The sequence below is a fragment of the Methanofollis formosanus genome (assembly GCF_019633745.1).
Taxonomy (GTDB): Archaea; Halobacteriota; Methanomicrobia; order Methanomicrobiales; family Methanofollaceae; genus Methanofollis; species Methanofollis formosanus.
This window is the reverse complement of the sequence record NZ_CP037968.1, coordinates 1395959-1509625: the sequence shown is the minus strand read 5'-3', so window position 1 is coordinate 1509625 and position 113667 is coordinate 1395959. Positions and strand designations below refer to the sequence as shown.

Sequence of the window (113667 nt, the reverse complement as noted above, 5' to 3'; positions counted from 1 at the left end):
TCTTCGAGATCGGCGTCTGCGGCCTTGAGCGTGACTGGGAGGTTCTGGCCCTTCCGGATCTGTCCGTAGGCGGCATAGACCTGCCTGGAGAGGAGCGAGTCCAGGTCATTCTCGCTGATCCCGGGGATGACATGACGGATGGCCTCTTTTTGTTCCTCGATCTGTGCCTCTCTGTTCTGATCGATGAGAAGAACACTGACGATGACAACCGCAACAAGGACCACCGCAACCAGAATGAAAATCTTCCCTCTTCTCAAGGGTGGTTTATCCATAATTTTCCCTCCTTTCATCAAGCACGAATCATCACAGCCACAATCCGAACCCCGGAACAGAGATCCACCTTGAGAAGAGGATCAGCAGCACTGCACTCGTTGCAAGTGAGACGAATGCAGCGCGGTCTTTTGACTTCTCATGAAATTTTCGTATGCCAGAGTAGGTGATCAGGGTGAAACAGAGGAGAAGCAGCAGACCTGCATAGGGGATTTTTAGAATGACCGCCGCCCACCAGAAAAGGACGGTCGGGAAGAGGGCATAGATCGCCGACTTCATCGTCCTCTCAAAACCCTGGTGTTCGTCGACAAAAAGGAGGAAAAAGTGCTCGATGAGACTGACACTCAGGAGTATGACAGCCCAGGTGATCATACTCTGGAGTGGGCCGAATGCGCCGAACAGCATGCCCCCGATAAGATACGGTGCGGTGGGCTCGTGAACCGGATACATCAGGAGAGTCCTGAGTGTGGAAAGGATCGATACCGCAAGAACGACGGTGAAAAAGAAGAGGAGATCCTCCTGGAGTGACTTTATTCGGAGTTGATCGAAGAGGCGCCCCGGACCGGTGAAGATATTTTTTATCGGCAGATCTTCTGACATGGTTCACGCTCCATCTGCGGGATCGATTGCATCTCGATGGTTTGAAATATTATTTTCCTATTATATACGGTTTCTATTTTGACCCTCTACGTTTCGGGTTCTGCTGTGGGGAGTTCTGCGCCGGGAGTCTCCCCAGGGCGCGAGAGTGTGGCAAAATTTCTCCTTCGATCACTGGATCTATCGCGAGTGGACGGCGAAGACCTTTCCACCCTCGCGCCCGGTTTGCACCCAGGTGGTGGCAACGTGGCGGCCGAGGAAAAGAGCTGATCCTTACCTGGATCTGCGTACAGAGTACATAGAGAGAAGTGTGTACAGCTACCCCGGATAATTTGCACACGATCCGGAGAACACCTGACACGGGTGATCGCGAGGTGGGTCTCTCCGGCCGTGATCCCGGCGCGAGTGTAAACAACATGGAGCACCTCGCATGCATGCTCCGATCATCGATCGAAGGCTGTCGGCGAGATATCAGCCGGTGCAAACCGGGCGCGAAGAAAAAAATTGGCTCTCTGGTTCTGTAGAATTGAGCATGAGACGTGCTCTCGCCTCATGAGCAAATCTACAAAGCCTTAAATTTCTTTCTTGAACTGATCCTCCAACGTCGTACCGGTGTTATCTGACATCCAGTCTCAGGAACGCGACATATGCCAGTCCGAAAAACGCGACAGGGATGAGGAGGAGAGCCACGATGTTCTTCCAGAGATGGCCAAGGACCTCGGCATAGTCCAGGTCGTCCTCGTCGAAGTGCGACCATGCCTCGTCGGGGGCGCCGTGCATGTTCAGGTACATCAGGGGCTGGGTGACGGCGCGGGAGACCTCTCCGTAGGTGGCCCGGGGAGAGAAGAGTTGTGCGGCAGAGATCACGGCGTTCCGCATCTGGTCATGGTCCCTACGTTCCTCCTGGTAGGCGTTCCACTCCTCCCGGGCTTCGTGCTCGAAGACCGTCGGGGCCGTGGGCGCCGGGCCTGCGATTACATCGGCGGCAAGGGTTCAGGCCGCCGGGACGACGGACGAGAGGAAGAAGAAGACGACCAGTGCATAGAGCAGCGCCTTCCCGCTCCGGTCGGCGACGACCGACATGGCAAGTGCGATCGCATACCCACAGGTCAGGTAGAGGAAGGAGACAAGTCCGAAGATCAGGATGAAACCCGACTCATCGGACGAGGGCACATGGCCGGAGATGAGAAGGAGGGCGAGCGCGATGCCGAGGGCGACCGCCATGGCGAACGCCACCGTGACGATGCCGCCGAGGGCTTTGCCGGTGATCACCTCGTCCCGGTACACCGGGTGGGAGAGGAGCATCTTCAGGGAGTGGTCCTCCTTCTCGCCGGAGATGAGGTCGAAACCGACGGCGATGCCGAGTACCGCACCGAGGATCGACATCGTCTCGCCCATTCGCATGAAGACGTCCAGGATCGAGGGGCGGACATGCGCCAGCGAAGAAACAACGCCGATGCCGGTGACCTGGAGGGTCTGCATGTAGCGGTCGAGGGCGTCGGTGTAGTCCTGGATGCCCTGCCATGCACCGATGGCCGCGATGATGAGGAAGAGGGCGAGGACGAGAAGGAAACGTCGTCCCCTGATGTTTTCGGAGAATTCCTTTTCCGCGATGGTGCATATCCGTCTGATCTCCATCTTCTCACCTCAGGTCGCATCGGGGTGGTAGAAACCGTCCAGCACCTCGCCGGAGTGGGCGTCGACAAATGCATTGGCCATACGTGGATACTGAAGCGAGCGGTAGTGATCGTCGTCGAAACGCACCTCCCATACAAGCGGGACCGCGTCCGTACTCCCGTTATTCCCGTCGCGCCACCAGAGGTCGGCCGTATGGACGGTAAGGCCGGGCAGGTCGCCCCAGGTCTCCTTCAGGTACGCCCTGACGGCGTCCTTTGCATCTTCACCTGAAATCGACGGGACCGTGTCGGCGGTGCAGAGGTCCTCGTCGGTCTTCCACCGTTTCGAGTACTTACAGATCTCGCCCGTCACCGCATCGACAGAGATGGAAAAGCCATCGCTGAGGCACGGGACGCCCCTGATCAGGCGAGCATAACTGAATGAATACCTGTCGGCCACGGTTCCGACCGATCCGCTGGAGAAGGTGTTATATCGTTCTGAGGTCAGTGTCAGGTCGGCACCGTCGCGTTTTTCATCGACGTACGCTCTCGCGACCTCCCGCGCCTCGTCCATCGAAAGTACGGGTTCGGCAGGCCGACCCATCATCTGCGATCCGGTGGAAAATCCGATGAGGTCACCGGTCGCGGGATCGATCCACGCCAGGATCTTTTTTTCGTCCTGCGTCCTGATCTCACATTCGTAGTAGGGACTGTCTCCATTGGTTATGAGTTCGACTGTCGTCCGGTCGACCATCGCCTCCGGGAAGAGGGCGAGGGCGATTTTTTCCGCCTCCTGTGCGTCTATCTGCGTTTTCGGTGTTGGGACGTCTGTGGGTGATGTGGGGCCTGCCTCTCCTCCCGACGGCGCCGGAAGAAGGCCGCTCCAGAAAATGACGACGAGAAAGGCGAGGAGGGCGATGAGAGCGAAAAAGAATTTTTTCATGATATGGTCTCCCGAGAGGCACCGGTTGTGGTATCCACTCCCTTGAGTATATCTAGCGTTTTATATATGCGTTCTGTGCGGGTCGTCTACGCGTCACGAGGACTGCACGCCCTCACCGTCACACAGAAGGGATCTGAACCCCAAAAAAATGAAAAATTCCCGGATTCACCGGTTCCCCCACTTCTCCAGTGCCCTCGCGAGTTCGTAGTGATCCTTCGCGTACTCCTCCGCAGACACCCCCTCCATAAACGCATCGACCGCCTGGCGCATCGCCCTTGCTCCGGCCTCGGTGCCGTCCGGGTGGCCGTGGATCCCACCGCCCGCCTGGAGGACGATGTTGGTGCCGAGGGTTCCGATCTCTGCCGCCACCTTGCCCGGGTGGAGGCCGCCGCTCGCCACCGGGAAAGTGGGTTTGAGCCCGAAGAACGGCTCGGTGAGAGCGAGGTTGTCGCCCTTCAGTTCGGAGACATCGTGGCTCATCTTGCCCGAGACCGTGCCGGTATGGAGCTGGTCGCCGCCGAGCATCCGCACGATCCGTGCGATCGGGCGCATCGCGATCCCGTGCTCCGGGTTGCGGGTGATCGCCCCGTGCATCGTCCGGTGGACATGGATGGGCACCTTCACCGACGGCGCCTCGGCCAGGGCCTGGAGGGCGGTGAACCCGCAGGTGATCACGTCGATCATCAGCATGTTCGCCCCGAGGTCCAGGGCGTGCTCGGCCCGCCCCACGATCTCGTCGGCCCTTGCCGAGATGTTCACCGCATACAGCACCTGCCGCCCGGTCTCCTCCTTCGCCTCGTCGAGCCGCGCCATCACCGCCTGGAGACGCTCGTCGAGCGGGCAGAAAGTCTGGTCGGTCAGGGTCTCGTCGTCCTTGATCAGGTCCACCCCGCCGACCGCCGCGTGATAGGCCACCTCCGCAGTGTCCTTCGGGTTGAGGCCGACCTTCGGCTTGATGATCGTGCCCACATGCGGCCGATCGGTCGTCCCGATGAGTCGCCTCACCCCTTCGAGCCCGAACTTCGGGCCCTTGAACGGAACCAGCGACTCCGGGAAGTCGACGTCCAGGAGCCTGACCGCCTCCAGACGTCCGAGACCGAAGAGGTTGCCCGCGACCACCGAGAGGTACTGCGGGACATTGCCGGCCTCGAAGATCTCGGCCGGGTACCGAACCTGCGTCACGTAACCCTTGCCCGAAGGTTCGAGGGCGAGCACCTCTCCGTCGAGACGGCGGACGTACTCGGTGGTGGTCGTGATGTCGGTCCAGGTGCCGGTCGTCTCCTCCTCGACGATCGCCTGCGCCGCCTGTTCGGGCGTGGTGTCGGCCCGCGGGCGGAAATAGTAGGTTGCAGTAACGTCCTTCATCTTTCTCACTCCTGCATTCTCTCGTTGAACTCAAAATTCTTGTGGAACTCCTCGATCCCCCAGCCCAGATGGTCTCTGATGATAATATAGGCCATCGTCGGCGGGATCGCCCCCATTTCGGTCACGATCTCGTCCACATACCGCGCCGGGGTGACGTCGAAGGCCGGGTTTCTGACCCGGACGTGCGGGAGCGTCGCCGCCACCGCCGGGTCCAGCACCTCGTCGGTCTGGCGTTCCTCGATCTCGATCCGCTCTCCCAGGATCGATCGTGGTGCGAACTTGTAGGTCTCTGCCGCCACCAGCATCGTCGTCCGTGCCTCATGGGCGGCCAGGGCGATCTGGGAGGTGCCGATCTTGTTCACCACCGCCCCATTCACCGTCACCGCGTCGGCCCCGGTGACGACCAGGTCGACATCGTTGATAAAGGAACGGACCGCCGAGTCGACGATGTAGTTCGTCTTCACCCCGGCATCGTTGAGGGCCCTGATCGTAAGTATACCCTGGTTTCTCGGGCGCACCTCGGTCGCGAAAACTTCCAGGTCCTTGCCCTGCCGGTGGGCGGTGAGGATGCAGGCAAGGGCCGCCTCTGAGTTGCAGTGGGTGAGCACGACGTCGCCGTCGGAGATGTGTCGGGCACCGATCTCGCCGATCCACTCGATTGCATGCTTCGAGGAGAGGAGAAAGGAGTCGGCCGCCCGCCTGATCGCGGCCTGCGCCTCGGGGACGTTGCCGGCCCCTTCCATCGCCTTCATCACAAAACGGACGGCATTCGGGAGAGAGACCGCCGTCGGTCTGGTGGCCAGCAGGGTGCAGGCCGCTTCGCCCATAAAGTGCCTGAAAGACCTGATGTCGGAGCCTTCAAAGGTCTCTGCATGGTCTTTCAGGGCGGCGGCCGCGGCACGGGCGATTCTCCCCGCACCCCGGATCTCCATCGATCGGATCTGCTCGGCGGTCTCGTTGAGCAACATACTTAATGGGAGTAGATGAATATCCCATCACATAAGGTTAACCTGTGAGTATCATGAGCATTGCAGTGGTATTTGACAGCGCCGGAACTCTTCTGAGGAGTTACCGGACGGCACGAGATGTCGGGACCGGGGAAATCCTCCCCGACGTCGAGACGACCCTGCTCACCTGCCGCGACCCCGCCCGGGTGCTCATCGCGCTCAACGCCCACAGCAGGGACGTGATGGGGGCACCCGACGATCAGTTCCTCTCCGAGTACCTCTGTGAACGGAAGGTCGGTTTCGGGGTGTCCTGTCTCAGGCAGGTCACGCCGCACGAAGAACTCGCGAACCTCCTGTACGGGGACCGCGAGGCCCTGGTCGGGGATCTCCAGGCCTGCATCAAGGACGTCTGGGGGATCTTGAAAGAGGAGGAACTGGTGGTGATGGACTCAGGGGCCATCCTCAACCTTTCGAAGCGGGGGATCGAGTTCACGGTCACCGCCGGCGGCCGACCGTTCAAGGGGGCGAAAGAGACGATCGAGAGTCTTCATGCCATGGGCGTCGCCACCTACATCGCCTCGGGCGATCGGGCCGCCAAACTGGAACAGATCGCCGATCACCTCGGCATCCCGCGTGACCAGGTCCACGGGATCGCCACGCCCTCCATCAAGGCCCAGATCGTCGAGGACCTCCAGGACTACTATGAGACGGTGGTGATGGTCGGGGACGGGATCAACGACCTGAAAGCATTCAGGCGGGCCGACATCAGTATTCTCTCAGAACAGCAGTCGAGAGAGAAGCCCGAGCAGTTGACCCGGGCGGCCGGGTATATCATCAAAAATGTCAGGGAAGTCGTCCCAATTGTGCGGGAACTCTCTGATGATGGTATTGTCTCAATATAAAGGATAATATGGTCTGACCTCAAGAGTACGTTTGAGGAATCAAAGGAGTAGAGCATGACCGCGTTGATCACAGTCGAGAACCTCTGCATGGATTTTGGAGAGAAGAGGGCGCTCAACAATATCAATTTTGAGGTTGAGGAGGGAGAGATCGTCGGGATCATCGGCCGCAGCGGGTCGGGGAAGACGGTCCTTCTCCACCTCATCAGGGGCGTCGATCAACCTCCGACAGAAGGAAAGGTGATCTACCATGTCGCCGCCTGCGAAGGGTGCGGATGGGTGGATGTCCCGAGCAGGGCCGGAGAAAAATGTCCGAAGTGTGGCCAGATGATGGCCCCGGTCGACGTCGACCTCTGGAACCCTGAGAACGAACAGATGAAGAGGCGGGTCATGGCAAGGACCGCAATCATGTTCCAGCGGACCTTTGCCCTGTACGGGAACGACCGGGTCATCGAGAATGTCCTCCATGCCCTTGAGGACATCAGATACCCGCCATCAAAGGCGGTCAACCGCGCCGCCGACCTCCTTGACGAGGTCCGTCTCTCCCACCGGATGATGCATATCGCCCGTGACCTCTCGGGCGGCGAGAAGCAGCGGGTGGTGCTTGCCAGGCAGCTTGCCAAGGAACCGTTCACCCTCTTTGCCGACGAACCGACCGGCACCCTCGACCCCGGCACCGCGACCCTGGTCCACCGGATGCTCAAGGAAGCGGCCGAGAAGAACGATATGGGGATGATGGTCACCTCCCACTTCTCCCAGGTCATCCAGGACGTCGCCGACCGGGCGATTATGCTCAAAGACGGCGAGATCGAGATCCTCGGCAAGCCGGACGAGGTTATCGCACGCTTCATGGCGGGGTACTCCGACACCGAGACCTACGAGGAGGCCGAACTCGGGGAGAACGTGCTGGTGGCGCGCGACGTCATCAAGCGGTATCTCTCGGTCGACCGCGGGATGGTCAAGGCCGTCGACGGCGTCACCTTCGAGGTGAAGGAGAAGGAGGTCTTCGGGATCATCGGGAAGAGCGGTGCCGGGAAGACGACGCTCTCCAGGATGATCTCAGGCATCATCGAACCGACCGGCGGCGAGATGAACGTGCGGATCGGCGAGGGGTGGGTGGACATGACCAAGCCCGGCATCGAGTTCCGCGGCAGGGCCAAGGGCTATATTGGACTTCTCCACCAGGAGTACGACCTTTATCCTCACCGGACGGTCCTCGACAACCTCACCGACGCCATCGGGCTTGAGTTCCCCAAGGAACTCGCGGTCAGGAAGGCGATCATCACCCTGAAGATGGCCGGGTTCCCTGAGGAGAAGAGCAGGGAGATCCTGGACCGCCGGCCGAGCGAACTCTCGGAAGGCGAACGCCACCGCGTCGCCCTGGCACAGGTGCTCATCAGGGAGCCCAGGATCGTCATCCTTGACGAACCGACCGGGACAATGGACCCGATCACCAAGGTCGACGTGAAGCACTCGATCATGCATGCCCGCGAGGAGATGGACGAGACCTTTATTGTGGTCTCGCACGACATGGACTTCGTGCACGACATCTGTGACCGGATCGCCCTGATGCGGGGCGGCAAGATCATCGCTCTCGGCGACCCCGAGGAAGTGCTCGCCAGGCTGACCGACGAAGAACGCGAGATCATGGGGAAGCCCACGGCGTAGAGGAGGAGAAGATCATGCAGGTCCTGCTCGACGGCAGGCAGGTGGCCCTCCCCGAAGGAGCGACGCTTGGCGACCTCCTCCCTGACCATGAGTGGGAGTTCGTCGTCGCGGTGATCAGGCCGGCGACCCGTGAGGCCGCCCGGACCGAGCATATCCGCTTTATGACCACGGCCGGCGAGGTCGTGATCGAGATCACCTCACTCTATACCGAATATTTCGGCGACGGTGCGGCCCTGCGCGAGGCAGGGCCGCGGGCCCTGCGGTGGAGCGACCGATACGCCGCGGCGTTCGGGCCGCTGGTCTCCGGCGTGGTTCCCGATCGCACCCCGCACCGGTACGCCCGCGGCGACGTGGTGCTCGGGTGTGCCGGCTACGACCCGGCAAAGTCGCTTCTTCTCTTCTGCCGCGCCGATCACCGGGCCGACTTCGGGGCCGGTGCCGACGGCGGGGTGATCGGCCGCGTCGTCTCGGGCCGGGGCGTCATCGATCGCTGGACTCAGGGCGACGAGATCACCGGGATCGAACGGATCGTCTCCTGGGCCGACCGCACCACCTCGTTTGTGACCCTCGACCCGGCAACACCCCTGGAGGAGGGGGCCGAGGTCGTCACCAGGGTCGAGATCAGCGCCGAAGGGTTTGCCGACGGTCGTTCCGACACCAAGACCGCCGGAAGCGTCGAACATCTTCTCCTCTCCCTTGAAGGGGGTTCCTTCTCGGTCGGCCGGGCGGCGAGCACCCATATCAGGGACGAGACGATGGCTCCGATGGATGTCCTGATGGACCGCAAAATGCCGCGGCATGAAGGTGCGGTGACGGTGCGGACGGCCGGAGGTTCCCGCGGTGCGGTGTATATCTACCGCGAGGAGATCCCGAGTCACCCTGGCCACACCCTCGTCGGCCAGGTCGTTCACGGGATCGAACTGGTCAAACTTGCAGGGAAGGGGCAACGGTTTGCGGTCTCGGTCGACCCGCCGCGTTTCGACCTGGTGGGGCTCTCCCTTGCCGATGCGTTGGCCATCGCGGAGGAGCGCGGGATCGAGGTGACGCTGGACGGCGAGGGCGACGACCTGGTGGTCGTCGGGCAGAAACCGGGGACCACCCTGGAGGCCCTGGCCGCCGGGGCGGTGACCCTCTCGGTCCTGCCAGCAGAAAAGGTCGTCTCCATCACCCTCGACGACGAGGCCGCTCCTCTGACCTGCGACATCTTCAGGCGCGCCACCGGTCTGAAGACCCATTTTGTCGGTTCGATGCCGGTCCTCTTCACCTTCGAGGACGTCGTCCTCTTCAAGCCGAAGATCAAAAAGAAGGTCAACATCATCCCCGAGAACACGCCGCACGATCTCGTGCCCGCCGGTCTGCTTGCAATGACCAACGAGTCCCGCCGGGGTGCGGGGATGGTCGGGGCCCGGGCGACCGACAACTCGGAGTTCGGGCCGACCTCAGAACCCTTCGACGGCACGAACATCATCGGGAGCGTGCTCGATATGGAGAAACTGGCTGCGTTTACCGAGGGAGAGAAGGTCTATATCAGGGAGGTGCGGAAACATGGCTGAGTACGTCCCGAAATATCAGGGGACGGTCACGAAGTACGTCTTCGTTGAGTCGCCGCTCCTCACCGCGAAGGATCTCGCGGTGAAAGCCTACGAGATCTCTGCCGGTGTCATGATCAAGGAGACCTGTTTCGGTCTCCAGGTGACCGGGAAACCCGAAGAGGTCGAGTCCCTTGTCGAGGCGATCCGGGCGTTCGACCCGACGCATATTTTCATCAAAGACCGGGGATTTCCGCCCGGCGACGAGCGCCGGTGTCGGGCCAACCTGGGCGGAGCGCGGCCCGGGTATCTCGGGCACGAGTTCGAGATGCAGCGGGTGAGGTACATCTCGCACGGGCTTGCGCGCGTGGCCGGGATGGACACCGGGGAGATTGAGGAGGCCGCTGCCAGACGGCCGGATGAAGAGCGGGCGCATCCGCTCGACCTGAAGAAACTGAAGGAATTGATCGAAGCTGAGGAGCCCTAAGAATGGTGAAGGTGTTTATCTATCCGGCGACAAGCCTCATCCTCTCCGACATGGTCGCCAGGTTCGGGCACGAGCCCCTGGGATCGGCGATCGGCATACGTGAACGCATCCAGACCCCCGGGTTTGAGAGCCCCCCGCTCCAGATCACCCCGGAAGAACCGAAGAAGGGGTTGAAATGGGCGGCGGTCGAGGTGCCGTCGGGAGTGCGCGGCCGCATGGCGGTGTACGGTCCTCTCATTGAGGAGGCCGAGGCGGCGATCATCATCAAAGACCCCGACTATGCCTTCGGGTGCATGGGGTGTGCGAGGACGAACGAGTTGATCCAGTTCCATCTCAGGAACAAGGGGATCCCGGTCCTCGATGTCGCCTACCCGACGAGCGACGAGGAGGGCGTCGGGTTTGTCGCGGCGCTCAAGGAGTTCCTGACCGGACTGGAAACGGAGGGGTCGGCGTGACCGAGAAGGTGCGGATCGCGCAACTCTCCTGTGGTCCGGAGTACTCGGGGGTCCAGAAGGAGATCTATGATGCGGCCGAGATGGTGGACGCCGAGGTCTTCTTCCCCGACATCGCCCTCGTCGACGTGCAGCAGGGCTTCTCCGGGTTCGGGCTCGACGTGAGAAGTCCTGACCTCAAACTCGCGATCGCACGGGCAAAGGCCCTGGTCGAGGGACGGATCGACGCCGACGCCGTCTTCATCGCCACCTGTTTCAGGTGTGCGGAGGCGGCGATCGTCAGAAACGAACTGCGCCGGTACATCCACGAGAACTCGGCCCTCCCGGTGGTCTCGTACTCCTTCACCGAACGGACGACCTCGGGCACCCTGCTCACCAGGATGGAGGCCCTCACCACCATCGCCAGGCGGCGGGCCCTCCTCGCCCGCGAGGAGCAGGAAGGGATCACCCTCGGGATCGACTCGGGGTCCTCGACCACCAAGGCGGTGGTGATGAAGGACAACGAGATCGTCGGGACCGGGTGGCTGCCTACCACCGAGGTACTGAAGAGCGCCGAGGGGGTCGTCGACCTCGCCCTCCAGGAGGCGGGGATCAGGTTCGACGAGATCGAGGCCATCGGTACCACCGGGTACGGCCGCTATCTTATCGGGAAGAAGTTCAATGCGCAACTCGTCCAGGAAGAACTGACTGTCAACTCGAAGGGTGCGGTCTACCTTGCCGACCGGCAGCACGGGCCGGCGACGGTCATCGACATCGGCGGGATGGACAACAAGGCCATCTCGGTCCAGGACGGGATCCCGGGCACCTTCACGATGGGCGGGATCTGCGCCGGGGCGTCGGGCCGGTTCCTGGAGATGACCGCAAAGCGGCTCGGGGTCGACATCACCGAACTCGGTCCCCTCGCGATGAAAGGAATGGGCGACACGGTCCCGATGAACTCGTACTGTATCGTCTTCGGGACGCAGAGCCTGGTCAACGCCCTCGCCGAGGGGAGCGCCCGCGAGGACGTCGCCGCCGCGGCCTGCCACTCAGTGGCCGAGCAGGTCTTTGAGCAGCAGCTCCAGGAGGTGGATATCAAGGAGCCGGTGATCATGGTCGGCGGCACCTCGCTCATCCAGGGGCTGGTCCGTGCGATGGGCGACCTCCTCCAGACCGAGATCGTCGTCCCGCCGCATTCCCAGTATATCGGGTCGGTCGGGAGTGCGCTTCTCGCTTCCGGGTATATCAGGGGAGAGTAGATGCCAATCGAGTACTTCGTGGTCGAGTGTCCCGAGGAACGGGGGAAGAAGGCCTACGAGGATGTCGCCAACGACGTCCTCCTCGACCTTGACCTGGTCAGGATCGTGCAGAAGATCCACATCTTCGTCGACCCCGGGGTGCCGCTCTTCGTGGCGGTGGGGACCACCCATCCGGCCGGGGCCCTGGTCAGGATACGGGACGCCGCCGACGTGAACGTGGACGAGGAAGGCCGGGCGGTCCTCTCGATCGGGAACGAGACCTATCTTGCGCCGATGCTCGAGGCCCTCTGGGCACGCTACGGCAAGGAACATGTCGATCAGCCCGACCGGTTCTCGGTGCTGGTCACCGTGCCCGCCGGTGAGAACCCGCGCGGGATCGAGGAGATCGTCATCGCCGATCCCGAAGACGGGCTGTACAAAGATCTGGTCTATGCCCTCCAGATCATCGCCCCCGAGGGCTTCAAGGTCCGCCGGCAATACCACCGGGCCGGGGTCTTCTATTATGTGGCAAGCGAGGACACCCTCCCTGAGGAGGTGGTCGAGACCATCGTCGCCGAGAAATTTGAGAAGGTCGGGGTGGTGCTGTGATCTTTGTTCCGATCACCTACAAGGGCGGCGTCTACCGCCATGACGAGGTCGTCGACCTCATCGAAGATCTGGGCGGATATATTGTCCAGAAACACATGATCGCCCAGGAGGTCGTCCTCCAGTGTCTGGTCCCGAGAGAGGACGTCGACCTGATCCGCGAGGTGGGCAAACCCCTCGGCGGCGAGGTGATCGTCGCCCCGCTGGTGGGCACCGAGATCGCCGTCGTCTCGCCGAGTCTGGAGATCCATCATCTCCCCCATGCCTCCTGCGATGTGGCCGAGTATCTCCGGCGGGCCGGGGCGAAGACCAACATGGTCGGACTGGCCCGCGGATTCGGCAAGCGGATTGCGAACCTCAATGTCGAGGAGCGGGACGTGATCAACGAGCACGACCTGGCGGTCTATGTGCTCGGCTCCTTCGAGACCTGCATCGAGGAGAAGTTCCCGGCCCTGCGGCGGGGGATAACGGTCCCGATCGTCCTGACCGGCGCCCCAGACGCAGAAAGGCTGAAGGCGATCATCGACCCGCCGGTGGAGGGATATGTCGGGGGCCTGGGAAGGTGCATGCACCGGACCAAGAAGCCCGAGGAACTCGCGACCCTGGACGCGATGGTCGAGGAGGTCTCCAGGGCGCTCGACGAGCGGCGTGAGGCGATCGCCAAGGATCCGCTCTCGGTCTCGCCGGCGAGGCTGATGGACGTGATCATGGAGAACCTGCCCGCGATTCACATGGTGCACCACCCGACGCCGGTCACGGTCCAGATCGCGGGGCTGCGGGTGAAACTCCCGTATGACGAATATGCACAGTCACTCAAGGAGATTGAGATCGAAGGAGGCGTGACCGTCGGGGATGTCGCCGAGGCGCTCCCGTCACGGATGCGCAACTACATATGGGTCAGGATTAAACCCTTCTCCGAGACCAATCTCATGGTGTGACGATGGACTACGAAGAGAAACTCGCCGCCATCCTCGAGGAGGGCACCGCGGAGACTGCAGCACGCTGGCTTTCTGAGATTGAGGGGGAGTTCGGCCGGGCGCCTCTGATCCTGAAAAGGATGGGAGAGCGGCCTGAGGTGCTGATCTCCCATCTTTTGTACAAGAACTCGGTCTTTGAGACCAGCCACCTGGACCCCAAGTGCATCGAACTGATCAGCCTTGCTGTCGGCGCCGCTCTCAAGTGCCGCCATTGCGTGGAGTACCACATCCAGGCGGCCAGGGCCAAGGGTGCGACTCGCGACGAGGTCCTGGAGACGATCCTCATCGCCGGCCTCGCGTCCAATGCCTCGGTCCTCGCCGATGCCTACCGGGTGATGGACGAGGAAGCGCCTGCCGATGCCTGCCTCTCCTGCGACATCCAGGCCTCGAACGGCGACCTGTAGGTACAGCCCCCCAGACGGGGATCAATCATCCGCTCTTCTTTCGAAGTATCGTATTGATTATGGACAGTCCTTCTGATCGATCTGCCTTCCTCCATTCTTCCGCCGTTCCCTGACTATCCTATTGCGAGACGACGGAAGAGATCCTGCAATGGGAGGCGGCACGGTCGATCCCCACACCTTCCTCATCGTCGTGACCCCGGGGATGGACCCGGGACGTGAGAGGGCCGATCCATCTTCAGCAGGAGCACACCCATCTTCGCCGCCCCCCGGCTATCTTCTCGCGAGATGGCAGGAACGATCATGGGATAGGGGGCGGCATGTTTGATCAGCATGTCGTCCTGTTGTCATGACCTCGGAGATAGACCTGGGCGGAAGATGGTTGATCTTTTTTCAGCGGGATCACGCGCCTCGTGCCGTCCCCCGTCCTATCTTTTCGTGAGACGGCAGAACAGATCCGGTGATCAGGGACGGCACGTTCTGATCATCACGCCGTCCTGTTGTCATGACCCCGAAGATTGACCATGGACGGGAGAAGGTCGATATTTATCGCCGTCCCCCGTCCTATCCTCTCGCAAAACGGCAGAACATATCCAATGATGAGGGGACGGCCATTCAGATCACCACAATGTCTTATTTTCATGACCCCGAGGATAGAACCAGAACAAAAGAGGGCCGAACATTCTTCAGCGGGATCACACCGCCCCTCGCCGTCCCCTGCCCTATCTTCTCGCGAAATGACAGAACAGATCATGTGAAGTGGGACGGCATGGTTTGATCACGACGCCTCCCTGTCGGCATGACCCCGAAGATTGGGGCGGGACGGAAAAGAGGTGATCTTTTTCAGCGGGAATACCACACCTTGCCGCCCCTCGGTTATCTTCTCGCGAGATGGCAGGAACGATCGTGGGATATGGGGCGGCATGTTTGATCAGCATGTCGTCCTGTTGTCGTGACCCCGAAGATAGAACCGGGCGGAAGATGGTTGATCTTTTTTCAGCGGGATCACGCGCCTCGTGCCGTCCCCTGTCCTATCCTCACGCGAGAAGGCAGAACAGACCCGGGATGAGGGGACGGCATATTCTGACCACCACACGCGCCCCGTCGTCGTGACCCCGAAGATAGGCCCCGGCCAGGAGAGGAGCGATCATTCTTCAGCAGGAGCACACCACTTCATCGCCGTCCCCCGCCCTATCTTCTCGCGAGACGGCAGGAAAGATCCAGTGATCGGGCCGGCGTGTTCTGATCATGACGCCGTCCCGTTTTCATGACCCCGAAGATAGGAATGAGACGGAAACGGGCCGATCATCATCCAGACATGAAGACCCCCCTGTGCCGTCCCCCCTATCTTCTCGCGAAAAGGCGGAACAGATCCGGTGATGAGGGAACGGCGGATCTGATCATCATGCCATCCCGTTTTCATGACCCCGAAGATAGAACCGGGATGTGAGATGGCTGATCTTTTTTCGGAGGGATCACGCCCCCTGTGCCGTCCCCAACCCAATCTTCTCGCGAAATGACGGAAATGATTCAGTGATCGGGGGTGGCCCGCCCGATCATCATGCCTTCCCGCGCCCGTGCGCCCGGGCCTCTCTCGAAACACCCCATGGTTTTCATGCTCCCCGCGGTCACATCCTCCGGGACACCCGGGATTATGATTGGTCTGCTCTCTGTTCGGGAGAACCACCGGTCCAGAAGATTTCTCCACAGCCGGGGAAACTATTTTATTTCACACTCCGGATAAAAGGATACGAGTGCAGGCCCTCTGTAAGGCCTGACCGGGGGGAACAATGGCCGAACTCTGCCTGGGTTTTGAGGTGCACCAACCTTTCCGTCTCAATCCCGAGTTCATACCAGAGATGGCGAAGGGACGGCGGGACCTTGCGAGATATTACTTTGCTCCGTCCAACCGGGAGATCATCGGCCGGGTGGCCGAACGGTGCTATATCCCGGCGACCGAGATCCTGCTCGACGCCCTGGACGAAGGGTTGCGGTGCGCCCTCTCTTTCTCCGGGACGGTCATCGAACAACTCGACCGATGGTGCCCTGACGCCCTCGCGCTCTTCACCGAGGCGGCCCGCCACCACCGCACCGAGGTCCTGGGCCAGACCTACTATCACAGCCTGGTCGGATTTTTTGATGAGACCGCCGAGTTTGTCGAGCAGGTCAGGATGCATGCCGCGCTGATGGAAGAACTCTTCGGGAAGAGGCCGAAGGTGGCCGAGAACACCGAGTTCGCCCTGAACAACACCCTCGCCGCCGCGGTCCGCGACCTGGGGTTCTCGGCCGTCTACACTGAGGGGGCCGGCTGGGTGCTCGGCGAGCGGAGCCCGAACGAGCCGTACACCTGCCAGGGGATCCCGGTACTGATGCGCAACTGCCCCCTCTCAGACGATATCGGGTTCCGGTTTTCGTGGGAAGAATGGGACAAGTACCCCCTCACCCCGGAGACCTATGCCGGATGGACCGCCGCCTCGCCGGGCTCGTGCGCCCATGTCTTCGTCGATTACGAGACCTTCGGCGAACATCACGCCATCGGGACCGGTATCCTCGCCTTCCTGGAAGACCTCCACCCGGCATGCGAGGAGGCCGGGGTTGCCTATCTCCTTCCCTCGGAAGCCGCGGCCCTCCCTCCTGCCGGCGACCTTGACCTCCCCTGGATGGTCTCCTGGGCTGACATGGAGAAGGACGGTTCGGCCTGGCTTGGGAACTCCCGGCAGAGAAGCGCCTTTTTCGCCCTGCAAAATGCGCCGGCACGGGCGCAGCGCCCCGAACTCTGGCGGTATTTCGGGACGAGCGACCACTTCTACTATCTCGCCTCCAAGGACGGGGCCTGCGGAGACGTCCACACCTATTTCTGTCCCGACAACCTGGACGGGCAGACCGGGGCCTATGAGGTCTACTTGCGCGTCCTCTCCCATCTCGACACCCGCAGCCTCCCGAAGGGCCGCCGGGCGCTCGCCTCGCTCCCGGCAGAGAAGGCCTTCCACTTCTTCCACCCGGACGGGACGTACACCGGCAGGTCGGCCCACAGTCTCCTGGAGTTCGAGCAGGTTCTTGCCGAGGTCCCGGAAGACTCGGTCCTCTGGCACCTGCACCGCGGCGACTATGTCAGGTGGCTGGAGGGGGTCTTCGGGGAGCGCCGTCTGGCCGGCACCGTCGCCGCCTGCCGGACGCCCGGTGCGATCAGCGACGCCGTACAGAGGAGGAGGTCTGAACTGTGCAGCCGTTGAAGATCGCGTTCTTCTGCTGGGAGTCGCTCCACGGCCTTCGGGTCGGTGGCCTTGCGCCCGCGGCGACCAACCTCGCCGAGGCCCTGGCCCGCGAGCACGAGGTCCACTTCTTTACCAGAGGGGGCGGCCCTGCCGAGAAAAACGGCGTTATCTACCACTATTGCGACCCGAAAGGATCGAACATCGTCGAATTCTGTCGCGACCTCTCCATGCGCTCTCTCCGACTCTTCAAGAAGGCCGACTCCCCGCCCTTCGACCTCCTCCACTTCCATGACTGGCACTTTGTGGAGGCCCTCCACCGGCTCAAAGGTCGCAGGACTGTCCTGTCCTTCCATTCGACTGAGTACGGGAGGAACGGCAACAAGAAAGGAGGATGGTGGGAGTTTCGCGAGATCTCGGGGAAGGAGTGGTACGGGGCATACATTGCCGGGCGGGTGGTCGCGGTCTCAGAGACGCTGCGGCGGGAGGTGATGGACCTGTACAATGTCCCCGGCTGGAAGGTGGACGCGGTCAGGAACGGGATCGACCCTGAACTCTACGGCCATCTGGTTGATGCGCGGGAGGTGAAAGAGGAGTACGGGATTCATTCCCATGCACCTCTTGTCTTCTTCGGGGGCCGTCTCGTCTATCAGAAAGGGCCCGACCTCCTCGTCAAGGCGATCCCGGCGGTTCTGAAGAACCGGGGGGACACGCAGTTCATCTTCGCCGGGGAAGGAGATATGCGCCACTGGCTGGACAAACGCCTCAAGGGCGCCCCTGCGCAGGCCCTCGGATATGTGGAGGAGCCCAAGTTTGTCAGACTTCTCAATGCCGCCGATATCGTCGCCATCCCGAGCAGAAACGAACCTTTCGGGCTGATCCTTACCGAGGCCTGGAGCGCCGGGAGGTGCGTCGTCGCCTCCGATGTCGGCGGGCTTTCCGAGAACATCGAACATTTCGTGGACGGCGTGAAAGTACCGGTCTCTTCCAGGGGGATCGCGGACGGGATCAACGCCGTGATCGGCGACCATGACCTCTGTACTTCTCTCGGTCGCCGGGGAAGAGAAAAGGTGGAGCGGGAGTTCAGGTGGGACGCGGTGGCCGGGAAGATGCTTGAGGTCTATCGGAAGGTGCTCTGATGGGGGTGGGGTAATCATGGGGTCTGAACGGTATGTGGCCACCTTAACACCCGGAGATCTCTTCAGGGACTGGCTGGTCTCGCTCTACGACGGCCGGCTCCGCGACCCCGCTTGCCGGGTGAAGGTCTCCCTGATCAGACCGGCGTCGCACACGGTCTGCCGCTACACCTCTGAAGAAGGAGACCTGGACGTCGTCGTGAAGTTCTTCGCCGAACCGACCGGGAGAAACCGGGAGTACGACCCGGCGCGGGCGATGAAAAGGGAGTATCGTATGCTGAAAATGGCACAGAAGGCTCAGGTTCCGGTTGCGGGGCCGGTCGCCGTGAACAGGACGTTCAACTGCGCCCTTGTCACCACCTATGTCCCCGGCACCCCGCTCGGCACTCATATCAAGAACCGGTCGTCTCTCTCTTCCCGCCTCTCGGCCGTGGCCGGGGTGATGCGCCGGCTTCATGCCAGGAGTTCCTCGTCGTACGAGAAGACCAGGGAGTTCTCGACCTTCCATGACGTCCTCGATCAGGTCGGACTTCCCGACGATGACCGAGACCGCTTCAACCGTCTGCTCGGCGAGTGGTGGCGTTCGGGCGACCTCGACCGGCGCCGCGGCTGCATGATCCACCGGGACGCCACGCCGGCAAACTATCTCTTCACAGAGGACGGAGTGACCGCCATCGACTTCGAGAGTGCCTGGACACGCGCCCACCCGGTCCACGACCTCGGGATCCTCTGTGCCGAGATGAAAAATCTGTTCAGGAAGCGGTACGGTGATCCCGGTGCCGCCGAACCATATGTCGGCCATTTTCTCAGGGAATATGCAGGTTCGACCGACGAGTTCGAGGCGATCACGACAGCGTTCCCCTTCTTCATGGCAGAGGGGTATCTCAGGACGGCCAGACTGAAGGTCGATGACGGGGATCGGCGGTGGTTGATCAGGGAGGCTGAACGATGTCTGAAACGGCGATAGACCTGGACCGGGTGGAAGGGGTGCTCTTCGATTGTTACGACACCCTGCTTGACGTCAGCACCGACGAACGGAGCCTCGAGTCCTACCGGCACCTCTGTATCTGGGCGGCATATCAGGGCGTGCGCATCGATCCTGAGGTGCTCCGTGACGAGTACCGGCAGCGGATCGGGGAGGCGATGGAGGCGGTCGGCGGAGAGTATCCCGAGGTGAGGGTGGAAGACATTTTTGCCGGGATATGCCGGGACTATGCGGTCTGGCCGGTCGACACCGCGGACCTCAGCATCCACTTCGCCCGTTCGTTCAGGGCGGCGACCGCCAGAAAAGTCTGCGCCTTCCCGAGGACCCGCCGTCTCCTCTCGGCCTTCGATGGCTACCGCCTCGGGATCGTCTCCAACGGGCAACGGGTTTTCTCGGAGATCGAACTGCGGATGTTCGGGCTCTACCCCTTCTTCGATACCGTCGTCTTCTCCTCAGACATCGGGTGCAAGAAGCCTGACAGACGGATCTTCTTTGCCGCGCTCGGCCGTCTCGGGATCACGCCGCAGGAGGCCCTTTTTATCGGAGACTCCCGGAAAAACGATCTCGAACCCTCAAGGGCACTCGGGATGCAGACCCTTCATATCAAAGAGGCCTGGGATCTCTTTGTGGTCTGAGAATATGATCGCGTAAAAAGGCTCTGCCGGGCTTTGTAGAATTTGGCATGAACTTTGGGCTCAAACATACGCGGTGAAAATTCCTGGTGGTCTCCGGTGTGTGGATCCGTGCTCCCCTGTCGGAGCAGGACACCACATGGGACCACCACTTCATTGCCGCCCCCCGGCTATCTTTGTCGTGGGGGGTCCGGCGGTACAACCCCCAGTGCGAGACGAAGGGAAAGATTCTGCGATGAGGGTGGCACGTCTGATCATCACGCCTTCCCACACCCTCCCACCGGGGCTCCCTCGAAACACCTCGTGTTTCGGCTCTGTAGAATCGGGCATGAGCCCCTGGCTCAAGCATACGGGATGAAAATTTCTCGTCGTTTGCTCTCTCTCTATTCAAGACAGGAGAATCTGGGGGGATCGAATTCCATCGCCGCCCCCACCTATCTTCGTCGTGGGGGTCCGGGGGGTTTCCCCCGGCGCGAGATGGCAGGGAAATTTCGACGATGGGGGCGGCCGATCCATCAGAAGAATTTTCTATCCTCTGCGTATCGGCTTCAACGTGATATGACAAGTTCGAACGCTCATAAAAACCTGAAGAGAGGATCGTCAGGATCATTTTCATGGTAAACCATCCTCTATTCATCACTTCAACCCCCTGTGAACCGAAGCCATCGCCTTCCCTCATGCTCACGCCGGGGGCAGAGCCCCCGGCGAGAAGATGGGGGAAGGCGGTTGAATCATACTCGAACCAAAAAAAGTGAGTTTTTCCACACAGCCGAAAAAAGATGGTTTAATTCTCCTTCGCCTCTCCCCTGAGGGCGATCCCGGCGGCGACCGAGAGCACACCGAAGAGGATGGAGAAGACGCCGAGGTACAGGGCGACCAGGACGATTCCGCCCATCAGCGGATAGACCAGGAAGAGCAGGCCGAGGATGATGGAGAGGATCCCGGAGAGCGCGAGGAGGACCCGATGGGAACGTCCTTCCATCGCGAAGATGGCGATGCCGAGGTCGGTGGCCCCCATGACGAGGGCGAGCATGCCTATCACGCTCACGATGACCGCCGCAACAAGGAACGGCATCGCGACCGCTACGATACCCAGGATGACGACGAGGATCCCCATGATCATGGTGAGGGTCGTTCTCGACTCACCCACCGGCCGTGTGGAACCGAAGGCGGCGAGCGTGATGCCGTAGACGATCACCAGGAGCCCGAAGAGGATCATCAGGAGTTCAAGGGTGATCTCGGTCCAGAGGAGGACCACCGCCCCGAAGAGGATCGCGGCCAGTCCTCGTATCACGAACGAACCCCATTCTTTGGGGTTGATTTCTACAATCTCCATCTCGAATTCTTCCATTATCCATAAGGGATGAGAAAAAAGTATTTATTCGTGCCGGGTTGCCTCCGGATCTTTCTTTGAGCGCCTGATCCGGCGTGCGGCCAGGGTGGCAAGGAAGACGGCGAGGATGCCGGTGAGGAAGATCCCGTCGAAGACGCCCGCCCCACCGATGGAGAGGACAGCCGGGGCACCTCCGGCGATCGCCTCAATCGTTCCGGGAGTTGCCAGGTTGAGAAAGTCGGCCCCGATAAGTGTCCCGATCGTCCCGCCGATATATGCCGCAGCGCCTGCGGTCGGTCCCGCACGCGTGAAGAGGATCCCTGAGGCCGCCCCGACGAGCGGAGCGATATAGAAGGGCATCAGGATCCCCTGGCCCTCGACAGGGAAGGAGAAATAATACGAGACCACCGTCACCACCGCCACCGAGAGGATGGCAGGCATGGGGTCGACCCGCCGCTTGAGAAGGACCTCCGCGGAGATCGCGACCGGGACAAGACACCCGCCGACGTTCACCGCGAGGGTCACGCCGTCGATCATCATCAGGGGTATGTCGATGAAACTCCCGATCAGGGCGCCGAAGGTCATGAAAAAAGCGTGTGAGATCTTTATCCCGGTGAGCTCGAAGGCCTCCTCACTGATCAGGATGAAGAGGTAGAGGAGGAGGACCGGGATCATGACCGCAGCGAGAAGTCTGATCTGGTCGGCCGAGAATATCGGGATGAGGGCGACGGTCGGGACCCCGCTCAGGATCATCACCCTCTACTGCTCCTCCTGGATGATAATACTCTTCCTATTTTCAGGGCCTTGTAGAATTCGTCATGAACCCCGGCTCAAGCATCCGCGATTGAACATTTTCAGAGCAGCGCTTCAGCGTGTGGGCGGGATCCCTATCCTGGCGACAGGGCAACAATGAGTATCCTTTTTCGTCGCCGCCCCTCCGAATGGTTATATCAGGGCGCGGAGATCGGGGTGTCATGTCGTACCGGTACAGAACCTCCCTTCTGTTGCTCCTCCTCCTGCTCCTCTGGTCGGGAGGATGTATGGAAACGCCTGCATGGACCGATCTCTCGGTCGAAGAGGCCCACACTCTCATCCGGGAACGTGCAGGAGATCCTGGCTTTGGAATCCTGGACGTCAGGACACCGGAAGAGTTTGCCGCCGGTCATATCGAAGGGGCGGTCAATATCGATTGGTACGGGCCTGACTTCAGGGAGGAGGTCGGGGCCCTGGACCGCGAGACGGCCTATCTCGTCTACTGCCGGACCGGCGTCAGGAGTGCCGAGGCGTCGGCGGTGATGATCGAAGAAGGGTTTGGCGAGGTCTACAATATGGAGAAGGGGATCACCGCCTGGAAGGAGGCCGGTTACCGGACTGTCACCTGAATCTCGTTCCCGACGATGACGGTGGTGGTGTCGCGGTGCACGGCCCGTCTGAACTCGTCGTAGATGGTAACCCTCACGCTCACCTCTGCGCCGGGGGCGGTCCGCACCGGCGGGAGTTCGATCGGATCGGCGGCAGAGACATCTGAGACGATCCGTCCGGCCACGGCGTCTGTGGTCTCTCCGTCCACCTCGATCTCGAAGGTGATCGAGTAGGGCGCCGGTTCGGTGCTGTTCGGATAATATCTGATGATGAGTTCGTCCTCAGCGCCGGCGGTCACTTCGGGGATGAAGTCGACCGGCGGCGGGAGCGATCCGTCGGGCTCCCCGACACAGCCCGAGATGAATGCGGCAGCCAGGAGAACGGCGGCGAGACCGGCCAGGGCCAGTTCCTGTCTCACGGTCTCTGCCTCCCTCGTTCATCCTTCCAGTAGTCCCGCTGGTCTTGCGAGAGGTCGGGGGGCACCGCCATCAGGCCGGGGGGGAGGGGGGAGAAGAAGGTCTGGTCGGCGAGATAGTCGATCCCGAACCTGACGATCCATGAGCGCAGGATGGTCAGGTTCGGGCAGAGCGCCACTTCGTCCCGGCGGTACTGCTCGACGGTCTCAAGGAAGAAGGCCTTCTCTTCCGGGGAGAGACGGTCTTTGAAATATCCCAGGGCGTGGAAGAGGACGTTGATCCGGGATGCGGCCCTGGGGGGCCGTTCCAGGGCGGTGCGGAGGTGCGCCTCGTACGTGGCGGTGACCTCTTCGACCGACCGCTTCTCCTGGTTTGCCGCCACTCTCCCAAGCGTCTGGAGTTCTTTCTGGCTGTATGCCATCAGGAGAAGTTTGTTTCTGGCGTGAAAGTCTGCGAGGGAGTGTATATCTCCGTGTGCCCTCGCCGCCCTGAAGGCGGCCAGGGTGAAGAGTCTGACGAGGAAGTGTTCTCTGATCCGTCGGTTTCTCAGTCTCCCCTCGTCCTCCACCGGGAGGTCGGGGTGGCGGGTGAGCACCGCCTGCGCGAAGAGGCCGGCGGTCGTTCCCTGAGAGGTGCCGCCCTTCATGGACCGGTATATTTTGACCCCCCTGGTCCCGCAGGAAGGTGACCTGGACTTGAGGAGAAACCCGTCCACCTCCCCGAGGCCGTCGAGGAACGAAGCGGCAAAGTCGGTCATCATCTCGGTGACGTCGCGGTCGGTCTCATGCTGCACAAGCCTGATCTCATCGTGCTCTTCGACCAGTCTGACCGGTTCTCTCGGAATCCCGAGGCCGATCTCCGCTTCGGCGCAGACCGGTACGAACTCGACGTGCTCTTTCATCCGCTGCACAACCTCGCTCCTGATCATGTCCCCGTTCCACCGGCAGTGGTCGAAATCGATGCACCTGCTCACCACCACCCTCGGTCGTTCAAAGGTCTGCATGCTCCGCACCCCCCTGAGGGGGAAGATGGGGCCGGGGGAGATAGACGTTTCCCCTGGAGCAGGTGCCAGTCATGCCCTCCATGCCGGACCTGTAGAATCAGGCAGGAACCTCGGGCTCAAGCAGACACGGCGAACATTTTCTGAACAGCGCTTCAGTGTGTGGGCGGATCCCCATCCTCGCGACAGGACATCTGGAAGATCTGGTATCATCGCCGCCCCCTGGCTATCGTCGTCCATGGGGGTGCAGGGGACGCTGCCCGATGCGAGTGGGTCGGGAAAGGTGAAGGGAGATCATGAAGAGGGTTCTCTCGATCCCGACGTTCTCGTAGAGAGAGGCGGCAGAGGACTGTGTCATCGAGGTACAATCTGATTGGTGACCGATTGTTCTTGACGCACCATGAGCGGCCGGATACTATATCTGAGATCATCCCCTCTCAGGGGTGGGGGCCGTCGTGCATGTCGTCCGATCTCCGTGCCCTGATCAGGTTGGGCCGCCTTCCCTTCGTACTCGGGGGTTTCTGTCTTTTCGCCTATGGAAATCTCGTAGCCGGACTTGCCGGGGCATCTCCCGCCGCCGCAGAACTTCTCCTCGGCTGCCTCGTTCTCGCCGCGGGGCAGCTCTCGGTCTCCTACTCCAACGACTACTACGACCGTCGGGCCGATGCCCTCGGGGAGCGGACCCGCATATCGGGCGGGAGCGGGATTCTCGTCGACCGCCCCGACCTAGCGCCGGCGGCCCGAAGGATCGCCCTCGGGCTGATTGCTCTTTCCCTTCTCCTCGCGCTCTGCTTCAGTCTCATCTATCCGGTTCCCTGGTATTTCCTCCCCTTTGTCCTGACCGGGAACCTGATGGGCTGGTATTACACCGGCCCGCCGCTCTCGCTTGCCTATCGGGGTCTTGGCGAGGCGGCGACCATGCTCACCTTCGGGTTCTTCATGCCAGGCATGGGCTATCTCGTCGCGGCAGGCCATCTCGACCTCTTCTTCTTCACCGCCTCGTTCCCGCTTCTTTTCCTGGGCCTCGCCTTCATCGTCACCGTCGAACTCCCTGACATGGAGGCGGACCGCGCCGCGGGCAAACGGAATTTCGTCGCCGCTTCCGGGAGGACGGCCGCATATCGTGTGGCTTTCCTCGGCTGTGCGGCCGCGTCCGTACTGTTCTTCCTGGCGGGATCGGTCCATCCGGTCTTCTGGACGGTCTCCTTCCTCTCCCTCGTCCCGCTCGCGGTCACGGCCGTCCACCTGCGTGCGTCCCGGCCAGACCGCGACGGTGCCGTCCCGGCCGCGGAACGGGCCATGGCAGGGCTCGTCGCATGTATCCTCCTTGCCGACCTCACGCTCGTTCTGTCACTCACCTGAGCCCCCCGCGCTTTCCCAGAGCCCGAAGCGGTTCTGTTCGGTGTCCTCGCAGACCGCCAGGTGCCCCATCCCCGGCACCTCGGTCTTCCCGGTCAGCACCCGGCCGCCCAGGTCGACGACCTTCTTGAGATATGCCTCGATGGAAGGGACGTCGATATAGATCATCATCTGCTGACCGCGGAACTCCCGTCTGAAAAGGTCGCCGCCGACCCCGCCGCCGGTCTCGACCATCCAGAAGTCTTCCTTGAACTCTGCCGGGAACGGCCGGACATTCCAGCCGAAAAGATCCTGATAGAATGCTTTCGCCCTGCCGGTGTCGCCGGCAGGGATCTCGAACCAGGTAACGGTGGGCATGGGGCAGACTCTGCCGCACGCATGATAGTCTTTGAGGTCGTGCCGTCACCTTCCGATCCGTCGCCGCCTTCCGGTCCCCCTGCATCAGGGTTGGAGCGAAGACGACGATTAAACGGCCCCATAGAATTCGGCATGGACCCGCGATTCATCCCTGATTCTAACGACTCCAATCTCGCAGAATTCCTCAAAAATCGTCCGGATTGCCGGCCGGATGGGGGAGCTATGGCCGGTCATATTCGCCCCCGACGGCACTGAGAGGAGTTGGAATACCTTTTGCACTCGGAAGGAGCAACAAAGGGGCGATTTGGACCCGGGATCTGCCCCCCGATTCCTGAAAGGACGTTGTTCTTCCGGGATTCTCAAATCTCTTCAATCCATGCCCGGATCGAGGGAAGCGATCCCGAAACGGAGGTTGATATGGGCGTATTCCTGTCGGGTCCGGGTCGCCCCTTCCGGTCCCGCGCCCCCCGTCATTCCTTCCCGGTGCAGGCGAGGGCCGAGGCGACGAGAACCAGCGTTGCGTATCTGATCGCCGCAGTCTGGTCCGGCGCGAAGCGTGAAGAATGCAGGTACGGCCCGGGCTTTTCGCCGAGCATCGTCCCGACCCTGAAGTAGACGAGCGGCACCCCTTCCTGGCCATAGACGGCGAAGTCCTCGCTTCCTGAGAGCGGCGGGATCTCGATGACACTCCCCTCGCCGAGCATTTCCTCCACCGCAAGACTGCACCGCCCGGTGAGGCCGGCGTCGGTGACCAGGGGGGGCACCGACTCGTCGATGACCGTGACCACCGGCATCAGATCCTCGGGGACGCCGGCGGTTCTGGCGGCCCCCGCGGCGATCCGGCGGACGGCCTCAAGCCCCTGTTCCCTGACCGGATGATGGTGATAGCGGAGGTTCGCCTTCATCGTCACCTCGTCAGGGATGGTGTTGTGCTTGCTCCCGCCGTGGACGGCGGCGACGGTGAGCACGAAGAACTCGTTCGGGCTGATCTCCCTGGACCTGATCGTCTGGAGGGCGAGGATGGTCTCGGCGGCGATGACGACGGGGTCCTTCGCCTGGTCGGGGTGGGCGGCGTGCCCGCCGACCCCCCTGACGGTGATGTCGATCGACTCGCCGCCGGCCGAGAGGACGCCGCTCCGTGTCCCGATCATCCCGGACGGGATGTCCGGGCCGGCGTGGACGGCGACGGCACACGTCGGTCGTGGGAACCTGGTGAACAGGCCGTCCCTGAGCATCGCTCGCGCCCCTGCGACCGTCTCCTCGGCGGGCTGACCGACGAAGAGGAGCGTCCCGGACCATGCCTCCCGCACGCTGGCGAGCACCCCGGCGGCCCCGACGAGGGCAGTCATATTGATGTCGTGGCCGCAGGCATGCATCACCCCCGGACGCCTGCTCGCATACGGGAGCCCGGTCTCCTCCTGAACCGGCAGGGCGTCCATGTCGGCCCTGAGCATCATCACGGGGCCGGGGCCGTTCTCGAGCACCCCGATGAGGCCGTGCCCGCCGATCTCCATGGTAACCGTGATGCCTGCGGCCTCGAGTTCTCCGGCGAGTTGCCGTGCGGTCTGCACCTCCTCCCCGGAGAGTTCGGGGTCGGCATGGAAGTCCTGGTAAAGGGCGACGAGCGCCGGGAGCTTGCGGCTGATCAGATCATCGATCTCGGTTCGTACTGCTTCACGCACCTGCCATCACCATCCCCATCTTGGCGTGGAGATATATGAGTCATCCTCCCGAACCCGCCCGCCTGACTACCTCGGTGAGGCTGAGGGGCCTGACTGTCCCATCCTCGAAGACCGGCACCACTCCGTCCACGGTGCAGAGAGATGCGCCGGGCGTGACCGTGACCGGCAGACCGTTCTCCCGCTCCCCTGGCGTATGAATCGAAACTTCAGGCGGACGGGCGATCCCCTGGTGTGCCGGGCGGGCGGCGGCGTCTTCGTCGGGACAGGTCGGCATCGGCACGATCGCCCTGAGGGCGTCCATAAGGGCGGCCCGAGCCGTATCGGTATCCCCGCGGATGAAGATCGTTCCCCCGCCGCTGTTGGCGAGGGCGGCGATGGTGCGGGCAAGGTCGGGGCTCTCGGCCGGGAGGATTTGGTCGGGCTCCATCAGCATCGACCGGGCTCCGCCCTTCCTTCGGCCCTGGAAAGAAAAGCCCTGACGACGGCAAGATACTCCCCGGTATTTTCCAGGTGATGCTCGTGCGCCGCCCCCTCGAAGACGGCGATCTCAGACCTGGGCATCATGTGGTGGTAGTATGCCGTCGTCGCGGGAGTCGCCTCATCGAACTCCCCGCAGGTGAAGAGCGTGGGCACCGTGATCTCACGGAGTCGTCCGGCACGCTCGAAGTCCCTGAGGCTTCCGGTGATGGTGAATTCGCTCGGGCCCCACATCTGCAGGTAGATCTCGGTGTTCAGGCGTTCGAATGTCCTCGTCAGGCACTCAGGCCAGGGATCGAGGCGGCATACGTGGAGGCGGTAATAGGCCATCATCGCCTCCTGGTATGTGGGGTCGTCGTAGACGCCCGCCTCTTCGGCGCGGAGGATCGCCTGCCTGTGGGGTTCGGGGAGGGCCTGAAGATATCTTCGCCCGTCTGCGGCCCATCGCGAGGCGGAGAGGCAGGGCGCGGAGAGAACGAGACTTTCCACCCCTGCGGGGCGAGACGTGAGCATGTACTCGACGGCGAGCATCGTCCCCCAGGACTGGCCGAGGATGTGGACGCGGTCGAGGCCGAGCTCCTCCCGCACCGCTGCGAGTTCGTCCACCGCGCGTTCCAGCGTCCAGAGGGATGAGTCAGCCGGGCGGTCCGAGTTCCCGCAGCCGAGCTGGTCGTAGAAGACTACTGGTCTCCCTCCAAGCGAGGCGAGGGGTGCGAGATAGTCCCATGTGCAGCCGGGACCGCCGTGGAGGGCGAGGAGCGGAGTGCCGCTCTGTTCTGCCCCGGCGAAAGAGTACGCAACCCGTCCGCCGGGCACCTCTGCAAAACCTTCGGCAGGGATATCCATGTTCCTCTTCTTGGCGTCTAACGGGATGAAGGTGATGCCATGATCAGGGGATGAAATGATCCTGATCGAACACCGGAAAAAGGGGCTCTGTAGAAACCATCCTCTTTTCATCCCCTCAACCCCCCCGTGAACTGAATCCATCGCCTTCCCTCATGCTCACACCGGGGGAGAGCCCCCGGACCCCCGAGATGAAGATTGGGGCGGAAGGCGGAGAAATGACCATGAAAGGGGGTTGCAGTCCACCGCCTATCTTCGCGCAGGGGGTTCGGGGGGCGGCAAGCCCCCCGTCGAATAGAACCACCAAGATGATTTACCATGAAAATGATCCTGACGATCATCTCTTCAGGTTTGCATGAGAGTTTGAACTCGCCATATCCCTTTGAAGTCTATACGCAGAGGATAGAAAATTCCTCTGATAGATTGGCCGCCCGAAATCGCCAAATTTTTCCCGCAATCTCGCGCCGGGGGAAAACCCTGGACCCCCACGACGAAGATAGGTGGGGGCGGCGATGGATTGAGGTCTCCACCGATTCTCCTGTCTTGAAAAGAGAGAGAGCAAACGACGAGAAATTTTCATCGCGTATGCTTGAACCCCAGGTTCATGCCTGATTCTACAAAGCCGAAAAAGAAAAGAATCGAACTTGTTTCAAAACGCTGAGGGGGAGATTTGAACTCCCGAGGGGCTCAACGCCCCACGGGCTTTCCAGGCCCGCGCCCTACCACTAGACTACCTCAGCACGTGCCTTATACTATTTGTGCCCCCGTGTTTTAATGCTATCCTTTTTTCTGCTGGGGCCTGCTGGTCCAGTGCGTGGGGTAGGTGCCGGGCGGCATCATCACCGTCCGCGGGGCGACGACCAGACCGGTCTGCCCGGGCTCGTAGGCGTCGGCGTCGGTGAGTGCCTCGCCCAGACAGATCAGTTCGCCCTTCCCGGTGAGCACCGCGACCATCTCGCCTTTTTTGTACTTTGTCTTTGAGAGCACGCCCACCCCGGCGAGGACGGCCCCGTGACAGAGGGCGTCGACCGCGGTGTCCCGCACCACCACCCGGTGGAGGTCCCCGATCCCCGCGGCGGCCGGGAGGATCAGGGCTTCGAGTGCCGACGTGTCCCCTTCTTCTGCGGCTACGACAGCGTCCCTGAGGTCATGGAGGGAGTGTGCGTTCTCTTCGGTGAACTCACCCGAACGGGTCCGGCGGAGCTCCTGCATGTGGGCGCCGGTCCCGAGTGCCAGGCCCAGGTGGTGACAGAGCGACCTGATATATGTCCCGGCGTCGCAGACCACCCTGAAGAGGACAAGCCTCCCGTCGATGTCGAGAACTTCGAGTTCGTAGATCTTCCTGATCCGCAGGCTCCGCTTCACCGCACTCCGTCGCGGTGGGCGCTGGTAGATCCGGCCGGTGAACTCCTTTGCGACCTCCTCGACCATCTCCGCAGGCACATCGCCGTGGAGGCGCATGGCGCAGACGTACTCCTTGCGCTCCTTGAGAAGGACGGGGGCGAGTCTGACCGCCGGGCCGATCATGATCACCAGCACCCCCGAGACCATCGGGTCCAGGGTCCCGGCATGCCCGATCGGCACGCCGAGCATCTCCCCGACCCAGGCAGAGACCTGATGGCTGGACGGTCCCTGCGGTTTGTCGACGACGACCAGTCCGGCGGCGGGCACGCCGGCGACTCTCCGGCGTTCAGGCATGGGTGCTCTCCTCCTCGGTCCATCTGTTCAGCGCCGCCAGCGTCCCGGCAAGGGACCCGTCCCCGACGACGTCGGGGGGGATCTCCTCCATCGCCGCGGCCGTCACCCGACCGATGGCGGCGACGACCTGCCCGGGACGTCGCGTCCACCTCGCCTCCCTGAACGAGGAGGCGCTGGTGAAAAGAACCGCGTCGGCCCGGCCGGTGTCGAGCGCCTCGCCAGACGGGACGAGGTGATAGGAGGGGTACTCGCACGCCTCCCCGCCGGCCGACCGGATCGCCTCCAGGAGGCCGGGGTTCGGGACCGCGGCCCGCGGGATCCCGACCCGCCGCCCTGCCAGCCATTCGCCCAGGTACGGGGCGAAGTCGGCCGAGTAGAAGGAAGGAAGGGTCTCGGCCTCTATCCCGTGCCGCGCAAGGGTCCGCGCCGTCTGCGGACCGATGGCGACGCTCCTCACCCCGTCGGGGAGCGAGAGTTTCGGGGCGATGACCTCTGCCGGGAGGGCGCTGGTGAAGAAGATGCAGTCGAAGGCGCCCTGGTTCGCTTCGGCCACGAACCGGGCGATTGCATCTTCGATGAGTTCGGCCCTGAGTGGCGAGACGGTATAACACTCATGGCCGAACTCGGCACAGAGGGCGGCGTCCCTCCCCGCCTTTTCAGGGAGCCGGGTGATCGCGATCAACATCGGAGGAATGTTCGGTGCGGCCTGAATATCACCGTTTCCCTCCAGGCCCGTGGATTTTATATACCCGGCCCCCGAGTCTCCTCTGTGCTCGCCTCCCTCCTCCTCGGGACCCTGGTGGGAGTGGCGCTGGGAACGGTCAGCGGACTGGTGCCCGGCGTGCATGTCAACACCATGGCCGCCCTCCTCCTCTCCCTCTCCCCGGTCCTGGCCGTCACCCTGGGGGCCGAAGCCCTTGCCGCCGCGCTCGTCGCCGCCCTCGTCACCCATACCTTTCTGGACTGCGTCCCGTCCACCTTCCTGGGGGTGCCGGACGCGGACACCGCGGTGATGGTGCTTCCGGCCCATGCTCTCTGTATGGAGGGGCGGGGTGCGGAGGCGGTGCGGATCTCCGCGCTCGGGAGCGCCAGTGCCGTTGCCTGGGCTCTTCCCCTCGCTCTTCTCTTCCTCGTTATCCTTCCGCTCATGCAGTCCGCGATCGACTGGGGGATCGGGCTTCTGCTTCTTGTCGTCGCCTGTTCTCTGGTCGTCTTCTCCGAGTCACCCGAATGGTCGGCCGCTGTCTTCCTGGTCTCCGGTCTCCTTGGACTGTTCGTCTTCAGGTACTCCTTCCTTGCCTGGCACGGGGGCACCTCGGTCCTGATGCCCCTCCTCTCCGGCCTCTTCGGGGTGGCAGTCATCCTCTCCGCGAGTGGCGGTCGGATGCCTGCACAGGGCGGTGCAGTCTCGTACCCGGAGAGACGAGAGGTGCTGCGCTGCTCCTTCACCGGGTCGGTCGCGGGGGCGGTCGTCGGGTGGCTTCCCGGTCTCTCCAATGCGACCGCCAACGCCCTCCTCGCCTCGGTCATCGACTATGGCCAGGACCGGCGGGGCTATCTTCTTGCCACCAGCGCTGCGAACACCGCCAACGCCTTTCTCGGCCTTTCGGCCCTGTACGCTCTTGGCAGGACACGAAACGGGGTGATGGTCGCCCTCGCCACCTTCGACCTCCCGCCACTCTCGCTCCTCCTCCTCGTCGCGGCCATCGCTGCGACCATCGCCTATCTCCTCACGCTCTTCTGTTCGGGTGCGGCCGCCCTCTTTGCCCGGGTGAAACTCGGCCCCCTCCACACCGCCGTGGTCCTCTCGGTCGTCGTCCTCTCGTTTCTTCTCTGCGGGCCCTTCGGGCTCTTCGTCCTTGCGGCGGCGACCCTGGTCGGGACGGTCCCAGGACTGGTTCAGGTGAGGAGGGTCTCCTGTATGGGGGCGGTGATGGTCCCGGTCATCCTCTCCTCCCTCGGGCTGGTGGTTTTTTAAGTTCTGTTGAGTTCTTTCATCCCGCTCCGTGGGGGTCAGGGGGCAATGCCCCCCGATGCGAGACGACAGTGAAGATTCTGTGATCGGGGTCGCCTGTGATCATCACACCTTCCCCCCACTCGCGCCGGGGGCTCTGCCCCCGGACCCCCGGGATGGCGATTGGATGGGAAGGCAGAAGGTTGATCGTGAAGAGGGTCGTGCCCTCCTCCTGAAGAGGAATTACAATGAAAATGATCCTGACGACCGTCTCTTCAGGTTTGCATGAGAGTTTGAACTCGCCATATCCCGTTGAAGCCGATACGCAGAGGATAGAAAATTCTTCTGATGGATCGGCCGCCCCCAATCGTCGAGATCTCCCTGCCATCTCGCGCCGGGGGGCCTTGCCCCCCGGACCCCCCACGACGAAGATAGCGGAGGGGCGGTATGATGCTCAACTTCGATTCACTCCTCGGACGCAAGGATGAGGATCAAGAATCGATCCAGTTCTGAGATGATATTTTCATCCCGTTTGCTTGAGGCGTGCTTTCCCCTCATGAGCAATTCTACACGGCCAACAGAGCCCCCTTCTAGATCAGTCCGAAGGTCGCGGCGATATAGAGGACATATGCCCCGAGAAGTCCCGCCGCCCAGACCCGGGTCAACCGATCACCCAGAAGAAAGAGGGGGATGACTGCCGCGGAGAAGGCGGCGGTGACGAGGACGTCGGTGAAGTTCCCGATCAGCACCGGGCTGATCAGGGCGCCAACCCCCATCACGAAGAGGAGGTTGAAGATGTTGCTACCCAGGATGTTCCCGACCGAGATCCCGCCCTCGTTTCTGAGGATCGCGACGAGCGAGGTCGCGAGTTCCGGGAGCGAGGTGCCGATCGCCACCATCGAGAGCCCGATGATGAAGGTCGGGACGCCCAGGGACGTGGCGATCGCCACCGAGGTGTCGACGACGAGTTGCGCACCGATGGCGACGGCCACCAGTCCGCCGATGGTGAGGGCGATGTCCCGTCTCCCGTGCGACCTGACCTCTCCTTCATCGTTCTGCGCCCCGCCGCCCCGCCAGAGAAGGGCGAGGATAACGACGAAGGCGACGAGCATCGCGGCTCCGGCCCAGACGTCGAAGACCCCTCGCATCGCGAGGAGGAGGAAGACGACGGTGGCGGCGAGCATCAACCCGGTCTCTCTGAGCATCATCCCGGCGGTCGCCCTGCTCCCGACGATCTTCGGGTTGATGATCGCGCAGAGAGCGAGGACCAGCGCAATGTTGGCGATGTTGCTGCCCAGCACGTTGCCGAGTGCGATCCCGCTGTCATTGGCGATGATGGCGTTCACGCTCACCACGAACTCGGGGAGCGAGGTACCGAAGGCGATGACCGTGAACCCGATGGTCGCCGCCGAGACCCCGAAGCGTGCCGCAAGTCCGCTGCCCCCACCGACGAAATAGTCCGCACCCTTGACCAGAAGAACGATGCCGATGATGAAGATGATGCCCTCGATGATCATTGCCTGTCAGATTCCTATCCGTAGATCTCTTCCGCGCCTGCTATGTTAATGCTCCCTGCATGCCCACACTTGTACCATGGAGCGCTACTGGTTCGGGGACCTCGACGGTGGCCGGTGTAGTCCGGCCGGGTCCGACCCCGAGGCCCTCGCAGGACGGATCCGGGCCCTTGGCCCCGAACTCCTCATCCCCGACTGGAGGGTGGCGGAGGAGTGCGGCGCCGTTTCCGACCGGCAGGAATATCTCGCCTCGCTCAGGGCCGCCTGCATCGCCCTGGCCAGGGCGCGGGTCGCGGAAGAACTCTCGGCAAAGGACATGGAACTTCTCCAGATGGTCAGGACGCTGGACGAGGTCGACCATGTCATCAACCTCCTCCTCGAACGTGCAGTAGACTGGCAGGCCGTCATCGACCCCGGGTTCACCAGGAAGTACCGGCGGGGCGGGAAGGCCCTCGGCGGCAAGATCATGCGGAGTCGTTCCCCGCCGCTGCGCCAGGTGGGTCGGGAGATCGATGCCCTCGGAGAGATGCGGCGGCGTCTGGCGCGGGACGTCTCCAGGCAGGCCGACATTGTGCTCCCCAACACCAGCGCCCTCGTCGGCGGCCTGGTGGCGGCGAGGTTGATGGCCGCCGCGGGCGGTCTGGCCCCGCTCTCCAGGATGCCCGGGGCGACGGTGCAGGTGCTCGGGGCACGTTCGGCCCTCTTCTCTCATATTCGCGGGAGTGCCCCGTCCCCGAAACATGGCGTGATCTTCCAGCACCGGCGTGTTCACAACGCTCCCAAAAATCTCAGGGGGCGGGTGGCCAGGGTGCTTGCCGCCAAACTGGTCATCGCCGCGCGCATCGACTATTACCGCGGGGAGGCGGACGAGGCATTCCTCGAGAAGGCACAGGCACGGATCGACGCCGCAGGAGAGTCGGCATGATCTGGCTTGACGGTGCCCTGGTCTCGCGCGGCGAGGGCGGGGTGTATGGAGAACGGACGGTCGGCGAGTACCGTGTCTGGGATCCCTACCGCTCGAAGTTCGCGGCCTATGCGATGCTGGGCGGCGACTTCGACCTCGCCCCCGGCCTGCGGGTGCTGTACCTCGGGGCGGCCAACGGCACGACGGTCTCCCATGTCGCCGACTATGTGGAGGTGGCCTATGCGGTGGAGTTCGCGCCGCGGCCGATGCAGGACCTCCTTGAGGTCTGCAGGCCCCGGCAGAATATTGTCCCGATCATGGCCGATGCCGGGCGGCCGGCGGCCTACCGCGGGATCGTCGAGGAGGTGGATCTCGTCTACCAGGACGTGGCCCAGCCCGACCAGGTGCGGATCGCTCTCGCAAACCTCCTCTTCCTTCGGCCGGGGGGGACGTTCATCCTGATGCTCAAGACCAGGAGCGTGGACATCAGGAAGGACCCCAGGGAAGTTGCGGAAGAAGCCGTAAGGGCGCTGGAGGAGGGCGGGCTTGCGGTGAAGGATGTGCGCTGGCTCGAACCCTATCACCGCGACCATGCGGCCATCGTCTGCGAAGCCCTGAAATAAGATCTCCACCTTCTTTTTGTCATGGCCCGCAGGTGTTTCTTCAATCCGTTCAGCCTGCTGATGATCGGTTTTCTCTTTCTTGTCCTCCTCTTCCTGATCCCGTTCCTCTTCCTCAGCCTCATCGGTTCGGCCTTTGCCAAACTCGGTTTCTCGCCGCTTATGGTGCTCCTCCTCCTCCTCTTCACGCTGGTCGGGAGCCTGGTGAACATCCCGCTCACCACGGTCAAGACCGGTGGGCCGGTGCGGATGGAAAAGACCTACAGCCCCTTTTACGGCTGGGTCTACCGGATCCCCGAGGTCGCGCCCGAGACGACGGTGGCGATCAACCTCGGCGGGGCGCTGATTCCCTCCCTTGTCTCGGTCTACCTCCTGGGTCGTGCGCTGCTCATCCCTGGAGGGTCCACGGTCTTTGTCCTTGCCCTGGTCGGGGTGCTGATCGTCACCCTGGTCACCCACCAGGTGGCCCGCCCGGTGCCAGGCCTCGGGATCGCCACGCCCTTCTTCGTCCCGCCGCTGGCCGCTCTCATCGTCGCCCTCGTCCTCTCGCTCTTTGCAGGCGGCGGCGAGGCGGCGGTGATCGCCGCGCCGGTGATCGCCTATATCTCGGGGACGCTCGGGACGCTCATCGGCGCCGACCTCCTCAACCTCAGGCGGCTCGGCGAACTGGGTGCTCCGGTGGTAAGCATCGGGGGCGCGGGCACCTTCGACGGGGTCTTCCTCAGCGGGGTGCTCGCGGCCTTCCTGGCCTGATCTTTTTTTGTGCAGGAGCATCGATCAATCCCAGGATTGAGACTCTTCTCAGCGATTATTCCTCTGCCTTCCTCGCTTCAATCGCAATCCTGAAGGTTCCGGGGGCAACGCCCCCGGCAGGATGGTGCGGGAAGGCGTGATGATCTGGTGTGCCGCCCTCATCACAGACTCTTCACCGTCATCTCGCGCCGGGGGGCGTTGCCCCCAGGCCCCCCCACGACGAGGATAGGTGGGGGCGGCGATGGAACAGGGTCTCCACTGATTCTCTTGTCTTGAAAAGAGAGAGGAAGCAAGCGACGAGAAATATTCATCCCGTACGCTTGAGGCGTGCTCACGCCTCATGCCCGATTCTACAGGGCTGTTCTCAGATATGTTCCCGGTAGAGCGCGTCGAAGGCCCTGAGCTGCGCCACGTAGACCGCCGGATCGTTCTCCTTGTACTCAAGACTGGTCTCGATTGCGGGGTGCGCGGCGATGAAGGGGACGACCTCCGCAAAGTCGAGGCCCCCATCGGGGTGGTCGAGGGCGAGGTGTTCGTCGGTGATCGAACCCCGCCTGCTGTTGGAGAGGTGGAAGAGGTGGAGGGGGAGGTCGGCGAAGGGGGCGAGGATCTCGGCGTACGGGACGCCCAGATAGTTTGCCGTGCAGAAGAGGTGGGCGAAGTCGAGGCAGTAGCCGCGGATCCGCCCGCCGCCGAGGCTCTTGAGTTCGTCGGCGGTGTTGCCGAGGAGAGGGTAGTCTGCGTAGACCGAGGGGAGGTTTTCGAGGACGAACCTGGGGTCGAAGAACTCGTCGAGGAAGGTCTCGAAGGTGGCCGCCGCCTCCTCCTCCTTGCCGGTGAGGTATCGGCCGGTGTGGAGGACGATCGTCTCCGCGCCGGTAAGGTCCGCGGCCTCGGTCGTCTCTTCGAGGGAGAGTTCCATCCATGCCCGCGCTTCGGCCTTCGACCAGGTCTCGTAGGCCGTCGGTGCGCAGGGGTTGAGGCCGTGGCCGTGGTGGGGGGCGTGCACGACGATCTTTACTCCATCATCGGCGATCGTCTCGATGTGCCGTTTGAAGGTCTGCCGATCTTCGGGGTTCACCTGGACCTGGATGTGGTCGATCTCGCCCGCGTGGTACATCGCTGCCAGGGCCGGGAAGGTCTTCTCGTCGTCGGAGCGGACGCCTGCCCCGACCAGGTACGGCCGTTTCATGCCTGACGATAGCACCGGCTCAAGCATCAGTCTGTCGGAAAAGGAGTAGCCCGGAGCAGATTCGAACTGCTGTCGGAGGATCCAGAGTCCTCCATGATTGACCGCTACACTACCGGGCTATGGGCCTCTATAAGTTCTACGTCACCAAAGAAAAAGGTGACGGCTGGACCAGGCCCTGTTCTCATCCCGGACACTTCAGGCGAGTCCGGCGTTTGTTGGGTGTCCGGGTTATTCTCTGGTTTTTTCGGGATAAAAGAGGTCTATGAACCGGGGGAGTGGACCGGCGGAGTGATGACGGGTTGAGGTGCGCGCCGCAGGGGGTGCCGGCGGCGGTCGTGTGGAGGTGCGCAGGTGCTGGGGGTATCGTTGCACCCGGCGGCTCTGATCGCCATGCATGAGTCGAGAGCATTCTTGTGGGTTTTTTTTGGGGTGTGCACGGATCCGTGCTCCCCACGGAGGGGACACCGGGTGGGGGCACCATCCGGCTGCCGCGCGTGTCTATCTTCATCCCGGGGGTGCGGGGGCAACGCCCCCGGCCGATGGTGTGGGAGGGCGCGATGATCCGATGTGCCGCCCCACCTGGAGGATGAGGAATGCTAAACTGTTTTCTCCCGCCGGGGTGAGACCTCCCGGAACCCCCCAGGACGAAGATCAGCGGGAGGCGACAGCACAAACTTCTGATCAACGCGTGCATCATAAAATTCTTCCAGTCGCATATCCTGGCAGAGGGGTTCGGGATGACCTCATTATTTGAGTGATGACCGGGTGCGCTCGATCACTCCCGTAATCTCTGTACCCTCGCTACCCCCCGGTTTCAGGCGACCATCTTCAACCACGAGGTCATGCGCTCTCACCGGCGGGGGGTGGTCGAGATCCGTACAATGAAGGAGAAGGGGAAGAGCGGATACGTCCCTTCACCCTCCTCTTCCTCTGTGGCCCGGTCATGCCCGGCACGCCGCCGGGCGGCATGGTGTTGCCGCTCTGAAATCCTGAAATCCGCCAATAAATTTGAATTTGCGCAATTCTGGTGCGTCTGACGCCCGCCATCATGCGGGGTCGACCACAAAGGATATATTAAGTGTTACCCTAATAATGTCGTATATTCCGGCAATCGGAGTATTGGGCATGGTGAATCCGAATTCGACACCTGTCGAAGTAGGGTTGTCGTGCTCACCACGTTTCACATTAAGGAGGAATTGCATGAAGAGCACTTCAAAGATGATGGTGATCACCGCCGTCTTCCTCGTTGCAGCAGCTCTGCTGGTCATGCCGGCAAGCGCTGAGAGGAATATTGGCGCCGGTGGCACCTTCTTCGCGTATGAGGAGAATAACAACCTCAACTTCGCCGAACTTAACGCGTCGGTATATCCCGCGCTCGGAGAAGATCTTAAGTTCCTGACCAAGTACGAGGAAGACAACCCGGAAAAGGGTCAGGTTAACCAGTTTGAGCTTGCGAAGCAGGCCGATGGGTCTTTCAGGATTATCACTGACCTGACGACCTACGACTATGATGCCACCGACTTCGGCACCTACTTCGCTGAGGGCGACTCCCAGGAGTCGACCACCAAGGTCTACCTCCGCGAACCCAAGCTCACCCTTGATGTCGTTCTGGACAACGACAGGTCTTCTTCCATTGCGGGCAAGACTGTGACCCAGAACACCAAGATCGCCTTCAAGATCGGCTCCGGCAAGGTCGGTACCAACTACCGCGACGGTGCTGATTTCGCCCAGGCCAAGATCGAGTTGAAGACTCCGGGCGGCGCCGTCCTTTACCAGATCGGTGACGTGAAGCTCAACAAGATCGACCTTGACGCCTCGACGATCTTTGTTGGTGGCAACGCCGACCTCAGAGACCTCACCACCGACACCTACACGGTTCGGGCAGTCTGGGACAGCCCTGCTGGTTTCTCCGACTATGCTGCTGACTCCAATGAAGCGACCTTCACCGTCGGTACGGTGGATGTCTCCATCGAGTCCAACAAGGAGAACGTCATCAGGAACAACCCCTTCACCATAACCATCCGCGGTGACTCGAAGAAGACGTACTTCGTGTACATCAAGGACGCGGCCATCAGCTCCGCCAAGTACCCGATCCTCAAGTCGGGTCAGAACGGCGTTACTATTGTCGACACCTTCGTTGGCGGCAAGGACGCCAACGCGGCAGCCATGGCAAACCGTGAGAGGGCCAAGGTCGCGGGCACCTTCGCGAACGTCTCCACCACCGCTGGTGGCACCCGTTCCATCGAGTTCGCTACCAACAGCAGCACTGACGACCGCTCCTTCACCATCAAGATCGTCGACCCCGACGATGCGTCCAAGGACGACGATGTCAAGGTGAAGGTCGAGGAGGGTGAAGTCACCATCACCGCTGAGGGTGCAGGCACCTACTACCTCGGTGAGGAGATCAAGCTCTCCGGTACCAACACCGACAGCAAGGACGTCTACCTCTTCGTGACCGGCCCGAACCTCGGCGACGAGAACGGCGTCTCTCTTGACGACGTCACCGCCAGGGCGAGCCAGGGCAACTACGTCCACCGCCAGGTCGAGTCCGACGACACCTGGGAGTACCGCTGGGACACCTCCAACATCGGCGGCGTCATTGACTCCGGTACCTACACTGTCTACGCTGTCAGCGCCGACGTCGACGACGACGGCTTCAACGTCGACAAGAAGAACCTGAAGGGCGTCAAGTACCAGACCATCGGTGTCTACCTGAAGAAGCCGTTCCTGACTCTCGACGATGTTGCGTCCAGAGTCGCCAGGGGCGACGAGCTCAAGGTGACCGGTGTCGCTGAGGGCAACCCCGACAACGTCAAGGTCTGGATCTTCGGCAAGAACTACCGTGACCTCGGTGTCTCTGAGACCGTCGAGGACGATGGCACCTTCGAGTACACCCTTGAGCGCGACACGACCGAGGACCTCGCCACCGGGCAGTACTTCCTCGTTGTCCAGCACCCGATGACCGACGGTGTGTTCAACGTCCGTCCTGCCACCCAGGCTGAGATTGACGACGCCGTGGCTGCCGGCAGGCTTTCAAACCCGACGCAGTACGTCATTCGTGACGCCACCGGCAACCTCATCGACCTCGGCAAGCTTCCGGCCTCCGAGGCTGCGACCGCGCTGATCGACGCACTCAACTCCCCGAACTGTGACGACACCTACGCTAAGGTCTCCTTCCAGATCGAGGAAGCTTTCATCGGCATCAACGCCATCGGTGACCAGTCCATCGGCACCAAGTTCACCATCTCCGGCACCACCAACCTGGCTGTCGGGAACGACCTGAACATTGATGTCAGCGGCGCTTCCTTCAAGCCGACCGAGAAGACTCAGGCATCCGGCTTCTCCGCTGCCTCCGGTCAGGTGAAGGTCGAGGCTGGCGATGACTACAACAAGTGGTCCTACGAAGTCGACGCTGCCGACTTCAAGGCCGACCAGTACACTGTCTCGGTTGAGTCCGTGGACGCTGATGTCAGCACCAGCGCTACCTTCAACGTCCTTGAAGGCCCGGTTACGCCGACTGAGACTGTGACCCCGGTCGAGCCCACGACCACTGCTCCTGTCCAGACCACCACCACCGCTCCGGTCGAGCCCACCGCGACTCCGACCCCCGGCTTCGGTGCCCTTGTGGCCCTGATTGGCCTTGGTGCGGTTGCGTTCCTGGTCATGCGCAGGCACTAATCTTCCCCCTTTTTTTCTGCACGCTTCTTTATACTGATTCAATCCCGATCTCCGGTCGAATAAACTCCGATCCGGGGACGCAGGCCGATACTCTTTAGAGAGCGGAGAGATATTCTCTACTCATGAAGCTCACGACCAGGCTGATCGATATCGGGAACCGCGGCGTCCTCCTGAACGCCGTCGACGCCCGCGAGATCAGCGTGCGGGACGGTGACCGCGTCGAGGTGAAGAACCTGGCCACCGGCGAGACGGTCTCGGCCTTTGTCGACACTACCGCCACGATCATCGGGCCCGGCACGATCGGGGTCTACCGGCCGACCCAGGTGCGGGTCGACGTCCTCGACGGCGCCGAGGTGGAGGTGCGGGCCGCCGACCGTCCGGCAAGCCTCGCCTACATCAAACGGAAGATGGACGGCCAGCGGCTGAACAAGGAGGAGACCTATGCGATCATCAAGGACGTCGTCGCCGACGACCTCTCGCCCAGCGAACTCACCGCCTACATCGTCTCCACCTACACCAACCCCCTCGATATGGACGAGGTGGAGTATCTCACCAGGGCGATGGTGGACACCGGCGACCAGCTTCGTTTTCCCTCCTACCCGATCGTGGACAAACACTCCATCGGCGGGGTGCCGGGCAACAAGATCTCCCTGCTGGTCGTCCCGATCGTCGCCGCCGCCGGCCTGAAGATCCCCAAGACCAGTTCGCGGGCGATCACCGGCGCCGCCGGCACCGCCGACCTGATGGAGGTGCTCGCCCCGGTGGAGTTCACCGCCACCGAGGTGCAGCAGATGACCGAGAAGGTCGGCGGGGTGATCGTCTGGGGCGGGGCGACGAACATCGCTCCGGCCGACGACCGGTTCATCACCGTCGAGTATCCCTTCAAGATCGACGCCCGGGGCCAGATGCTCGCTTCGGTGATGGCCAAGAAGTATGCGGTGGGAGCGAATCTGGTGGCGATCGACATCCCGGTGGGGGTGCAGACCAAGGTGCCGAGCGTGGAAGAGGGGCACCGTCTCGCCCGCGAGTTCATCGACCTCGGCGAACGTCTCGGGATGCGGGTGGAATGCGCTCTCACCTACGGCGAGTCCCTGGTCGGGCGCACCATCGGCCCGAAGGTCGAGGTGCAGGAGGCGCTCGCGGTCCTGGAAGGGGCGACCGAACCGAACTCTCTCATCCAGAAGAGCCTCTCCATCGCCGGGATCATTCTGGAGATGGCGGGGAAGGCGGCTCCGGGCCAGGGCTACGCTCTGGCGCAGGATATCCTCGCCTCAGGCAAGGCCCTCGCCAAGATGAAAGAGATCATCGAGGTCCAGGGCGGAAACCCGGCGGTGACCGCAGCTGATATAGTTCCTGGCACGTACCAATACGTGGTAAACGCTCCCACCACCGGGTACGTGATCGAACTGAACAACAAGGCGTTGATCAGCCTTGCCAGGGCTGCCGGCGCCCCCCAGGACCAGGGTGCGGGCGTCTGCATCCATGCCAAGAAGGGAACGCGCGTGCAGGCCGGCGAACCGATCATCACGGTCTATGCGGACCGGAAGTGGCGCCTCCAGAAGGCGCTAGAGGAAGGACGTCGCCTGATGCCGGTCGTTGTCGAGGGGATGCTCCTCGACCGCGTGCCGGGTCGGCACTGGACAACACGAGGTGGACAACAGTATGGGCAGTAAGATGAGGTCGATATTCACCTATCTCATGCTCGGGGTCGTGGCCGTGGCACTGATCTGCAGTGCGGTGCAGGCCACAGACGTCGATATCACGGTAAAGGACGCGGACGACGGGTCGTACATCAAGGGTGCGTCGGTCTATATCAACGACCATTATGAGGGCAAGACCGATTCAGACGGTGAGTTTTCATATGAGTACGACGGCAACAGTCGCTACACCCTCAAGGTGACGAAGTCGGGATATGAAGACTGGGACGATCGTATCGATGATGACGAGCGTTCGGTGGTCGTGCGGATGGATCGCGGCACCGTGGACTTCACGGTCTCGGTGTACGACGCCGGGACGGTCCAGCCGATCAAGGGTGCGAGGGTGGACATCACCGGTCAGTCGACCGACTTCGACGACTATGAACGGACCGATGCCGCCGGCTGTGCGTCCTTCGACCTGGAAGACGGGGAGGAGTATTCGATCGAGATCAGTGCCGACGACTATGCGGAGATCACCCGTGAGATCGAGGTGGACGGTGATACCAAAAGTGTGCAGTACTGGCTCTACCCTGAGGGCCAGTTCGCCTTCAGGGTCGCGGACGCCAAGAGTAATTCCCCGATCGGCGGCGCGACGGTGAAGGTCGACGGGAAGAGTGTGGGCACGACCGACGCCAACGGAGTGGTGACCATGGTCCTCAACGATGACGGCTACTACGACGTCGAGGTGACCCATCCTTCCTATCTCACGTACAGCAAAGAGGTCCATCTGGGTGAGAATGTCGTGCTCGAGGATATCCTGCTCACGAAGTCCACCGCGTCGCTCTTTGTCTCGGTCTTCGACATGGAAAAGAAACCGATTGCAGGTGCAAAGGTCGTGGTGGACGGGAAGGATGCCGGCACCACCGACGCCTTCGGAAGGCTCGACCTCGATGCGGTCGTCGCCGGCACCCATAGTTTCGAAGTGAGTGCCTCCGGGTATGTCGGCCAGACAAAGAGCCTCAAGACCGGCGAGGGGACTTCCGACCTGGTCTTCGAACTGGTGCGTGCGAAGGTCCCGGTCTCGGTGCTCGTCGAGAACCCCTCCCACGAACCGGTCGGCGAGGTGAAGATCTGCGTGAACGGTGCGGCGGCGGGCAGCACGTCCTCCTCCGGCATGCTCTCGCTGGACCTCGCGCCGGGCACGTACAATATCACCGGTACGATGGACGGGTATCATGAGGCCGTGCAGGAGACGGCGGTGAAGGCCGGGTCGTCGGGCGAGTCGGTGGTCCTGACCCTTGAACCGGTGGGCCTGCCGCTCGGGATCATCGCGCTCATCCTGATCGTGGTCGTGGCGGTGGTCGCGGTCGCCGGCGTGGTTGCCACCGGCCGGGTCGAGCTCCCGAACCGCCGCAAGCCGGGTCGCCGGGCGCCGCCCAAACGGCGGCAGTTCTGATTCTTCTCTCTTTTTTTTGATACCCTATATAATGGTGTTCTCTTTCGATCTTGTATGCTCACTTTTTGTGATCCATTCTATGGCATTATATTGATTAATTATCAAAAATAATGCCTTATTTCTGAAATAATAAAAAGAAAGCATTTATATGGTGGGTATGAATGTGTACGTACCTTGAGGAAGACTATGGGTCAAATACGATACTGGGCGTTCCTGATGGGTGTCCTTCTCCTCTGTGCGGGGGCCATGGCCGCAGAGGGCCCCCGGATCGCCGTCACGTCCGCCGAGGAGTGGCTCGTCGCGGGCAGCGGTGCAGGGACCGCCGTTACCGCCACGGTGACCGATGCCGGGGGGAGTCCGCTCCCCGGCATGAACGTCACCTTCTCCTGTGGCGCTGCCATGGGCTTGTTCTCCCCTGTCACGGCCACAACCGGTCCAGACGGGACGGCGACGGCTACCTTTGTTCCCGGGACCGGGAGCGGCACCGCCCTGATCACCGCGACGGTGGAGTCCGGGGGGGCGGAAGTCTCCGGCACCTGCGAGCAGAAGATCGACCATGCGCCGCCGTACCGCCTGCAGTCCCTGGACTATGAGAGCAGGGTGAGCGTCGACACCACGACCGGGATCGTCTTCTCGCTGGAGGACGAGTACGGCAATCTGGTCGACGCCCGCAGGATTGCAGAGACCTTCAGGTTCGGTGTCGGGTCGCCGGACGGGAGCGCCGGGATCTTCGACGGCACGGCTTACTGCGACGATGTGGTCCTGCCGGTAGGTGCCGACGGGACGGTCCGCGCAGAACTCAGGGTCGCCCGGACTGCCGGTGAGAATGTCGTCTTCGTCGACCTTCCCGAGCCGGTGGCAGACCTCTATCTGACATTCTACGGGATCGGGGACGGGGCCCCCAGTTCGATCACCGCCTCGGTCAATCCTGGCGGGACTCCCCCCTATCTCCCTGCCGACGGGGAGAGTCGGTTTACGATCACCTATACGATGAAGGACCAGTACGGCAACCCGGCCGGGAACCGCTCGGTCCGGGTCACCTCAGACGTGGGGACGGAGACCGTCGCCACCTCCAACTCGGCCGGCCTCGCCCAGGTCACCTTCGGGCCCAGGGACGTGACCGGGCTGGTGACGATCACCGCCGTCTCGGTGGACGACCCCGCGGTCTCGTGCACGGTGGTGGTGGAGTTCGTCCACACCGATCCGGTGGACATGCTCCTCACCGCCAACCCGCAGACGATGCCGAGCTATGACGTGAACGCGGGGAGTGTCGCGGAGGTGCGGGCCAAGGTGATCGATGTGAAGGGCAACCCGGTCCCGAACGAGACGGTCACCTTCTCGCTCGGCACCGTCAACACCGGATCATACGGGGTGACTGACGCCCCGGCGCTCCTCGGGGATGTGGCCACCACCGACGAGAACGGGTATGCGACGATACTCTTCAGGCCCGGCGGGTTCACCACCGATCGGGACGACCCGGCCTACAGTTCGGCCGCCAGCGGGACCGGCGTGGTCTCCGCGACATGGGGGAGCGTCACCAGGGAGATCGAACTCCGCTGGGTGAACTTCCCCTACCTCTCGGTCTCCGCGTGGGTGGAACCCGAGAGCGGGCAGGTCGCGGTGAACGAGACGATCGACGTGAACCTCGCCCTGAAAGGCGACGGCTGGGCCCTGCAGCCCGAACCGATCGACGTGGTGCTGGTCATCGATAGGTCCGGGAGCATGCGGGGGGAGGACAGTTCCGGAGAGGTCCGATTGGTCAGTGCAAAAAACGCCGCTTCAACCTTTATCGATGCCATGGATCCGCGACGTGACCGGGTGGGGCTTGTATCTTTCTCTTCCACGACGACCATTGACAGGGGCCTGACCGATGATTTCTCTGGTGTCAAGACCCAGTTGGATGCTCTTAGAGCAGATGGTTCGACGCAACTGCGCCGGGGGATCTACGAGGCCATCAGGCTTCTCCAGGAGCAGGGGCGGGACGACGCGGTGAAGGCGGTGATCGTCATGACCGACGGTGACTGGAATACTGATGCTGATCCGCTCGGACGAGGTATAGGGTTGCCTGATGGCGTTGGGAGATGGAGCGGAAGTACGATCCTGTATGATTACTATGAGTATTACGACGGCCTCGGTGGGACACTCGATTATGGATGGGTTTCTGTTCCATATGCTAAGTGGTGGGGCGGAGGTTACTATTATCAAGACGAACGTCAGTGGCACTGCCACGATGGCGAGGAGACAAACCAGAATATGGGTCGCTTCGCTCTGGATAATGGAATAAAACTCTATCCGATCACCTTTGCCTACAGCCCTGGTCCGGAAGTCACCAATACGATGGAGACGCTGGCCTCATTGACCGGTGGGTTCTACGCACACGCTCCCGGTGGCGACGAACTCGCCGGGATCTACAAGCGGATCGCCGGCGAACTCAAGACCGAGGCAGGCGTCGACACCACCATCGATCTCTCCTTCGAGAACGTCGAGGTGAACGGGGCAGCGGTGCCTGGCGACGATGTCTTCGAGTACATCTACGAGGACGGTATCTCGACGGTCATCGAGAGCTGGGTCGAGAACGAGTCGGGCAGGTACGTGGTGGTCCCGTGGCACACCGAGGACCAGACCGCCGACTGGCAGGACGACCAGTCCCTCCACTATGATGTCGGGACCGTCAGGCTCGGCCAGACTTGGACGACGTCGTACCGTCTCAGGGTAAAGACCGACGGCAACATCAATGTCTTCGGGCCCGGGTCGACCATCTCCTTCAACGGCGGCGCCGATCAACTCACCCTCCCCGACACCTTCATCTCGGTCCGTCCGGAAGGCACCGAGCCTGTTTTCGGGAATGTGATCCTCGATCTCTCCGACCTCCACCAGGTCGGCACCGGCCCGGTCACCGAGTTCCTCAAACTGGGGTGGGACCTCGACTATAATGGGACCGAAACGGTGGACCAGAAGATCTGGTATTCGACCGACGAGAACCGGCATACCCAGACATTATTCATGCAGATGCCGCCCCGTTCTGCCGCAGAGGTCGGCGCGCAGACGGCCGAGATCGATGTGCGGAGCATCCCTGCGGGCCAGTATTATGTCTGGGTCCATGCAACCGCCCCGGATGCCGGGGATGATGAAATCCCTTACGACGGGGAGATCACCATCGGCACCGGGGACAGCACCAAGATCAGGCTTGAGTAGTGCTCGGGCCTGATTTTCTTGTTTTTTCTTTTGTTCTGGAATATTGTAGTTTTTTGATGGCCCGTGCGGGGGCTGATCTTTTTTCTGACCAGTCTCATATTTTCTTTATTATCACGTAATCTGAATGAATTCTTCGGGATTTGGTATATCGAAATTGTGGGCTTTAAAAAGATCTTTTTTGAAGAACGTGCCTGATCGGATCCGATGTATTGAACAATCTATATATTTGATAAGATAATCTGATCTTTATATGGTGGACCGATCCTATCATGAGTGCCTGTTCATTTTTCTCGGGCTTCTGATCATCTGCATGACGGTTACGGCCTCGGAGAACCTGCAACTATCGGTCGATACCGGTTCGGAGTGGGTGGTCGGGGGGGGCACCGGCGGGGTGGTGGTGACCGCGTGGGTGAACAACAGCGACGGGAGTCCGCTGAAGGGGGCCGATGTTGTCTTCTCCTGTAACACTACTATGGGTTCGTTCTCCCGGACGACAGGCCAGACCGATGAAGATGGACGGGCGATGACGACGTTTCTGCCGGGGAAGAAGAGCGGCACCGCACTGATCAATGTAACGGCCAGTTCCGACGAGGGGCATACGGTGAATAGGAGTTGTGAGCAGCAGATCGATCATGCGGAGCCATATCGACTTCGGTCTTTTGAGTGCAAAAATGAGGTTCCGGCCGGTTCGACGACAGAGATCGTACTCTCAATGGAGGATGAGTATGGGAACCTGATCGATGCTCGTAATGAGATTGAGAACGTGACGTTCTATGTCGGATCACCGGGAGATCGCGCTCATTTTGGGAATGGGGAGAAGGAGATCGTCGTCCCGGTGGATGGAAGCGGGGTGGTCAGTGTTGGTCTTACCATCGATACGAAGGCAGGAGAAAATATTGTGTATATCGACCTGCCGGAGGGGATAAAGGACGAATACCTCACGATAATAGGCACTGGAGATGAGATGCCGTACGAACTCACCGGTGAGGTCGACAGTGATTGGGTTCCGGCGAACGGCAAGGATCTCTTCACCATCACATACACAGTCCTGGATCAGCACAAAAACCCCTGTAATGGTACCGAGATTGCCATCAGCACTTCATTAGGGGAGAATGAGGGCCAAACTGTTCTGACGAATCGGGCTGGCCGCGCGACGATCACTTATGGACCCAGGAACACGGTAGGCAAGGTGACGATCACCGCAACGACACTTCAGAATGAGAATTTGATTGATACTCAGGTTGTCGAGTTCACAAGCACAGCGCCGGTCCGGATGGTCCTCACCGCCTCTCCCCGAATGATGCCGAGCGGCGACGTCCCGAACGCCAAACCCGCCAGGGTGATGGCAAAAGTCGTGGATATGAAGGGGTACCCCGTCGCGGGAGAGAAGGTCACCTTCACCATCAAGAGTCCTCATGGGGATGCACAGATAGAACCGCCATACTGGGCTAGCCCAGCAGGAGACAATACAACGGAGGCGTTCACCGATGAACAGGGTTATGCGGTCGCGCTTCTTTATCCTGGGTCGTTTGAGGTTGGGGAATATTCGCCTGCCCGCGCAGGTTGTACAGTTGGGGCGGTGTGGGACTCGTATCCAGAGCAAACTGTGGATCTGGAGTGGACCAATGTCCCGTATCTCAGTGTCCTCACTAATGTCACCCCCCCGAAGGCAGCATGGAACGATACTGTTGAGGTGGATATCACGTTGATCGGGAATGGATACAAACTCCAGCGCAAACCGGTTGATGTGGTGCTGGTGATGGACAAGTCAGTTAGCATGAGATACCGAGATAATAATGGCAATATTGTTTTAAGCCTCAGTAAGTCGCGGCTGAATGAAGCGCAAAATTCTGCGAAGGATTTTGTTAATCAGATGGATCTGGAGTGTGGTAGGGGTCGGGTTGGACTTATTGTGATGAACGAATTCGCGAAGAAAGCGCAATCTCTGACCAACGATTCTCAAAAAATAAATGCGGATATTGATGATCTGGCTCCAATACCTTCCTTTAGTTTGACAGTTCTGCTTAATATGGCAAAAGATGTACTAGATGGTAAAACTAACATGAGGGATTCTTTAAAACTTGCAATAGATGAGTTGAATTCTTCAGGGCGACCAGATGCTGTGAAGGCCGTTGTGTTGATCTCAGATGGAAAATGGAATATTAATGGTAACCCTCTTGCCCAGGGGATCGGATGGACTGAGGAGTATGATTTTTCTAAATACTACTTTGAAGATGAAGATTATCATTACTACTCGGACATAAAAGGAGAGGAGACACTGAGTTATTCTTTTGAAGGACAGTGGTGTAAAGGAGATAAAAAATATTTGAGATATCATCGATATGATAGGCCATCAAGATTCATCTATGGTGACACCTATTGGGTTCCAGATATACCCTCGAAGAATGACACAACCAGAGGTAAAATCGCGTGCTATGATGGTCAGTTCACCAACCAGAACATGTCCGTCTACGCAGCCAATAATGACGTAATTCTCTACACCATCGGCTTTGCGTCCACGGATCTGACCGAGATGGAACCCTATATGGTGACGCTCTCTGAGTCAACCGGTGGAAGATACACCTGGGCGAAAAACGAGACCGAACTCAAGAAAGTATATTCTGAGATCGCCGGTGAACTCTGGATCGAGGCCGGTGTCAACACCTCGCTCGCCCTCGACTTCACCGATGTCACGGTGAGCACCAACACGTCGGTGTTGACGGCGGCAGGGGATGAGGTCTTCGAGTATATCCCTGAGACCCACGAGAAAATGGTCTGGTTCAATGAGGATAGTGTTGAAGGGTATCCGAAGAGCCGTAATGACGCAGAGAACTGGACGAAAGGCAGACTGGATTTCGACATCGGGACCATCAAACTCAACCAGACCTGGCAGGCCACCTTCAAACTGAAAGTCCGGCCGAATCCAGATGCCATCGGCAACGTCAAGATCCTGGATGAAAACTCGATATTGACCTTCAACGAGGCCGATACCCTCAGGGTTCCAGACACCTACCTGACCGTGATGCGGAGTTTGAACAATGTTCCTCTCGGAGACGCCTCTCTCACTCTCGATGGCCTCAGGGAAACCGGGATCACACGCCAGACCATGGATATCGCCTGGAACCTCACCTACACCGGCAACAGCACGGTCACCGAAACGGTCGAGTACCGTGCGGAGCACGGTTCCTGGGCATTGGCAGAGACCAGGACCGCGGGGAAGGGTGAGACCCATGAACGGGCCAGACTTGATATCAGGGATCTGCCGTTGACCACCTATTACATCAGGGTCGTGGCCGACACCGACGATGCCGGTTCGCGCCACTGCATCATGCAGGTCGACCTCGGTGCGCTCCTGAACGATAAAACATACCTGAAGATCGAGTAATTGTTCTGGTTTCAGGGCGGGAAGAAGAGGCCCTCTTCTTCCTGAATTTTTCGTTTGACCCGGCAAGATCAGCCGAGCCGTTCCCCTCTTGTGACTGTACTGATCTGAAACGAAAAGATCGGAGAACGGACCCAGCGGGAATCGAACCCGCGTCCCTGGGTTCGAAGCCCAGGAGGATATCCTCTACCCTATGGATCCCTGAAAGCGGAGTCGTGCCGTGTGATCCCCTCGCCGGTTTGGAAAAAGAAGCCGGCCGGAAAGAACAAATGGGCTCTGCCCCGCTATATATCATATCACAAGATATTAAGCCTTTTCCGGCACCATCAACTACTACAATGATCCTCTCATCTGCCGAGATCCAGTCGCGCCTGACGGCCCCCGAGGGGGCGGGACGGCTGGTCATCACTCCGTTCAGTGACGCCTCCCTCCAGCCCGCCTCCTACGACCTCCGGGCCGGTGAGGAGATCACGCTCGCCCCCCGCACCGTCACCCTCGTCCCGAGCATGGAACACGTGGAGATCCCCGGCGACCTCGCCGCCACCCTCCGCTGCCGCTCCTCCTATGCCAGACGCGGCATCCTCCTCGGCGGCGGCTACGTCGACCCCGGGTTCAGGGGAGAGCTCACCCTCTGCCTCGCCAACATGGGAGCCGATGAGGTCGTCCTCCCGGCGGGCGAGCGGGTCGTGCAGATGATCCTCCATGAAGTCAGCGACGGCGCCGTCTGTTACCACGGGCGCTACCAGGACAGCGAAGGAGTGGTCGGAGCCAGATGAGCCAGATCCGGACCGAGCGCAAGTACATCGAGATCCTCAGGATTCTCAAGGAGCACCCCGACCCGATGGGCGCCAAGAGGCTCTCCGAACTGATGGCAGAGCACGGCTTCGTCCTCTCCGACCGTGCGGTCCAGTACTACCTCCGCTCCCTCGACGAGATGGGGTTCACCGAAAAGATCGGCAACCGCGGCCGGGTTCTCACCCAGAAAGGCCTCGCCGAGATCGAGAGCGCCCTGGTCGGCGAGCGGATCGGGTTCATCATCTCCAAACTGGAGCGCCTTGCCGTCAGGACCACCTTCGACCCCACCACCTGCACCGGCGACGTCGCCTACAACCTCTCGATCGTCCCCGACGCCGAGGTCGACCGGGTGAAAAAAGCGTTTGACGCGGTACTTGCAATAGAATGCGGATTTTTCAGTTCGTACCACCTCGTCGACGACGACCCCCGCCTCCCCCCCGGCCACACCGGCTTCATCACCGTCTGTTCGGTCACCATGGACGGCGTGCTCCAACGCCTCGGCGTCCCGGTGGAGATGAAATACGGCGGCAGACTCGCCGTCCTTGACGGCCGCCCCTCCCGGTTCACCGACCTTGTCTCCTACCGCGGGACGAGCATCGACCCCCTCCAGCTCTTCATCTCGGCAGGTCTCACCTCGGTGCGCGAGTATGTCACCACCGGCACCGGCACCGCCCTTGCCAATGTCAGGAAAGTCCCGCTCCCTGCGCAGAGTTATGTCGAAGAGATCGCGGGCGCCATGCGTTCGGCCGGTTTCCTCTTCCCGGTTACCATGGGAGAAAAAGTCTTCAATCTTTCAGAAGAGCCTTACCGCCTCTCCATCGTCTCATATTCCAGCATGAACCTCATCGGCCATGCCGTCGAACTGGGGTGTGCGATCAGGACCGAGATCGGCGCGGGCACCATCCCGTTCTCCAGGATACTTTCTCCGTAGAAGAGAGGCAGCGTGCTCGCCACCCCCGGTGGTAGGTGAATGATGCCCTCAACACTCTTTTGGCCCGGTTCTCCCCTCTACCCGGACCCCGCGACGGGATAGACGGAGGACGGCACCGTATGCGTCACGACTGCAGGTTCCAAAAAAAAGTATCCGCCCCCTGAATGACGGCCTGCCACGAGGGGTGGGACGAGCGTCGCGAAGATCGGATCCGGCCGGTTTTATCAGTGGGGTCATCCCAAAACTTCGCTGGCCTTGATAGGTGAGTGGAAGACGTTTCTGAAGCATGGTGCCGTTCAAGAGATTGGTGCCGCCCCTATCTTCGTCGTGGGGGGTTCCGGGGGGTCTCCCCCCCGGCAGGAGAGAGGAACGAAACATCCTTTATTCTCTCTGTGGGCGGCACGTCTGAACGGTCTGCCTTCCTCCGTCACTCGCACCGGCGCCGCCGGCCCCGCACTCCCGGGATGGCGATTGAAGTGGGGGAGGCAGAGGAATGGCTGGAAAGTATCTCGATCCTGATGATTGATCGAATCCAGGGTACTTTTGGGATGTGCTCAGTATCTGCACCGCGGTTCGGAGATCGGGACTGCAATCTCCGGGCCGAAAATGCCCGGACGACGGGAGCGGATCAGTCACATGATCCAGTCGATCCCGCCGGTCTGCTCCTCTCCTCCCTCGTCTTCCTCTTCATCTTTGAAGACCGAGATCTTTCCCTTGCCTGGTACGATCTCCTTCGGGGCCTTTTTCGGAGCGAGTTTTCCCCCGCGCAGGACCGAGTCGACAGGCGTCGTCACATCGGAGAGTTTGACCTTTTTTCCCTCCAGGATGTCATCCTTCGCCTTTTGTACGACACTTTTGAGGCGAAGACGCCCGCCATTGAAGACCCCGTCGTTTGCCGGCTTGATCATATCTCTGAGACGGATATTCTCACCGCCGAGAAGATCGTCCTTCGCCATCGGGAGCGTCTCGACCTCAATCCCTTTGAGATCGACCTCTTTCGGTTTCTTCACGAAAGCATGACTCTCGGTCGCCCCGAGGGCCGCGTCCTTCGGCGCCTGCGGGAGACCGACCGCCGTCATCCTGGTAATGTCGCGGGGCGCCTGTTTCCCGACACCCGGGACGATGACGGCCCGGTCGTCGTCCTCCGTCCGCTTGAGATGATCGCTCGAGAGGTTGAGCCTGAGAACCCCGTCGCCCTCGCCGTGCCTCTTACCTTTTCTCCCCCCCTGAAGATCGAGCATCTCATCATGCTTCTCGGGGGCGTCGTACTTTCTCGGCATAGAATAGTCTTCTGTCACGCGATCTCCACCTGAGGACGGCACCATGAACGGAGCAAGCGGGTCTTCCGCCGGCCATCCCCCAGTCTCCATTTCTGCATCCCCCCCGACGACCAGGAACTCCTCGTCTGCCCCACCGTGCATCGCCTCTCCCTCGAGTTCCATCCTGTACTCCTCGCGGAGGAGCTGCAACTCCTCGACCCTGGGCACATTCTGCACACCCGAGAGAACGATGATGATCCCCACGAACCTGGTGTTCTTCACCGGGTAGTCCCCGGACCGCATCTCCAGCCCGGCGATACTCCGGTCGATCCACTTCCTGACCGTCACAAACCCCTTGAGGCTCAGTTCATAACTCGGTCCCGCCACCAGGACCAGGGCCTTCTGGGCACTGGTGAGGTCGCAGGGCACTGAAATCTCTTCGTAGATCGCCCTCTTCGCAAGTTTGACGATCCGGGCCGCCCTCTGATGCGACCCCTCCATATATTGCCTGGCCGTCTTCCAGAAACCCAGGATATCCAGCGGACTGGTATGGAGACGTTCGACCGCATACCCGACCGCAACCGTCCCCATCCCGGTGAGCGTGTTGAGCACCTCGCCGGCGTCAAGGACGAGCTCGCCGACATCAAGCCCCTCGCTCCCGAACTCGCCGGCCCTCAGAAGAAGACCGATACGCCGGGCGATCTGTTCGTTGAGGAGTGAATTCACGAGGCGGGGGTTCCGGTCGTACGAGGCGTTGCCGAAGGGGTCGGCAATCCCTCGCGTCCCCGACGTCCTGATCTTCTTGTACCACGTCTCGTTGTCGAAGACGATCGTGGCGTCGGTGAGTTCCTGGATAATCTCCAGGTCGTCGGCCGCTTTTGCCGAGACCTTCTTTCCCTCCCCCACACGGGGGAGCGTGACCACCGCGAAGATCGGCTCGAGGAAGGTCTCTCGCATCTGGGGCATGATGCGGGGGATCAGGTCGACCATCGTCCCGCCAAGGCCCGCGAAAAGAAGGATGGCATCGATCTCCACCGTATCGATCCGCTGGATCCGCGTCATCACCTCCTCGATATCGATATTCGTCTCGACATCATAGGGATTGGCCGGATCGATCGGGGGGAAGAAGACCTGCGAATCAGAAGGAAGAGCGTCGAGCTGGAGAAGAGTGTTTGCGTCAAGGTCGATGGCGAGAGCACTCATGCAGAAGACCTTGCTGCGTCGGTCATGGTCATAAAGTCGGTCGACTATCCTGTTACCCGCACCACCAAGTCCGATTGCCAAGACCCGCATCTCTACTCACTCCGCCCGGTACGATTGCGATCGTTTCGCCGCCCGGGCTGTACACATATCTTGGGTATTTGGGCCGGTGATCATAAATACTTCTCCTTGTATCAGTTCACGGCGCATCGGGCCTTTCTACCTCATGTTCTCTTTCAAATCTCTGTGTTGTCCGGGAATGGTCTGTATCCCCTTTAATCTCTGGCATTCTGGTTCGAATGACAATACTTTTATCTTTGTGCGATAACTACTCTCTCTGAGGTGAAATGCCTTGAGTTATGGAATTGAATTTGTGCCAGGCAACATCAGCGTAAAGCAGGTTGTCAATTACACCAAGCTCGCGGAATCGAAGGACATCGACTACGCGTGGATCACCAACCACTATAACAACCGCCACTGCTACCCGACGCTGGCGGCTATCGCCATGAGCACCGACACGATCAAGATGGGCCCGGGTATCATGAACACCTTCACCGACACCCCGGCAGCCATCGCATCGTTCATGTGCACCCTGAACGAGATCTCCGACGGCCGTGCCGTTCTCGGTATCGGACCCGGCGACCTCTCGACCCTTCCGAAGCTCGCCATCCACGGTGAGAAGCCGGTCGCCCGCCTGAAGGAGGGTGTCCAGCAGATCCGTGCACTCTGTGCCGGCGAGGAAGTCAAGAAGACCGGCGAGATGCAGTTCTTCGACTACGACGGTGCCAAGCTCACCGGTGTCCAGCTTCCGGGCAAGAAGGGCATCCCCGTCTACATCGGCGCCCAGGGCCCCAAGATGCTCGAGCTCGCCGGTGCCATGGGTGAGGGCTCCCTCATCAACGCCTCCAACCCCAAGGACTTCGAGATCGCCATCCCGATCATCAAGAAGGCTCAGGAAGCTGCAGGCCGCAAGAAGCACGACGTCGGCGCCTACACCGCCATGTCCATCGACAAGAACGAGAAGAAGGCCCGCAACGCCGCGAAGATCGTTGCCGCATTCATCGCTGCAGGCTCTCCGCCCGCACTCCTTGAGCGCCACGGCCTCGACGCCGGCAATGTTGCCGCCATCAAGGACGCCCTTGGTCGCTTCGACTTCAAGGCCGTCGGCGGCCTCGTCACCGACGCCGAGATCGACGCCTTCACCATCGCGGGCACCCCCGACATGGTTGTCCAGAAGTGTGAGGACCTCAGGGCAGCCGGTGTCACCCAGATCATCTTCGGGTCCCCGCTCGGCCCCGACATGACCAACTCGATCCGCCTGCTCGGCAAGTACGTCGTCTGAGCCCTGTAACAGGGTTCTCGATAAAACCATTTTTTGGAGGAAGTTCCCCGTCCTCCTTCTTTTCAGGAGTTCTTTCCCGACCTTTTGGGTGCATTTATCTCTCCAGGCCTCCACAATTGAACTGCAGGCATGTTTACGGTTGAAGAATATGCAGCCGGCCGCGTCCAGATCCGTCGGGAACACCTGACCGGTCTCACCGCCAGGCTCTCGCCAGAACGGATCAAGCGAGACATCAGCCCGCCCTATGCTCCTCCCCCCAGTGAAGAGTGCCCGTTCTGCCCGGGCAGGGTCGAGCACGAGACGCCCACCTTCTCCGACGGCACCAGGATCCGATGTGGGGAGAGCGTGACCTTCCCGAACCTCTATCCCTTCGCCTCCTGGCATGTGGTGACCGTGATCACCGGCGCCCATGCCGTCGATCGCTTCTCCCGGCGACACCTCGAAGACGCCTTTCGGGGCATCTCTCGGGCACTCTCCGGCCGGGAAAACTATGCCTCCATCAACTGGAACTACCTCCCGTCCGCCGGGGCGAGCATCGCCCACCCCCACCTCCAGGGGATCGCCGATCCCGGGCCAACCGCGCTCCAGGGCAGGTATATCCGGGAGAGCAGGCGGTACTTCGGAGACCACGGCCGGTCGTACTGGGCCGACCTCGTCGAGCACGAACGCACCTCGGACCGGTTTCTCTTTGAAGACGACGGGCTGGTCTGGTTTGCAAACTCTGTCTCGGTCGGCGAGCGGGAGGTGCGGGGCATCCTGCCTGCGACAACCCCTGAAGACCTCGGCCCCTCCATCCCGGCCCTGGCCAGGGGCGTCCTCCGGGTGATCGAGTGCTACCGTGCCCTGGGCACGCGGGCGTTCAATATGGCCGTCTACTTCGGGCGCCCCGAAGACGCCGAATATTTTTCTGCCTTCTGTTCGCTCATCGCCCGGGTCAACCCCAACCCATCCTCGATGACCGACTCGGCCTTCATGGAACGCCTCCACCTCGAGCCGGTGGTCATGACCCTGCCCGAGAGCCTGGGGCGGACCTACCGGGAGATGGACGCTGAAGGGTTGATACGGGTCTGAAAAAGAGGTTCTCGAGAAAATTTTGGTGGCGTGTGGCCCGTCTGATCGATGTACCTTTCCCCATCCTCACGCCGGGGGCACTGCCTCCGGACCCCCGTGATTGCGATTGGGTCGGGAAGGCCACGTCAGAGATCCTGATCCTATCCCTTACGACAAAATAACGGATAAGGACACCTATCATTGCCGCCCCCGCCTATCTTCACGTCCGTGGGGGGTCCGGGGGGCAAGGCCCCCCGGCGTGAGACGGCAGGGAAGATGCTGCGATTGAGGGCGACACGCCGGATCGACGTGCCTTCCAGCAACCTCTCGCCGGGGGCGCTGCCCCCGGACCCCCGTGATTGCGATTGGGTCCGGGAAGGCCGCGCCGGAGATTCCGCTCCCATCCCTCACGACAAAATACCAGATGAGAAAATCTTTCATTGCCGCCCCTCGGCTATCTCCGTCCGTGGGGCAAGGCCCCATCGGCGCGAGACGACGGTGAAGATTCTGCGATTGAGGACGGCCCTCTTGATCATCACGTATCCGCTCCTTGTACCGATCGATCTCATGCCTTCCCTATCCTCGCGCCGGGGGACTCCGCCCCCGGATCCCCTGCATCAAGATCAGTTCGTGAAGGCCACGTCGCAGATCATGACGATGACATCTGCGAACTCCTCGATGATCTTGCTCACGACAGTACAACAGACATGAACCCCGACCACCTCTGCTCCACGGCGTTGAGCGATCGACTCCGCCCAGAGAAAACCCCTCGCCGACCTTCAGGTCGACGGCAACCCGGAACTCAAACAGAACAGAAAAAAAGAAAAGAAAATATTTACTCCGGCTTGGAGATGAGCGTCGTCTTGGAAACGATGACGCCGTCCTTCTTGTGCGGCTTGCGGATGATGCCGTCACCGGCCTTCTCGATCTCGCGGGCCTCATCACAGAGGTACGCGGCCTGGCGCATCATCTCGTGGGCGGAAGCAACGATCGGGACATAGTTCTCAAAGCCCTTCGTCATGAAGCAGCCCTTGACGTTGACGCCGGCGACCGCCTGGGCGATCTCATAGGCGGCACGGGCCTTTGCGTAGGCGTACGGGTTGGAGAACTCGTCTGCAACAGCCTTGTCGGAGGTCATGACAACCTTCGGGAGGACGAGGTCGGCGCCCTTCTTCCCTTCCTTGACCTGGTCGATGACCTTGTCGAGCTCGAACTGGAGCTTGCGGAAGGCACCGGTGAGGGCGAGGACCTTGACAAGGTTGCCGTTGAAGTCTGCCATCTCGACGGGGTCGAGGAACTCACGGCGGGCCCCGATCATGGAGTCGGCCTTCATGATGATGTAGCCGAACTGGCTCTCCTTCAGAGCGGCGAACTGCTCCTTCTTCCCGGTGACATCGTCGGTGATGACAATGCACGGGATGCCGGCCTCAGCGAGCTGCTCACGGGCGCCGGTCGGTCCGGGGAGGATACCGTTCGGGGAAACGACCACACAGAAGTCGGGCTCCCATGCCTTCATGTTGACGACGACACGGTCGATGTCCTCGGGCTGGAGCTTGGTACCGCTCGTGGCCATGAAGGTCTGCATGTCCTCACGGTCTGCACGCTCGTCGAGGAGGAGTTCTGCCATCACGCCGCTGGCAATGTTGCCCAGTTTGGCAATTCCTACTTTAACTACCATCTATACACCTCTCAAATTTGAGAACAGACTAACTATTAGCGAGTTCTCATATAAAGATTGTGAAACCCCGTCTGCTCGGGATCACGACAGGGTTAAAGAACATTGTTTATGATACATGAAGTTAAATTTATACTCTAATGAAACAGGGGCTTCTCACCGACAGACAGAAAGAAGTGCTACGGTACCGGAAGATGGGGCTCACCCAACAGCAAGTCGCCGATATAATCCAGACCTCCAAGGCAAACGTCTGCACCATCGAGAAAGCGGCCTACGAAAATATCGACCGGGCAAAGGAGACCCTTGAGTTTTTGTACACCCTCGACTCGGATCACCTCTGCACCATCAAGGCCGGGACCGACCTCATCGAAGCGGCCTCTTATATTTTTGAGGAAGCGGAGAAACACGGGATCAAAGTGAAGTACAATACCATCGAACTGATCAACCGCGTGCACGAATCCAATCCCGGCAAGTTCAGGGCGCGCTATGTCAGGGAAGACTTCGAGGTCTACATCAACCAGGAAGGCGACCTCTTCTTCGGCTGAAGAACCGCCTCTCTTCTCCTGTTCCCCCGCTATTCAGACCATCCCGATCTCCGCGGCCGGGGGGTGCGGACCTGCACCCCCCGGAGGAATCACAAACGTTTATATTCAATTTTGGTGAATAATTACAGAACCGGAGACGATGGTATCCAGCGCAACCGGACACAGTATAATGGCCACATGGTGGTAGAATGGCCATTCTGTAACCGTTTGCCGGATAATTCGACAGCCCTGCACCCCGCCGCGGGTCAGGCTGCAATGCCCCGGTTGCCCCGGCAGGGGCGTGACCGAGAAGGACTCATCCCAGTCCCAAGGAGCTGACAGACGCAGGATCTGATCGCTGCATAAGGGCCTCCGTCAGTGCAGACGAGCCCGGTCCGGGTCTCGACCCGGCATGCACAGGATCAGGATCTCTTCGCGAGACGAGGTAATTCCGGAGCACACCGGAATGGACTCCATACACAGGAGACCACACCACGGCATACTCGCTCCCGACACCACCACAGCAGGAGAAACACCTGTTGTGCGGAGAGCGTGCCCGATCGTTCGTTTCCCTTCAGGGAAATCGGAGTGGTGCGGTCCCGGTTCGCGATGTTTGTGCAATCCCGGTGGAATCTGGCATACCCGTACCTCGAACGAGGTGCGGATGTGCGACAGAGTCGCACGCTCGGATACAACCAAACGTAGAGGATTGATTAGAACATGCCGAACATACACAGACCGCGCAGGGGCTCCCTTGCCTACAGTCCGCGCAAGCGGGCAAAGAGCCAGGTACCGAAGTACCAGTCCTGGCCCCGGCACGAAGGCGAACCCATGCTGCAGGCGATTGCAGGGTATAAGGTAGGTATGACGCACGTCGTCGCTGTCGACGACCACAAGAGCAGCCCGACCGAGGGGCGCGAGATCATGGTGCCGGTCACCATCATCGAAGTGCCCGTCATGAAAGTCGCTGCCGTGCGCGCCTACGTAACCGACACCTATGGAAAGCACCCGCTGACCGAAGCCTGGGCCGAGAACCTTGACGCCGCCCTCGCAAAGCGGGTCACGCTGCCCAAGACCCACGACCGCGAGGCCACCCTCAAGACCATCCAGGAGGCCGTCGCCGCAGGCCAGGTCACCGACATCTTTGTCCTGATGTACACGCAGCCGGCGGCGCTCTCAGGCGTGCCCAAGAAGGTGCCCGAACTGATGGAGACCAGGATCGACGGCGGCTCGATGGAAGACCGTCTCAATCTTGCGACCTCCCTCCTCGGCACCGAGGTCGACCCGCTCTCCCTCTTCTCGGAGGGGCAGTATGTCGATGTCACCGCCGTCACCAGGGGCAAGGGCACCGAGGGTCCGGTCAAGCGCTGGGGCATCCAGGTCAGGAAGAGAAAGCACTCCCGCGGCGGCAAGAAGCGCCACATCGGGAACCTCGGTCCGTGGACCCCGCACCACGTCAGGTGGCAGGTCCCGCAGATGGGCCAGATGGGGTACCAGCAGAGGACCGAGTTCAACAAGCGGATCCTCAAGGCCAGCACCGAAGGCGCTGAGATCGTGCCCGAAGGCGGCTTCCTCCACTACGGTGTCGTCAGGAACTCATACATCATGATCAAGGGCTCGGTCCCCGGCCCGGTCAAGCGTCTCGTGCGCATCCGTCCGGCAATCCGCCAGGGTGAGCACGAAGTGCGGGCACCGGCCGTGAACTTCGTCAGCCTGGAGAGCAAGCAGGGGTGAATAACGGATGAAAGCAAATGTCAGATCAACCGACGGGTCAGTCGTCCGTGAGATTGAACTCCCGGCTGTCTTCGATGAACTCTACCGGCCCGACCTGATCAAGAAGGCGGTCCTGGCCATCCAGAGCATGAGGCTCCAGCCCCATGGCACCGACCCGTTCGCCGGGATCAGGAGTTCGGCCGAGAGCTGGGGTTCAGGGCGCGGCGTTGCGCAACTGCCCAGGATCAAGAACGGCTCGAGAGCCGCCAAGATCCCGCAGGCCAAGGGCGGCCGTGCGGCTCACCCGCCCAAGACCGCAAAGATCCTCAAGAGAAAGATCAACAAGCAGGAAAAGTGGCTGGCCCTTCGTTCTGCCGTCGCAGCAACCACGGTGCCGGAACTCGTCTCCGCCCGCGGCCACCGCTTTGAGGGCGACGTCCCGTTCGTCGTCGACGAGACCTTCGAGGCACTTGAGAAGACCTCCGACGTCATCAACGCCCTTCAGGCCCTCGGCCTCTATGCCGATATCGAGCGGGCAAAGGAGAGCAAGAAGGTCCGCGCCGGCCGCGGCAAGATGCGTGGCCGCCGGTACAAGCAGCGCAAGAGCCTGCTGATCGTCACCGGTGACGCACCGCTCCGTGCAGCCCGCAACCTCGCCGGTGTCGACGCCGTCTCGGTCTATGACCTTGACACCGAACTCCTCGCCCCCGGCACCCAGGCCGGCAGACTGACGGTCTGGTCTGAGAGCGCACTCAAACTGATGGAAGAGGTGGAGTGAAATGGTGCTCAAGCATCCGTACGTTACGGAAAAAGCGATGATGATGCTCGAGAACGAGAACAAGGTTCAGGTTCTCGTTGAGCGGTCCGCTTCCAAGGCCGAGATCAAGCGCGAGGTCGAGAAGGCCTTCGAACAGCCGGTCAAATCGGTCAGGACCATGATGACGATGAAGGGCCAGAAGAAGGCCATCATCAACTTCGAGAACGATAACGCCGCCGAGGAGATCCTCAGCAGGCTTGGCGTCATGTAAGGTGGTGGAGATGGGACATAGAATTATTCAGCAGAACCGTGGCCGGGGCGGCCCGACCTATCGGGCGCCATCTCACCGGTACAAGGCCGAGCTCAAGCACGCCTGCCCGAACACCGAGACGGTGAAGGGCCAGATCGCCGATATCGAGCACGACCCTGCACGGCACGCTCCGATCGCTCTCGTCACGCTCGAAGACGGGAAGAAGGTCTACATGCTCATCACCGAGGGCATGGGCGTCGGCGACGAAGTCGCCTGGGGCCCTCAGGCCGGTGTCAAGAACGGCAACACCCTGCCGATGCGTGACATCCCGATCGGTGCATACATCTGTAATATCGAGGCGCGCCCGAACGACGGCGGCAAGTTCGTCCGTTCAAGCGGTGTCCAGGCCATGCTCGTCGGCAAGTCCGGCGGCAAGGTCGCCGTCCAGATGCCCAGCGGCAAGCAGAAGTGGTTCCACGAACTCTGCATGGCCACGATCGGGATCGTTGCCGGCGGCGGCCGCGGCGAAAAGCCGTTCGTCAAGGCCGGGAACAAGTATCACAAGATGAAGTCGCAGGCCCAGAAGTGGCCCAGATCGTCGGGTGTAAAGATGAACGTCATCGACCACCCGTTCGGTGGCGGTGGCCACCAGCATCCGGGCAGGCCGAAGACCGTCGCCCGCGGCACCTCTCCAGGCCGCAAGGTCGGGCATATCGCAGCCCGCAGAACAGGGAAATGGAAGAAGTGAGGGGATTGAATGGCAAAGAAAACACAAAAGAGGCTTCCGAGGCGGCGTGAGGCGTTTACCTACCGCGGCCTCTCCATCGAGGATCTCCAGCAGATGGGGACGAGCGAATTGATTCCCCTGATGCCGTCGAGAGCGCGCCGCAAGTTTAACCGCGGCCTCTCGCGCGAGCACGAGAACCTCCTCGCCCAGGTGCGGGCCGGTGAAGACCACATCCGCACCCATGTGCGCGACATGATCATCATGCCCGAGATGATCGGCAAGACGATCGAGATCTACAACGGCAAGGAGTTCATCAGCGTCGAGATCCAGCCGGAGGCGGTCTTCCACTATCTGGGCGAGTTCTCACTGACCAGAAGGAGAGTCAGCCACGGTACCGCCGGTATCGGTGCGACCAGGTCCTCCAAGTACGTACCCCTGAAGTGATGGCAATGGCACGGACTGGATATTCAATGCAGGTCAAGGGAGAGACCTTCGCTCGCGCCAAGGCGAACGAACTGCCTGTCTCCCCGAAGCACTCCATCGAGATTGCCCGGTTTATCAGGGGCATGAAGGCCGACGCGGCCATCGAGTACCTGGAAGCCGTCGTGGCGAAGAAGAAGGCGATCCCCTTCAAGCGCTTCAACAGGAACGTAGCGCACAAGAAGGGCCTTACCGGCTGGGACGCCGGTCGTTACCCGGTCAAGGCCTCTGACGAGTTCATCAAACTCGTCAAGCAGGCGAAGAAGAACGCGGAATATGCCGGGCTCGATCCCGAGAAGCTCGTCATCGTCCACACCTCCGCCAACCGCGGCCGGGCGATGCGTGCGATCTTCCCGCGTGCAATGGGCAGGGCGACGCCGAAGATGCGTCAGAGCGTAAACGTCGAGCTGATCGTGAAGGAGGTCGAGTGAACATGGCAATAGAGCGTAAATTCGTCAGTGACGGTGTCACCAAGGCACGCATCGAGCAGTTCCTCAACCGCGAACTCAAGCGCGCCGGCTACGGCGGGATGGACATCGTCCGCACCCCGCTCGGCACGCAGATCACGATCTTCGCCGAAAAGCCGGGGATCGTCATCGGGAAGGGCGGCAAGCTCGTGCGGCAGCTCACCCAGGACCTCGCCACCAACTTCGACATCGACTCACCGCAGGTCGAAGTGCAGCAGGTTCCTAACCCGAACACCAACGCCCAGATCATGGCCGAGCGGCTTGCCACCGCCCTTGAGCGCGGCTGGTACTTCCGGAAAGCCGGGTCGAGCACGCTCCGTCGTGTCATGGAGTCCGGTGCCCTCGGGTGCGAGATCATCCTCTCCGGCAAGCTGACCGGGGCCAGGTCGAGGGTCCAGAAGTTTGTCGACGGCCACATCAAGCACGCCGGCGAACCGAGCGAGACGATCGTCGAGAAGGGCTTTGCCGTGGCGGTCAAGAAACTGGGCACCATCGGAGTCCAGGTCATGATCATCCCGGGCGACGCCAAACTCCCGGACGAGTTTGAGATTCTCGAACCCAAGCCGCTGGCCGAGGTCGTCGAGATCGTCGAGCCCGAGGTCATTGAAGACATCGGCGAAGACGTCGACGCCGAACTCGAGGAGTTCGTGGAAGAAGTTCCCGAGGCTGCGGAGTTCGTTGAGGAGGAGCAGTAAATGGCGATCTTCAGGGCACACGAAGTCCGCCAGCTCTCTGACGTGGAACTGGCCGAACAGCTCGAGAAACTGAAACTCGACCTGATGCAGGCTCGCGGAAAGGTCAGTGCAGGCGGCGCCCCTGAGAACCCCGGTCACATCCGGGAGGTCAGGCGGACCATCGCTCGTCTCCAGACCGAGCAGAACGCACGGAGGGCCGTTCGCCAGGCATGATCACACCGCAGACCCTCCTTCGGCACGAGTTCACCGGACTTGCAGTCTCTGTGGTGAAGGCCAGGAACCCGGCATATGTCGGGATATCGGGCCGGATAGTAGATGAGACTCGCAATATGCTGGCGGTCCTCACCCCTGCGGGAGAGAAGAAGGTGGAGAAGAAAGACACCGTCTTTCGCTTCACCCTTCCCGACGGGGTATGCGCCGAAGTGGATGGGTCTGCCCTTGTGGCACGACCTGAAAAACGGATCAGCATGCGCAAAACCAGATAGAGGATAGAGAATGGCGAGAGATATAGGGTTAAACGTCCCGCTTCCTGAGAAGGAATGCAGCGACGTGAACTGTCCGTTTCACGGCACCCTGCCGGTGCACGGCCAGGTGATCACCGGCAAGGTCGTGAGCGACCGCATGAACGGGACGGTGGTAGTCGGACGTGATTACCTCCACTTTGTGCGGAAGTATAAGCGGTACGAGAAGCGTTCCTCCAAGTACCACGCCCACCTCCCGGAATGCCTCGATGTGAAAGTTGGTGACACAGTCAGGATCGCCGAATGTCGGCCCCTGTCCAAGACGACCAACTTCGTAGTTGTCGAGGTGATCTGAGATGAAAGCAAAGATATCCAAGATCCCGAGGGCACTTGCCACCGGGTCGAGGCTTGTCTGCGCCGACAACACCGGGGCCAGGGTTGTTGAAGTCGTCTCAGTCGTCGGATACCACGGTGTCCGCAGGCGTCAGCCGAAACTCGGTATCGGCGACATCGCGACGGTCTCGGTCAAGAAGGGTACGCCCGACATGCGGCGCAAACTTCTCCGGGCCGTCGTCATCAGGCAGCGTAAAGAGATGCGCCGTCCGAACGGCCTGCGGGTCGGTTTCGACGACAACGCCGCCGTGATCGTCGACGAACGCGGCGAGCCGAAGGGAACCGAGATCAAGGGACCGGTGGCCCGTGAGGTCGCCGAGCGTTTCCCCAAGATCGGGTCCACGGCAACGATCATCGTGTGAGGTGTGGTGCATGGTACGGATTGCAAGCAAACAGCCCAGAAAACAGCGGAAGGCACGCTACAATGCAGCCACGCATCAGCGGAGCAAGTTCCTCGCGGCACCCCTTTCCAGGGAACTCCGTGAGGAATACAAGAAGCGCCGCGCCCGCGTCGTCGCCGGCGACACCGTGCAGGTGCTCCGCGGCGAGCACGCCGGGACCGAAGGCGTCGTCGATAGCGTGGACACGACGAAGGGCATGATCGAGGTGCACGGTGTCACCGTGACCAAGGCCGACGGGACCGAAGTTCCGCGCCCGGTGAACGCCTCGAACGTCATGATAACCAAACTCAAGACCGAAGACCCCCGCCGGGTAGCAAAGCTTGAGGAGAGGAAGTAAATGTCACATCTGAAGAGACTGACCGCGCCGATGGCCTGGCAGATCGCCAAGAAGGAGAACACGTTCGTCACCAGGACCTGTCCGGGCCCGCACAACGCGGCAGCAATGCCGGTCGCTGTCTGGCTCAGGGACGTCATGGGCCTGGCCGGGAACATGAAGGAGGTCAAGCGGATCCTCCACCAGCGCGATGTCATCGTCAACGGCAAGCCGGTAACCGACCCCAAGATCGGGCTTGGCATCTTCGACATCGTCTCCATCCCGAAGATGGACAAGCACTACCGTCTCCTGATGGACAAGCGTGGCCATCTGGTTGCGGTCGAGATCGACGCCGAGGCTGCAAAGACCCGGCTGTGCAAGATCAGGAACAAGACCATCGTCAAGGGCGGCAAGGTCCAATTGAACCTCAACTTCGGTGCCAACCTCCTTGCCGACAACACCTACAAGCCCAAGGACTCGGTTGTCCTTACCCTCGGCGAGGGCGAGGAGCGGTTCAAGATCGTGGACCACTTCCCCTTTGCGGTCGGGAACGTCGCGATGGTCATCGGCGGGAAGCACTCCGGCAGGATCGGCACGATCGCCGAGATCAGAACGGTTCCGGGCAGCATCCCGAACCGGGTCATCCTTGAAGACGAGAACCAGGAGTCTTTCGAGACGGTCGAGGGATATATCTTCATGATCGGTCGTGAGACGCCTGTGATCACCGAATGGGGGATTGAGGACTGATGACGAACCCGATGCAGGAACTTCACATCGACAAAGTCGTCGTGCACATGGGTGTCGGCGAGAGCGGTGAGAGGCTTGTCAACGGTGAGAACATCATCCGTGCGATCACCGGGGCCGAGCCCGTGCGTGCCTTCGCCAAGAAGACGCAGCCGGCCTTTGGGGTCCGGAAAGGCGCGCCGATCGGTGCCAAGGTAACCCTCAGGGGCCAGAAGGCCGAAGAGTTTGTCCAGACGGCGTTCGATATCGTCGAGAGGAGACTCTCCGCATCAGCCTTCGACAACCAGGGCAACTTCTCCTTTGGTATCGAAGAACACACCGATTTCCCGGGACAGTCCTACGACCCGCAGATCGGGATCTACGGGATGGACGTCAACGTCATCCTTGAGAAGAAGGGCATCAGGATCGCACGCAGGATGATCGCACGCCGAAAACTTCCGGCAAAGCAGTGCGTCACTCGTGACGAAGCGGTTGCCTTTATGACCGAGCGGTATGGCATGGAGGTGCAGTGATGGCAGACAAAGAACAGAAGAAAAATTTCGGACGCGGCGCAAACGAGTGCCGGATCTGTGGCAGGAAGCAAGGTCTCGTCCGCAGGTACAACATCATGTTCTGCCGGCAGTGCTTCCGTGAGTGGGCCCCCAGGATGGGCTTTAAGAAGATGAACTGAGGTGGAGTGAAATGGCACGACTGAACACGATTGCAGATGCGATGAGCGCCATCAAGAACGCCAGCGACGGCGGGAAGTCCTCAGTCATCGTCGAACCCGCGAGCAAGCTCCTTGGCGCCATGCTCGGGCTCATGCAAGAAGCCGGCTACATCGGCGAGTTCGAATACGTTGAGGACGGCCGTGGCGGCCAGTTCAAGGTCACCCTCATCGGTCGGATCAACCGCTGCGGTGCGATCACCCCGCGCTTTGCCACGACTCTCGAAGAGATGGAGTCGTGGGAGACGAGGTATCTTCCGGCAAAGGGCTTCGGGCTCCTCATGATCTCGACTTCGAAGGGTGTCATGTCGCACGATCAGGCCCGCCGTGACGGTATCGGCGGCGAACTGGTGGGATATGTGTACTGAGGTGGAGGAGAATGACAACTGAGAAGAGAGTAGCGATCCCTGAGGGGGTCACGGTCTCGATCGAGGGTTTCACCGTCGCGGTGAAGGGCCCGAAGGGCGAGATCTCACGTGACATGCGTTACCCTGGCGTCTCCATTGTCCTTGAGGACAGTGAAGTCGTCGTCTCCACCGAATCGACCAGGAGGCGCATCGTCGCCATGATCGGCACCTATGCGTCCCACATCCAGAATATGGTCGAGGGTGTCACGAAGGGCTTTGAGTACCACATGAAGGTGGTCTATGCTCACTTCCCGATCCAGATCAAGCTCCAGGGCGATCTCCTCTCCATCAACAACTTCCTTGGGGAGAAGCAGCCGAGGATCGCAAAGGTCCTCCCTGGCGTGACGGTCAAGATCGGCAACGACGAACTGACCATCACCGGCATCGACAAAGAGCGTGTCGGGGCGACCGCAGCGAAGATCGAGCGGGCAACCAAAGTCCGTAAGCGCGATACGCGGGTCTTCCAGGACGGAATATACATGGTGCAGAAGGCGTGATGGACATGGCAGACGAAAAGATTCGGTTAATCCGTGTCCGGTCCCAGAAGACCGGATGCAAGTTCCAGCGCCAGTGTCTCCACTCGAAGAAGAAACTGAAGGACACCTGGAGAAGACCGCGCGGTCTGACCAGCAAGCAGCGGAGACAGTACAGGGCAAAGGGCGCACAGCCGCAGGCTGGATACAATGCCCCACTGGCGGTGCGCGGCATGCACCCGAGCGGCTACTTCGAGGTGCTGGTCAACAACCCGGCCGAGCTCGAAGGGCTCAACCCGGAGGAGCAGGCGGTTCGGATCGCCAGCGGCGTCGGGAAGAAGAAGCGGATCGATATCCAGCAGAAGGCCCTTGAGGCCGGGCTGAAAGTGTTGAACGCAAAGGACCTCTCGAAGGCGCCGGTTGAAGAGGCTGTCGAAGAGGACGTTGAGGAGGTTGAAGCAGATGAGTGATCTTTCAACCCAGAAGCGGCTTGCAGCGGCGGTACTCAACTGCGGGGTCAACCGCGTCAGGTTCGATCCCACGCGCCTCTCCGACATCGAGTCCGCGATCTCGCGCGCCGAGATCCGCGAACTCGTCGGAGAGGGTGTGATCAAGGCAGCGCCGGTGAAGGGCATCAGCCGCGGCCGTGCACGGATCCGCACCGCCAAGCGCTCGTACGGTCACAAGAAGGGATACGGCCGGAGGAAAGGGAAGGCCGGAGCCCGCAACCCGTCGAAGAGCCAGTGGATGCAGAGAATTCGGGGTATCAGAGGTACGCTCCGCGAGATGCGGGATGACGGCACCATCGACCGCCACACCTACCGCCGTCTGTACCGGCGGGCCGCAGGTGGCCAGTTCAGGAGCCGGGCACATCTGAAAACCCACATTGAGATGATTACCAAAGGGAGGGTTGAGTAACTATGGCGACCGGAGCACGGTATTTTGTTCCATTCCGCAGGAGGAAAGAGGGTCGGACCGATTATTATGCACGGGTGAAACTCCTTCTCTCCGAGACCCCCCGGATGGTCGTCCGCAAGACCAACCGCCAGATCATCTGTCAGCTGGTCGTGCCCGCTGAACAGGGAGACCAGACTCTGATCTCGGCCTACTCCAAGGAACTGATCGGTCTTGGCTACGAGGGTTCGACGTCGAGCACTCCGGCGGCCTACCTGACCGGGATGCTCTTTGCGAAGAAGGCTCTTGCAGCAGGCTACGACGAGGCGGTCCTCGACATCGGGCTTGCGCGCGCACAGTCGGGCGCCCGGGTCTTCGCCGCACTCAAGGGTGCGGTCAATGCGGGGCTTGAGATCCCGCACGGTGAGGAGATCCTCCCGGACGACGAGCGGACCAGCGGTTCGGTCATTGCAGCATATGCTCCTGAAAGAGCCGGGAACCTTGTCGAGAACGTTGAAGAAGTGGCAGAGGCCATCATGAAGGAGCTGGAGTGAAATGGCATACGAACAGGAACCCTGGATCCCGCTGACCGGGCTCGGCCGTGCCGTTGCGGCAGGCGAGATCGCGAGCATCGACGAGGTGCTCGAGAGCGGAAAGCCCATTCGGGAGGCTCAGATCGTCGATGCCTTCCTCCCTGATCTGGACGACGAGGTCATCGACATCTCGATGGTCCAGCGGATGACCGACTCTGGCAGGCGTGTCAAGTTCAGGGCCGTTGTTATCGTCGGGAACCACGACGGGTACATCGGTCTGGGACAGGCCAAGGACGCGCAGGTCGGAAACGCAATCCGAAAGGCAATTGATAATGCAAAGACCAACATCATCAAGGTACGCCGCGGCTGCGGGAGCTGGGAGTGCGGGTGTGGAACCAAGCACTCCATCCCGGTGCAGGTCAAGGGCAAGGCCGGCAGTGTCAAGGTGACGCTGATGCCGGCACCGCAGGGGATCGGTCTGGTCACCGGTGAGATCGGCAGAAAGGTGCTCGACTTCGCCGGTGTCAAGGATGTCTGGGCCTTCTCAAGCGGAAACACCCGGACGACCATCAACTATGCCAAGGCGACCTTCCATGCGCTGAAGGCAACGAACATGATCCGGACTGGAGGGGCAGAGTAAAATGTTTGCAGTCGTGCAGGTACGCGGCGTCGTGAACACCCGCCGCGACATCAAGGACACGCTCAAGATGCTCCGTCTCCACCACATCAACCACTGCGTCCTGGTTCCTGACACCCCCGCATATCTGGGGATGATCAGGAAGGTCAAGGACTATGTCGCCTATGGTGAGGTGGACGAGCGGACCGTTGCGACGCTCCTCTCGACCCGCGGCCGTCTGGCCGGGGACGTAAAATTCACCGACGAGTACGTCAGCGAGCACTCCCAGTATGGGAGTATCGAGGAGTTTGCGGCGGCGCTCTGCAAGGGCGAGGCGATGATGCAGGACATCCCTGAACTCAAGCCTGTCCTGCGTCTCCACCCCCCGCGCAAAGGGTACCGGACGATCAAGCGCACCTTCCAGCAGGGCGGGGCGCTTGGAAACTACGGTGAGGAGATCAACGATCTCCTCTACAGGATGAGGTGAAGACGATGCCCACAAACACACGCTCAAAGTACCGCGGTTCCAAGACCTGCGGTGGCGGGACGCACAAGAACCGCCGTGGTGCGGGTAACCGCGGCGGTAAAGGACGGGCCGGACACCGTGACCACCGCTGGACCCATTTCCTCCTCGCAGGTGAGGTCCACAACGGTAAGCACGGTTTCGTCAGTGTCACCAAGACAACGGTCCCGGTGCTGGACGTCGGGGATGTCGACCAGATGGTCGATTTCCTCCTCCAGATCGGGATCGCCGAGGAAGAAGAGGGTGTCATCGCCCTCGACCTCACCGAGATTGGGGTCGAGAAGGTCCTCGGCGGCGGGCAGGTCACCCGTGCTCTGAAACTGACCGCGGCGGCGTTTTCAGCGCAGGCTAAAGATAAGATTGAGGCGGCCGGCGGTCAGGCACTGACCGACTGAGCCCCTCATTTTTTGGTGGGAACCACATGGGGAATCTGCTGGATAGAATGGAGCCTTTGCTGGCGGCGATGCCGGCGGTAAAGTCTCCGGAGGGTCACGTCCACTTCAAGAACAAGTTGGTGTGGACCGCTGCAATCCTGTTGCTGTACTTCTTCTTGACCAATATTCCTGTCTTCGGTCTCGACCCCAGCTCCCAGGACACATTCCTGTACTTCCGTGCCCTTCTTGCCGGTGCGAGCGGGTCTATTGTGCACCTGGGTATCGGGCCGATCGTGACGGCGTCCATCGTGCTCCAGCTCCTGAAGGGTGCGGACCTGATCCAGATCGATACCTCTGAGGCGCGCGGACAGATCATGTACATGGGGCTCCAGAAGCTCTTGATCTTCGTCATGATCGTCCTGGAGGCGGCACCGAACCTTTTCGGCGGTTTTATGCGCCCCGACATGGAAATAGCCCAGGCGCTCTTCGGAGGGAGTGCGGCTGCGGTCTCGTTCCTGATCTTCCTGCAGATCTGTCTGGGTGGGGTGCTGATCTTCCTCATGGATGAGGTGGTCACCAAGTGGGGTCTGGGCTCTGGTGTGGGGCTCTTTATCATTGCCGGTATCTCCCAGAGTCTCATCAACGGCTTCTTGAACTGGGAAGCAGTGGCCGACCCCTATCCGGTGGGTTTCTTCCCCAGGCTCTTTGCGATTGGCGTCTCCGGCGGAAATTATCTCCAGTACTTCGGGGCTGACCTCCTGGCGTTTGTGACGACGATCGCGATATTCCTGATCGTCGTCTATGTGGAGTCGACGAGGATCGAGATCCCGCTCGCCCATGCACGGGTCAGGGGCGCCAGGGCGCGTTTCCCGGTGAAACTCATCTACGCGTCCGTTCTGCCGATGATTCTGGTGAGGGTGCTCCAGGCGAACATCCAGATGTTCGGGATGTTCCTCTCCAATATCGGTATCACGGTGCTCGGCCGGTTTGAGAACCAGACGCCGGTCGATGGTCTGATGTATTTCCTGGCCCCGATCAACAGTCCGCAGGACTGGATGTGGTGGGTCCACGACCTGGGGCATGCTCCCTGGGAGGTCATGCTCAGGCTCGGGATCGATTTCACATTCATGGTCGTCGGCGGTGCGGTCTTCGCGCTCTTCTGGGTGAAGACGGCGGGTCTCGACTCGAGTCATGTCGCCAGACAGATCCAGATGTCCGGGATGCAGATCCCCGGGTACCGGCGGAACACGCAGGTGCTGATCAAGTACCTCGACCGCTACATCCCGAGGGTCACGGTCATCGGCGGTGTGCTCATCGGTCTGTTGAGTGTGTTTGCAAACCTCTTTGGTGTGATAGGTGGAGTAACTGGTACCGGACTGTTGCTGACGGTCAGTATCACCTACCGCCTGTACGAAGAAGTGGCAAGCGAGCAGATTATGGAGATGTACCCGTTCATGCGGCAGTTCTTCGGGAGAGAGTGAATGACCGGAAAGAGAGTGGTGATCACCGGTGTGCCTGGTGTGGGCAAGACCACGGTGATCGAGGAATCGATGAAGCGGCTTGCAGAGGAGGGTACCCCCTACAAAGCCGTCAATTTTGGCACCTGTATGTTTGAGACCGCGAAGGCGGAGGGGCATGTCGAGGACCGCGACCAGATGCGGACCCTTGATAAGGATGTCCAGAAGGAACTTCAGCGGCTCGCCGGAAAGCGGATCGGTGAGATGGAAGGGAACATCATCATCGATACGCATGCCTCGGTGAAGACGCCGGGAGGATATCTTCCGGGTCTGCCCGAGTGGGTGCTCGCCGAGCTTCATCCCGACATCGTGGTGCTGGTCGAGACCGACGACGATCAGATCCTGATGCGCCGGATGGGTGACGAGAGTCGCCGGCGCGACCCCGAGGGCAGCCGGTCCATCGCGGAGCATCAGGGGATCAACCGCGCCTTTGCGGCGGCGTACGCGATGATGACCGGGTGCACGGTCCAGATCGTCAGGAATGACAACTACCTCCTCGACCGGGCGGTCGAGGCGATGACCCAGGTTCTGAGGTGAGGGATGGCGGCTAAGGATCGTAGCAGCATAATCTTGATCGCCCTTACGCTGGTGCTGATGGTCTCGTACGGCATCCCGTGGGTGAGGGAAGGCGTCGGCGGTGCAATGGATATGATCTTCGGGCATCTCGTGGACGTCTATGGCATCCCGTTCTTTGTGCTGATTATGATCCTCTCGGCGATCACCGGTCTGTACTCCTCGCTGATCCAGAAGTATACCATCGACTATGAGAAGATGCAGCGGGTCCAGGGGAGGATGAAGGAGTTCCAGAAGGAGTTCCGTGAGGCGCAACTCGGTGGCGACGAGAAGAAGCTGAAGAAACTTGAGGCGAAGAGGGACCGGATGATGCAGGAGCAGATGGAACTGTCCAAGCAGCAGTTCAAGCCGATGGCGTTTATCCTTATTCTGACGGTGCCGATCTTCTTCTGGCTGCTCTTCCGTCTGCCGAGTGTCGAGCAGACGATGACGCTCCCCTATGCGGGAACGCTGAATTTCATGGACGTGGTCCTCGGGTTCTTCCCGATCTGGATCCTGTGGTACATGATCTGTTCGATTGCGATCAGTCAGGTGATCAGAAAATCGTTGAATATCGGGGGACTGTAGATGCGGATCACGATCAGCGGGCCGCCGGGCAGCGGGACGACGTCGCTTGCCCGGTACCTTGCTGAAAAACACGGGCTCAGGGTAATCTCGGCCGGTGAGATGTTTCGGGCGCTTGCCAGTGAGCGCGGGATGAGTCTTGCCGAGTTCGGGAAACTTGCCGAATCTGACGCTGCGGTGGACAAACTCATCGATGCGCGCCAGAAAGAGACGGCCGAGGCTGAGGACAATATCGTGGCCGAGGGGAGGCTTTCGGGCTGGATGGTCTCGAACGCGGACCTGAAGATATGGCTGTCGGCGTCGTTCGAGTGCCGGACGACCAGGATATCGTCGCGGGACGGAGAGGGAGAGGATGACGCACGCAGGCATACCGAGGAGAGGCAGGTCTGCGAGAGGGGCCGTTACCTTTCCTACTATGGGATCGATATCGACGACTTCTCGGTCTATGACCTGGTGCTCAGTTCCGAGCGCTGGGATGTCGAGGGCCTGGGCGCGATCGTCGATGCGGCGATCGCCGGCCTTCATGCATAATTCTTTTTTTGGCGCGGGAGAATCCGGCGTGAGGCGGGGGCATGCCGCGCGGGTACTGTGATCGTATTCCGACGGTATTCGGGATGTGAATCCTCACCCGGATCAAAGGTCTTTCTTCCGGCTCTGTCGAATCGGGCACGGGCCCGGGGTTCGTGCCTGATTCAACAGAGCGGATCTTATTTCCCGGGGGGGGTCGTGCAGATCCGGACTCCCTGAGACGCCAGAGTATTTATGAGGGCACACGGCAGAAGGGGCCTCATGCTCAGGACATGTGTCGTCTATGAGAGCAAATACGGGACGACGGCCGAGGTGGCCAGGGCGTTCGCCCTCGTCCTCGGGCCGTCGAGGACGTGCCGGCCCGAGACGTTCTCAGAGGACCTGAAGTCCTCCGACCTCTTTGTGATCGGCACTCCCATCTACAATGGTGAGGTCGCCCCCTCGATCCGGCGGTTTGTTGAGACCAACGCCTCGTGGCTGCGGGAAAAACCGGTGGCCCTCTTCTGCACCTGCATCAAACTCCACAGGGGACGGACGTACCTCACGGGACTGCGCACCTTCCTCGGCGAGGATGTGCCGGCCGTCGCCTTCGGCGGACGACTCAGAACCGCCGACCTCGACCGTGACGACAGAAATGCCCTCACCTTTTACGGGAAGAGGACCGGGTTCATCCTGCAGGACCGCGACCTTCTCGATCTAAAAGCGGTCGCAGCATATGCCCTGGCCCTGCGCGAGAAACTGGAGTGTATCGACCTGATGCCCGAAGAGGAACTCAGGGCCAGGGCCGACCGCTTCCTCAGCGCCCATTCGGAATGTGTGCTGGCCACCGGCCACGAAAAAGCGGTGCGGGCCACCCCGGTCGACTACCACTACGCCGATGGGCAGATCTATATCTACAGCGAGGGCGGGGCGAAGTTCGCTCATCTGGTCCAGAACCCCCGCGCCTCGGTCGCGGTCTACGATCCCCACACCTCCATGGAGGACGTGCGCGGCATGCAACTCACCGGCAGCGTCGAGGTGATCAGGCCGGGCGAACCGGGGTACGAGGAGGCGCTCGCCCTCCGTGGTCTCACGAGAGAAGCGCTCGCCGCCTTCCCGGCAGACCTCAACGTGATCCGGATCACCCCCGACGAGACGGTCTACCTGGACGCTTCCCTCGGAAACGAAGGTTATGCCGTGCGGCAGGTCGTGCGGGACCGGACGTTCATCCCTTCACCGCGGCAACAAAGGCTCTGACCAGTGCGGGATCCTTCACTCCCGGCCTCGTCACTCCGCAGATCTTCACCCGCACATACCCATGCTCCATGCCGTACTCTCTCATCTTCTTCCCTGATGGACTCTCCGGGTGGAGAAGATAGAACGTATGAGAGAGAAAGCAAAGATTTCGGCTGTGTATAATTCTGCATGGGGCGAGAGGGGGTCTCAAGCATACATGATGAAAATTTCTCGTCGTTTGCTTTCTCTCTCTTTTCAAGACAGGAGAACAGGTTGATACCTCGCTCCATCGCCGCCCCGTCCCTATCTTCGTCGTGGGGGGTCCGGGGGGTTTCCCCCCGGCGCGAGATGGCAGGGAAATCTCGTCGATGGGGGCGGCCTATCCATTAGAAGAATTTTCTATCCTCTGCGTATCGGCTTCAACGTGATATGACGAGTTCAAACTCTCATGAAAACCTGAAGAGAGGATCGTCTGGATCATTTTCATGGTAAATCATCTTGATGGTTCTCTTCGACGGGGGGCTTGCCGCCCCCCGAACCCCCCGCACGAAGATAGGCGGGAGACTGCAACCCCTCTTTCATGGTCATTTCTCCGCCTTCCGCCCCAATCTTCATCCTGGGGGGCTGGGGACTCTCCCCCTGTCGTGAGCATGAGGGAAGGCGATGGATGAAAGGTCACAGGGGGGCTGAGGTGATGAAAAGAGGATGGTATACCATGAAAATGATCCTGATGATTATCTCTCTGTGTTTGCATAATGGTTTGAATCCACCAAACACCTTCAGGACTGATACACAGATTGCAGATGCATCTCCTGAATGATCGGGCCTCTGCCTTCCCGGCCCTATCTTCGTCGTGGGGGTTCCGGGGGCGGCAGTTGGGGTGTGCATCCACCTGCAGTCCTGCTGTGACGAGCGTCATCAAGGATTTTCCCACTGCCCAAAATGCTATAACCTCACGCGCCTCCCGGGGGGTTGATGGCACGGAGATACTGGGACGAGACGACCGAGACGATGGATCGGGGCGACCTCGACGCCCTCGTCGACGAGCGCATCCGCTACACCGTCAGGTACGCCGCCGAACATTCCTCCTTCTACAAAAAATGGTTTGCAGAAGAGCAGATCGATCCGGCCGCCGTCACCTGCCACGAAGATCTCCTCGACCTCCCGGTCATCTCGGGCCAGGTGATCAGGGAACACCAACCGCCGGCCGCCGCCGACTTCGCCTTCCGCTCGGTGAAATGGGACGAAGTGTTCACCGTGCACGAGACGAGCGGGACGAGCGGCGTGCCCAAGACTTTCTTCCTCACCTGGGAAGACTGGGAACGATATGCCGAGAAATATGCCAGGGCCTTCACCGCCCAGGGGATCGGCACGGGCGACCGCCTTGTCCTCTGCACTTCCTACGGGATGAACATCGGGGCGAACACCATGACCCTCGCCGCACGGGACATGGGTGTCGCCGTCATCCCGGAAGGAAAATGCACCTTCCCGGTCAGGGTGGTCAGGAACTACCACCCCACCGCCATCGTCGGAAGCGTCTTCAAACTTCTCAGGCTTGCCCGGCGGCTCAGGGCGGAAGGGATCGAGCCGCAGGATTCAGGGGTGCAGAGGCTGGTCATCGGCGGCGAAGGGTTTGCCGCGGAGTCGCGGGCCCACCTGGAGAAGGTCTGGGGCTGCGAAGTCTACAACACTTACGGCTCCACCGAAGGCACCATGTGCGGGGAGTGCCAGGTCAAAAACGGTCTGCACTGTCCTGAAGACCTCGTCCACGTTGACCTGTACGACCCGGCGCTCCGGCGTTTCGTCAGAGACGGAGAAGAGGGCCGTCTCGTCCTTACCACCCTTCTCCCTCCCGGCGGAAAAGCCGGCACCCTCCTCCTCAACTACGACACCGAGGACTGGAGCCGGGTGGTGAGCCGCGGCACCTGCCCCTGCGGCCGGACGCACATGAAGATCGAACCTCCCTGGCGGGAAGCCGAGAGCGTGGCCGTCGCCGGATGTGCGGTTAACCGGGTCGATATCGAACGGGCGGTCTTTCAACCGGAGAACATGGCATACCTGACCGGCGAGTATGAGGCCTTCGTTTATGGCGAGGAGGACGAGACGGTGCTTCGGGTCAGCATGGAGTGCGAAGATCTTGCCGCGGCCGACCGGAACACCATTAAAAACCGTTTTCTCGAGACGCTCTTCAAAGACAAGCCCGACCTTGCAGAGGCCTGCGAGGAGGGCAGGTGCAGAGTGCTCTTCCACTTCACCGCGCCGGGCGGACTCGAACTCGCCGCGGTGAGAGGGCGACCGAAACGACTGGTGGACCGGAGATGAGATTCAAGCCTTTAACATGAGAACAAAGTTAAATAGACAGATTTAATAGTTCTCACGACGAGGTGATGAATAACCGGAGTTGTTAGGCGCACCTTTCGGGCACCAACTTCGGGCTCAGTTTCTGGCACCCAACACCCTTTTTTTTATTGTAAATGGGGAAAGAAAAAGAATAATTCAGGAACTGCCCAGGACCGGTGTCCCGTCAGCAGTCCAGAGGTTGCTACGCGACCAGATGACCTCGCCGCCCCGTACAGCATAGGTCTCGAGGTAAAAGAGGTCGATCCCTTCCATCTCGGCAGCGATCTCGACATCCCGCGGAACAACCAGGAGCATCTTCTTGGCCTGCACCTTCTTTGAAAGAAGGCTTTCGGCCGCAGTCCGCATACGGGCCACATCAACAGACCCGATCAGAGGGGCAATCCTGACGTTCACCGCGATCTGTTCGAGAGAACCGGGGCGGCCCCTGCTCAGGATAAAGTCGGGCGCGGAACCGTCAACGTCAGCACTGCGCTCGAGTTTCCAGCCTTCTTCACCTCTGTACGCCCTTTTCAGGTCACGTTCAACCGTGTTGTAATAAGCTTCTTTACACGCACCCATTGTAAATTCACTCTCAGTACCTATTCCGCAAGCAACATTAAAAGCGTTGTTCAATGTACCTGATGGTCCATGAACGGACAACATCGCAAAGACATCAAACCCGGGATTACTGTGGACATCGTCCTGAAAGCAGACCAGAAAACCGGAAAACGTACCCGGGGCGTCGTCGCAGCCATCCTCACCAACTCGTCCTTTCATCCCCATGGGATCAAAGTCCGCCTCAGGGACGGCAAGGTGGGGAGGGTCCAGGAGATCCTCGCACCTTCAGGCGACCAGGAGGGCGACAAACGGAATGGTCCCAACACAGAAAAGCGTTGAGAGAAACACTCCCTGGGAAGCCAATTTCGTATCGGTGTGACATTCTTCTGCGAGGATCGCCGCAAAGGCAGCGGCGGGCATCGCCGCCATGATCACCGGCACTCCCAGCAGATAGGGGTCATGGACGAAGGGCACGAGAACGGCCCAGACGATGACCGGCATCAGGAGAAGGCGCGCTCCCGTAACCGCATAGACCCGCCACCCCGCGAAAACCTCGGCGGGGTTGATCCGTGCCAGCATCGCTCCGACCACGATCATCGAGAGGGGGGTGGTCAGGGAACCCAGCGACTCAAGCGCCCCTGCGACCGGAAGGGGCGGGCGCATCGAGGTGACGAAGAGGATCAGGCCGATGATGACCGAAACGATCCCTGGGTTGAGCAGAATTTTCGGATCAAAACGGCCCTTCTCCCCGGCAGCGCCCCACTTGAGCATGATGATCCCGATGGAGAAGACCAGCAGGTTGAAAGGCAGGTTAAAGACTGCAGTGTAGAAGAGCGCCTCCTTGCCGAAGATCGCTTCAACGACCGGGAATCCCATGAACGCCGTGTTCGAGAACATCAGAATGAACCCGTACACCCCACGCTCGGTTTCGGGTGCCTTGAGTATTCTGGGGAGCTCCCAGGCGACGACCAGGGAGATCGCATAGAAGACGACCGAGATGACGAGCATCTCTCCGCATGCCGTCAACCGCTCCGGACTGAACGGGACCATCATCGAGGAGATGATCAGGGCCGGCAGGGTCACCTTCACCAGCAGACTGCAGAGTCCGCTGGTCGTCTTGTCGTCAAAGACATCAAGACGTCGGGCGCCGTATCCTGCCAGCACCAGGAGAAAGAGAAGTAAAATTTGGTCAAAGACCGTGACAAAGTCCATAACATAAGCCTCTGTATGGGACATTTCTTGGATGCGCCCACCTAAAACCCATTAATTCCCGATATATAGGGTAAAAGGAGGGTGGAGATCATTGGATCGGCGATCTCACACGCCAGAGAGGGCATCGTGCAGTGCCTTTATAAATAATGTCTGTTTCTATAAAAACGTTCCTGTGGGGTTAATGGAGTAAATGGGGATAAATTAACATATGGCATTTATTTGAGAAATGCAATTACCATAGATGAGTGAGAGCAATGCATCACTTTGAAGACAAAACGGTATTCCAACTCTACCTATCGGTCAAGAATGACATCGAACCGATGGTCAACGATATCCAGCGTGACGCAGTCGACCTTCTTGGCATCATGGCACAGAAAGGCAACGCTGAGGCCTTTGAAGCCCTCAGTGATCTTGCCAACGCGCCGATGATCCACCCGATCCTCCGCGAGCAGATCAGGCAGGCCGCAGGGATCGCTCCCACCGTCAAGAACTAGACTGATCGGCGTTGACTGGCAGGACACCACTCAGGACTTTTTTCCGGTGCGGACCCCCCGCGCCGGGCACCCCACACGCCGGCATTGCGGTTCTGGAGAATTCGGCATGAGGCAAAAGCACGCCTCAAGCATACTGGATGAAAATTTTTCTTCGCTTGCTTTCTCCCTTATCAAGACGAGAAAACCGGTGGAGACCTTGTTCCATCGCCGCCCCAACCTATCTTCGTCGTGGGGCGGCACGATGCTCGACTTCGATTCGCTCCTCGAACGCACGGATGAGGGTCAAGAACCGATCCAGATCTGATCTGATATGTTCATCGCGTACGCTTGAGGTGGGGCGCTCGCCTCATGCAATTACCATGAAAATGATCCAGAATATCCTCTCTTCATGTTTGCATGAGAGTCTGAACTCGCCATATCACGTTGAAGCCGATACGCAGAGGATAGAAAATTCCTCTGATGGATCGGCCGCCCCCATCGTCGAGATTTCCCTGCCATCTCGCACGGGGGGATTGCACCCCCCGGACCCCCCACGACGAAGATAGCCGAGGGGCGGCATGGTGCTTGACTTCGATTCACTCCTCGAACGCAAGGATGAAGGTCAAGAATCAATCCAGATCTGATCTGATATGTTCATCGCGTATGCTTGAGCCTGGGGGTTCATGCAAAATTACCATGAAAATAATCCAGACGATCCTCTCTTCAGGTTTGCACGAGAGTTTGAACTCTTCATATCACATTGAAGCCGATACGCAGAGGATCGAAAATTCTTCAGATGGATCGGCCGCCCCAATCGTCGAGATTTCCCTGCTGTCTCGCGCCGGGGGGTTTCACCCCCCGGAACCCCCCCACGACGAAGATAGGTGGGGGCGGCGATGGAATAGGATCCACACCGATTCTCCTCTCTTGAAAATGAGCGATCACGCAACGAGAAATTTTCATCGCGTATGCTTGAGGTGCGCTTTCCCATCATGAAAAATTACTATGAAAATGATCCCGACGATCGTCTCTTCAGGTTTGTATGAGAGTTTGAACTCGCCGTATCCTGTTGAAGCCGATATGCAGGGGATAAAAAAATTCTTCTGATGGATCGGCCGCCCCCAATCGTCGAGATTTCCATGCAACCTCGCGCCGGGGGGTTGCACCCCCCGGAACCCCCCCACGACGAAGATAGGTGGGGGCGGCTATGGAACACGATCCCCATCGATTCTCTTCTCTTGAAAAAGAGCGATCAAGCGACGAAAAATTTTCATCCCGTATGCTTGAACCTGGGGTTCATGCCCGATTCTACAGAGCTGATCTTCGAGATCATTTTCATGGTAATCGAGCATGAACCCACGGCTCAAGCATACGCGATTGAACATTTTCTGAGCAGCGCTTCAGCGTGTGGGCGGATCCCGATCCTCGCGACAGGATATTGAGAAGATATGGTTTCATCCCGCCCCCCGGTGCGAGTGTATGGGACGGCATGGGATCGATACGAAAAAAGGATTGAGTTCTCTCCATCACCATTATCGGCCGCCGACGCCGCCGCCGCCGAAGCCGCCGCCGCCACCGAAACCACCTCCACCGCCGAAGCCGCCTCCACCGCCACCGCTGGAGGGCGCGGAGAAGTGGGCGATCGGCATGAAGGCGAGAGGCATATGGGAATAGACCGGCATCCCCACCTCGGCGTAGGAGACGTTCAGGTTCTCCATCGCCTTCTCGACCTGGTCGCCGAGGCCCAGGGCGGTGCCGTAGACCAACCACTCGCCCCACATCGAGAGGTCTTCTGGGGCGTACTTCTGGATCTGTGCCATGTCGGAGAGGAACCTGCCGAAACTGTCCCATTCCAGTTTTTCCTTGAAGTGGTCGTCCTTCCAGTGGCCGAAGAGCGTCGAGGGCATCAGGAAGGCGATGCCCACCTCGGCGAGGCCTGCGATGGAGAGGACGATCGCCGGTACGGCGTCGGCGCCGGTGGCCGGGGCAAGCACGTAGACCAGGACCGCAAGCCCGAGGAGGAACGCGGGCGGGAAGAAGAGGGGCGCGACGAACTTCCGGCCGTCGACGGCGTACCGTCCGGAGAGGCGCGTGTCCACCGCACTGAAGAGCGCCTGGAGGCTGCGCTGGTAACCCTGCACCCTGGCCAGGTCGGTCCTGCCTTCTGCCGCCCGCGTCGCCAGTTTTTCCAGTTCGCCGGAGTCGAAGACGCCGTTGCCCGCGACGCTGGAGATGTAGTTGAGCACCCGCTGTTCGTAGGGGTCGTCGGAATGGCCGCGGTTGACCGTGACCGTGATGCCCTTCGCATCGTCCTTCTCCCTGATGGTCACCGCGCCCTGCCTGTGGAGGTCGAGGAGCGTGGCGTAAAACCCGTTCTCGTCAAAGTCGTTCACGTCGTCTTTGAAGAGGAGGTTCACCTGCCAGGGTTTGAGGACGGTGTTGGGCGTGAAACTGAGATACTCGGGGACGGTGAAGACCTTCTCCCGCCCGTACCTGCGGTACAGCAGAAGGAGGCCGAAGGGGAGGATGACGACCATGAGGGCGGCAAGTGTCCGGAGGGCCGATGCCGCGTGGTACGGGAGGTTGTACCAGAAGGCCCCGTCCTCGGTCTTCTGCCTCACGTCCTCGATCTGGTGCGGGAAACCGCTCGTCTGTTCCAGGTAGGAGAGAGGCAGGATCAGTTCGACCGCCACCGGATCGTCTTCGGCGACGCTTCCGGTGATCGTCACCGTCCCGTCCTGCCGTTCCACCGAGAGGCCGGGCGGATAGGCATAGACCGTCTCGATTCCTTCCCAGTCAGGGAGGGTGATGGTGAGGTGGCGGTATGGGATGTGCTGGCGGACGAGTTTGAGGTTGACGTGGGCCACCTCGGCGTCGTACTCCACCGGCGGGCGCATGACGAAGCGGTACTCGACGGTATACGTCCCGGCACCGAAATATCCCGGGTCGTAGAGCCCGACCTCGTTGGGGAAGGCCTTGCTCCTGATGAGGTCGGTCTCGCCCTCCGTCGCGGCCGGGAAGGTCCTGACATCGCCGGAGGCATCCTTCGCATACCCGATCACACCCTCGGGTACGGTCATCCCCTCGAACTTCACATGCGGGCTTGAAGGATCGACAAAGGTGAGGCGGTCGTCGAAGAAGCGGAAGAGCATTCTGTACTCGCCCGAACTCGCGACGTCATAGGTGTAGCGTTCCACCAGCGTGCCGTTCTCGTACAGGACCGCCTGATAATCGTCGACGACCAGGTCCCCCTCGGTGAGGAAGGGCAGGGCGGCACTGAGGCCGAGGGCCGCGACGCCGAGAAAAAGAGTGACGATGATGAGGGCAGCGATCTGCCGGTTTTCACTCACCACGTCCACCTCAGAACTCGATCTTCGGCGCCCGCTCGATCTCCTCCTCGAACTCGAGGTAGTCGAGCCGCTGGATGTGGGCCATGGAGGCGACGATGTTGGAGGGGATCGTCTCGGTCATGGTGTTGAGTTGCTGAGCGATGTTGTTGTAGGTATACCGCTGGCGGGCGATCTCGTCCTCGATCTGCCGGATGGAGGTCATCAGTTCGGAGACCGTCGCCTGCGTCTTGAGCTCGGGGTAGGCCTCGGCGACCGCGAAGAGCCGACCGATGATCGAGCGCGACTGCCGCTCCACCTCGTTGAGGTCGCCGGGATCGGCCTTGCCGACGCCGGCCCGCATCTCGGTGACCTTCGTGAGGGTCTCCTTCTCGAAGGCGGCGTAACTCTTGACGGCCCCGAGCAACTGCTCGATCTGGTCGAGCCGCTTCTTCATGGCGACACGGATCTGGCCGAGGGTCGCCTCGCCCGAGTTCTTCAGGTTCATGAACCGGTTGTAGATGCTGATGATCCAGCCGATGAGGGCGAGGATGACCAGCACCACGACTGCGATCACAATGATGGTAACTAAGTCCATGGGTTCACCGTACCTGAAAGGTAGAGGTCTGCGGATATGAAAGTATGCTCGGTCCAGGCCGTTTCTGGTGGGATTGAAGCGATCTGCTCTATCAAGAACTATCTATATCCCGGAAGGGCGTGCACCTATCTCTCAGATGTCCTGCCCCACAGTCGCCCTGGCGCGGTGCCCGACCTATGACGAAGATGCCGTTCTGGAGGCGGTGAAGGAAGTTCTTACCCCGTTTGGAGGGATGGAGGCCTATGTCCGGCCCGGCATGCGTGTCCTCGTCAAGCCGAATCTTCTCTCCGCCCAACCGCCCGAGCGGGCGGTGACGACCCATCCTGCTCTCGTGAAGGCAGTGGTCACGCTGGTCCGGGAGTGCGGGGGCACCGCCGTCGTCGGCGACTCGCCGGGCGGGAACCAGACCGAGGCCTCGTACCGGCATCTTCTCACGACGACCGGGATGGCCGGGGTCGTCGAGGAAACCGGGTGCGAGTCGGTCTTTTTTGACGACGAGACCATGACGGTCAGGGCTCCCGGAGCCAGGACTTTTCGCCGGTTCACCGTGGCGCGGGCCCCCCTCGATGCCGACGTCGTCATCGCTCTGCCCAAACTGAAGACCCATGCCCTCACCGGGTACACCGGGGCGGTCAAACTCCTGTACGGTTTTGTCCCGGGAGTCTCCAAGGCGGCCTATCACCTCCATGCCGGCCAGAATCCGGCGACCTTCGCCGACCTCCTCCTCGACCTCCACACCCTCCTCAGACCGACGCTCTCGATCATGGACGCCGTCGTCGGGATGGAAGGGAAGGGGCCGCAGCACGGAGACCCCCGAAAGATCGGCGTCCTTCTTGCCTCGGAGAGTTGCACGGCCCTCGACTATCTCGCCGCCACGCTCGTCGGCCTCGACCCCACCACCCTCCCGACGCTTGCGCGGGCCGCGGCGCGTGGCGAGGGGCCCGGGTGCCTGGCCGAGGTGGAGATCGTCGGCCCGCCGCTGGAAGAGGTGCGGGTCAGGGACTTTGTCCCGGCGCCGACCGCTCTTCGTCCTGCTCTCCCCTCGTTTGTCAGACAACTGGACGGAAGACTGGTGCCAGCCCGTCCGGTCGTCGACGATGAACGGTGCCGACGGTGCGGCGTCTGTGCGGAGGTCTGCCCGCCCGGCGCCATCGTTGTCGGTCGGGACGGTCTCCCGGCGATCGATACCGCCCGCTGCATCAGGTGTTTCTGCTGTCAGGAACTCTGCCCCGAGGGGGCCGTCGATGTCAGCGAGACCTATCTCAGGGAGGACGATGATGGGGAATGAAATATGGACTGGTACTGGATGAAAATTTGATCTCGCAGCCCTCTGGACCGTGGAAGGATCGATCCCCGGGCTCTGAGAATTACCATGGGGTCATCCCAAAACTCCCCTGGCCCTGAGAGGTGAGGGGAAGAACGTTCTGAAGTACAGTGTCGTTCAAGAGCGTGCTGCCGCCCCACCCCTATCTTCGTCGTGGGGGGGTCCGGGGGGTCTCCCCCGGCATGAGAGAGCAAAGAAGCATTTTTTGGCTCTGTAGAATCAGGCATGAACCCCTGGCTCAAGCATACGGCATGAAAATTTCTCGTCGCTTGCTCTCTCTTTTCAAGACCGGAGAATCTGGGGGGATTCGTGTTCCATCGCCGCCCCCACCTATCTTCGTCGTGGGGGTCCGGGGGTTTCCCCCGGCGCGAGATTGCGGGAAAGATTTGACGATTCGGGGCGGCCGATCCATTAGAGGAATTTTCTATCCTCTGCGTATCGGCTTCAAAGGGATATGGCGAGTTCAAACTCTCATGCAAACCTGAAGGGAGGATCGTCAGGATCATTTTCATGGTAAATCATCTTGATGGTTCTCTTTGACGGGGGGTTGACCGTCCCCCGAACCCCCCGCACGAAGATAGGGGGATGACGGCATCCCGCCTATCAGGATCGTTTTTTCAGCCTTCCCGACTCTATCGCCATCCCGGGGGTCCGGGCGGCAATCGCCCCCGGCGAAGCGTGTGGGAAGGCACGTCGATCTGATCGGCCGCCCTCATGGCAGAACCTTCACCGTCATCTCGCGCCGGGGGGCTTTGCCCCCCGGACCCCCCACGGACGGAAGATAGGCAGGGGCGGCAACGAAGGGGTGATCCCGGGGTTCATGCGAATTCTAAAAAGCCGAATGAAAAAAAGGGATTACCGTCTCCCCCACAGGAGGAAGGCGACGGCCGCAAGGGCGGGCAGGGCGGAGAGGGCCGCCTGCTGCGTGGGGGCCGGGACGGGTTCTTTCCCGGTGCTGCCGGACGCTGCGGCAGTGGTCGAGGTCGCGGCCGTAGTTCCCGGCACGACCTCATCTGCGCCTATCGAGAAGAGGGCGAGGTGTCCCCCCGGTCCGGCGGCGGCGACCCGGTTCCCGTCGGCCGAGAGCGCGACCGCATGCACCTTCCCGGTCCCGAGCGTACCGAGGTCTTCGCCCTGCAGAGAGCGGAGCACGACCCCGTCGTCCCCGCCGACGGCGACGACCGACCCATCGGCCGAGATCGAGACCGACGGGAGACGCTCGCCGACGACCTCTTCTCTGACGAGGACGCCGTTCCGGTTCAGGAGAAGGACGACGCCGTGGTCGGCCCCGGCGACGACGTACGATCCGTCGCGGGTGACGGCACAGTTCAGTCCTTCGCTTCCGGTGTCATAACTCCAGAGCAGTCTCCCGTCGCCGGTGTAGGAGTGGACCATCCCGTCCTTGGTGCAGGCCGTGAGATCGGTTCCGTTCTCGGCGAGCGCCACACTGATGACGTCCTCTGTGGTCTCGACCGTCCAGGCCGGTTCGAAGTCGTCGGTGATGTCGGTCCTGAAGACGGTCAGACTTTTGTTGTCGAAACCGGCAGCGATGCAGGAACCTTCCGGGGACACGCCGGTCCCGAAAGCGAAGAACCCGGTGTCGAACCTGAAGGCCCGACCGCCGTCGCGGTCGTAGGCCCTGAGGTCGGCGCCGCCTGAGACAAGGAGCGACCCGTCTTCAGAGACTCCGATGGTCTCTGCATTGTTTGCGGGGATCTCCCATCCTGGTGTGCCGTCTCTGTTGTACCATGAGAGTGTTCTCTCAGAGAGGACGGCCACCCCGGTGCCGTCGGCGTTGAGCGCGAGATCCTTCACCTCGCCGGGGACCGTCACCTCCCAGAGCGGTGCCTCCACCGGTGCGGCCGCAACCGAGAGGCTCGGGAGCGCAGAAAGCAGGAGCAGGGAAAAAAAGAGTGTGGGAACTCTCATCCAATCCTCCTCAGGAGGAGGCACGCCCCCAGCACCCCGGCTAATGTTGCAAAGGCGCCGAACCCAGGGCTCTGTGCGCCGGACGGTGCCGGGGTCTCCTCTTCTGCTCCGAAGAGTTCGGGATGGATGTCGGCCGCCACCATCTCGATGGCGTCCACGATCCTGGGGCCGCCCCGGTCGATGATGTCTGAGGGCACAACGTAGACCCGACCCTCTTTCACTGCCTTGAGGTTCTGGAACCGCGGTTCTTCGCTGAAGTACCGGTAGATGAGGTCGTTCTCCGCACCGTCCATCCCGGTACCCGAGTTGACCAGGATCACGTCCGGGTCGGTGGTGAGGAACTTCTCGAGGGTGACGATCTGCCAGCCTTCGAGGTCGGGGAAAGCGTTCTTTCCACCGGCGATCTCGATCAACTCGTCCTGGAAGGTGCCGTTGCCGCTCACCCATATGGGGTCGTACCAGACGGCATGGATCACGGTCGGACGTTCGGATGTGCCCTTTACCTTCCCGGTGACGGCATCGATCCGCGTCTGCATCGAGGTGACGAGCGCGTCGGCTTCCGCCTCTGTCCCGGTTGCGTCACCGACGAGTCTGATGTCCTGGAGCGTCCCCTGGACCGAGTCGGGGTTGAGGGTGACGACGGTCAGGCCGAGTTTCCTGAGGTGGGTGACCACCTCTTCGGTGTTGCCCAGGGCCGCAAAGACCAGGTCGGGCTTTGCCGCCACCACCCGTTCGATGTTCACCGTGGAGAACCCGCCGACCTTCGGCTTCGTCGTGGCCTCTTCAGGATAATTGCAGTAATCGGTCACCCCGACCACCCGATCGCCCAGGCCGAGGGCAAAGAGGATCTCGGTGTTGGCCGGCGCAAGGGAGACGATCCGCAGGGGTTCTTTCGTGATGGTGACTTGTTCACCAAAATCGTCGGTGACCGTGACCGGTTCCCAGGGGCCGCCGGCTGCCGGTGCGTCTGTCGTGGCGGCGGCGACTGGAGTGGTTGCGGCGGCATCAGGGGTCGTCTCCGCCGCGGCAGTCTGCGCTGGGAGGGCAGGGGAGGTCTGGCCGGGCAGGATGGGGTACGGCCGGCCGAGGAGTGCCGGGACTGCGGCGGCCGTCATCCGGCAGGGGTTGTCGGTGACCTGGGCAGTCCACTTGAAGGGCCCGTCGGGCTGCTGGAGGTCGGTGAGGTACGAGACGACATCTCTCTCGTTCTTCGTCCAGGTCGAGGGGTCCTGGCCCGCAGCGGCGATCGCCTGCGTCACCCATGCGGCCGATGCCACGTTCGAAGACGAGGACCCGCCGTAGTTGAACCCGCCGTCGTCCATCTGGGCGTTTTTCAGATAAGCCAGTGCCTTCTTCACCGCTGGAGAGTCTTTCGGTTCCCCTGCAGCGGTCATCGCCATAATTGATGCGGAAGTGTCGTCGCAGTCGCTCTCCGCGCCCGGCATCCAGCCGAACCCGCCGTCTTCGTTCTGCTGTTCCTTCAGCCAGGCGAGGGGCCTGGTGGTGTCCTCGCCTGTGGCGGCGAGTCCGAAGATCCCCCAGTACGAGGTGTAGACAAAGTCGCCGAACTGGCCCGACGGTTTCATTCGGGCCTTGAGGTCGGCAAGATGGTCTTTCCCGCCGAAATTGTGTGGGTCACCGCCGACGGCGGCGATGAGGGTGACCATCCGGCCGAGTTCGGCGGTTCCTTCAGCCTGAACGCCCTCGCCGGGGTGTTCCCAGTAGTCAACCGCTGAGGTGCCTTTCACGGTCCAGGTCCGGGGGTCCTGGCCCGCGGCGACGATCGCCATCATCGCAAACCATGAGGTGCCCGGGTTGCTCTCCCGTTCGGGTTCGGCAAACCCGCCGTCGGGTTGCTGGCAGGTCTTGAGATAGTCAAGACCGTGCTGTATGGTGTCGTCCTCGGCGTCAAGCGGGTAGGCCGCACCGCCCATGACGCAGGCGGTGCAGATGAGGATGACGAGTGCGTAGAGTTTCTTCAGTTCGATTCCTCCTTTCTGTTCATGAGATATGCGGCGCCCCCAATAAAGAGCGCCGGAATGGTGGCCCAGGCCCAGAGAGGCGTCTGCTGCGGGGTGGTCGGTGCCGGTGTGGTGCCAGTCTCACTCCCTGTCGCCGGTGCTGTCGTCGCAGATGTCGCGGGTCCTTCTCTCTCTCCGAGGGCGACGATGACAAATGACGAGAGGCCGTTCTTTGACTCCGCCTCGAAGTTGACGGAGTCTCCGGTCTCCAGAATCTTTCTGGTCTCAAGGACCTCGATCGTCCCGTCGTCGGCGATGTGAACGATCCGGATCGCGTCGGCGCCCCCGTGCTCGTCCACCCAGGCCGGGTCGATCTCCATCCTGACGGTGGCGCCGAGGATATCCTCGCCGTTCTTCAGGTTGGTCCTCTTCACGTCCATCACCGAGGCGACGCCCAGGAGAGACCGGTCTTCGGCGGTGGCGAAGGTCGTGAGGGACTCTGTGATCTCTGGAGATGGCCGGTCACTGAAACCGGTCGTGATGGCTCCTTCTCCCGGTATCCCGGCAAGCACGAGGATCATGTTCCCCCTGACCCCGGCCGCAGCGGGCATCAGTTCGGCGGTGACACTTCTGACCTGACCGGTTGAGGAATTGTCCTCCTTGTTCATATCGCTGGTCAGGACGGTCAGCAGGAGGCCCGGGCGCATGATGATGACCCGGTCGCCCCTGACGATCACCTCGTCGCCGTCGCCCCCGGCGTCCTGGTGGACCGAGATCCGCGATCCGCTCGCACCGAAGGTCATTGTCACGCCCTCCGGGAGACCGAGTGGGATCTCAGGGCCATCGGCCGGTACCAGGCGTCCCTGTGCCGTTCCAGATCCTTCTTCGTCATCTCCGTTTGAGGTGATGCTGCCGAAGGCGACCTTGAGATAGATCGCCTCGGGCGAGTCCTCGGGCTGTGCCGACATGCTCTCGCTGTAGTAGAAGACGACTTTGTCGTCTTCCTTCACTTTGTAGGTGTTGGCACCGACCGACGGCGACTTGCCGTTGACCTGGTAGACCCATCCGGCCATCCCCTCACCTTCGCGGCCGTTGACGGACTTGAGGAACAGCGTGCCGTACTGGTCGTACCACCCGTCGTCGAGGACATAGGTGGCGCCTGAGGCGTCGAGGGCACCGAGGGCGGTGCGCCGGTTCACCCCATAGGTCTCGCCGCTCTCCGCGGTCACGTTGAAGGTGCCGGGGCCGAGGGTGACTTCCTTCCAGGGGCCGGAGTCATCGTCGTTGAAGTCGCTGCCTCCGCCTCCGCCGCTCCCGGAGGTGATCCTGACCGTCTTCTCAACGGACTGTCCCTCTGCCATCGCGGTGACCGTGAGCGTCCCGGTGATGTGCGGAACAAACTTCGCACTCGTCCCGTGGGCGTAGTAGGGCGTCCCGCCGTTCATCTGGAAGGTCACGTCCGCCTCTTTATCAAGGGTGACCGTGACGGCCGAACCCGGCGACGACGACGCGGCGACGTCCATGGTGAGTGCCGCCGCCGGCGCGGCAAGCGCGATGAGGAGGAGAAGGGGGAGGGCCCACTTCATGTTATGGTGCATTCCACTCCCTCGCTCGTGAACAGACAGTGTGTGGGGTAGTCGTCGATCTGGTAGATGCCTGCGTGGAGCGTGTAGGTGTCGGTTTTTGCCTGAAGGGGCACAGTGACAAGGACCGGGACCTCGACACTCTCGCCGGCGGCGAGGTGGACGGTGCCGGCCCCTGCAAGAGACTCACCATTCCCATCTGTCCCGCTCACCACGATGACATACCACCCTTCGTTCATGGCGGAAGCCGTGACATCGGCACGGAGATTCCCGCCGCGGCTGCCGTCGGTAAGGGTGAGTGCCGAGAGTGTGGCGTCCGACATGCTCACGCGGATCCTGACGACGGCGTCGGCCTCGTCGATGAGCGGGGCATAGGTGGTCTCGTTGACCGGGCAGTAGAAGAACTCGAGGAGGTCGCCGTCGTCGAGGGTGTTTCCGCCGAGGCCTCTGGGGGCCGATTGGTTGTTGATGAAGATGGACCAGGAGCGTGCGCCCGGTTTGGTCCAGTCCTCGTTGGCGATGCCGTCGATCGATTCGAGGGTGAAGGAACCGTACGAGGCGTACCACGCGTCGCTTGCATCGAAGGTGAACCCGCCGAGGTCGGCGGCGGCGTCGAGGGCGCCGAGGTCGGTGGTGCGTGTGATCTCATAGGTGGCCGAAGCGTTGTTCGACGGCACGAAGGTGAAGGTGGTATCGGTGAGACCGACGGTGCCGTCGAAGATACTCTCTGGCCAGGGCGCCCCCTCGCCGAAGGCGTAGAGAAGGTTGTTCTCGGCCCCGATGTACAGGACGCCGTCGGAGACGGCGGGTGACGAGGCATAGAAGGCGGCAAAGGTGCCGTCTTCGGGTGCCTCAAGGGTGTATGACCAGACCTCGTCGCCGGTGACGGTGTCCACCGCATACACCGATCCAGCCTCTTCATTTGTCGCGAAGTAGACCGTCCCGTCTGCGACCACCGGGGAGACCGTGATCTGAGCTGAGGAGAAAGCCCAGCGCTCTGCACCGGTGGCGGCGTCCAGGCAGTGGAGGCCGTCCTTTGCGCCGACATAGAGGTTTGCGCCGTCGACCGCAGGGGAAGACGAGGTGCCGGCGAGGGAGACGTTCCAGCGTTCGTCGCCGGTCTCGCGATCAAAGGCATAGGTGTTGATGGCCCCGGCGCAGAAAATGGCGTTCCCGCTCACGGCCGGTGTCGAAAGGATGACATCAGTGACGCTGGTGTTCCATACCTCATCCTGCGTCACGGGGTCGATACAGAAGAGCGCGGTCATGTTCGAGCAGTAGACCTTTCCGTCGGCCGCTGCGGGTGAGACGAAGTATGCCGCCCCGCCGCCGATCGGAAACGACCAGGCCTCGTTGCCGTCCGGGCCGAACGCATGGAGCGTGGCATCAGAGGCCGAGAGGGCGTACACGTTCCCGTTGTATACGAGCGGGGACGAGGAAAGGCCGAAGTATCCGGTCTCGTCGATCTTCTCGCTCGACCAGGAGGTGGCACCACTCTCTTCGTCGACACAGTAGAGTTTCCCATCGGTCCCGCCGAGGTAGGCCTTCCCGTCGGCGACGGCCACTCCCGAGACCGCCCCGACGGCCGCGCCGCCGAGTTCGTTGGTCCAGAGTTCTTCGCCGGTGGCGGCGTCATAGCAGACCAGTCCCATCGGTTCGTTGTCGGTGAAGTTCATATCCGGCCAGGTCGGGACAAGGACCTTGCCGTCATAGACCACTGGTGAACCGTCGGCGTATTCGGCAGTCTCCACCACCCAGAGGGTGGTATTGGTCACGGGGCCGCCGGCAGATGTGGTCCCGGTCCGAGCCTCGTCCGCGCCGAAGAACGGAAAATCGGCCGCAGCCGGCGCAATGATAAGCAGCATCGCGAGGATGCCGGTCAGGGTTGCAATGAATAGGGATCGCATGGTCGTCACACTCATATAAATTTACATTAACTATTTTTTTATTGATAAAATTCTGTGACTATAAGTACATTAATGTGGCGATATGGCGGCCGGGGACTTCAGGTAACTATATTGTTGTTAAGGTAAAACAATTGGATGAAGACTATCATGCAAAAGAAGACCTGGATCGTGCTGGTCGCCCTCCTTCTCCTCCTGGGTGCAAGCGTCATCCTCACCACCGCAATCGGGACCAGCGGCCTCTCCCTCCTTGACCTCAGCCCTGCCGGGATCATGCAGATCCTCTTTGACGTCCGTCTCCCCAGGGTGCTCGCCGCGCTCCTCGTCGGCGCGGGACTGGCGGCCGCCGGGACTGCGATGCAGGGCCTCTTCAAGAACTCGATGGCAGACCCGTACATCATCGGCACGTCGTCCGGCGGCGCCCTCGGCGCGGCACTTTCGATTGTATTTCTTATGGGCTGGGGCCTGCCGATCTTCGCCTTTGTCGGCGCCACCGCCTCGACCGTCGTCGTCTACCTCATCTCACGGCGTGACGGAAAGGTGGCCGTCGAGACCCTTCTTCTTTCGGGGATCGCGGTCTCACTCTTTCTCTCCTCGCTCCTCTCCTTCGTGATGTACATCTCGGGCAAGAGCCTCCACCAGATCATGTTCTGGCTGATGGGCGGCCTCTGGAACGTCTGGTGGGACGACGTCCATGTGGCGCTCCTCATCCTCATCGGGTGTTTCGTACTCTTCTTCTTTGCCAGAGACCTCAACGTCATCTCACTCGGCGAGGAGGACGCCCTGCACCTTGGGGTGGACGTCGAACGCCTCAAACTCGCACTCCTTCTTCTCTCATCATTCATTACCGGGATCGCCGTCTCGGTCGCCGGGGCCATCGGGTTCATCGGGCTCATCACGCCGCATGTGATGCGTATCATCGTCGGTCCCGACCACAGGGTTCTCCTCCCCGCAGCCATGATGGCCGGTGCGGCGATCCTGATGTGGGCCGACACCCTTGCCCGCACCATGCCCAACGAGATCCCGGTCGGGATCGTCACGGCGTTCTTTGGCGCGCCGTTCTTCATCTACCTCTTACGGAGCAGGACACGGACATGACAGCAGAGATGATCAGGGCAGAGGATCTTGACGTCAGGTATGGCGACGTCCGGGTTCTGGACGCGGTCTCCCTCGCCGTGAACGAAGGGACGTTCATCGGGATCCTGGGGCCGAACGGGTGCGGGAAGACCACCCTCATCCGTGCTATATCAAGAGTCATCGACCCGGCGGCCGGCGCGGTCTACGTCGACGGCAGAGATGTCGGGGAGTACTCGCCCCGTGAACTGGCCACCAGACTCGGCGCCGTGCCTCAGGAGACCGCGGTCTCCTTCGGGTTCACCGTCGAAGAGATCGTGCAGATGGGTCGCCACCCGTACCTCGGCAGACTCTCCTCGATGAAAGAAGCGGACTATGCCGTCTGCCGGGAGGCGATGGACCTGACCAGCACCACGCACCTGGCCGACCGGCTCATCACCGAGATCAGCGGGGGCGAACGGCAGCGGGTGCTCATCGCCCGCGCCCTCGCCCAGCAGCCGAAAGCCATGCTCCTCGACGAACCGACCTCGCACCTCGACATCAACCACCAGATCGAGGTGCTCTCGATCATCCGCGGCCTCACCCCGGCGGTGACGGTGGTCGCGGTCTTCCACGACCTCAACCTTGCCGCCTACTTCTGCGACCGGGTGATCCTCATGGAGAAGGCGAAGATCGTCGCCGTCGGCACGCCGGAAGAGGTGCTCACCGACGCCAACATCAGGCAGGTCTTCGGCGTCCCGATGATGGTCAGGACGCACCCGCTCACCGGCAGGCCGTACCTGGTCCCGCGCTACGAACCGGCGGCGTCGCCGACGCTCTCCGGCGGTACGCCGGTGTGCGTCCATGTCGTCTGCGGTGGGGGGACCGGGGCCGAGACGATGTATGCGCTCTCTTCGCAGGGCTACCAGGTCACCGCCGGCGTCCTCTCGGCCAACGACTCGGACTGCACCACCGCCGAAGGGCTCGGGATCCCGGTCGTCAAAGAGTCTCCTTTTGCCCCGATTTCGGAGGGTTCGCTCGCCGAATACACCGCTCTCCTGAAGGAAACCGACGCCGTGGTCATCACCGAGATGCCGATCGGTGCGGGCAACATCGCAAACCTCAGGGCGCTGGAACAGTTTCCAGCCCTCAAGGTCTTTGTGCTCGCGCGGGACGGCGCACCACTCTCGAGCCGCGACTACACCGGCGGCGAGGCGACCGCGCTCTTCTCGTCCTTGTGCCGGAACGGCGCCGTCGCCGTCAGGGACATCCCCGCGCTCGTCGCGCACCTCGCCTCCCTGAGGAGCGGGACGGAGCGATGAGTCTTCCCGGGTGTTCCACGTACTGTCTCATGGACCGCCCCCTCGACGAGGCCCTCGCGCTCCTTGCCGCGGAAACCGATCTCGTGGAGATCCTCTCCGACTCCCTTCACTCGCTCTTCGTTCACCGGGAGGTCTGCGAGTCCTTCGACCTCGCCTACACCGTCCATGCCCCGACCACCGACATCAACCTCGCTACAGAGAACGAGACGATGCGACATGCCTCGGTCGAAGCGATCGCCGGTCTTGCCCGGATCTGCGACGAGGTCGGGGCCCGCCGCCTCGTCATCCACCCGGGCTTCTGCATGGAACCCTCCCTCTGGCAGGCCTCCGAAGAGGCCCTTTCCCGTTCCCTCCACGACCTCGCCACCCTCCAGGACGAGGTCTCGGTTGTCCTGGCGGTCGAGAACATGGGCTCATGGACCTGCTGCCACTTCAGGGACCCCGCGCTCCTCCCGGTCCTCGACGACCTGGGCCTCGGGTTCACCCTCGACGTCGGGCACGCCGCGCTCACCGGAACCCTGGACACCTTCCTTGCAGAGGCGCGGCCCGTCCATCTTCATCTCCATGACAACGACGGACAGAGCGACCTCCATGCCGCCTGCGGCAGCGGGTCCATCGACTTTTCGGCCGTCATGGCGGCGGTCCCCCGATCGGCGACGGCCGTCGTCGAGGTGCTCGACCCCGGAGCCGTGCGGCCGAGTCTGGCGTATCTGGAGGGGGAGAAGAAGAGGGCGTGATTAGGGGGCGGCAGACCGATCAGGTGTGCCGCCCCCTATCCCACGATCGTTCCTGCCGTCTCGCGAGGGGATGGGGCGGGGCGGCGATGGAACAAGGTCTCAACCAATCCTTTTGTCTTGAAAAGAGAGATCAAGCGACGAAAAATTTTCATAGCGTATGCTTGAGGGTCCCTCTCGTCTCATACCTGATTTTACAAAGAGCATATCCCAAAAGTATCCAGAGTTCGATCCATCATCTGGATCAAGGGCTTTGTAGAAATGCTCTGGATGGCTATTTCTTCGGGGGGCTGGCCGCCCCCCAAACCCCCCGCGCGAAGATAGGTGGCGGATTGCAACCCCCTCTTCATGGTCATCTCTCCGCCTTCCGACCCAATCTTCATCCCCGGGGTCCGGGGGCAGCGCCCCCGGCACAAGCATGAGGGAAGGCGATGGATTTGGTTCGCAGGGGGTTGAAGTGATGAAAAGAGGATGGTTTCTAAAGAGCAGGATCAAGACTCTTTTCGGCCGTTCATCTGCCTTCCCTGCTTCAATTGCTATCCAGAGGCAACGCCCCCGGCGAGAGTGACGAAGGAAGGCGGACCGATCAGAGGTGCCGCCCACAGAAAGCATAAAGAATGGTTCCTTGCTCTCTCCTGCCGGGGGGAGACCCTCGAACCCCCCGTGTCAGGATGGGACAGGGGACGGCAGTGCGCTCTTCATGGTCATTGATGGTGCCTTCCCGGCTCTATCTTCATCCCGGGGGTCCGGGGGCCGAGCCCCTGGCGAGAAGATGGAGGAAGGCGGTTGAATCGCGCTCGCACCCAGAAAAGGTGAGGGTTTACCATGAAAATGATCCAGACGATCCTCTCTTCAGGTTTGCATGAGCGTTTGAACTCGTCATATCCGTTTGAAGCCGATACGCAGAGGATAGAAAATCCCTCTGATGGATATGCCGGCCTCAATCGTCGAGATTTCCCTGCTGTATCGCGCCGGGGGGTTGCACCCCCCGGGCCCCCCACGACGAAGATATCCGGGGGGCGGCACGATGCTTGACTCCGATTCGCTCCTCGAACGCAGGGATAAGGGTCAAGAACCGATCCAGATCTGATCTGATATTTTCATTGCGTATGCTTGAGGCGGGGCGCTCGCCTCATGCCTGATTCTACAGGGCCCGTGCTTCAGCAACTTCTTCTCCTCACCTATCAAGGCCAGAGACGTTTTGGGATGACCTCAAAACCAAATTTTCTCGACTCCTTTCGGTCGTCAGCGAAAGCCTACGACTTTCTTGAACTCGCTCACGCTCGTTCCCCTCACGGACGAAGATAACTGCAGGGACGACGAGGCGCTGTGGTCCTCGTCCGCTGTTTTGTCATACGGTAAGTGACGAAATCTTCGCCGTAGCCTGAAACCAGAAAAAAAGAGAGATTGAATTTAGACGAGAAGCGTGATCGGGTGCTTCTCGGCCTGGACTTCGCCGCCGAGTTCCTTGAGGGCCTCGGCAAGGACGATGTCGGAGAAGGCGGCCGCGGTGGCGATACCCTCACAGTTCTCGATAGGCCCGAACATGATCAGGTCCGCACCGAGGGTCATGGCCATGATGTTGCAGCCGATATCAGGGGACGACCATGCGGTCTGCCTGATGCCCTCGATCCCGCCGAAGTGGTGGTGGGACATCTGCTCGAGGAGGACATCCTTACCCTCGTACTGCCCGGCAAGGACGCTCTTTCTCCAGCGCTTCAGCCAGGTCCAGGAGACGGTCATGTTGTGGTAGGCACCACCGGTCGGGAGACCGTGGATCGCCTTGCAAGCAAGGATCTCACGGAACGAACCGCCGGAACCCATGCCGAGCGGAGTGGCCGCCGTGTCGAGGATCGGACGAGTGATACCGCACTCCTCGGCGATGGAGAGCATGGACTGTGCCTGACCGGCGACACCGCCCTCGGCCAGCACCTTCTCACGCCCTGCGACCGACGGGTCGCCGGGGTTGAAGGCGAGGACGATTGCGGAGTTGACATCGGACTTCTTCAGCGCCTCGATGCTCTCGGGCAGGATCGAACCGTTGATCGAGTTGTAGATGGCACGGTCTGCGATCCCGACCTCGGTGACGTACTCGCACGCGTGGATCAGGGCCTCCGGAGCGGAGGAGTCCATCAGGAACGGAGTCTTGTCGTCGATGGAGCAGAACCAGTCGAAGTAGCTCTCGAACGCCTCGCCGTACTCGGCGATGATCTGGATGAAATACGGGTTGCCCGTCTGGTCGTAGAGCTCCTGACAGCGGTTCCAGAGCGCCTCGGCCTTTGCCTTGTCGATCTTTCCCGTGTGGTCGTCAAGCACCGTTTCGTGTTTGTTGTAGAAGATGGACGCGCCGAGCACCCTCGGGTACTCGCCCGGCTGACCGCCGATCTTGATGCCGTTGAAGTCGAAAACGGCCTGTTCCTTCTCGAATTTGAACATTCTGATCTTGCCTCCTTTACATCAACTTGGGGAGCAGGAAAATCAGCATCATGAAGACGATCAGTCCTGCCACTAATCCGTAGAGAATGCCGATGTCCCTGCCGACCTTGCGACCGACACGCTGGGCGACCTCGGCGTTTACGAACTCAATCTTTGTTTCGATCTCGTCGAGTCTCTGCTCGATCTCAAGGAACTGTGGGCTTGCGCCGGCGACTGCTCCGCCTTCTGCGCCGCCTTCGGCTTCCTTGACCTCGACGATCAGGGGGGCCGCGCCGAACGCACCTGGGTCCTTTCCGGCGAGTTCTGAGATCTTTGCCTTGATCTCGCCGAGGTCTTCGGACTCCATGATGTCGACGATCTCGGTCTGCTCCTGGAAACGCTTGACCGCTGCGTCATCGAGGTTCTCGATGAACGGGATAGCGCCCTTTGAGCCTACGACCTTGCCGCCCTCAAGACCGCCCTCGTGGAGCGCCCTGAGCGTCTGGCCCGAGAGGTGGCCCTTGACTTCGGTACCACAGAGGAGGACAAACCTGATGTTCGGGTTTGCAATGACGTTTGCAATAACCTTCTCCAGGCCGAGGTTCTCTGTCTTGCACGACCCGCAGAGTGCGGCGCCTGCATCACAGATACCCTGCTCGTCGAGGTGAGAGCCCATGGTGACGACGGCGACACACGAATTTGCGTCGCCAGAGTGGAAGTCACCCTTGATCAGGGGCCAGCCACTCGCCGGTGATGTCTTGTCTGCCATGTTTTATCCACCTCACATCAGCACCAGTACCGGCACCACGATGAGGAGCAGCGAGATGATCAGCCCTGCTGCAAAGCCGGGGATCCCGGAGTCCATGATGCCTGAGTCGATTTTGTTTGTTCTGGCGAGAATCTGCGACTTGTACTGGATGTCTGCCACGATGCTGTCGATGGCGTTCATCCTGATCGCGCCACCAGTTTTCTTGTCTTCTTCCGCCATCTCAAATCACCCCAGCAGGAGAAGCCCGAGGATAGAGAACGACACAATCAGGCCGATCATCAGTCCTTCGATCTTACCTGAGTAGACACCGGCGGCAAACCTGTCCCGGTATCCGATGTCGGTCACCATCTTCTCGATGGTCTTGAACCTGGCGTGGATGAGTGCGAGGTCGCCGTTGAGCTCTACCGCTTCGCCGACTTCCTCTCCTGCTCCACCTTCTTCCTCCTTGACCTCGACAACGATCGGGGCCGCGCCGAACGCACCTGGGTCCTTTCCGGCGAGTTCTGAGATCTTTGCCTTGATCTCGCCGAGGTCTTCGGACTCCATGATGTCGACGATCTCGGTCTGCTCCTGGAAACGCTTGACCGCTGCGTCATCGAGATTCTCGATGAACGGGATAGCGCCCTTTGAGCCTACGACCTTGCCGCCCTCAAGACCGCCCTCGTGGAGCGCCCTGAGTGTCTGGCCCGAGAGGTGGCCCTTGACTTCAGTACCACAGAGGAGGACAAACCTGATGTTCGGGTTTGCAATGACGTTTGCAATAACCTTCTCCAGGCCGAGGTTCTCTGTCTTGCACGACCCGCAGAGTGCGGCGCCTGCATCACAGATGCCCTGCTCGTCGAGGTGAGAGCCCATGGTGACGACGGCGACACACGAATTTGCGTCGCCAGAGTGGAAGTCGCCCTTGATCAGGGGCCAGCCACTCGCCGGTGATGTCTTGTCTGCCATATTTCTTCACCTCACATCAGCGCAAGGGCGATGATCCCTGCGATGAGCAGTCCGACTGCGATACCATACCACAGGGCGGTGACACTGCCGGCGATAGCCAGTGACTTCTCCCTGCCGGGGAAGGACGCAACGAAGGAACCTTCGCCAGAGAGCATCCCGACGAGGTCGTCGGTGTACTTCTCGAGTGCCTCGACCTTATCGATCACCGGCTGGTAGGAGACGCCTGCTGTGGTGACAACGCCGACCATCGGGTCGACGACCAGCCCGAATTCGGGCAGTACCTGCACGTATCCCATCAGTCCTCACCCTTTGGTTCGAGAATCGGCTTTGCATCGAGCCACGCGAAGGCGTCGCGCTTGGAGAGCTCGATGAAGCGGACATAGGTGTAGTAGAACCCGACGAGTGCGACGATCAGCGAGAGGATCGCGGCCCCGAAGGCAACGAACGCAAACGAGATCGCAGCGACGACAATCATCGAGAGGAACCCGCACTCAGCAGCGAGCATCATGGTCCTGTCCTGCTGTTCGCCGGGGCCGAGGCACGCGTTGAACGGGTGCTGCAGCGCGAGACTGCCGAGCATGAACGAGACCGCAAGCAGACAGCCGCCAAGAAGCGAACCGGCATAGGACGTCGCGGTGAGAGGTCCGAGGATGGCGATCTCCTTTGCGGCAATGGCGTCGAAGCTGAAGCCGCCTGCCATGACGGCAGTGAAACCCATGAGGACGATAGCGCCGATGATGGCCATCTCGGTAAGCGAGCGGACCATGACCGGGATGTTCATCCGCATGATACTGTTTGCGATCCAGCCTGCGACCGCACCGACGATGGCGCCAAAGACTACGGCGGCGATCGGGGCGGAGTAGGGCATCACAGTCTCGACCTTGGTCGCGAGCAGCATGGCGATGACACCGGTACCGAAGGCGATCATACCCGCCGACGGGACACCGGTACCGATACCGTAGCTGCAGAGGTGCTTGATCGTGTCAGTCCCCCAGAGGAGGGCGAACACTGCGGCGAGCCCGCCGAAGAACGCGGCATATTCGGCGCTGATGAACTGGTTGATATAGGTCAGGTACAGACAGACCAGAGAACCGACCAGACCGACTGCCATGATCGTGTTGTGCGGAATGCCGCCTTCGGATGCAGTAACTTGTACGGTCATCTTTTCACACCACCACAATCAGAATTGCAAAGAGCCCGCAAACGGCCGAAGCGGTCGCACACCCGATGATGGCACGCGGGAAGCGCTTGAACTTCGGGTCGTGGGGGCCCTCGATGGTACCCGTGATGTTGTACGCGGCAAGCACGGCGTTCACCAGGAACATACCGATGGCGAAGATCCCGGCGAGCGAGACGGCGATCGGCAGCACTTCAGCGGCGTCGGCACTGAACACAGTGGGCAGCGCCGCGGCGTAGACCTGGAGAAGTTCGTAGTAGATGAGCGTACCGCCGGCACCGCCGAGGAGACCGCCGATGACACCGCCCACATAGGAGATGAACGGCAGACCGTGACCCTCGGTACCCTGGGACTTGTATGCCTCCTGGGTGTCGCCGGTGATCGGGTCCTTGGCGACCTTACCGGACGCGGCCGGGATACCCATGCCGAAGATGTAGATGACGTTGACCATCAGACAGGTGATCGCCATCATCAGACCGCCGCCGACAGCGCCGGCAGCGATGACGACCGCAAAATCGAACGCGGGGTTCGCTGCGGCCCATGCCCCGCCGAAGAGACCGGCGAGACCGGCACCGGCGGCGAGCATCGCCACACCGGTCGCAATACCCGGAGATTGCCCCATAGCAGCCGGGGCACCACCGACCGGCACGAAGTGGACGCCAAAGCCGATGAGAAGCCCGCCGACGATGACGCCGACGAGTGCCGCGATGGCGACCGGAGCCGCGATGTAGGTAATTGCGAGAGTGACGAGAATAAGAACGATACCAATGACTGATGCGACGGGGTTGATTCCTTCGCCTCCACCTGAGCCTGCTGCAATTGCGCTCACGCGGACACCTCCTCAGTGGCTTCTGCCTGGTACGGACCGTAGTTCTTCCGTGCCCAGACTTCGATATACCGGTCGATGATCATGAAGATCAGGATGATCACGACACCGGCGATGATAGCGCCCCACCCTGAGGCGACTTCCTCAAAGAGCACGGTCCTCCAGATCTCAAGGAACACGATCAGGCCGAAACAGACACCTGATGCCGGACCGGCGAGCTTCGCGGTGAACCAGCCGTTGTCGAGCGAGCTGCGCTGACCGGCTTCCGCGTACCTGACGATGTTGCCGGACGCGGAGATCGGCACACCAGCGCCGAACTTCTGGGACTGGTACTGACGTTCCTTACCATAGAACGGGTTGCCGGTCGCAGAACCGGCGGCACCAAGAGCGATACCCCAGACGATGCCCAGAAGGGCCAGCGGGAAGGGGTGACCGAGTGCCGCGATGAGGAGGTAACACATCGCCACTGCCGGGAACACAGCGACAAAGGCATGCGCCATCGTCACGGTGGTGACCGACCTGAGGACATCGATGTATACCGGTTGTTCAAACTTCGCAAGACTGGCCGTCCTTCCGAGGTAGGCCGTCGTTGCATACACACCCTGCACAAAGATCGCGAGTGCAGAAGCGATGACAAGGGCAAGCACCGGGTTCATTCCCGTTGCCATGAATGCCCACGCTACACCTGCGCTGATGGTGACCCACAGACCATATGCGGGGGGCTCACCGGACACAGCCTTGTTGTAAATCCGGTGGATATAGCCCATCTGTGGAGCCAACTGGACCTGAGAGTTCGGGTCACCCTGCGACCCGATGTTGGACTCAGTATCCTCAGCAGCGCCTGCGATAGTAGCAAGGGCACCTGCCAATGCTGTTACTCCAATGCCAAATAATACGCTTTCCATTCGTCTCCCTCCCAGCGCACACAGGATCGATGCACGAGAGTTTCTGTTCGCGTTACCACACAGATGGAGTACAAACTCTTTGTGGTTCATTTAACAGTCGTTTATTATTCAATTAAAGGTTTCGGAAAGCATTTGGAATACTCTCCTGAGATGCTTTAAAATACTAATTTGGGCATAATTCTTGGATTTTTTCATGCCCATTTGAAGTAGATCAAAAAAAATTGTGTTATGGGATTTACCTGGCCGGGATGATGAGCGAGCGCTCGCCTGCAGGCTCGAACTCGCGGATGGCGCCCTTCGCAAACTCGCGCCTCGGTTCGGCGAAGTCGAACTTGAGGGACGGGTCGGCGAAGGCGATCTTGATCAGCGGGTTCATGGACCACGCGTCGCCGCGGCTGTAGTGAGCACTGCCGACGATAGCGGCGTACTCGCCCTGGTGACCGACGTTCATCGCGTAGTTCGGGTAGTTCGGGCCACGGAACTCGCCGATACAGCCCTCGTCGGGCCTGACCGAGAGCGAGTTGGCTGAACCGCACTGGTCCTGCAGGTCGTAGCCGAAGAAGCCGAGACGGCTCCAGCCTTCCTTGTGCAGGAGCATGGAGAGGTACCATCCGTTGAGACCGGCGTTGGAGTTGCCGGTGGCGATGGCGGAGGAGAGACCGGACGCTGCGGCGATAACACCGGCACGCTGGGAACCGCCGAAGTGGTCCTCCATCAGGGTCGGGAACTGCTCGTACTGCTCCATCGCGTTGAGGGTGACCTCGGTGGCGATATCGTTGACGATCTCCTGGGTGGCCGTGACCTTGTCGGCCGCGTTCGGGTGCTGCCAGTCCACCTTGTACTTGTCCTTGATGTAGTCCATACCGTAGTAGGTGTACTCATCGAGGATGTTGTCGGTGTACGCCGCGGTGGCGTACTGGGTGAACCCGACACCGCCGGACATGTAGGAACCGAGCCAGATCTGGTCGAAGAGCATCGTACCTGCACCGACGACCTCAAGGGACGCCTTGGCCGGGTCGTTGGGGTACTTCCGGTCGGTCTGGATCATGTCGGAGAAGTGACCGAACTTGATGCCGCCCGGCTCGTTCGGACCACGGGCACGGCGTGCCGGCAGGATGTCGGCCATCTGGATGACGCCGGCGTGCTTTGCGGCGAAGGACAGGTCGGCGACCGCCGCCTCACCGGCGCACATGCGGTACGCGGCGATGAAGGACATACCGATCTGCATCGCAGACCACCTGGAGGTGGTACCGCCGTCGCACGTCCTGGAGACGATGGTCGGGATGTGAATTGCCTGCCACATCGACTTGCCGACCGCGGCCTTGAGGGCCTCCGCCGACTTGCCGGGGAAGAGCTTCTCGACGTTGATGAGGAACTGGGGCTCGATGTCGTCGGCGAGTTCGTCGTCGCCGGTGAAGACCTTCACATAACAGTCATCGACAAGGCCCGGGTGGGTCTCGACCATGTGCTCCTGAACCACGGCTGCGCCCGGCATGGCGTGGTTGAGGATGTGGAGGTACTCGTTGATCGTCTCGGGGGTGACCTCCTTGCCCAGCCTCTTCTGGAGGGTGGCGTGCGCGAGGTCCATGCCGACGATGACGGTCCTGCGGATGTCGTCCCACATCTGCTGCATGGCAGAGTTGTTGACGAAGTGCAGGTCATCGCCCTCGACATAGACGCCGGTGCCGGAGACCTCGTAGGTCATCAGCTGGCGCTGACCCATCGGCAGGCCGCCGAGGTGGCAGCGCTCGGGGTCGTACATCGAGATACCGCGCTGCATCTCGACGGCCTGGCTCGCCTTCATGAACTCGAGTTTCCTCGGGGACTGGCGGATGCCGCCGAACTTGTAGAACTCGGTCTTCTCGGACTGGACGTCCTGGTCCTGGAACTTCTCCTTGAGCGATTTCAGGAACAGTTTCTGTGCCCTCTCAATCTTTGCCATGTCAATCACTCCTCCTTCGGCATGAAGCCGTACTTGGTCCTCAGCGAGTGGATACGCTGTACGTACTCGACATATTCCTGGTCATCGCGGAACCCGGTCCCGGCGAGTGAGTGGAACATGGTGGTGTGCGCCTTGAGCCAGGCCTCGTCCATCGGCTTGCCGACCTCGACCGCGCGGTCCAGGGGCTCGCCGATCTGGTCCTTAACGTAGCGGACGATGCCGTCTTCGCCGAGGACACAGCGCTGGAGCATGTCGAACATCATGCCGTCCTCTGCGAGACGGAGGGAGTGACCGTGCACGGTCGCACCGCGGATACCGATCCTGGCCGGGTCAAAGACCTCGGTGTTGATGAGCACCTTGGAGTAGCCCTCCAGGTCACGCTCGCGGCACTCGACGATCTGACGGCCGGAGAGCGTACCGGGGTCGATACCGCGGAAGCGGTAGCACTCCATGTACGTCCTCTGGTACGGCTGTGACGGGGCGTTGAACATCGAGTCTGCAAACTGGATGTAGCGGACGCGGTCACCGGCCTTTGCGCCTTCGGTCGGCTCGACGATCTTCCTGATCGGGCAGTCGGGCTCCTGCTGCTCGGCCAGGGGCGGGTGGGCGGTCGGGTATGCTGCACCAGGGGCACGGTGCCCGAGGATCAGGACAATGTCCTCGTCAGTAACATCACGCAGCTTCTCAAGCTGGTAGTCCGGGTTCATCTGCTTGCGCCGGTTCTCGGCGACGACAGTGGTGCCCGGTCCGAACTGTGGTTTGTATGCCATAGACAATTTCACCTTGGGTTGTGTTCTTTCATCAATCTGGTAACGGCTGTGATGACCTCAGCCATTTTCTCCCTGGTAGGGGTCTGGCCACGGGTGACGCCGGAGACGATCGCCTCGACGCTTCCCCTGGTCTTGACCCTGTCGGGTGGGGGCATGACGAGGGCGGTCTTAACGCCCTCTTTTGCGAGATCCTCGTAGTCGATCGGGCACTGGGCGACGACGACGGCCTTGACGTCGACATGCTCCAGAATGAACCTGACCTTCTGCACCACATGAGATCTGACGTTCCCGTGATGGAGGATCGCGACCTTATGCTCTTCTATCTGCTCGATCTCCTGGGGGGTGAGCCCGAAGTAGGCGCCAAGGACCGACCCCGCAATGCCGGGGGCGTCGGGAGGAACACCGCTGCCCGCGTTCAGCACGAGCGTGCTCACCGAGAACTCCACCCCTTCCCTCCTCAGGGCGGATGTGATATCGCAGACCGGCTTTGTCACGTGCCTGCGTCCCGGCGACATCCCGACGACGATCACGTCGGGGCTGCGGCATTCTGATATGGTCCCTCGCTGGGCAAGGCCTCCGCCTTTACCCATGCCCATACTCTCTCTGCAGTCCACTACCTGGGTTACCCTTCCGATCGGCATAGAAATCACTTGGTTCCTTGAATGATAAGCGGCCCGCTGCGACTCTTCGGATCGGTCATCCCGAGAATGAGTTCGTCGGCGTCGGGCCCGTACTTTGCGTAGTCTGAAACGGTCGCTTGTCTCTTGATGAACGTCCCCTCCGAGAAACCGTACGGGAAGTTCACAAAGACTTCGTCACATGCCTGCCTGATGGGGTCGATATACGACCGATCTTCGAGTTCGAGGAGGATCGTTCCCACATGCACCTGGAGTTCCATGTCCTGGTCTCCGACCCTGATCACCTTTCGCATAGGGTGAGGATTCGGTTTGCCCCGGGCCGGGCCGTAGGGAATGGTGGCGGGGAGGCGTGGTCCGTTCAGGACCAGCCTTCGGATCCCACCGATCTCCAGGATCCTGGTGAGGAGACTCTCTACCGTCTCCGGGTTGAGGAAACGCGCAGGCACAATCCTACACTGGGGATATGTGGCTTCTGTCATCAGCGGCTACCTTTATACTTCCTTTGCGATGTTCTGGATCGGTTTCGCGAACTCGTCGATCTGGCCGTAGGTCTCGCCGTAGATCTTGGAGGTGCCTTCCGGTGCGAACATCTGGGTGCCTGCATCGACTGAACAGGCAGCGACCACACACGGAATGGCGAAGCCTGCCGAGTGCCTGGTCACGACGTGGTTGCCGTTGAAGATACCCGGACCACCGCCACCATAGATGGAGTGGCTGAAGAAGGAGAAGCCGACGGCAGTACCCATCACACGACCGTAGTCACAGCCGGGCAGACCGGTCTCGTGCTCAAGCAGGTCGTTGAAGTACAGGAGCGTCGAGGAGACGGCTTGGGCGAACCGCCCGGCACCACAGTTGACCATCGTCCCGGCCAGGGTACCGGCTGCTGCGTAGGCGTTCCAGAGCATCGGGTCCTTGGTGTCGTAGTACTGGAAGTACCCGCCCTTCTTGCCCGGTGCGATGACCTTGTCTTCGATCGCACGCTCGACCAGGGACTGGACGACCGTACCGATCGTGCCGCTCTGACCGTTGGTCTTGACCAGGTCGTAGACCAGGTTGTTGGCGTTGAGGCCCTGGTAGGCATAGCCGAGGAGCTGGGCGCGCTCGAAGGGTCCGATGGCGTTGCCCATCTCGAACTGGCCCGCGTGCTCGAAGGTCGACGAGAGAGCGGAGCCCTGCATGGCGTTGCGGCCGGTGATCATCACGACGTGGTTGGCCGGGATGTTCCTCAGGGCGAAACCGAGACCTTCGTTGTTCTGCGGAATGGACAGGATGGAAGCGACGTTTGCGCCCTTCATGTCCATGGTCTGCGGGTAGGTCCCCCAGACTGCCGCCTTGACCATCGGGGCGTCGAAGGGCCCGATGTCGTACTGGTCGAGGATCGCGTAGGTGGTCGCCGCCGCGACGGCGGTGATCGCCGCGTCGTAGGTGGCGGCGGCCTCGATACGGGCCTTCGGCACCTCGACGAGGAGGAGCTTGCCTCCGAAGTCCTTGATCTGGGTGTCGTCGCCCTCCTCGACCTGGACCATCTCCTGGATCTTTGCCTTGATGGCATCGACGTCCTTGACAATGTCAAGGTCAAGCGTCCGCCCGGCAATCGAGTCGGCCTTGGATCCGACGGCGCCGGTCTTGATGCCCTTCTCGATCCCGGCCACGTTGACCGCGATCGTCCGCTTGGTCATGTCGATGATCTTCTTGATCGCCGGGTTGACAACCGGGCTGATCTTCTCCAGTGCGACCCCACTCTTCAGAAGTTTTCCTTCGTCGTCGTAGAGGTCGATCGTGTCTGAGTATTTCGCCATATAATTCCTCCGGATTTGATGTATTTTTCCAATACAATACAGGAACTGTGCACTGAATCGCTAAAGGAATCGCTGATAATTGCTGCTGTTGCTACTGCACGTCCCTCAAGGGACAATTGCATAATCACCATCTCGCCATATAAGCATTGCTATCTCGGGGGGCGTCTACCGATTTATATATGCGATGATATATGGGGGTCAAGAAAAAAGATTCAAATAGAGGAGCCTGTGGCTCGGAGTGCGTTGTATATATGTGTGAGATATTTTGCAGTGCGTATTACGGGGTGATATTATACTTGGGAAAATATAACATCCTGACTCGCGCTCTCTTTCCGAAAAAAAGAAGATTGAAATTTAGTATTTCTGGTAGATTTTACCGTAGATGACCTGGCCTTTCCGCTTGCCATGGCGCTCGCCCATGTCGCCCTCGAAGAGGGCAAACCTGGCCGACTCACCGTCGACTTCAAGGTCCACGTCCTCCCGGTAGACATAGCCGGGCATCATGACGTCGATGGTGCCGAAGACGTAGATCTCGCCCTTCACCATCTGGCCGCCGATCTTGGACTTGCCGTTGCCCTTCACGATGATGGTCCCGCCCTCGGCGTGGGTGCCGACATGGACGTCGACGTCGCCCTCGACGATGATGGTCCCGCCGTTCATGAAGGTCCCGAGGTCGGAACCGGCATTGCCGTGGACGCGGATGGTCCCGGCCTGCATGCCTCTCCAGTCACCGCGGTAGGCGGCGCCGAGGTAGTTGCCGGCATTGCCGTCGACCTCGAGTTCGCCCCCTTTCATCCCGGTCCCTGAGAAAGCGTCGACATTCCCCTTCACACGGATCCTGCCGCCTTCCATCCAGGCACCGACGTACATGTCGGCCGAGCCCTCGACGACGATCTCGCCGCCGGTCATCCTCATGCCGATGTACTTGACCTTGGTCACATCGCCCTTGATGACGATCTTCGTCTCATCGGCCGTGGCCGCGGCCTTGCCGGCGACCTCGAAGTACTGGCCGAGAGTCTGGGTCTGGTTCCCTTCAAAGACGGACAGCCCCGCGATCTCCGCCGCGGACTTCCCTGCGAATGCATCGGGAGTGATGTTTTCCGCGTCGATAAAGAGCTCGGGCTGTGCCTTTGGTGTCAGTGTTACCGTCTCCATCGTCATCTCCTCACTGGGTTGCGTCGACCTCGATCCTGTACGGGTTCTTCATGAAGACCTTCTCGTTCACCTCGTAGTTCGCCTGCGTGACCGTGTAGTACCGCAGGAACTTCTCGGCGACGTCCCGCTGGACCTGCGGGTTCTCGGCGACCTTGGCGTCGACCCACAGGGTCTTCTTGTTGCCGTTGCTGACGACTTCGCCCTCTTTGACGACGATCTCGCCGCCCTTGAAGAGGTACGCCGCGTTGCCGAAGGCCTTCTCGATAAGCTCGGGGTCCTCCGCCGTCTCGGGGTTGTAGTCGTAGACCGCGACATCGGCCTCGAGGCCGGGCTTGAGGCTACCGTACATGTGGCTGAGACCGAGTGCCTTGGCCGTACCCGCCCTGGTCATCGCCGCGATCTCGTACAGGGTGAGTTCGCGGTCGAGGCCGGAGAGGAGCGTGGCGGACCTGACTTTCTCGGCCCACTTGAGCGCGTCCATCTGGGCCTCACGGGCGTCCTGGCTCATCAGCCACTTCATGACCCGCGGGTACCTGAAGAACGGACCGGCGTTCGGGTGGTCGGTGGTGATGAAGACCCGCATCGGGTCCTTGGCGAGCAGTGCGAGTTCAAGACCGATAGCCCACTGGATACCGCAGACCTTGACATTGGGCGAGTAGATGTACGGGACGACGCCGGCGGCGGTCTCGAGTTCCACATCGGTGTTCGCCCACTTGAGGTGGTTGAGTTCGGTGAGGTGATGCTCGAACGGCCCGTCGGCGGTCATCGTCGTGGTCTCGTCCAGGGTCACGCAGCCGAGATCCATGGTCATGTTGTCATTGTTGTTGACATAGTTCATGATCTCGTCGGCCTTCGACTCCACGTTGCCCCAGTTGTCGCCACCGTACGAGTGGAACTGGACGTGGGTGTGGTGCATGACCTGTTCGCGCCCGAAGTCGTTGTTCGGCTTCTCGCCCTGGAAGAGCTTGAAGGTGTCGAGGGTGGTCTCGTAGTTGCCCGGGTTGCCCAGGTTGTTGGTGTGGATGTGGATGGAGTGCGGGAGCCTCAGGGCCTCGTTCGCGTCCATCAGGCCCTTCATGATCTGGGCCGGGGTGATGTCGAAGTACGGGACCGGGTCGTGGATCGAGTTGCAGTTGAGACCCCAGCCCCAGGCTTCGGTGCCGCCCGGGTTGACGATCTTGATCGCGTACCCTCTGGTGGTCCGCAGCAGCCAGGAGATATAGGCCGCCGCGTTCTCGACCTCGTGGTTCTTGAGGTACTCAAGGACGAACCAGTTGTTCCCGAAAACCGGGTAGGCCCCCTGATCGAGGATCGGGGTGTCCCGCATCTCTTCGTGGGTATGGCGGGCGTACAGGGGCGGCATTGCCGCTTCCATCACGGTCGTGTACCCCATCTGGGCGTACTTGTACCCGGTCCTGAAGACCGTCGGGACCGAGAAGCCGCCTGCCATCCTCTTTACGCCCTTTCTGGGCTCGTAGTTGAAGAGCTTGTCTTCGGGCCGGTAGTTCCTGCCGACGTTGACCTTCGGCCCGGCGACGTGGGCGTGAATGTCCACACCGCCGGCCATCACGGTCTTGCCGGCTGCGTCGACGACCGTCGGGTTCTTGATCTCGGTGGACTGGACGATCTTGCCGTCTTTGATGGCAATATCGACCTTGTCCCCGTTGATCTCAAGCACCGGGTCGAAGACGAAACCGTTCTTGATCAGATATTCTGCCATTTCACGCAACTCCCTTGATCTCCTTTACTCGTTCGAGCACGCGTTCGAGGAACTCCTCGTCGCTGAGCATGCCCTCGGGAGGCTCGACGACCTTTCTGGTCTCGATCGGGACGTTGTCCATCCGGTAGGCACAGCCGCCCTCCTCGACACCGACGAACGCGACCGGCATGTGGAGTTTGCAGACGGCGGTGGTCGGGGTGTAGTGCGGCTCGACACAGACCGACGGGAGCTGTGCGATCTTCTTCACCGAGGAGATCGGGAAGTGTGCACCCGGGTCGGAACCCAGGACAAAGACCGCGTCCACCTCGCCCCTGCGGAGCAGGTCGTTCGAGGTCGAGTCGCCCGGGTTGTAGCGGGCAAAGCCGCGGGAGAGGTCCACGCAGAACGGGTAACCGAACTGCCACCCGAGCACCTGGCCGGAGCCGGTGACGTTGTAGTGGCCGCGCATCGGCATGATGGCCGCTTTGGTGTAGTCGTTGAGGTCGCGGGTGAGCGCGATGGCGATGTCGATGTTGTGGTTCTTCGAGAGCGACTGGGTGACACCCATGCCGAAGAAGATGACCACGAAACGGCCGGACTTGAGGGTCTCGGCGACGTCCTGGATCGTCTCTCTCGGGATCCCGGCGACGGTCTCGGGCAGCGGATTGCCGCGGATGGCGACACGCAGAGCGCTGAGCAGTTCGTAGTCGCGACCCTGCTCGATCTGCATGTGGAGATCGGCCATCTTCGCCGTGTCGGTGCTCCGCGGGTCGACGACGACCATCTTACGGGCCTTGTGACCCTTGCCGGTGAAGAACCCACGCGGGAAGATCGAGTACCTGCTCATGTGCCGCGGGTGGGCGTGGGCAGGGTTGCAGCCCCAGAAGACGATCCGGTCTGCACGGTTCTTGACCTCACCGAGGGTGCAGCTCGGCACACCGACGTCCTGCACGGCGATAAGGGTGGTGCCGTGGCAGACCGTCGCGGTGTTGTCGACGACCCCGCCGACGAGTTCGGCGATCTCGTGGCCTTTCGACTGCGCCTCGCAGTTGGTCGAAGACCAGCCGTACATCAGCGGCTTTTTCGCGTTGCAGAGCATCTGGGCGGTGTACTCGACGGCATCGTCGACCGAGACTTCGTTCCAGTTGCCCTCCTCGTCCTGCTTCATCGGGACGGTCAGGCGGTCTTTCGCCTGGGAGTGAAGGAACTTCTCCGTGCCGATGACGCAGGCATTGTAGACCTCGAGGATCTCTTTGCCGTCGTCGGAGACCTTGACTTCCAGGTCGTCACAGAGCGTTCCGCAGAACGGACAGACTACGTCAGAGATAATCTTCGCCATTAGATCTCACCCCTGCAGGCCTTGCGGACAAGTTCGAGCGAGTCGTACACCGGTTCGTCGGCGGCGACCTCGACCTTGACCGGGACCCCTTTAAAGGTTGGCATTCCGGTCGAGTAGGTGTTCGGGCTGATGACCATGTTTGCCCACGGTCCCATCGGGATGAAGGCGACACCAGGGTGGGGACCCTGGGTGGTCTGGATTGCTTTGACGACGACGCTGCCGTATTCGCTGGTGACACGGACGTTGGTGTTCCTCCAGGCACCCAGGCGCTTGAAGTCGGCATCATCCATCTCGATGATGCCGCAGGCCTTGGTGTAGGCGGGCTTTTCCTTGCCCGCCTCCATGGACACACCCTGGTGGATTGTCCGCCCGGATATGAGGTTTAATTCGATTTCTGGCACCGTAACAACCTCCAGAATTTACTGCTTCAGCTGGTTGATCGGGCTGGGTCCAAGTTCCTTGACGGTCTTGACGACGTCTTCCATGACCATTGCCCACTTCGCACCCTCTGATGCGGAGACGAAGGTCATCCTGAGACGCTTGTCGTCGATACCAAGGTCCTTGAGGACACTCTTGAGGAGGAACATCCTCTTGGCGCACTTGAAGTTGCCTGCGATGTAGTGGCAATCACCGAAGTGGCACCCGGAAACGAGGACGCCGTCGGCACCGTCGGCAAAGGCCTTCATGATGAAGAGCGGGTCGACACGGCCGGTGCACATCACACGGATGGCACGGATGTCAGGCGGATACTGAGTACGGGCACTGCCCGCGAGGTCGGCACCGGCGTAGGAACACCAGTTGCAGATGATTGCGATGATTTTGGGCTGCCATTCTCCTTCTGCCATTACTCTTCACCTCCAAGGAGGAATGCATCAATCTGAGCCACGATCTGCGGGGTGGTGAAGTGCTGCATGTAGATTGCACCTCCAGGACAGAACCCACCGCAGGTACCGCAGCCCTTACACTTTGCTTCGGTCACGTGCATGACCTGCCTGCCATCCTTCTCGACGAGCGAGAGGGCGGAGTACGGGCACTGGCTGATGCACATGCCACAGCCGGCACACTTCTCTTCAAGACACTGGGCGAAGTACGGTTCGAGTTCGACCTTGCCCGTGTG

114 protein-coding genes and 3 tRNA genes (2 of these 117 only partly in view) are annotated in these 113667 nt (G+C 61.0%); 65 read left to right on the top strand and 52 right to left on the bottom strand.

The features are described from left to right. From E2N92_RS06795 to E2N92_RS06765, 7 genes are all read right to left on the bottom strand, one after another. Positions 1-272, bottom strand: partial view of a hypothetical protein gene (locus E2N92_RS06795; RefSeq protein ID WP_220680457.1) — the 5' portion only. The gene continues 220 nt to the left of window position 1, outside the view; only the first 272 of its 492 coding nucleotides appear in the window; its start codon is at positions 270-272; its stop codon lies beyond the left edge, outside the window. 31 nt (positions 273-303) lie between these two features. Beyond that, positions 304-870, bottom strand: a complete 567-nt coding sequence (locus tag E2N92_RS06790) for a YIP1 family protein (RefSeq protein ID WP_220680456.1) — start codon at positions 868-870, stop codon at positions 304-306. A 612-nt stretch (positions 871-1482) separates the two neighbouring features. Further along, positions 1483-1746, bottom strand: a complete 264-nt coding sequence (locus E2N92_RS06785) for a hypothetical protein (RefSeq protein WP_220680455.1) — start codon at positions 1744-1746, stop codon at positions 1483-1485. Between the two features lie 114 nt (positions 1747-1860). Beyond that, positions 1861-2505 (bottom strand): ABC transporter permease, encoded by a 645-nt coding sequence (locus tag E2N92_RS06780; RefSeq protein ID WP_220680454.1) that lies wholly within the window; start codon positions 2503-2505, stop codon positions 1861-1863. A 9-nt stretch (positions 2506-2514) separates the two neighbouring features. After that, positions 2515-3426 carry a PepSY domain-containing protein gene (locus E2N92_RS06775; RefSeq protein WP_220680453.1) on the bottom strand — a complete coding sequence of 304 codons (912 nt, stop codon included), beginning with the start codon at positions 3424-3426 and terminating at the stop codon, positions 2515-2517. A gap of 165 nt (positions 3427-3591) precedes the next feature. Then, positions 3592-4791: a RuBisCO large subunit C-terminal-like domain-containing protein gene (locus E2N92_RS06770; protein ID WP_220680452.1), complete on the bottom strand. Its 1200-nt coding sequence runs from the start codon at positions 4789-4791 to the stop codon at positions 3592-3594. Positions 4792-4796: 5 nt separating this feature from the next. Continuing rightward, entirely contained in the window at positions 4797-5759 is a 963-nt protein-coding gene (locus tag E2N92_RS06765) for a ribose 1,5-bisphosphate isomerase (protein WP_220680451.1), read from the bottom strand. Between the two features lie 53 nt (positions 5760-5812). Between E2N92_RS06765 and E2N92_RS06760 the strand changes: the two genes are divergently transcribed. The 13 genes from E2N92_RS06760 to E2N92_RS06700 all read left to right on the top strand — a co-directional run bounded on the left by E2N92_RS06760 (position 5813) and on the right by E2N92_RS06700 (position 19942). Next, the gene (locus E2N92_RS06760; protein ID WP_220680450.1) at positions 5813-6640 is read left to right on the top strand and encodes an HAD-IC family P-type ATPase; all 828 of its coding nucleotides are present in this window, start codon (positions 5813-5815) and stop codon (positions 6638-6640) included. Between the two features lie 54 nt (positions 6641-6694). Then, positions 6695-8305 (top strand): methyl coenzyme M reductase system, component A2, encoded by a 1611-nt coding sequence (gene atwA, locus E2N92_RS06755; RefSeq protein WP_220680449.1) that lies wholly within the window; start codon positions 6695-6697, stop codon positions 8303-8305. 14 nt (positions 8306-8319) lie between these two features. Beyond that, on the top strand, positions 8320-9858 hold the full coding sequence (mmp3, locus tag E2N92_RS06750; protein ID WP_220680448.1) for a methyl-coenzyme M reductase-associated protein Mmp3: 1539 nt from the start codon (positions 8320-8322) through the stop codon (positions 9856-9858). Then, on the top strand, positions 9851-10321 hold the full coding sequence (locus tag E2N92_RS06745) for a methanogenesis marker 6 protein (protein ID WP_220680447.1): 471 nt from the start codon (positions 9851-9853) through the stop codon (positions 10319-10321). Before mmp3 ends, E2N92_RS06745 begins: the two co-directional genes overlap by 8 nt. Positions 10322-10323: 2 nt before the next feature. Then, positions 10324-10776: a methanogenesis marker 5 protein gene (locus tag E2N92_RS06740; protein ID WP_220680446.1), complete on the top strand. Its 453-nt coding sequence runs from the start codon at positions 10324-10326 to the stop codon at positions 10774-10776. After that, complete coding sequence (locus E2N92_RS06735; RefSeq protein WP_220680445.1) at positions 10773-12011, top strand: methanogenesis marker 15 protein; 1239 nt, start codon at positions 10773-10775, stop codon at positions 12009-12011. The genes E2N92_RS06740 and E2N92_RS06735 overlap by 4 nt, the downstream gene beginning before the upstream one ends. After that, on the top strand, positions 12012-12599 hold the full coding sequence (locus E2N92_RS06730; protein ID WP_220680444.1) for a methanogenesis marker 17 protein: 588 nt from the start codon (positions 12012-12014) through the stop codon (positions 12597-12599). Further along, positions 12596-13534, top strand: coding sequence for a methanogenesis marker 7 protein (locus E2N92_RS06725; protein WP_220680443.1), 939 nt, complete (start codon positions 12596-12598; stop codon positions 13532-13534). The genes E2N92_RS06730 and E2N92_RS06725 overlap by 4 nt, the downstream gene beginning before the upstream one ends. 2 nt (positions 13535-13536) lie before the next feature. Continuing rightward, a complete protein-coding gene (locus E2N92_RS06720; RefSeq protein WP_220680442.1) occupies positions 13537-13977 on the top strand; it encodes a carboxymuconolactone decarboxylase family protein in 441 nt (146 codons plus the stop codon). A gap of 1787 nt (positions 13978-15764) precedes the next feature. Continuing rightward, positions 15765-17207: a glycoside hydrolase family 57 protein gene (locus E2N92_RS06715; protein WP_220680441.1), complete on the top strand. Its 1443-nt coding sequence runs from the start codon at positions 15765-15767 to the stop codon at positions 17205-17207. Beyond that, positions 17195-18325 carry a glycosyltransferase family 4 protein gene (locus E2N92_RS06710; protein ID WP_220680440.1) on the top strand — a complete coding sequence of 377 codons (1131 nt, stop codon included), beginning with the start codon at positions 17195-17197 and terminating at the stop codon, positions 18323-18325. The genes E2N92_RS06715 and E2N92_RS06710 overlap by 13 nt, the downstream gene beginning before the upstream one ends. A 16-nt stretch (positions 18326-18341) precedes the next feature. Then, complete coding sequence (locus E2N92_RS06705; RefSeq protein ID WP_220680439.1) at positions 18342-19289, top strand: phosphotransferase family protein; 948 nt, start codon at positions 18342-18344, stop codon at positions 19287-19289. Further along, positions 19271-19942 (top strand): HAD family hydrolase, encoded by a 672-nt coding sequence (locus E2N92_RS06700; RefSeq protein ID WP_246589137.1) that lies wholly within the window; start codon positions 19271-19273, stop codon positions 19940-19942. Before E2N92_RS06705 ends, E2N92_RS06700 begins: the two co-directional genes overlap by 19 nt. A 781-nt stretch (positions 19943-20723) precedes the next feature. Here E2N92_RS06700 and E2N92_RS06695 read toward each other — a convergent pair. Both E2N92_RS06695 and E2N92_RS06690 read right to left on the bottom strand, forming a co-directional pair. After that, positions 20724-21275 carry an HdeD family acid-resistance protein gene (locus E2N92_RS06695; RefSeq protein ID WP_220680438.1) on the bottom strand — a complete coding sequence of 184 codons (552 nt, stop codon included), beginning with the start codon at positions 21273-21275 and terminating at the stop codon, positions 20724-20726. Positions 21276-21317: 42 nt separating this feature from the next. Continuing rightward, positions 21318-22025, bottom strand: coding sequence for a DUF1614 domain-containing protein (locus E2N92_RS06690; protein ID WP_220680437.1), 708 nt, complete (start codon positions 22023-22025; stop codon positions 21318-21320). 221 nt (positions 22026-22246) lie between these two features. On the opposite strand from E2N92_RS06690, the gene E2N92_RS06685 reads away from it, so the two are divergent. Continuing rightward, on the top strand, positions 22247-22654 hold the full coding sequence (locus tag E2N92_RS06685) for a rhodanese-like domain-containing protein (protein ID WP_220680436.1): 408 nt from the start codon (positions 22247-22249) through the stop codon (positions 22652-22654). Here the strand turns inward: E2N92_RS06685 and E2N92_RS06680 are convergent. Together E2N92_RS06680 and E2N92_RS06675 are read right to left on the bottom strand one after the other, a co-directional pair. Then, positions 22636-23052, bottom strand: a complete 417-nt coding sequence (locus tag E2N92_RS06680) for a hypothetical protein (RefSeq protein ID WP_220680435.1) — start codon at positions 23050-23052, stop codon at positions 22636-22638. The two genes, E2N92_RS06685 and E2N92_RS06680, sit on opposite strands and share 19 nt — an antisense overlap. Next, positions 23049-24053 (bottom strand): YbgA family protein, encoded by a 1005-nt coding sequence (locus E2N92_RS06675; protein ID WP_220680434.1) that lies wholly within the window; start codon positions 24051-24053, stop codon positions 23049-23051. Before E2N92_RS06675 ends, E2N92_RS06680 begins: the two co-directional genes overlap by 4 nt. A 456-nt stretch (positions 24054-24509) precedes the next feature. Between E2N92_RS06675 and E2N92_RS06670 the strand changes: the two genes are divergently transcribed. Then, positions 24510-25412, top strand: a complete 903-nt coding sequence (locus tag E2N92_RS06670; protein WP_220680433.1) for a prenyltransferase — start codon at positions 24510-24512, stop codon at positions 25410-25412. Here E2N92_RS06670 and E2N92_RS06665 read toward each other — a convergent pair. The 7 genes from E2N92_RS06665 to E2N92_RS06635 all read right to left on the bottom strand — a co-directional run bounded on the left by E2N92_RS06665 (position 25401) and on the right by E2N92_RS06635 (position 31151). Further along, entirely contained in the window at positions 25401-25766 is a 366-nt protein-coding gene (locus E2N92_RS06665) for a VOC family protein (RefSeq protein ID WP_220680432.1), read from the bottom strand. The genes E2N92_RS06670 and E2N92_RS06665 overlap by 12 nt on opposite strands. A gap of 470 nt (positions 25767-26236) precedes the next feature. Next, positions 26237-27448: a M20 metallopeptidase family protein gene (locus tag E2N92_RS06660; RefSeq protein WP_220682898.1), complete on the bottom strand. Its 1212-nt coding sequence runs from the start codon at positions 27446-27448 to the stop codon at positions 26237-26239. Positions 27449-27488: 40 nt separating this feature from the next. Then, on the bottom strand, positions 27489-27875 hold the full coding sequence (locus tag E2N92_RS06655; protein WP_220682897.1) for an ATP-binding protein: 387 nt from the start codon (positions 27873-27875) through the stop codon (positions 27489-27491). Next, positions 27875-28771: a proline iminopeptidase-family hydrolase gene (locus E2N92_RS06650; protein WP_246589346.1), complete on the bottom strand. Its 897-nt coding sequence runs from the start codon at positions 28769-28771 to the stop codon at positions 27875-27877. Before E2N92_RS06650 ends, E2N92_RS06655 begins: the two co-directional genes overlap by 1 nt. Before the next feature lie 652 nt (positions 28772-29423). Beyond that, positions 29424-29508: transfer RNA gene (locus E2N92_RS06645), tRNA-Ser, on the bottom strand. A 37-nt stretch (positions 29509-29545) separates the two neighbouring features. Beyond that, positions 29546-30466, bottom strand: coding sequence for an RNA-guided pseudouridylation complex pseudouridine synthase subunit Cbf5 (locus tag E2N92_RS06640; protein WP_220682896.1), 921 nt, complete (start codon positions 30464-30466; stop codon positions 29546-29548). Then, entirely contained in the window at positions 30459-31151 is a 693-nt protein-coding gene (locus E2N92_RS06635; RefSeq protein WP_220682895.1) for a uroporphyrinogen-III synthase, read from the bottom strand. The genes E2N92_RS06640 and E2N92_RS06635 overlap by 8 nt, the downstream gene beginning before the upstream one ends. An 84-nt stretch (positions 31152-31235) precedes the next feature. Between E2N92_RS06635 and E2N92_RS06630 the strand changes: the two genes are divergently transcribed. Further along, positions 31236-32444 (top strand): tripartite tricarboxylate transporter permease, encoded by a 1209-nt coding sequence (locus E2N92_RS06630; RefSeq protein WP_220682894.1) that lies wholly within the window; start codon positions 31236-31238, stop codon positions 32442-32444. Positions 32445-33010: 566 nt separating this feature from the next. Here E2N92_RS06630 and E2N92_RS06625 read toward each other — a convergent pair. Then, the gene (locus tag E2N92_RS06625; protein WP_220682893.1) at positions 33011-33937 is read right to left on the bottom strand and encodes a calcium/sodium antiporter; all 927 of its coding nucleotides are present in this window, start codon (positions 33935-33937) and stop codon (positions 33011-33013) included. Positions 33938-34013: 76 nt separating this feature from the next. Between E2N92_RS06625 and E2N92_RS06620 the strand changes: the two genes are divergently transcribed. The 3 genes from E2N92_RS06620 to E2N92_RS06610 are packed head-to-tail and all read left to right on the top strand — an operon-like array spanning position 34014 to position 36211. Further along, on the top strand, positions 34014-34859 hold the full coding sequence (locus E2N92_RS06620) for an NOP5/NOP56 family protein (protein WP_220682892.1): 846 nt from the start codon (positions 34014-34016) through the stop codon (positions 34857-34859). Further along, positions 34856-35461 (top strand): fibrillarin-like rRNA/tRNA 2'-O-methyltransferase, encoded by a 606-nt coding sequence (locus E2N92_RS06615; RefSeq protein WP_220682891.1) that lies wholly within the window; start codon positions 34856-34858, stop codon positions 35459-35461. Before E2N92_RS06620 ends, E2N92_RS06615 begins: the two co-directional genes overlap by 4 nt. A gap of 21 nt (positions 35462-35482) precedes the next feature. Continuing rightward, positions 35483-36211 carry a DUF1614 domain-containing protein gene (locus tag E2N92_RS06610; protein ID WP_220682890.1) on the top strand — a complete coding sequence of 243 codons (729 nt, stop codon included), beginning with the start codon at positions 35483-35485 and terminating at the stop codon, positions 36209-36211. A 364-nt stretch (positions 36212-36575) separates the two neighbouring features. Here the strand turns inward: E2N92_RS06610 and E2N92_RS06605 are convergent, their stop codons facing one another. Both E2N92_RS06605 and E2N92_RS06600 read right to left on the bottom strand, forming a co-directional pair. After that, entirely contained in the window at positions 36576-37403 is an 828-nt protein-coding gene (locus E2N92_RS06605) for a TIM barrel protein (protein WP_220682889.1), read from the bottom strand. Positions 37404-37449: 46 nt separating this feature from the next. Next, positions 37450-37522 (bottom strand) — tRNA-Gln (locus E2N92_RS06600). Between the two features lie 973 nt (positions 37523-38495). Here E2N92_RS06600 and E2N92_RS06590 point away from each other — a divergent pair. The 5 genes from E2N92_RS06590 to E2N92_RS06570 all read left to right on the top strand — a co-directional run bounded on the left by E2N92_RS06590 (position 38496) and on the right by E2N92_RS06570 (position 50754). Beyond that, the gene (locus E2N92_RS06590; protein ID WP_343222870.1) at positions 38496-41081 is read left to right on the top strand and encodes an MEMAR_RS02690 family S-layer glycoprotein; all 2586 of its coding nucleotides are present in this window, start codon (positions 38496-38498) and stop codon (positions 41079-41081) included. A 122-nt stretch (positions 41082-41203) separates the two neighbouring features. Then, positions 41204-42754, top strand: a complete 1551-nt coding sequence (locus E2N92_RS06585; RefSeq protein ID WP_220682886.1) for an AMP phosphorylase — start codon at positions 41204-41206, stop codon at positions 42752-42754. Next, positions 42744-44174 carry a carboxypeptidase regulatory-like domain-containing protein gene (locus E2N92_RS06580; RefSeq protein ID WP_220682885.1) on the top strand — a complete coding sequence of 477 codons (1431 nt, stop codon included), beginning with the start codon at positions 42744-42746 and terminating at the stop codon, positions 44172-44174. The genes E2N92_RS06585 and E2N92_RS06580 overlap by 11 nt, the downstream gene beginning before the upstream one ends. Before the next feature lie 186 nt (positions 44175-44360). Further along, entirely contained in the window at positions 44361-47369 is a 3009-nt protein-coding gene (locus E2N92_RS06575) for an Ig-like domain-containing protein (protein ID WP_220682884.1), read from the top strand. 250 nt (positions 47370-47619) lie between these two features. Then, positions 47620-50754 (top strand): Ig-like domain-containing protein, encoded by a 3135-nt coding sequence (locus E2N92_RS06570; protein ID WP_220682883.1) that lies wholly within the window; start codon positions 47620-47622, stop codon positions 50752-50754. A gap of 126 nt (positions 50755-50880) precedes the next feature. Here the strand turns inward: E2N92_RS06570 and E2N92_RS06565 are convergent. Beyond that, positions 50881-50952, bottom strand: a tRNA-Arg gene (locus E2N92_RS06565). Between the two features lie 137 nt (positions 50953-51089). Here E2N92_RS06565 and E2N92_RS06560 point away from each other — a divergent pair. Together E2N92_RS06560 and E2N92_RS06555 are read left to right on the top strand one after the other, a co-directional pair. Continuing rightward, on the top strand, positions 51090-51527 hold the full coding sequence (locus E2N92_RS06560; protein WP_220682882.1) for a dCTP deaminase: 438 nt from the start codon (positions 51090-51092) through the stop codon (positions 51525-51527). Next, complete coding sequence (locus E2N92_RS06555) at positions 51524-52477, top strand: DUF128 domain-containing protein (RefSeq protein WP_220682881.1); 954 nt, start codon at positions 51524-51526, stop codon at positions 52475-52477. Before E2N92_RS06560 ends, E2N92_RS06555 begins: the two co-directional genes overlap by 4 nt. A 632-nt stretch (positions 52478-53109) precedes the next feature. Here E2N92_RS06555 and E2N92_RS06550 read toward each other — a convergent pair. After that, positions 53110-55029: a tubulin/FtsZ family protein gene (locus E2N92_RS06550; RefSeq protein WP_220682880.1), complete on the bottom strand. Its 1920-nt coding sequence runs from the start codon at positions 55027-55029 to the stop codon at positions 53110-53112. A 259-nt stretch (positions 55030-55288) separates the two neighbouring features. Between E2N92_RS06550 and E2N92_RS06545 the strand changes: the two genes are divergently transcribed. Together E2N92_RS06545 and E2N92_RS06540 are read left to right on the top strand one after the other, a co-directional pair. Further along, positions 55289-56278: a 5,10-methylenetetrahydromethanopterin reductase gene (locus E2N92_RS06545; RefSeq protein WP_220682879.1), complete on the top strand. Its 990-nt coding sequence runs from the start codon at positions 55289-55291 to the stop codon at positions 56276-56278. A 129-nt stretch (positions 56279-56407) separates the two neighbouring features. Continuing rightward, entirely contained in the window at positions 56408-57349 is a 942-nt protein-coding gene (locus E2N92_RS06540) for a galactose-1-phosphate uridylyltransferase (RefSeq protein WP_220682878.1), read from the top strand. Positions 57350-58163: 814 nt separating this feature from the next. Here the strand turns inward: E2N92_RS06540 and E2N92_RS06535 are convergent. After that, a complete protein-coding gene (locus E2N92_RS06535; RefSeq protein ID WP_220682877.1) occupies positions 58164-59006 on the bottom strand; it encodes a F420-dependent methylenetetrahydromethanopterin dehydrogenase in 843 nt (280 codons plus the stop codon). 137 nt (positions 59007-59143) lie between these two features. Here E2N92_RS06535 and E2N92_RS06530 point away from each other — a divergent pair, with 137 nt between their 5' ends. From E2N92_RS06530 to E2N92_RS06390, 29 genes are all read left to right on the top strand, one after another. Beyond that, positions 59144-59548, top strand: a complete 405-nt coding sequence (locus E2N92_RS06530; RefSeq protein WP_220682876.1) for a Tfx family DNA-binding protein — start codon at positions 59144-59146, stop codon at positions 59546-59548. Between the two features lie 699 nt (positions 59549-60247). Next, complete coding sequence (rpl3p, locus tag E2N92_RS06525; RefSeq protein WP_220682875.1) at positions 60248-61261, top strand: 50S ribosomal protein L3; 1014 nt, start codon at positions 60248-60250, stop codon at positions 61259-61261. 7 nt (positions 61262-61268) lie between these two features. Next, complete coding sequence (rpl4p, locus tag E2N92_RS06520) at positions 61269-62018, top strand: 50S ribosomal protein L4 (protein WP_220682874.1); 750 nt, start codon at positions 61269-61271, stop codon at positions 62016-62018. 1 nt (position 62019) lies between these two features. After that, a complete protein-coding gene (locus tag E2N92_RS06515) occupies positions 62020-62268 on the top strand; it encodes a 50S ribosomal protein L23 (protein WP_220682873.1) in 249 nt (82 codons plus the stop codon). Between the two features lie 10 nt (positions 62269-62278). Continuing rightward, positions 62279-62995 carry a 50S ribosomal protein L2 gene (locus E2N92_RS06510; protein ID WP_220682872.1) on the top strand — a complete coding sequence of 239 codons (717 nt, stop codon included), beginning with the start codon at positions 62279-62281 and terminating at the stop codon, positions 62993-62995. A gap of 9 nt (positions 62996-63004) precedes the next feature. Beyond that, the gene (locus E2N92_RS06505) at positions 63005-63418 is read left to right on the top strand and encodes a 30S ribosomal protein S19 (protein WP_220682871.1); all 414 of its coding nucleotides are present in this window, start codon (positions 63005-63007) and stop codon (positions 63416-63418) included. Positions 63419-63423: 5 nt separating this feature from the next. Further along, complete coding sequence (locus tag E2N92_RS06500; RefSeq protein WP_220682870.1) at positions 63424-63885, top strand: 50S ribosomal protein L22; 462 nt, start codon at positions 63424-63426, stop codon at positions 63883-63885. A gap of 2 nt (positions 63886-63887) precedes the next feature. Then, positions 63888-64616 (top strand): 30S ribosomal protein S3, encoded by a 729-nt coding sequence (locus E2N92_RS06495; protein ID WP_220682869.1) that lies wholly within the window; start codon positions 63888-63890, stop codon positions 64614-64616. After that, entirely contained in the window at positions 64617-64829 is a 213-nt protein-coding gene (gene rpmC / locus E2N92_RS06490; RefSeq protein ID WP_220682868.1) for a 50S ribosomal protein L29, read from the top strand. Continuing rightward, positions 64826-65101 carry a ribonuclease P protein component 1 gene (locus E2N92_RS06485; RefSeq protein WP_220682867.1) on the top strand — a complete coding sequence of 92 codons (276 nt, stop codon included), beginning with the start codon at positions 64826-64828 and terminating at the stop codon, positions 65099-65101. The genes rpmC and E2N92_RS06485 overlap by 4 nt, the downstream gene beginning before the upstream one ends. A gap of 10 nt (positions 65102-65111) precedes the next feature. Beyond that, complete coding sequence (locus E2N92_RS06480; protein ID WP_220682866.1) at positions 65112-65432, top strand: 30S ribosomal protein S17; 321 nt, start codon at positions 65112-65114, stop codon at positions 65430-65432. A 1-nt stretch (position 65433) separates the two neighbouring features. Next, the gene (locus tag E2N92_RS06475) at positions 65434-65832 is read left to right on the top strand and encodes a 50S ribosomal protein L14 (RefSeq protein ID WP_220682865.1); all 399 of its coding nucleotides are present in this window, start codon (positions 65434-65436) and stop codon (positions 65830-65832) included. A gap of 10 nt (positions 65833-65842) precedes the next feature. Continuing rightward, positions 65843-66208, top strand: coding sequence for a 50S ribosomal protein L24 (gene rplX / locus E2N92_RS06470; RefSeq protein ID WP_220682864.1), 366 nt, complete (start codon positions 65843-65845; stop codon positions 66206-66208). Further along, positions 66209-66931, top strand: coding sequence for a 30S ribosomal protein S4e (locus E2N92_RS06465; protein WP_220682863.1), 723 nt, complete (start codon positions 66209-66211; stop codon positions 66929-66931). It begins immediately after the preceding gene. Beyond that, the gene (locus tag E2N92_RS06460; RefSeq protein ID WP_220682862.1) at positions 66931-67440 is read left to right on the top strand and encodes a 50S ribosomal protein L5; all 510 of its coding nucleotides are present in this window, start codon (positions 66931-66933) and stop codon (positions 67438-67440) included. Before E2N92_RS06465 ends, E2N92_RS06460 begins: the two co-directional genes overlap by 1 nt. Continuing rightward, positions 67440-67598, top strand: a complete 159-nt coding sequence (locus E2N92_RS06455) for a 30S ribosomal protein S14 (RefSeq protein WP_220682861.1) — start codon at positions 67440-67442, stop codon at positions 67596-67598. Before E2N92_RS06460 ends, E2N92_RS06455 begins: the two co-directional genes overlap by 1 nt. Before the next feature lie 11 nt (positions 67599-67609). Further along, a complete protein-coding gene (locus tag E2N92_RS06450) occupies positions 67610-68002 on the top strand; it encodes a 30S ribosomal protein S8 (RefSeq protein WP_220682860.1) in 393 nt (130 codons plus the stop codon). An 11-nt stretch (positions 68003-68013) separates the two neighbouring features. Further along, positions 68014-68538, top strand: coding sequence for a 50S ribosomal protein L6 (locus E2N92_RS06445; RefSeq protein ID WP_220682859.1), 525 nt, complete (start codon positions 68014-68016; stop codon positions 68536-68538). A gap of 5 nt (positions 68539-68543) precedes the next feature. Continuing rightward, a complete protein-coding gene (locus E2N92_RS06440) occupies positions 68544-68984 on the top strand; it encodes a 50S ribosomal protein L32e (protein ID WP_220682858.1) in 441 nt (146 codons plus the stop codon). Next, positions 68977-69432, top strand: coding sequence for a 50S ribosomal protein L19e (locus E2N92_RS06435; protein ID WP_220682857.1), 456 nt, complete (start codon positions 68977-68979; stop codon positions 69430-69432). The genes E2N92_RS06440 and E2N92_RS06435 overlap by 8 nt, the downstream gene beginning before the upstream one ends. Positions 69433-69434: 2 nt before the next feature. Next, the gene (locus E2N92_RS06430; protein ID WP_220682856.1) at positions 69435-69962 is read left to right on the top strand and encodes a 50S ribosomal protein L18; all 528 of its coding nucleotides are present in this window, start codon (positions 69435-69437) and stop codon (positions 69960-69962) included. 1 nt (position 69963) lies between these two features. Next, a complete protein-coding gene (locus E2N92_RS06425; RefSeq protein ID WP_220682855.1) occupies positions 69964-70581 on the top strand; it encodes a 30S ribosomal protein S5 in 618 nt (205 codons plus the stop codon). A 1-nt stretch (position 70582) separates the two neighbouring features. Beyond that, on the top strand, positions 70583-71044 hold the full coding sequence (locus E2N92_RS06420) for a 50S ribosomal protein L30 (protein WP_220682854.1): 462 nt from the start codon (positions 70583-70585) through the stop codon (positions 71042-71044). Between the two features lie 5 nt (positions 71045-71049). Further along, complete coding sequence (locus E2N92_RS06415; protein ID WP_220682853.1) at positions 71050-71475, top strand: uL15m family ribosomal protein; 426 nt, start codon at positions 71050-71052, stop codon at positions 71473-71475. A 26-nt stretch (positions 71476-71501) separates the two neighbouring features. Beyond that, positions 71502-72935, top strand: a complete 1434-nt coding sequence (secY, locus tag E2N92_RS06410; RefSeq protein WP_220682852.1) for a preprotein translocase subunit SecY — start codon at positions 71502-71504, stop codon at positions 72933-72935. Beyond that, positions 72936-73508, top strand: a complete 573-nt coding sequence (locus E2N92_RS06405) for an adenylate kinase (RefSeq protein ID WP_220682851.1) — start codon at positions 72936-72938, stop codon at positions 73506-73508. It abuts the gene before it with no gap. A 3-nt stretch (positions 73509-73511) separates the two neighbouring features. Beyond that, positions 73512-74111 (top strand): DUF106 domain-containing protein, encoded by a 600-nt coding sequence (locus E2N92_RS06400; RefSeq protein ID WP_220682850.1) that lies wholly within the window; start codon positions 73512-73514, stop codon positions 74109-74111. After that, positions 74112-74639 (top strand): (d)CMP kinase, encoded by a 528-nt coding sequence (gene cmk / locus E2N92_RS06395; protein WP_220682849.1) that lies wholly within the window; start codon positions 74112-74114, stop codon positions 74637-74639. Positions 74640-74897: 258 nt separating this feature from the next. After that, positions 74898-75872 carry a flavodoxin domain-containing protein gene (locus E2N92_RS06390; RefSeq protein ID WP_220682848.1) on the top strand — a complete coding sequence of 325 codons (975 nt, stop codon included), beginning with the start codon at positions 74898-74900 and terminating at the stop codon, positions 75870-75872. 654 nt (positions 75873-76526) lie between these two features. Here the strand turns inward: E2N92_RS06390 and E2N92_RS06385 are convergent. Continuing rightward, entirely contained in the window at positions 76527-76739 is a 213-nt protein-coding gene (locus E2N92_RS06385; RefSeq protein WP_220682847.1) for a hypothetical protein, read from the bottom strand. Positions 76740-76826: 87 nt separating this feature from the next. Between E2N92_RS06385 and ftsA the strand changes: the two genes are divergently transcribed. Further along, positions 76827-78173: a coenzyme F390 synthetase gene (gene ftsA / locus E2N92_RS06380; protein WP_220682846.1), complete on the top strand. Its 1347-nt coding sequence runs from the start codon at positions 76827-76829 to the stop codon at positions 78171-78173. Positions 78174-78347: 174 nt separating this feature from the next. On the opposite strand, the gene E2N92_RS06375 is transcribed toward ftsA, so the two are convergent. Then, positions 78348-78770 carry a hypothetical protein gene (locus E2N92_RS06375; RefSeq protein ID WP_220682845.1) on the bottom strand — a complete coding sequence of 141 codons (423 nt, stop codon included), beginning with the start codon at positions 78768-78770 and terminating at the stop codon, positions 78348-78350. A 69-nt stretch (positions 78771-78839) separates the two neighbouring features. Here E2N92_RS06375 and E2N92_RS06370 point away from each other — a divergent pair, with 69 nt between their 5' ends. Then, on the top strand, positions 78840-79088 hold the full coding sequence (locus tag E2N92_RS06370) for a YwbE family protein (RefSeq protein WP_220682844.1): 249 nt from the start codon (positions 78840-78842) through the stop codon (positions 79086-79088). Here E2N92_RS06370 and E2N92_RS06365 read toward each other — a convergent pair. Then, positions 79035-79961, bottom strand: coding sequence for an AEC family transporter (locus E2N92_RS06365; protein ID WP_220682843.1), 927 nt, complete (start codon positions 79959-79961; stop codon positions 79035-79037). The genes E2N92_RS06370 and E2N92_RS06365 overlap by 54 nt on opposite strands. A 254-nt stretch (positions 79962-80215) precedes the next feature. On the opposite strand from E2N92_RS06365, the gene E2N92_RS06360 reads away from it, so the two are divergent. Both E2N92_RS06360 and E2N92_RS06355 read left to right on the top strand, forming a co-directional pair. After that, on the top strand, positions 80216-80455 hold the full coding sequence (locus E2N92_RS06360; protein WP_220682842.1) for a hypothetical protein: 240 nt from the start codon (positions 80216-80218) through the stop codon (positions 80453-80455). Positions 80456-80561: 106 nt separating this feature from the next. Next, on the top strand, positions 80562-80759 hold the full coding sequence (locus E2N92_RS06355; RefSeq protein WP_220682841.1) for a hypothetical protein: 198 nt from the start codon (positions 80562-80564) through the stop codon (positions 80757-80759). A gap of 1207 nt (positions 80760-81966) precedes the next feature. Here E2N92_RS06355 and E2N92_RS06350 read toward each other — a convergent pair. Beyond that, the gene (locus E2N92_RS06350) at positions 81967-83784 is read right to left on the bottom strand and encodes a DUF2207 domain-containing protein (protein WP_246589343.1); all 1818 of its coding nucleotides are present in this window, start codon (positions 83782-83784) and stop codon (positions 81967-81969) included. Between the two features lie 10 nt (positions 83785-83794). Beyond that, entirely contained in the window at positions 83795-84358 is a 564-nt protein-coding gene (locus tag E2N92_RS06345; RefSeq protein WP_220682839.1) for a LemA family protein, read from the bottom strand. 136 nt (positions 84359-84494) lie between these two features. On the opposite strand from E2N92_RS06345, the gene E2N92_RS06340 reads away from it, so the two are divergent. Further along, positions 84495-85646, top strand: coding sequence for a DUF362 domain-containing protein (locus E2N92_RS06340; protein ID WP_220682838.1), 1152 nt, complete (start codon positions 84495-84497; stop codon positions 85644-85646). 891 nt (positions 85647-86537) lie between these two features. Here E2N92_RS06340 and E2N92_RS06335 read toward each other — a convergent pair. Genes E2N92_RS06335 through E2N92_RS06320 form a run of 4 tightly spaced genes read right to left on the bottom strand, consistent with a single transcriptional unit; the run spans position 86538 to position 93062 of the window. Continuing rightward, complete coding sequence (locus E2N92_RS06335) at positions 86538-87611, bottom strand: WD40 repeat domain-containing protein (protein ID WP_220682837.1); 1074 nt, start codon at positions 87609-87611, stop codon at positions 86538-86540. Continuing rightward, entirely contained in the window at positions 87608-89545 is a 1938-nt protein-coding gene (locus tag E2N92_RS06330) for a helical backbone metal receptor (protein ID WP_246589341.1), read from the bottom strand. The genes E2N92_RS06335 and E2N92_RS06330 overlap by 4 nt, the downstream gene beginning before the upstream one ends. Before the next feature lie 44 nt (positions 89546-89589). After that, on the bottom strand, positions 89590-91170 hold the full coding sequence (locus tag E2N92_RS06325; RefSeq protein WP_220682836.1) for a DUF4430 domain-containing protein: 1581 nt from the start codon (positions 91168-91170) through the stop codon (positions 89590-89592). Further along, positions 91155-93062: an outer membrane protein assembly factor BamB family protein gene (locus E2N92_RS06320; protein ID WP_220682835.1), complete on the bottom strand. Its 1908-nt coding sequence runs from the start codon at positions 93060-93062 to the stop codon at positions 91155-91157. The genes E2N92_RS06325 and E2N92_RS06320 overlap by 16 nt, the downstream gene beginning before the upstream one ends. Positions 93063-93197: 135 nt before the next feature. Between E2N92_RS06320 and E2N92_RS06315 the strand changes: the two genes are divergently transcribed. From E2N92_RS06315 to E2N92_RS06305, 3 genes are read left to right on the top strand one after another with little or no spacing between them, the layout of a single operon-like run. Next, a complete protein-coding gene (locus E2N92_RS06315; protein WP_246589340.1) occupies positions 93198-94157 on the top strand; it encodes a FecCD family ABC transporter permease in 960 nt (319 codons plus the stop codon). Then, positions 94154-95434 (top strand): heme ABC transporter ATP-binding protein, encoded by a 1281-nt coding sequence (locus E2N92_RS06310; protein WP_220682834.1) that lies wholly within the window; start codon positions 94154-94156, stop codon positions 95432-95434. The genes E2N92_RS06315 and E2N92_RS06310 overlap by 4 nt, the downstream gene beginning before the upstream one ends. Further along, positions 95431-96171, top strand: a complete 741-nt coding sequence (locus tag E2N92_RS06305; protein WP_220682833.1) for a sugar phosphate isomerase/epimerase family protein — start codon at positions 95431-95433, stop codon at positions 96169-96171. Before E2N92_RS06310 ends, E2N92_RS06305 begins: the two co-directional genes overlap by 4 nt. Positions 96172-97581: 1410 nt before the next feature. On the opposite strand, the gene mtrH is transcribed toward E2N92_RS06305, so the two are convergent. The 19 genes from mtrH to E2N92_RS06210 form a co-directional block, all read right to left on the bottom strand. Continuing rightward, a complete protein-coding gene (gene mtrH / locus E2N92_RS06300; protein ID WP_220682832.1) occupies positions 97582-98604 on the bottom strand; it encodes a tetrahydromethanopterin S-methyltransferase subunit H in 1023 nt (340 codons plus the stop codon). A gap of 16 nt (positions 98605-98620) precedes the next feature. Continuing rightward, on the bottom strand, positions 98621-99352 hold the full coding sequence (gene mtrA, locus E2N92_RS06295) for a tetrahydromethanopterin S-methyltransferase subunit A (protein WP_220682831.1): 732 nt from the start codon (positions 99350-99352) through the stop codon (positions 98621-98623). Between the two features lie 12 nt (positions 99353-99364). Then, the gene (locus E2N92_RS06290) at positions 99365-99571 is read right to left on the bottom strand and encodes a tetrahydromethanopterin S-methyltransferase subunit F (RefSeq protein ID WP_220682830.1); all 207 of its coding nucleotides are present in this window, start codon (positions 99569-99571) and stop codon (positions 99365-99367) included. Between the two features lie 6 nt (positions 99572-99577). Next, complete coding sequence (gene mtrA / locus E2N92_RS06285; protein WP_220682829.1) at positions 99578-100300, bottom strand: tetrahydromethanopterin S-methyltransferase subunit A; 723 nt, start codon at positions 100298-100300, stop codon at positions 99578-99580. An 11-nt stretch (positions 100301-100311) separates the two neighbouring features. Beyond that, a complete protein-coding gene (gene mtrB / locus E2N92_RS06280) occupies positions 100312-100596 on the bottom strand; it encodes a tetrahydromethanopterin S-methyltransferase subunit MtrB (protein WP_220682828.1) in 285 nt (94 codons plus the stop codon). Next, entirely contained in the window at positions 100596-101462 is an 867-nt protein-coding gene (gene mtrC, locus E2N92_RS06275) for a tetrahydromethanopterin S-methyltransferase subunit MtrC (RefSeq protein ID WP_220682827.1), read from the bottom strand. Before mtrC ends, mtrB begins: the two co-directional genes overlap by 1 nt. Before the next feature lie 4 nt (positions 101463-101466). After that, the gene (gene mtrD / locus E2N92_RS06270) at positions 101467-102306 is read right to left on the bottom strand and encodes a tetrahydromethanopterin S-methyltransferase subunit D (RefSeq protein WP_220682826.1); all 840 of its coding nucleotides are present in this window, start codon (positions 102304-102306) and stop codon (positions 101467-101469) included. Continuing rightward, a complete protein-coding gene (mtrE, locus tag E2N92_RS06265; RefSeq protein WP_220682825.1) occupies positions 102303-103208 on the bottom strand; it encodes a tetrahydromethanopterin S-methyltransferase subunit E in 906 nt (301 codons plus the stop codon). Before mtrE ends, mtrD begins: the two co-directional genes overlap by 4 nt. Before the next feature lie 235 nt (positions 103209-103443). Next, a complete protein-coding gene (gene mcrA / locus E2N92_RS06260) occupies positions 103444-105150 on the bottom strand; it encodes a coenzyme-B sulfoethylthiotransferase subunit alpha (RefSeq protein ID WP_220682824.1) in 1707 nt (568 codons plus the stop codon). A gap of 5 nt (positions 105151-105155) precedes the next feature. Next, complete coding sequence (mcrG, locus tag E2N92_RS06255; RefSeq protein ID WP_220682823.1) at positions 105156-105920, bottom strand: coenzyme-B sulfoethylthiotransferase subunit gamma; 765 nt, start codon at positions 105918-105920, stop codon at positions 105156-105158. Between the two features lie 8 nt (positions 105921-105928). Continuing rightward, entirely contained in the window at positions 105929-106561 is a 633-nt protein-coding gene (mcrC, locus tag E2N92_RS06250) for a methyl-coenzyme M reductase I operon protein C (RefSeq protein WP_220682822.1), read from the bottom strand. A gap of 5 nt (positions 106562-106566) precedes the next feature. After that, positions 106567-107037 (bottom strand): methyl-coenzyme M reductase operon protein D, encoded by a 471-nt coding sequence (gene mcrD, locus E2N92_RS06245; protein WP_220682821.1) that lies wholly within the window; start codon positions 107035-107037, stop codon positions 106567-106569. A gap of 12 nt (positions 107038-107049) precedes the next feature. Next, positions 107050-108357 carry a coenzyme-B sulfoethylthiotransferase subunit beta gene (gene mcrB / locus E2N92_RS06240; RefSeq protein WP_220682820.1) on the bottom strand — a complete coding sequence of 436 codons (1308 nt, stop codon included), beginning with the start codon at positions 108355-108357 and terminating at the stop codon, positions 107050-107052. A 354-nt stretch (positions 108358-108711) separates the two neighbouring features. Then, entirely contained in the window at positions 108712-109512 is an 801-nt protein-coding gene (locus E2N92_RS06235) for a formylmethanofuran dehydrogenase subunit C (RefSeq protein ID WP_220682819.1), read from the bottom strand. 10 nt (positions 109513-109522) lie between these two features. Further along, on the bottom strand, positions 109523-111232 hold the full coding sequence (locus E2N92_RS06230) for a formylmethanofuran dehydrogenase subunit A (RefSeq protein WP_220682818.1): 1710 nt from the start codon (positions 111230-111232) through the stop codon (positions 109523-109525). A 1-nt stretch (position 111233) separates the two neighbouring features. Then, complete coding sequence (locus tag E2N92_RS06225; protein ID WP_220682817.1) at positions 111234-112550, bottom strand: formylmethanofuran dehydrogenase subunit B; 1317 nt, start codon at positions 112548-112550, stop codon at positions 111234-111236. Beyond that, positions 112550-112951 (bottom strand): molybdopterin dinucleotide binding domain-containing protein, encoded by a 402-nt coding sequence (locus E2N92_RS06220; RefSeq protein WP_220682816.1) that lies wholly within the window; start codon positions 112949-112951, stop codon positions 112550-112552. The genes E2N92_RS06225 and E2N92_RS06220 overlap by 1 nt, the downstream gene beginning before the upstream one ends. 18 nt (positions 112952-112969) lie before the next feature. Next, entirely contained in the window at positions 112970-113395 is a 426-nt protein-coding gene (locus tag E2N92_RS06215) for a hydrogenase iron-sulfur subunit (protein WP_220682815.1), read from the bottom strand. After that, positions 113395-113667, bottom strand: the end of a protein-coding gene (locus E2N92_RS06210) for a CoB--CoM heterodisulfide reductase iron-sulfur subunit A family protein (protein ID WP_220682814.1). It continues 1743 nt past the right edge of the window; only the last 273 of its 2016 coding nucleotides appear in the window; its start codon lies beyond the right edge, outside the window; its stop codon occupies positions 113395-113397. Before E2N92_RS06210 ends, E2N92_RS06215 begins: the two co-directional genes overlap by 1 nt.

Coding starts and splice junctions, on each gene's coding strand:
- E2N92_RS06790 (WP_220680456.1), bottom strand. CDS start 870: ATGTCAGAAGATCTGCCGATAAAAAATATCTTCACCGGTCCGGGGCGC.
- E2N92_RS06785 (WP_220680455.1), bottom strand. CDS start 1,746: ATGCGGAACGCCGTGATCTCTGCCGCACAACTCTTCTCTCCCCGGGCC.
- E2N92_RS06780 (WP_220680454.1), bottom strand. CDS start 2,505: ATGGAGATCAGACGGATATGCACCATCGCGGAAAAGGAATTCTCCGAA.
- E2N92_RS06775 (WP_220680453.1), bottom strand. CDS start 3,426: ATGAAAAAATTCTTTTTCGCTCTCATCGCCCTCCTCGCCTTTCTCGTC.
- E2N92_RS06770 (WP_220680452.1), bottom strand. CDS start 4,791: ATGAAGGACGTTACTGCAACCTACTATTTCCGCCCGCGGGCCGACACC.
- E2N92_RS06765 (WP_220680451.1), bottom strand. CDS start 5,759: ATGTTGCTCAACGAGACCGCCGAGCAGATCCGATCGATGGAGATCCGG.
- E2N92_RS06760 (WP_220680450.1), top strand. CDS start 5,813: ATGAGCATTGCAGTGGTATTTGACAGCGCCGGAACTCTTCTGAGGAGT.
- atwA (WP_220680449.1), top strand. CDS start 6,695: ATGACCGCGTTGATCACAGTCGAGAACCTCTGCATGGATTTTGGAGAG.
- mmp3 (WP_220680448.1), top strand. CDS start 8,320: ATGCAGGTCCTGCTCGACGGCAGGCAGGTGGCCCTCCCCGAAGGAGCG.
- E2N92_RS06745 (WP_220680447.1), top strand. CDS start 9,851: ATGGCTGAGTACGTCCCGAAATATCAGGGGACGGTCACGAAGTACGTC.
- E2N92_RS06740 (WP_220680446.1), top strand. CDS start 10,324: ATGGTGAAGGTGTTTATCTATCCGGCGACAAGCCTCATCCTCTCCGAC.
- E2N92_RS06730 (WP_220680444.1), top strand. CDS start 12,012: ATGCCAATCGAGTACTTCGTGGTCGAGTGTCCCGAGGAACGGGGGAAG.
- E2N92_RS06720 (WP_220680442.1), top strand. CDS start 13,537: ATGGACTACGAAGAGAAACTCGCCGCCATCCTCGAGGAGGGCACCGCG.
- E2N92_RS06715 (WP_220680441.1), top strand. CDS start 15,765: ATGGCCGAACTCTGCCTGGGTTTTGAGGTGCACCAACCTTTCCGTCTC.
- E2N92_RS06705 (WP_220680439.1), top strand. CDS start 18,342: ATGGGGTCTGAACGGTATGTGGCCACCTTAACACCCGGAGATCTCTTC.
- E2N92_RS06700 (WP_246589137.1), top strand. CDS start 19,271: ATGTCTGAAACGGCGATAGACCTGGACCGGGTGGAAGGGGTGCTCTTC.
- E2N92_RS06695 (WP_220680438.1), bottom strand. CDS start 21,275: ATGGAGATTGTAGAAATCAACCCCAAAGAATGGGGTTCGTTCGTGATA.
- E2N92_RS06690 (WP_220680437.1), bottom strand. CDS start 22,025: ATGATCCTGAGCGGGGTCCCGACCGTCGCCCTCATCCCGATATTCTCG.
- E2N92_RS06685 (WP_220680436.1), top strand. CDS start 22,247: ATGTCGTACCGGTACAGAACCTCCCTTCTGTTGCTCCTCCTCCTGCTC.
- E2N92_RS06675 (WP_220680434.1), bottom strand. CDS start 24,053: ATGCAGACCTTTGAACGACCGAGGGTGGTGGTGAGCAGGTGCATCGAT.
- E2N92_RS06670 (WP_220680433.1), top strand. CDS start 24,510: ATGTCGTCCGATCTCCGTGCCCTGATCAGGTTGGGCCGCCTTCCCTTC.
- E2N92_RS06665 (WP_220680432.1), bottom strand. CDS start 25,766: ATGCCCACCGTTACCTGGTTCGAGATCCCTGCCGGCGACACCGGCAGG.
- E2N92_RS06655 (WP_220682897.1), bottom strand. CDS start 27,875: ATGGAGCCCGACCAAATCCTCCCGGCCGAGAGCCCCGACCTTGCCCGC.
- E2N92_RS06650 (WP_246589346.1), bottom strand. CDS start 28,771: ATGGATATCCCTGCCGAAGGTTTTGCAGAGGTGCCCGGCGGACGGGTT.
- E2N92_RS06640 (WP_220682896.1), bottom strand. CDS start 30,466: ATGCCTGAACGCCGGAGAGTCGCCGGCGTGCCCGCCGCCGGACTGGTC.
- E2N92_RS06635 (WP_220682895.1), bottom strand. CDS start 31,151: ATGTTGATCGCGATCACCCGGCTCCCTGAAAAGGCGGGGAGGGACGCC.
- E2N92_RS06625 (WP_220682893.1), bottom strand. CDS start 33,937: ATGATCATCGAGGGCATCATCTTCATCATCGGCATCGTTCTTCTGGTC.
- E2N92_RS06620 (WP_220682892.1), top strand. CDS start 34,014: ATGGAGCGCTACTGGTTCGGGGACCTCGACGGTGGCCGGTGTAGTCCG.
- E2N92_RS06615 (WP_220682891.1), top strand. CDS start 34,856: ATGATCTGGCTTGACGGTGCCCTGGTCTCGCGCGGCGAGGGCGGGGTG.
- E2N92_RS06610 (WP_220682890.1), top strand. CDS start 35,483: ATGGCCCGCAGGTGTTTCTTCAATCCGTTCAGCCTGCTGATGATCGGT.
- E2N92_RS06605 (WP_220682889.1), bottom strand. CDS start 37,403: ATGAAACGGCCGTACCTGGTCGGGGCAGGCGTCCGCTCCGACGACGAG.
- E2N92_RS06590 (WP_343222870.1), top strand. CDS start 38,496: ATGTCGTATATTCCGGCAATCGGAGTATTGGGCATGGTGAATCCGAAT.
- E2N92_RS06585 (WP_220682886.1), top strand. CDS start 41,204: ATGAAGCTCACGACCAGGCTGATCGATATCGGGAACCGCGGCGTCCTC.
- E2N92_RS06580 (WP_220682885.1), top strand. CDS start 42,744: ATGGGCAGTAAGATGAGGTCGATATTCACCTATCTCATGCTCGGGGTC.
- E2N92_RS06575 (WP_220682884.1), top strand. CDS start 44,361: ATGGGTCAAATACGATACTGGGCGTTCCTGATGGGTGTCCTTCTCCTC.
- E2N92_RS06570 (WP_220682883.1), top strand. CDS start 47,620: ATGGTGGACCGATCCTATCATGAGTGCCTGTTCATTTTTCTCGGGCTT.
- E2N92_RS06560 (WP_220682882.1), top strand. CDS start 51,090: ATGATCCTCTCATCTGCCGAGATCCAGTCGCGCCTGACGGCCCCCGAG.
- E2N92_RS06555 (WP_220682881.1), top strand. CDS start 51,524: ATGAGCCAGATCCGGACCGAGCGCAAGTACATCGAGATCCTCAGGATT.
- E2N92_RS06550 (WP_220682880.1), bottom strand. CDS start 55,029: ATGCGGGTCTTGGCAATCGGACTTGGTGGTGCGGGTAACAGGATAGTC.
- E2N92_RS06540 (WP_220682878.1), top strand. CDS start 56,408: ATGTTTACGGTTGAAGAATATGCAGCCGGCCGCGTCCAGATCCGTCGG.
- E2N92_RS06535 (WP_220682877.1), bottom strand. CDS start 59,006: ATGGTAGTTAAAGTAGGAATTGCCAAACTGGGCAACATTGCCAGCGGC.
- E2N92_RS06530 (WP_220682876.1), top strand. CDS start 59,144: ATGAAACAGGGGCTTCTCACCGACAGACAGAAAGAAGTGCTACGGTAC.
- rpl3p (WP_220682875.1), top strand. CDS start 60,248: ATGCCGAACATACACAGACCGCGCAGGGGCTCCCTTGCCTACAGTCCG.
- rpl4p (WP_220682874.1), top strand. CDS start 61,269: ATGAAAGCAAATGTCAGATCAACCGACGGGTCAGTCGTCCGTGAGATT.
- E2N92_RS06515 (WP_220682873.1), top strand. CDS start 62,020: ATGGTGCTCAAGCATCCGTACGTTACGGAAAAAGCGATGATGATGCTC.
- E2N92_RS06510 (WP_220682872.1), top strand. CDS start 62,279: ATGGGACATAGAATTATTCAGCAGAACCGTGGCCGGGGCGGCCCGACC.
- E2N92_RS06505 (WP_220682871.1), top strand. CDS start 63,005: ATGGCAAAGAAAACACAAAAGAGGCTTCCGAGGCGGCGTGAGGCGTTT.
- E2N92_RS06500 (WP_220682870.1), top strand. CDS start 63,424: ATGGCACGGACTGGATATTCAATGCAGGTCAAGGGAGAGACCTTCGCT.
- E2N92_RS06495 (WP_220682869.1), top strand. CDS start 63,888: ATGGCAATAGAGCGTAAATTCGTCAGTGACGGTGTCACCAAGGCACGC.
- rpmC (WP_220682868.1), top strand. CDS start 64,617: ATGGCGATCTTCAGGGCACACGAAGTCCGCCAGCTCTCTGACGTGGAA.
- E2N92_RS06485 (WP_220682867.1), top strand. CDS start 64,826: ATGATCACACCGCAGACCCTCCTTCGGCACGAGTTCACCGGACTTGCA.
- E2N92_RS06480 (WP_220682866.1), top strand. CDS start 65,112: ATGGCGAGAGATATAGGGTTAAACGTCCCGCTTCCTGAGAAGGAATGC.
- E2N92_RS06475 (WP_220682865.1), top strand. CDS start 65,434: ATGAAAGCAAAGATATCCAAGATCCCGAGGGCACTTGCCACCGGGTCG.
- rplX (WP_220682864.1), top strand. CDS start 65,843: ATGGTACGGATTGCAAGCAAACAGCCCAGAAAACAGCGGAAGGCACGC.
- E2N92_RS06465 (WP_220682863.1), top strand. CDS start 66,209: ATGTCACATCTGAAGAGACTGACCGCGCCGATGGCCTGGCAGATCGCC.
- E2N92_RS06460 (WP_220682862.1), top strand. CDS start 66,931: ATGACGAACCCGATGCAGGAACTTCACATCGACAAAGTCGTCGTGCAC.
- E2N92_RS06455 (WP_220682861.1), top strand. CDS start 67,440: ATGGCAGACAAAGAACAGAAGAAAAATTTCGGACGCGGCGCAAACGAG.
- E2N92_RS06450 (WP_220682860.1), top strand. CDS start 67,610: ATGGCACGACTGAACACGATTGCAGATGCGATGAGCGCCATCAAGAAC.
- E2N92_RS06445 (WP_220682859.1), top strand. CDS start 68,014: ATGACAACTGAGAAGAGAGTAGCGATCCCTGAGGGGGTCACGGTCTCG.
- E2N92_RS06440 (WP_220682858.1), top strand. CDS start 68,544: ATGGCAGACGAAAAGATTCGGTTAATCCGTGTCCGGTCCCAGAAGACC.
- E2N92_RS06435 (WP_220682857.1), top strand. CDS start 68,977: ATGAGTGATCTTTCAACCCAGAAGCGGCTTGCAGCGGCGGTACTCAAC.
- E2N92_RS06430 (WP_220682856.1), top strand. CDS start 69,435: ATGGCGACCGGAGCACGGTATTTTGTTCCATTCCGCAGGAGGAAAGAG.
- E2N92_RS06425 (WP_220682855.1), top strand. CDS start 69,964: ATGGCATACGAACAGGAACCCTGGATCCCGCTGACCGGGCTCGGCCGT.
- E2N92_RS06420 (WP_220682854.1), top strand. CDS start 70,583: ATGTTTGCAGTCGTGCAGGTACGCGGCGTCGTGAACACCCGCCGCGAC.
- E2N92_RS06415 (WP_220682853.1), top strand. CDS start 71,050: ATGCCCACAAACACACGCTCAAAGTACCGCGGTTCCAAGACCTGCGGT.
- secY (WP_220682852.1), top strand. CDS start 71,502: ATGGGGAATCTGCTGGATAGAATGGAGCCTTTGCTGGCGGCGATGCCG.
- E2N92_RS06405 (WP_220682851.1), top strand. CDS start 72,936: ATGACCGGAAAGAGAGTGGTGATCACCGGTGTGCCTGGTGTGGGCAAG.
- E2N92_RS06400 (WP_220682850.1), top strand. CDS start 73,512: ATGGCGGCTAAGGATCGTAGCAGCATAATCTTGATCGCCCTTACGCTG.
- cmk (WP_220682849.1), top strand. CDS start 74,112: ATGCGGATCACGATCAGCGGGCCGCCGGGCAGCGGGACGACGTCGCTT.
- E2N92_RS06390 (WP_220682848.1), top strand. CDS start 74,898: ATGCTCAGGACATGTGTCGTCTATGAGAGCAAATACGGGACGACGGCC.
- E2N92_RS06385 (WP_220682847.1), bottom strand. CDS start 76,739: ATGCACACCCCAACTGCCGCCCCCGGAACCCCCACGACGAAGATAGGG.
- ftsA (WP_220682846.1), top strand. CDS start 76,827: ATGGCACGGAGATACTGGGACGAGACGACCGAGACGATGGATCGGGGC.
- E2N92_RS06375 (WP_220682845.1), bottom strand. CDS start 78,770: ATGGGTGCGTGTAAAGAAGCTTATTACAACACGGTTGAACGTGACCTG.
- E2N92_RS06370 (WP_220682844.1), top strand. CDS start 78,840: ATGAACGGACAACATCGCAAAGACATCAAACCCGGGATTACTGTGGAC.
- E2N92_RS06365 (WP_220682843.1), bottom strand. CDS start 79,961: ATGGACTTTGTCACGGTCTTTGACCAAATTTTACTTCTCTTTCTCCTG.
- E2N92_RS06360 (WP_220682842.1), top strand. CDS start 80,216: ATGCATCACTTTGAAGACAAAACGGTATTCCAACTCTACCTATCGGTC.
- E2N92_RS06355 (WP_220682841.1), top strand. CDS start 80,562: ATGAGGCAAAAGCACGCCTCAAGCATACTGGATGAAAATTTTTCTTCG.
- E2N92_RS06345 (WP_220682839.1), bottom strand. CDS start 84,358: ATGGACTTAGTTACCATCATTGTGATCGCAGTCGTGGTGCTGGTCATC.
- E2N92_RS06340 (WP_220682838.1), top strand. CDS start 84,495: ATGTCCTGCCCCACAGTCGCCCTGGCGCGGTGCCCGACCTATGACGAA.
- E2N92_RS06335 (WP_220682837.1), bottom strand. CDS start 87,611: ATGAGAGTTCCCACACTCTTTTTTTCCCTGCTCCTGCTTTCTGCGCTC.
- E2N92_RS06330 (WP_246589341.1), bottom strand. CDS start 89,545: ATGGGCGGTGCGGCCTACCCGCTTGACGCCGAGGACGACACCATACAG.
- E2N92_RS06325 (WP_220682836.1), bottom strand. CDS start 91,170: ATGCACCATAACATGAAGTGGGCCCTCCCCCTTCTCCTCCTCATCGCG.
- E2N92_RS06320 (WP_220682835.1), bottom strand. CDS start 93,062: ATGCGATCCCTATTCATTGCAACCCTGACCGGCATCCTCGCGATGCTG.
- E2N92_RS06315 (WP_246589340.1), top strand. CDS start 93,198: ATGAAGACTATCATGCAAAAGAAGACCTGGATCGTGCTGGTCGCCCTC.
- E2N92_RS06310 (WP_220682834.1), top strand. CDS start 94,154: ATGACAGCAGAGATGATCAGGGCAGAGGATCTTGACGTCAGGTATGGC.
- E2N92_RS06305 (WP_220682833.1), top strand. CDS start 95,431: ATGAGTCTTCCCGGGTGTTCCACGTACTGTCTCATGGACCGCCCCCTC.
- mtrH (WP_220682832.1), bottom strand. CDS start 98,604: ATGTTCAAATTCGAGAAGGAACAGGCCGTTTTCGACTTCAACGGCATC.
- mtrA (WP_220682831.1), bottom strand. CDS start 99,352: ATGGCAGACAAGACATCACCGGCGAGTGGCTGGCCCCTGATCAAGGGT.
- E2N92_RS06290 (WP_220682830.1), bottom strand. CDS start 99,571: ATGGCGGAAGAAGACAAGAAAACTGGTGGCGCGATCAGGATGAACGCC.
- mtrA (WP_220682829.1), bottom strand. CDS start 100,300: ATGGCAGACAAGACATCACCGGCGAGTGGCTGGCCCCTGATCAAGGGC.
- mtrB (WP_220682828.1), bottom strand. CDS start 100,596: ATGGGATACGTGCAGGTACTGCCCGAATTCGGGCTGGTCGTCGACCCG.
- mtrC (WP_220682827.1), bottom strand. CDS start 101,462: ATGACCGTACAAGTTACTGCATCCGAAGGCGGCATTCCGCACAACACG.
- mtrE (WP_220682825.1), bottom strand. CDS start 103,208: ATGGAAAGCGTATTATTTGGCATTGGAGTAACAGCATTGGCAGGTGCC.
- mcrA (WP_220682824.1), bottom strand. CDS start 105,150: ATGGCAAAGATTGAGAGGGCACAGAAACTGTTCCTGAAATCGCTCAAG.
- mcrG (WP_220682823.1), bottom strand. CDS start 105,920: ATGGCATACAAACCACAGTTCGGACCGGGCACCACTGTCGTCGCCGAG.
- mcrC (WP_220682822.1), bottom strand. CDS start 106,561: ATGCCGATCGGAAGGGTAACCCAGGTAGTGGACTGCAGAGAGAGTATG.
- mcrD (WP_220682821.1), bottom strand. CDS start 107,037: ATGACAGAAGCCACATATCCCCAGTGTAGGATTGTGCCTGCGCGTTTC.
- mcrB (WP_220682820.1), bottom strand. CDS start 108,357: ATGGCGAAATACTCAGACACGATCGACCTCTACGACGACGAAGGAAAA.
- E2N92_RS06235 (WP_220682819.1), bottom strand. CDS start 109,512: ATGGAGACGGTAACACTGACACCAAAGGCACAGCCCGAGCTCTTTATC.
- E2N92_RS06230 (WP_220682818.1), bottom strand. CDS start 111,232: ATGGCAGAATATCTGATCAAGAACGGTTTCGTCTTCGACCCGGTGCTT.
- E2N92_RS06225 (WP_220682817.1), bottom strand. CDS start 112,550: ATGGCGAAGATTATCTCTGACGTAGTCTGTCCGTTCTGCGGAACGCTC.
- E2N92_RS06215 (WP_220682815.1), bottom strand. CDS start 113,395: ATGGCAGAAGGAGAATGGCAGCCCAAAATCATCGCAATCATCTGCAAC.